Source organism: Paenibacillus sp. FSL R7-0302, assembly GCF_038006885.1.
Lineage (GTDB): Bacteria > Bacillota > Bacilli > Paenibacillales > Paenibacillaceae > Paenibacillus_AQ.
This window is the reverse complement of record NZ_JBBOWB010000001.1, coordinates 5,820,352-5,935,694: the sequence shown is the minus strand read 5'-3', so window position 1 is coordinate 5,935,694 and position 115,343 is coordinate 5,820,352. Positions and strand designations below refer to the sequence as shown.

Genomic DNA, 115,343 nt, shown 5'->3' with positions numbered 1-115,343 from the left:
TCCTGGGACAAGAACAGTAAGCCGGACCCGTTGCCGCCTGAGGTGGTTGAAGAGACGTCGCGCCGGTACCTGGATATCTATCACCGCCTGACCGGGAAGTCGTTATAGATTATCGTATGATCCTATTCTGAACAGCTGCAGCCAACTTTAATTGCATTCTCTACAGTTATTTTGCCCGAAAAAGAGGCCATTTGCTGTTTAATTGTATCTGGTACAACTAAACATTAGCGGGATGACCTGAAACGCAGATGTCCGTAGAAATAGCTGTATGAAATGCAACTAAGGCTAATTTTGCAGAGAATATTGAGAATATAGCTGTACATTATGCAGTTAAGCAAGCTGCCATTAAGCCCAATTCAGTTCATTAAATTCTAGGAGGAACTACAAGCGTATGTTAAAAGCGACAGTCTACGTCACCATCAAGAAAAGCGTGCTCGACCCTCAGGGAGTTGCCGTGCAGGGTGCCCTGCATTCCGTTGGATTCCAGGAAGTTGAAAGTCTGCGGATCGGCAAATATATGGAGCTGACCTTGGATACCGATAACCGCGCAGAAGCGGAAGGACGCCTGAAGGAAATGTGCGAGAAGCTGCTGGCCAACACGGTGATCGAGGATTACCGCTACGAATTGGAGGACTAAACGTCATGAAATTTGCGGTACTTGTCTTTCCAGGCTCCAATTGTGACATTGACTGCTACAAGGCAGTAGAAGACAGTCTTGGCGAACCAGTAGATTATGTATGGCATACAGCGACAGACCTGTCGGCGTATGACTGCATCCTCGTGCCTGGCGGCTTCTCTTATGGTGACTATCTGCGCTGCGGCGCAATCTCCCGGTTCGCTCCGGTAATGGCTGAAGTGGCTAAGGCGGCAGAGCAGGGCAAATTCGTGCTTGGCATCTGCAACGGGTTCCAGATTCTGACCGAGGCGGGTCTCCTGCCGGGCGCGCTGCGCCGCAACATGTCGATGAAGTTCCGTTGTCATGATACAGTGCTTAAGGTCGTTAATAACACAACCCCGTTTACTATTGACTATGCGAAGGATGAAGAGATCGTCATTCCGATCGCGCATGGCGAAGGGAATTATTATTGTGATGAAGAGACGCTCGCAGAGCTGCAAGCGAATAATCAGATCGTATTCACCTACAGTGACAACCCGAACGGTTCGGTGGCCGATATTGCCGGAGTCAGTAATAGGGCGGGCAATGTAGTCGGCATGATGCCTCACCCGGAGCGTGCAGCGAATAGCCTGCTGGGCTCAGAAGACGGCAAACGGATGTTCACATCCATTCTCAAGACATGGAGGGATCGTTATGACGCAGCAAGTATCCGCTAAGGAGCCGACCGCAGAGCAGATCGCGGAGCAGAAAATCTACAGTCAGTTCGGTGTATCAGACAGCGAATATGAGCTCATTACCTCCTTCATGGGACGTAAACCCAACTATACAGAAATCGGTGTGTTCAGCGTCATGTGGTCTGAGCACTGTGCATATAAGAACTCCAAGCCGCTGCTGAGCCGCTTCCCGACAAGCGGGCCTAAGGTGCTGATGGGACCGGGCGAAGGCGCGGGCATCGTGGACATCGGTGATAACCAGGCCGTTGTCTTCAAAATCGAAAGCCACAACCATCCGTCGGCGGTAGAGCCTTATCAGGGCGCGGCGACCGGGGTGGGCGGGATTATCCGCGATATTTTCTCCATGGGCGCAAGACCGGTGGCCTTGCTGAACTCTCTGCGGTTCGGGAAGCTTGAGAGCGACCGGGTAAAATATCTGTTCGAGCATGTTGTGTCCGGGATCGCAGGCTACGGCAACTGTATCGGCATCCCTACCGTCGGCGGGGAAATTATGTTCGACAACAGCTATGACGGCAATCCGCTGGTGAACGCAATGTGTGTCGGTCTGATTGACCATGATAAAATCCAGCGCGGTGTCGCCAAAGGGGTAGGTAACCCCGTGTTCTACGTAGGTCCGCCTACTGGCCGTGACGGCATTCATGGTGCGACCTTCGCCTCTGTGGAGCTTAGTGAAGAATCCGAAGCTAAGAAAACAGCAGTTCAGGTCGGCGATCCGTTCATGGAGAAGCTGGTAATGGAATCCTGTCTGGAGCTGATCGACAGCGGCATCGTCCTCGGCATTCAGGATATGGGCGCAGCCGGACTGACCTGCTCCAGCGCGGAAATGGCGAGCAAGGCGGGTAATGGTCTGGAGCTGTATCTGGATCAGGTGCCGCAGCGTGAAGACGGAATGACCCCGTATGAAATGATGCTCTCGGAATCCCAGGAGCGGATGCTGTTCGTGGTGGAGCCTAAGGATGAGGCGCAGGCGCAGGAGATTTTTGACCGCTGGGGCGTGATCTGCCGCAAGGTGGGGAAGGTGACCGATGACGGCCGCCTGAAGCTGTTCCATCACGGCGAAGTGGTCGGCGATATGCCGGTGAAGGCGCTGGTAGATGAATGTCCGATTTATAACAAACCGTCTGCCGTTCCTGCTTACTATGAGGAGAATGCCTCTATTGATACACTTCGTTATGAGGAAGTGACTGATCTGGGCGGCGCGCTGCGTACAGTATTGGGCTCACCTACTGTAGCCAGCAAGGCTTGGGTATACAACCAATACGATTATATGGTCCGCACTAGCACAGCGGTTCGTCCAGGTTCCGATGCGGCGGTGGTAACCATCCACGGTACACGTAAGGGGCTGGCGATGACTACGGACTGTAACGGACGTTATGTCTACCTTGATCCTGAGGTGGGCGGACGCATTGCTGTCAGCGAAGCGGCGCGTAATATCGTCTGCTCCGGTGCCCTGCCGCTGGCAATCACGGACAACCTGAATTTCGGCAGTCCGGAGAAGCCGGAGATCTTCTGGCAGATGGAGCGCGCGGTAGACGGTATGGCGGAAGCCTGCCGGGTGCTGGATACGCCGGTTATCGGCGGGAATGTCAGTCTGTACAATGAGAATGCTTCGGGAGCTATCTACCCGACACCGGTTGTGGGCATGGTAGGGCTCATTGAAGATACCGATCATATTACAACCCAGGCCTTCAAGCAGGAAGGCGATGCTGTACTGCTACTTGGCGTTACGAAGGCAGAGCTGGGCGGCAGTGAATTCCAGTATGCCGTTCACGGCGTCACCGAAGGCCGTCCGCCTGAGCTGGACCTGGCGACAGAGCGCAAGCTGCTGGATGCTGTTCTTGCTGCAATCCGCAGCGGTCTGGTACGCTCGGCGCATGACTTGTCTGAAGGCGGTCTGGCCGGAGCACTTGCTGAGAGCTGCATCAGCGGCAGCATTGGAGCGAATATTGAGCTGTCTGCCGGCGGACTTCGCCCGGATGTAGCACTGTTCAGCGAGAGCCAGTCCCGTATTATCCTGACTTCGGCACCTGACCGTGCAGAAGAGCTGAAGGCTGCAGTAGCCGCTTACGGCGTACCTGTTGAGATCATTGGAACCGTTGGCGGGGACCGCCTGCGTGTTGATCTGGACGGATCGGCTGCACTGGATGAAGCCGTTACTGAACTCAAGACCATTTGGGAGGATGCTATTCCATGTCTTATGAAATAAAGACCGGGAACAAGCAGGAAGCCCCTATCCTGTGGACCGGCGACTTTTACAACGAAGGAACGGGCTCGGGAGATATTTTTGACACATTAAAAGAGGAATGCGGCGTCTTCGGGGTCTTCGGACACCCGGAAGCCGCCTCCATGTCCTATTACGGCCTGCATGCCCTGCAGCACCGGGGAGAAGAGAGCGCAGGTATCTGCGTGGCAGATGGACGCGACTTCAACTATCATCGCGGCATGGGTCTGGTGAAGGAAGTCTTCGACAAAGACAAGATTGCTTCGCTGGTGGGAGACATGTCCATCGGGCATGTACGGTACTCGACCAGCGGAGACAGCCGGCTGACCAATGCGCAGCCGCTGGTCTTCAAATACCGTGACGGCGATCTGGCGATTGCCACGAACGGCAATATCGTCAACGAACCGCTGATCCGCAAGCAGCTGGAGCAGGGCGGCTCGATCTTCCAGACGACCAGTGATACCGAGGTGCTGGCGCATCTGATTGCGCGTTCGCAGAAGGATTTTGTCGAAGCCACGAAGGATGCCCTATCGCAGCTGGTCGGCGGCTTCGCCTTCCTCTTGATGACCAATGACAAGCTGATTGTCGCATCAGACACCCACGGACTCCGTCCGCTCGTGATGGGCCGTCTGGGCGAAGCCTATGTCTTCGCTTCCGAGTCGTGTGCGCTTGAAGTCATCGGTGCCCAGCTGGTGCGTGATATTGAACCGGGTGAACTGTTGGTGCTCGATAAGGATGGCTTCCGCGAAGACCGCTTCGCCGAGCCTAAGCGCAAAGCGCTGTGCGCGATGGAGTACATCTACTTCGCCCGCCCGGACAGCGACCTGAACGGCTCCAACCTGCACTCCGCCCGCAAGCGGATGGGCAGCCGCATGGCGCTCGAAGCCTTCGTGGATGCGGATATTGTCACCGGCGTGCCGGATTCCAGTATCTCTGCCGCCATCGGCTATGCCGAGCAGACGGGCATCCCGTACGAGCTGGGGCTGATCAAGAACAAGTATACCGGCCGCACGTTCATCCAGCCCAGCCAGGAGCTGCGTGAGCAGGGCGTGAAGATGAAGCTCAGCGCGGTACGCCGCGTCGTGGAAGGCCAGCGCGTAGTGATGATCGACGATTCCATCGTGCGCGGCACCACCTCGCGCCGGATCGTCAACCTGCTGCGCGAAGCCGGAGCGGTAGAGGTCCACGTGCGGATTACCTCGCCGCCGTTCAAGAATCCATGCTTCTATGGCATTGATACGCCCGACCGCCGCGAGCTGATTGCCTCGTATAAGAGCATCGCCGAGATGTGCGAGGAGATCAACGCCGATTCTCTGGCGTTCCTCTCGCCCGACGGACTGATCCAGTCCATCGGCGGCTATAATAGTGACGACTACAAAGGCGGTCTATGCCTGTCCTGCTTCGACAATGATTACCCGACACAGGTGGATTTCGGCGGGGAAGAGAAGGACGGATGCTCGTGTTAACATCTGGTGCCCATCCCCCTAAGTCCCCCTTACAAAGGGGGATTCCGGAGGGCGCTGCCCTCCGGCCACCCGAAAGTTTGGTGTGAGGAGTTTGCTATAAACTTGCTAAGAGGGCGTGGGTGTGGATGCCCGCTTTGTCCCTGTGTGCTGCGCACGGACGGGACACGCTTCACGGCGCTGCCCCCCGGCGGCCTGCGGTCCGCCGGGCCCTCTGGCTCCAGAATCTGTCCTGTTTGCTGCGCAAATCCGGAGATTCTGTCGCCCTAGAGACCGCACGGCTTCGCCCCGTGCGCAGAAGTGCCCCAGACCCTGTCCTGTTTGCTGTCGCAAAATCGGAGGCTCTGTCGCTTTAGGGACCGCACGGCTTCGCCCCGTGCGGGGAGAGCTCCCGTCCCTGTCCTGTTTGCTATCGCAAAGTCGGGGGAGCGGTTACCTAAGGAGGCGCTGTGCGAAGCCCAGCGCCGACCCCTTGCTGCTGTGCAAGGCGCGAAATTTCGGCTTGCGGCACGGGTTTGAAAACCCGGTGGTTGGAGTCATGGAGAGGAAATTTGGAACTGTAGGAGCGGTAGCGTTCGCCTTTATATTTGGATTTCTACCGCGGCCGGCGGTTCAAATCAAGGAAATCCAAATATAACAGCGACCGGAAGTCCAAATGTTCCTCGGAATGACGACTATAACCACCCCCCAGAAGGGGGTTCAAATCCTTGCCGCCCCGAACCCGCGCTCTAAACTAATTTAAATGAGGTGCTCAAAAGTGTCGGAAGCTTATAAAAACGCCGGAGTGGATATTGCAGCTGGCAATGAAGCCGTAGAACGCATGAAGAAGCATGTGAAGCGCACGTACCGGCCGGAAGTAATGACCGAGCTGGGCGGCTTCGGCGCCCTGTTCGGCCTGAATAAGGACAAGTACGAAGAGCCGGTTCTCGTATCGGGAACAGACGGTGTGGGCACGAAGCTGAAGATCGCGTTCGCGGCTGACCGCCACGACACGATTGGCATCGATGCGGTCGCCATGTGCGTGAACGACATCGTGGTGCAGGGCGCTGAACCGCTGTTCTTCCTCGATTATCTGGCCTGCGATAAGGTCGTGCCGGAGAAGATTGAAGCCATCGTATCCGGGATCGCGGAAGGCTGCCATCAGGCGGGCTGCGCGCTGATCGGCGGCGAGACCGCCGAGATGCCGGGCATGTATGCGGCTGGTGAGTATGATATCGCCGGATTCACCGTAGGTGTGGCCGATAAGGCCAAGCTGGTGACGGGAGCGGACATCGCTCCTGGAGACATTGTGATCGGCCTGGCTTCGAGCGGGATTCACAGCAACGGCTTCTCGCTGGTGCGCAAGCTTTTGCTGGAAGAGGGCGGCTACGGCTTAAATGATGTTGTGCCTGAACTTGGGGCTCCCCTCGTAGATGTACTGCTGGCTCCGACCAAAATCTACGTGAAGCCGCTGCTCGCTCTGCTCGAACAGCTTCCGGTCAAGGGCATGGCCCATATTACCGGCGGCGGGTTCATCGAGAACATTCCCCGCGTATTGCCGGAGCATGTGAATGTAGAGATCAACTACGGCTCCTGGCCGATTCAGCCGGTCTTCAGCCTGATGCAGAGCAAGGGGCAGGTAAGCAACCGCGACATGTTCACAACGTTCAATATGGGCGTGGGGCTGGTGCTGGTCGTGGCGGAAGCGGACGGAGAGCGTGCACTTGCGCTGCTTAAGGCCAGCGGGGAAGAGGCTTACCGGATCGGCACGGTTACTGAAGGAGAGCGCATCGTTACCTTTACGGGAGCTGAAGTCTGATGGAGTGGAGCCGAATCGCTGTCTTTGCCTCCGGAACGGGCAGCAATTTTGCTGCACTGGTCCGGGCACAGCGGGAGGGCAGGCTGGGCGGAGGCAGCATAGAACTGCTGGTCTCGGACAAGCCGGAAGCGCCTGTAGCACAGCGGGCAGAGGAGGCAGGAATTCCTGCTCTGCTGCTGCGGCCGAAGGACTTCGCGGGCTGGGAGCAGTACGAGGCCGCGATTGTGGCTGAATTGCAGCGCCGGAACATCGGACTGGTGGTGCTGGCCGGCTATATGCGGCTGATCTCCCCCGTCCTGCTCGCACCGTATGCCGGACGGATCATCAACATTCATCCTTCGCTGCTGCCGGCGTTTGCCGGGAAGGACGCGATCGGGCAGGCGCTGGAGTACGGCGTGAAGCTGACGGGCGTGACCGTGCATTTTGTCGATGGAGGCATGGATACCGGACCGGTGATCGCCCAGCGCAGCGTGGAGGTCCAGTCTGGAGATACCGCCGAATCGCTGGCTGCACGCATCCATCAGGTGGAATACGCGCTGTATCCTGAGGTAGTGAGTGCTTTTGCCGCCGGAAAAGTAGAATTGAACGGAAGAATGACGACCATTGCCGATTAAGCGAAACTGTTGTATAGCTACCTGTGTTGACTGTTGAACCGGAGTGATTTCGACATTTCAGGCAAACCCCGGCCGATTCTGATATTTCTCGGGAAATACTTCACAAGTGGCAGTATTTGACGGAGGATCTGGCGGTATAGCCGGAAATTGCGGAAATACAGGATTGCTGCCGTAAGGACAAAAGCATATATAGCAGGACAGAAGCAACCAAAACAACTGATTACCTAAATTACCAGCTTATTTTACAGGATTCGCCGCTGCAATCATCCGCAGTTCATCCGGCAATCATCCATAGCTCCATAGGTACAAGGTAATTCTGATATGAAGCTTCAGAACAGCTGAACCCATAAACAATCGTACAACACCCCAATAATCTAGCGTGAATCCAGAGGAGGACTATTCAAAGTGAGTATCAAGAGAGCGCTGGTCAGCGTATCGGACAAACAGGGCATCGTGGATTTTTGCCGCGAGTTGTCTGCATTAGGCGTAGAAATTATCTCCACAGGCGGCACCAGCACACTACTCGCGAAGGAAGGCGTTCCGGTCATTGGCATCTCTGATGTTACCGGCTTCCCTGAGATCATGGATGGACGCGTCAAAACTCTGCACCCGGCCGTACACAGCGGCCTCCTGGCCGTTCGTGACAACGAAGAGCATACCCGTCAGATGAATGAGCTTGGCCTTGATTACATCGACCTCGTCGTGGTGAATCTGTATCCGTTCGCGGAGACGATTGCCAAGCCGGATGTGTCTTATGAAGAGGCTATCGAGAACATCGATATCGGCGGACCGACCATGCTGCGTTCTGCGGCGAAGAACCATGCGTTTGTCAGTGTGGTGGTCGACGCAGCCGACTATGCGAATGTGCTTGAAGAAGTACGCGCCGGTGGAGATACAACCCTTGCAACCCGCAAACGTCTTGCGGCCAAAGTCTTCCGCCATACGGCGGCTTACGACGCCCTGATTGCCGATTATCTGGCGAATGTCACCGGTGAACCGCTGCCGGAGCGCTATACGGTCACTTATGAGAAAATCCAGGATCTGCGCTACGGCGAGAACCCGCATCAGAAGGCTGCATTCTACCGCAAGCCGCTGGCGGCGCAGGATACCCTTACGGCTGCCGAGCAGCTGCACGGTAAAGAGCTGTCCTACAACAACATCAATGACGCGAACGCAGCGCTCCAGATTGTCAAAGAATTCGAAGAGCCAGCCGTTGTAGCCGTGAAGCATATGAATCCTTGCGGTGTGGGCGTGGGCACAAGCGTCTATGAAGCGTATCAAAAAGCGTACAATGCGGACCCTACCTCCATCTTCGGCGGCATTGTTGCTGCTAACCGGATTATTGATGCGGACACGGCTAATCTGCTGAAGGATATTTTCCTCGAAATCGTCTTGGCCCCAGGCTTCACGGATGAAGCGCTGGAGATCCTGACGAAGAAAAAGAATATCCGCCTGCTTAAGCTGGGCAACCTCAGCACTGCTGCATCCCGTAAAAGCAGCTTTGTGGTCACCTCCGTTGAAGGGGGAATGGTGGTGCAGGAGAGCGACGTACACTCCGTGAATCCTGAGGAATTGCAAGTGGTAACAGACCGTAAGCCTACCGAACAAGAGCTGAAGCAGCTGTTGTTCGGCTGGAAGGTCGTGAAGCATGTGAAGTCCAACGCCATCGTGCTGGCGGCTGACGATATGACAGTCGGTGTGGGTGCAGGACAGATGAACCGTGTCGGTGCGGCCAAGATTGCCATTGAACAAGCAGGCGAGAAAGCGAAGGGTGCTGTGCTGGCATCAGATGCCTTCTTCCCGATGGGCGATACCCTGGAAATGGCTGCGAAGGCGGGCATTACGGCAGTGATTCAGCCGGGAGGCTCGATCAAGGACGAGGAATCGATTAAGGTTGCCAATGAATACGGCATTGCCATGGTCTTCACCGGCGTTCGCCATTTCAAACACTAGCACGCTGGGAGGATCAGAGCCTTATGGATATTTTAGTAGTCGGCGGCGGCGGACGCGAGCATGCGATCATCTGGAGCTTGTCCCGCAGTCCCCGTGCCGGTAAAATCTACTGCGCGCCCGGCAATGCCGGGATTGCGCAGCTTGCGGAATGTGTACCGATCGGCGTTTTCGAGTTCGATAAGCTGACCGCTTTTGCCAAGGAGAAGAAGGTGGGCCTGGTGGTCATCGGACCGGATGATCCGCTCGCTGCAGGCATTGTGGATGCCTTCGAAGCCCAGGATATCCCTGTATTCGGCCCGCGGAAGAATGCCGCAGAGATTGAGGGCAGCAAGACCTTCATGAAGGATCTGCTGCATAAATACAGCATTCCGACAGCCGCTTATGAGAAATTCAGCGATTATGAGACAGCCTTGTCTTATCTGCGGAGTCAAGAACTGCCGATTGTCATCAAGGCGGACGGACTGGCCGCAGGCAAAGGGGTAACCGTTGCTTATTCCCGTGAAGAAGCGGAGCAGGCGCTGCAGGATATCATGGTTTCCAAGGTGTTCGGTGAAGCCGGTGCTCAGGTTGTGATTGAGGAGTTCCTTGCCGGGCAGGAAATGTCGATTCTGGCGTTCGTGGATGGCGAAACGGTGCGGCCGATGGCTGCGGCCCAGGACCATAAGCCTGTATTCGACGGCGATAAAGGACCTAATACGGGAGGCATGGGGACGTATTCCCCGCTGCCGCATATCGATGAAGCGATCATCCGTGAAGCGGTCGAGACGATTATTGAGCCGACAGCCAGAGCGATGGTGGCTGAGGGCCGTCCCTTCAGCGGAGTGCTGTTCGCAGGACTGATGATCTCGCCGGACGGCAGACCGAAGACCATTGAGTTCAATGCCCGCTTCGGGGACCCGGAGACACAGGTGGTTCTTCCCCGTCTGCGAAGCGATCTGCTGGAGATTTTCCTGGCTGTGACCGAAGGCAGACTCGCCGATATTCCGATCGAGTGGAGCATTGAGGCGGCAGTCTGCGTGGTGCTGGCTTCGGAGGGATATCCCGGGCCTTACCCGAAGGGGGTGCCGATCAGCGGGCTGGAAGACAGCGGCTCGGCGCTCGTCTTCCATGCAGGTACCGCACGCAGCGAAGACGGAGGCTGGGTGACCGCCGGCGGCCGTGTGCTTGGGGTGGTAGGCCTAGGGGCAACCATTGCGGAAGCACGTACATCGGCCTATGCCAGTGCGGAGAGTATCACGTTTGCGGGTAAACAGAACCGCAGTGATATCGCAATGAAGGCACTGGTCTGAGGAGAAAGTCCCAAAAAAAGGACTGACAAGTTGTAGGAGAAGTGCTATAATACAACTCGTACGGGGGAAAATGTGCGGATATATACAGATAAAGGGTCTTTCCTTTCTAAGGAAAGGCCTTTTTTAACAATTCCATAACGAATGCTATAATAGTACAATAACAGCGATGCTTATGCGGATGTACAGTTACTGATTTAAGGGGGAATTCGTTTTGAGTAAGGTAGGAAGAAATGACTTATGCCCGTGTGGAAGCGGGAACAAATATAAGAAATGCTGCATGGAAAAAGACCGGTTGGCAGCCCAGTCGATGCTGCGGCTGGTTACAGCAGGGGATGCAGCGGCGCAAGCACCTGTAACCATACCCGGCGTAATCGTGCACGAGGAGCAGCCGGCTACGGTAAGTGCCGCCTCTGCTACGGGCAAGCTTACGCTGCCCAAGCTGAAGAAGATGGTGGCGAAGGAGCTGAACTGGGAGCATCCCGCCCATGAGCAGCTGGCGCTGGAGCTGATCGAGCACATGAGAGAACAGTATGACCGGGAGCTGATCCTGGAAGCACTGCTGCTGTGGAACGGCTTCTCCCGCCAGACCAAGCCGGCCGTGAAGAAGACCGGCTCCTTCTGTGCGGCGATCGAATACCTGCTGTCTGAGGAGTACGGCTTCATGCTGTCGCAGGCGGAGCTGGCGGACAAATACGCGGTTACCACGGCCACGATCTCCCGCAAGGTTAAAGAAATATATAACTATGTCGAGGAATACGGCATGACCGGGGAAGCGGACGATTTGATGGCGCTGAACGGAGCGGGAACTTCGCAGGAGAAGGCACAGACCCTTCTGGCCCAAGCCATGGAGGCAACCTCTGCGAAGCGCCGGGTGCAGCTGGCGGAGAAGGCGCTGGAGCTCTATCCTGACAGCCCGGAAGCCTACCTTATTCTGGCCGAGGAGACGGAGAATGAGGAGGACGCCCGTGAGCTGCTGAAGGCGGGAATCGCCGCAGGCAGACGGGAGCTGGGCGAGTCTTATTTTACGAAGCATAAAGGGTTCTTCTGGGGGCTCTATGAGACCCGCCCTTATATCCGTATCTGCCAGAGCTACGCGGAATCCTGCTGGTTCGGCGGTAAGGCGGAGGAAGCAACAGAGATGTTGGAGCATATTCTGGAGCTGAATGAGGATGATAATACCGGTGCCCGCTATCTGCTGACTGCTGTATACCTGTATAGCAACCAGCTTGAAGAGGCTGAGCGGATCATTAAGAAATACGGTGAAGAGGATGCGGCGGCGGCTTTTGCCTATGACCGGATTGTACTGGAGTTCAAGAAGAACGGTATTACCTCGCAGCTCAAAATGCTCTACCGCATAGCCCGCGGAGTGAACGAGCATGTGCCGGATTACCTGCTGGGCATGAAGCGGCTCCCGCATAATCTTCCGGATTTTGTCGGCATGGGTGATCCCAATGAAGCGATTGAATATGTAATTATGCACTCGCGCTTGTGGGCGAGCTTGCCGGAGCTGCTTAAGTGGATGCTGAAGCAATAGAAATCATATAGGATAGCAGAGCACAGTCCTCCGGGGCTGTGTTTTTTTATGGAGATTAGGAGTGACCTCGCTGATTTCACCGCACACCGGCCGTGTATGCGAAAAACCGAACACATTCGGCGAGGCGGAGGTGTAAAGACCATATTACCCCTTGCCATCCTAGTCTAATTAGACTATATTATGTGATGTGGTCTAATTAGACTAAATTATCTGAAAAGAGGTCCTCCGAATGTTATTTATTACTGGAGCAACTGGAACCGTTGGAAGCCGGGTTGTACATTCCCTCAAGTCTAAGGCTGTCAATTTCAAAGCCCTCACCCGCACACCTGAGAAGCTGATGAGCGATCAGACCGGTCACATGACGATCGTTACCGGGGATATTAAGGATTGCAGTGCCTGGTCAGACAGCCTGCACGGCGTGGAGACCTTATTCCTGATTCTGCTGGATGATGCCGAAGAGATTCTGCAGGCTGCCAGGGCCAAGGGTGTGCGGAACATCGTGTTCTTATCCTCTGCCTCCATCAACCGCTCGGATGCCGCTTACAACGAGAACGCTATGAAACATAAGAAGGTTGAGGAGCAGATTCAGGCGTATGGCTTTCAGTATGTGTTTATCCGGGCCGAGGCCTTCATGCATAATACCATTTACTGGAGGGACCTTTTTAGATACAATAAGGGGACGATCCGGTTACCGGCCTTGGAGGCTAAGCTGGCGAGCGTACATGAAGAAGATATTGCCGGGGTTATCAGTGTGGTTGTAACGGATTTTGACAGATTCTCCGGGCAGGTCTTGACGCTCACAGGAGCCAATATTCTTAGCCAGCGAAATATCCTGACCGAAATCTCTAAGCAGTTGGGACAATACATTTCACTGGAAGAGCAGACCATCGATGACTTCCGTTCTTATATGAGCAAGTACATCGCTGAAGAATACATTACCCTTAGAGTACAGGACTGGGAGTATACCCTGAAGCATAAGCTCGCCGTGACGGACACGGTGCTGACGATTCTTGGCCGGGAGCCCTATACGTTCCGAGAATGGATTGCGGAGCATCTCGGTGATTTTCAATAAATACAGAAAGAGGAATTCGCTATTATACCCTTACTTATACTGGGTCTGCTTAAGGATTGCGGACAATCCAGCGCTTATGAATTGCTCAGTGTCTTCAAGGAGCGGGATTACAAGTATCTTGTTCATATGACGAAGGGATCGCTGTACTATAACCTCCAGAAGTTAGCGGGGGAAGGCTTGGTCCGGCTGGTGGAGGTCGTCAGCGTGAACAATTATCCCGAGCAATACATCTATGAGATTACACCGCAGGGCGACGAGCATTTCAAAGCGCTGATGGCCAAGTACTCGCTGCAGACAGACGATATTACGTTAACCTTTTATATGACGACGCTGTTCGCCCACCAATATGATCCTGAGCAATTTAAGGCGGCTGTTGCTGTGCAGATGGAGCAGACACGGCGCAAAATTGCTGAAATTGACCATGCGCTGGATGCCAAGCAAGATAAGATCTACGATATGGCAAAATCGATGATGAATAATGTCAGAGCGCATCATGAATTGAACCTGAAATGGTTTCAGGAGCTGCTGGAACAGTAGTGCGGCAGATTGCTGGATAAGATGAATTGGAAAATTGGTGTAGAGATCCTACTCCCTTTTGTTTGCTGAATACAGCAGATACAAGGGAGTATTTTTTTGTGGAAATAACCTGACATGAACAAGCGGTGATAGGGGTAAATAAGAGGTTTAACTCGATAATTATGATAAAATACCTGACATGGACACACTTATTTCACAGCCTATGGGAAAACGGTACAGGGATAAAGGGTTTTTTTGCAGAAATAAGTCGAAAAGACAGAGAAGATTCGGGACAGCCCCGGGTCTTTATACATGGAAGGTGGGAGGGTCTATGGCACTGGGAAAGAGTAAGAGGGTCAAGGAGAGGGGGCTTATCGGCTCACTCCGTAATATGGGGATTCGCGGCAAGCTGTTTTTGTCAGTGATTCTGTCTGTGGTGGTTATTTTCGCGACTGTGTCTGTAGTGATCTACAGCAATGCCAAGCAGCTTCTCGTGGACGGGCTGAAGAGCTCGCTGACGTATGAGAAAGGGGCGATCGGGGTGCAGGTCAATGACCTCCTGCAGCCTGCTGTGGACAGTGTGGCGCTTCTCAATGCCAACGCCTACCTCCGCGATTTCATTCTAAGGGTGAAGGATGCACAGACGCTGGAGACTACGGACGGGTACACGGAACTGATCGAGACGCTGAACCTGATCAAGAACAACAATAAGAATTTGCTCAATGTATACATAGGTCTGGATGCGGTGAACAAGGTGATTACCCAGGATGAATTCGAGCCTCCGGCAGACTACGTGCTGAAGGAGCGAAGCTGGTATTCCGCTGCGGCTGCGAACAAGCGTGTAACGATTACCAATCCTTATATTGATGCCGGGTCAGGCAAAATGGTCGTCAGTGTCAGCACACCGCTGCTTGATGATTCCGGCAGGCTGATCGGCGTGGCGAGTGCAGATATTTCGATTGAGCAGATTACAGCTGCGCTGGGCGCTTTTCATTATAAAGGCAGCGGCTATGCCGTGCTGATTGATGAGACGGGGACCTTCATCTATCATCCCAATCCGGATCATATTCTGCTGAAGAAGATGGCTGATCTGGGCGGATCGTGGAAGACGGTCGGCGATAAAATGCTGCAGTGGGGCTCAAATGTCATCCGGGCGGACATAGACGGCGAGCCCAGCTATGTATCCTATTCACCGGCTGTGGCTAACCAGTGGTCAGTCGCGCTGATCGTACCGCAGAAGCATGCGGAGCTGGAGCTGAAGCGCTTCGAGCTGATTTTCTTCCTCTCGATTATTGCTTCAATCGCAGTGCTGTCTGTTCTGCTGTATCTGGTCTCGGGCAGTATTCTGAAGCAGATTCCGCTCCTCACGGCTGCGTTCGGGCAGGCGAAGGCGGGGGACCTGTCGGTAAGGGCAAGGGTAACTGCGGGAGGAGAGATCGGGGTGCTGGCTGAGGGCTTCAACGATATGATCGCCTCGCAGCAGTCGCTGATTCAGGAGATCATGCATAGCTCGCAGAGTATCTCGGGCGCGGTTGGGAATACAGAGCAGAACGTATTCGTGCTGGACGGCAGCATCACTGATATCTCGGGGGTTACGGAGGAGCTGTCCGCAGGCTTGCAGCAGACTGCCGCCTCCATGGAGGAGATGAATGCCAGCACGACCCAGATCGAGGCGGCAATCAACGGGATTGCCCGCAAAGCCCAGGAGGGGGCGGAAGCCGCCGGAGAAATTAACCTGCGGGCGGAGCGGCTGAAGGAGAGAGCCTGGGAATCCCGCACACAGGCGGATACCGTCTACGGGCTTAGCGAAGAGAAGCTGCGCACGGCCATTGAACAGTCGGGATCGATCTCGCAGATCAGTACGCTTACGGGCGCTATTCTGGAGATCGCCGCCCAGACCAACCTGTTATCGCTGAATGCTTCCATTGAGGCGGCACGGGCCGGGGAAGCGGGCCGGGGGTTCGCTGTAGTGGCAGAGGAGATCCGTAAGCTGGCGGACAACTCGCGTGAGACGGTGACTGAGATCCAGGGAGTGACGGGAGCGGTAATTGAGGCGGTGTCCAATCTGGTGGAGGCTGCGGAGAGTATGCTTGGCTTCATGGACAGCCAGGTGAAGATGGACTACGATGCCATGCAGGAGACCGGAGAGCGGTACAGTGAGGATGCCCGGTATATCGAGGAGCTGGTGACGGACTTCAGCGCCACCTCGGAAGAGCTGCTGGCTTCCATCCAGAGCATGCTTACTGCGATCAGCGAGACAGGCAGTGCGACGAATGAGGGAGCGGAAGGAGCGGGAGTCATTGCTGCCGGAGCAGAGCAGATCATCGGACGGTCCGGCAGCATCGTGGCCGAGATGGAGGAGATCAAGCTTAGCTCGGCGCAGCTGCTGAGTGCGGTGTCGAGGTTTAAGGTATAGAGGGCTGTGTTGAGCGGGCGGTCCGGCAGGTAGATGCCGGACCGCCCGCTTGCTTATAGGCCGGGGAGCTGCAGGTTACAATTCCACTCTCAGTGGATGTTATGGTGTGTGGGGAGGACAAGGGTTGAAAAAAAGTCCTTGGAAGAGTATGTTACAAGAAGCGAAACGATAAGAAAGAGACAGTGAGGCGGGGAAAACATGAGAGAAGGCGAAAACCGGATCGTAGGAATGGAAGATATTGTACGCGCGCACCATGTGCTGCGGGAGGTTATCGTCCGTACGCCGCTCCAGCTGGATGCGGTATTGTCGGCCAAATACGGCTGTAATGTGTACTTGAAACGTGAGGATCTGCAGATTGTACGCTCCTTCAAAATCCGGGGAGCCTATAATATGATCCGCAGTCTGTCTGATGAAGACAGAGCCAAGGGCATCGTCTGCGCCAGCGCGGGAAATCATGCCCAGGGCGTGGCTTATTCCTGCAAGGCACTAGGCATCAAAGGCAAGATATTCATGCCGAGCACTACTCCTAATCAGAAGATTAAGCAGGTCCGGCGCTTCGGCGGCGAATTCGTTGAGGTGATTCTGAAGGGGGATACCTTCGATGATGCTTACGATGAAGCGCTGCAGGCTTGCATTGACCATAGCATGACGCTGATTCACCCGTTCGATGAGCCGCGTATTATTGCCGGCAACGGAACCATTGCCATGGAGGTGATGGAGAATCTGGACAAGCCAGCGGACTTCGTGTTCGTCACCATCGGCGGCGGCGGGCTGGCAGCCGGTGTAGCCACCTATATCAAGACGGTGAGTCCGGCAACCAAGGTTATTGGTGTGGAGCCTAGCGGCGCGGCTTCGATGAGTGAGGCCATGCAGAGCGGTGAGGTAATCACCCTGAAGGAGATCAACAAATTCGTGGACGGCGCGGCGGTGAAGCGTGTCGGCGGCCTGACCTTCGATATCTGCTCGAAGCTGCTGGATGATGTGGTGAAGGTGCCGGAGGGCAAGGCGTGTACCACCATTCTGGAGCTGTATAATGAGAATGCGATTGTGGTGGAGCCTGCCGGTTCCCTCCCCATTGCTGCACTGGACATGTACCGTGATCAGATCCGGGGCAAAAGCGTGGTCTGCATCGTCAGCGGCGGCAACAACGATATTGACCGGATGCAGGAGATCAAGGAGCGTTCCCTGATCTATGAGGGCCTTAAGCATTACTTCATGGTCAACTTCCCGCAGCGCGCGGGAGCCCTGCGCGAGTTCCTGACCGAGGTGGTTGGACCGGACGATGATATCACCCGGTTCGAGTACACGAAGAAGAATGAGAAGGAGAACGGCCCGGCCCTGGTCGGCATTGAACTGATGTCTACCGATGCCTACGCCCCGCTGATTGAGCGGATGAAGCAGAAGGGCGTCGATTACGTGGAGATTAACAAGGATGTTAATCTGTTCAGTATGCTGATCTGAGGTGCGGCGGGTAGCTGCATATAGACAAAGTAAGCCCCGCCCAGCAAAGTCTGGACGGGGCTGTTTCACGTTGTATGGGATTTAATTGAACCGCCTACAGCTGGGGCACCTCAGTCTTCAGATACTGCTCCGCTGCGTCGTCCAGCAGGTAGCCGTTACTCTTCATCAGCTTCATGAAGCCCTCAAGCTTCTGCAGGAAGGCACTAGAGCTGCTGTTCTTGGCCAAGATGCTGGTGTAGGCCTTCTGCGCCTCCAGATCCATCTCCAGATTATCGTAATGGAAGAGCGGGGTGTTGTTCTGGCCGTAGAAGGTGTTCACAGCATACTGGTTATACAGCTTCTTGACGGCCTGTACCCGGTTAGATCTGGGATAGGTCTGGATGAATTGCTCCTGGGTCAGCGCACGGTCGGCTACCTCACCCCAAGCAATGATCAGCCCGTTATCCTTGGAAGGAGGCAGATCTGATTCAGCTGCCATAATGGAAATATAGCTGCTGATATCCTCCGTTACATAAGGCTTATATTTGCGGTAAGCCGCATAATCAATCACCGGGTAAAAGCTGCCCTCGGCGGTATCCAGCTTGTATCCGCTCTCTCCCGCACTTTGCAGCAGGGCGCGCAAGGAAGCGTTATCCGTACTCTCAGCCAGCTTCTCCATGCTGACTCCCCCTCTGTAGACGGTGAGGAGCTTCCGCTGGACCTCGCTGCTGCTGAATTTCTTCTCCCAGGAGGGCAGCAGCGCCTTATGCAGGTTCTCCAGCTTCAGCGTCAGTACAGTCGCCTGATAAGGAGTGACTGCATACAGCTTTGTCTTCATATAGGCAATGGCACCCGGCAGGTTACCGCTGGACAGCAGCGGCAGCGCGGCTTTATAGACCGCTTCTGCATGGCTGGCAGTCTTAGCGCTTGCAGCTGCACCGGAAGTGCCTGTCCGGCTGCTTCCGCTGCCTTCGGCACCGGCCGGGACGGCTGCGCCTGCCTGAAGCCCTATGAGCAGGGCGATTGCGGCGGATATAACGGCATGCTTGTTCATTCGAGTCTCCTCCTGTGTGGAATGGATGTGGGATACAGTCTCTAAGATGGGAAGAATATGAATTTCAGCCCCAGTCCTCCAGCAGCGGCCAGCGCCAGACTGACCCAGGGCGAGACCGGAATCACCGGGAACAGATTATCGAGGAATATGCCGGCGAATACCGCAATCACAGCAATTCCGATGTAGATGCCCAGGGCTTTAATGTCGAAGGTCTTGGGCTTCGGACTGTCATCCTCGGACAGGGAGGCCATCCATTTCATAATAAGCTCAACCAGCAGGATGGAGCCTGCGCCGACAACGACCAGCGTGAATAGACTGAGCTGGCCGAAGAGTTCGTGCGGGCCGCCGCTCCACTGTGTGATCAGACCGGCAATGCCCATCGTCCCGAACAGCAGGGTCAGGGCGGACCAGGAGATCATCAGGGAGTTATTCAGCCGGCTGCGCGGTGTGCGCGGCGGGGCGCTGTCCATCACGTCCTTGAAATAATCACCGGGCTTCCCGCCAAAAATCTGCTTGGCATTCTTGCCCTTGGCTTGTCCCTTCAGCAGCAGCTCAGCCGCCTCCAGCAGCAGCTCCTCTGCACGTACAGCATCTACTGAACTGGCGCGCATCGCCAGAATCATATCTTCGAAATAAGAACGGTTAGACGGCGTCATCTGCTCCCGCAGCAGGTTGTTCTGCTTCATCATAGCTTTGACTTTCATAGTGTGGACCTATACCTCCAGCATTGAGTGATCAGGATACCTTCAACCTAGAGTATACGTTTGTGCACCAGCCGTGTGCAAGGACAACGTTCGTTCACGAAGGTCTGAATAATCCTTTTGGAAGAGTAAACACTGAAGAGGTGGTGGCTTCACCAACTATAGCTAGAGGGAAGGCAGGGAGCGTTATGGAACAGGACAACAAGCAGGAACCGGGCAAGGCTGTGAACGACGGCACCGCGCCTGTACCGACTAATGAGGTGGGGGACTGGGGCAATTCTGACGGCTTCAGCCTGTGGGATGCTGCGGGGCAGGGCCAGGAGAACGGGCTCGAGGATTGGGAAGGCCGGCAGGAGACGCATGATATGTTTCACGACAGCTATGACTGAGTGATGCCTAAGCGGGTATGGGCCTCTTTTGCTCCTGCGGGAGTGGAAGGGGCCTTTTCTCCGGTAGGGCTGACGTAAGCTGCGGGCTTCATGCGTATTGACAACAAATTAGCACAGATATTATAATAGAGACATTAATCATACTAATTTAATCGGAATTATCATATTTTAAAATAAATCAGCCATTCAGGGGAGGACGCCGCAATGGAACGGAATATCATCATCCGGCATAACGGAGAGGAACTGACAGCGAGCATACATTATCCGGCTGCAGACCGGGCAGGGACAGGACGGTGCAAGAACCGGGTGCCGCTTGCAGTGATCTGCCATGGCTTCGTGGGCAGCCGGATCGGTGTCGACCGGATCTTCGTCAAGGCAGCCCGTGAGCTGGCGCAGGATGGCTATATGGTAATCCGCTTCGATTATGCGGGCTGCGGGGAGAGCAGCGGTGATTACGGCAGCGAAGATATGGAATCGATGATCGGGCAGACCCGGGCGGTGCTGGATTACGGCATCAGCTCGGCCGATGTGGACCCGCAGCGTGTAACGCTGATCGGCCATAGTCTGGGCGGCGCGGTGGCGCTGCTGACCGGTGTACGTGACCGGCGGGTGAAGAACCTTGTACTGTGGTCAGCTGTCGGTTATCCCTTCAATGATATCGTCAAGATTGTTGGCAGAGATGCCTTCGACCGGTCGGTGAAGAGCGGTTCAGCAGATTACGCCGGCTATTCGTTCACGCCGGTATACTTCAATTCCCTGGCTGCCTTCCAGCCGTTCCAGGAAGCCGGGAAGTTCAGCGGCGATGTGCTGGTCATCCACGGAACCTCCGATGATGTGATTCCTGTGGACTATGCGTTTCTCTACCAGAAGCTGTTCTGGACCCGGCCGGAAGGACGGTGCGACAAGGAGATTATTTTCCAGGGCGATCATACCTTCTCTTCGGGTCCGGCGCAGGAGCAGGTGCTGAAGCGTACCCGGGATTGGATGAACCAGCAGGAGCATCTGCAGGAGGAATGGCAGAACTGGATGATATAGGAGCGGTAACGGCACTCGCAATGGCTGGGAATTAGCTGTAAAATAAAGGGGAAGACCATACCGGAAATGGAGGCTCTTACCCTATGAAATTACCGGCCTTTTTCATTGCGCACGGCTCCCCGCTGCTGGTACTTGAGGATAACGACTACACGCGTTTCCTGCAGCGGCTGGGTTCGGATCTGGGGAAGCCCCGCGGCATTGTGATCTTCTCAGCTCATTGGGACAGTCCCGAGCAGCTGATCACAGTGGACGCACAGCATGAAACGCAGCATGATTTCTACGGGTTCCCGGAAGAGATGTATCAGCTGAGTTATCCTGCTCCAGGTGATCCCGCACTCAGCCGCCGTATTTCGGAACTGTTCAAGGATAGTAATCTGCCCCATCAGCCCGTGCTGGGCCGTGGGCTGGATCATGGTGCCTGGGTCATCCTGCGCACCATGTTCCCGCAGGCGGATATTCCGGTCGTGGCCTTATCCGTGGATTCGCTCCGCTCGCCTGAGGAGCAGTACAACATCGGACGGATGCTTGCTCCGCTGCGTGAGGAAGGTGTCCTCCTGATCGGCAGCGGCGGTCTGGTGCATAACCTCAGGCTGCTGAAGCAGAAGGATCAGCCGGAGCAATGGGCGCTTGACTTCGACGGGTGGATTGCAGAGCGGCTTGCGGCCTGGGATCTTCCCTCCCTATATGCGTATGAGAAGCAAGCTCCGCATGTGAGGGAGGCCGTACCAACTTACGGCAAGGAACATTTCATCCCGCTCTTCTACGTAATGGGTGCAGCCGATGAAGGCAGAGCGGCACAGTTAATGATTCAGGCCTATCAATACGGTACGCTCAGCCTGAACTGCTGGATGTTTGATTAATATAGGAATGAATAGAGGGTACAGCTGCTATAAGGGCTGTACTCTTTTTGTGCTGCCGTTTCCACTTGACTCAAGACAAACTCTGCCAGCTATGATTAAATAAAGGAAGCGAGTTTCATAGAAGAGAATCGAGAGAAGCAAGCTGTAACTTACGATTAGGAGGAACAACGTGTCTATATCGGTGAACCGTTATGTATCCCGTCCTGTATCTGCTCTGGTCCTTGCCGCCGTGCTGCTCTCTGCCTGCAGTAACGAGCAGGCCAGCCCTGTGCCCGTACCTACGTCTGCACCAACAGCAGCGCCTACCCTGGAGCCACAGCCGACAGAAGCGGTACAGTCCCCCTCTCCTGAGCCTGCCGCCGGAGCAGTCTCCGGCTTAACAGGCCTGCCGGTTGAGGAGGAGAGCCTGCCCCGGCCGCTCGCGGTCATGATCAATAATGCCCCGGCGGCCCGCCCGCAGTCCGGGATCAGCGAGGCAGATATTCTGTACGAGGTGCTGGCCGAAGGCGGAATTACCCGGCTGATCGGTATCTTTCAGAGTCATGCCGGGGTGGTGAAGATCGGGCCGATCCGCAGTATCCGCCCTTACCTGCTGGATATCGGCGAGAGCTACGGCGGCATAACGGTGCATGCCGGAGGCAGTCCGGATGCTTATGCCATTCTGCAACGGCAGAAGAAGGCGGATATGGACGAAATCGGCCGCGCGGGGGCCTACTTCTGGCGGGACAAGGAACGCAAGGCCCCGCATAACCTGTACAGCAATGCCGCCAAGCTGCGGGAGGGGGCAGTGAAGCTGGGTTATGCGGAGAGCGTGAAGGTTCCTGGTTTTCTTTTCAATGATCCGGATTATATTCCTGTGGAGGGCACCCCGGCGCTTGCGCTGGGTGTGAACTTCCTGCTGAAGAGCTACAATGTCGGGTACCATTATAACGCAGAGCAGCGCACATACGCCCGCTGGGTGAACGGCAAGCCGCATCTCGATCTGAATAATAACCGTCCGGTGGAAGCGGCAAACATCATCGTGATGGGTTCGGATCATAAGGTGCTGGACGATGTCGGCCGGCTGCAGGTGGATACGGAGCTGGGGGGAGAAGCAGTGCTGTTACAGCGCGGCGTGGCGATGAACGGCAAGTGGTCGCGCAGCCCCGGAGACGTCATCCGGTTCGTGAAGAAGGACGGCAAGGAGGCGCTGATGTTCCCGGGGATTACCCATATTCTGATCGTTCCGAACAGCCCCTCGTTCAGCAGTCATATCGAATATGCGCTGGCGCCTGCGTCCCGCTAATTCCGGCTGGAGATTGAATGTTCGGATGATTATTTTCGTAAGTTGCAGGGAATTGTTATTATAGTGTGAAAAAGTTCGGTTTTTTGTCTTCTATCCCTTCTGTCGATATGATAAGATAACAAGGGTTGTCATTCATTTTCATGCATTTACATTTGGATGGCTGCATTTTTTTACGGCAATTTCATGTAAAGGGGTATAAAGCTAATGAGGCTCAGAAAAAAGGATATATTCTTTGAGACGCTGGAAAACATGGCTGACACCATTGTTCAGGCGGCGGATTATTTCGCTCAGAATATCTCGACTCTCCAGGGCAATGTGGAGAACTTCGCCGGGGAGATGAAGAAATACGAATCCCAGTGCGATACCTACACACACACTGTCATCAAGGAATTGAACAAGACGTTCATTACGCCGCTGGAACGGGACGACATCATGGATCTGATTACAAGCATGGACGATGTCATTGATGGGCTGGAGGCTTCTGCCTCGCGTTTCTATATGTATAACCTGCTGGATGCGGATGAGTATATTGTCCAGTTCGCAGAGATTCTCCGCCAGAGTGCATACGAGATCCAGAAGGCGGTTCATTTGCTCTCCCAGAAGAAGCTGCTGGCGATCCGCGAATACACCATCCGTCTGAATGATCTGGAGAACCAGGGCGACGAAGTCCTGCGTATCTGCACCAAGGCCCTGTTCGAGACTGTGAAGGACCCGATTGAGCTGATTAAGCGCAAAGAATTGTACGAGCGGCTCGAGACAACCACAGACAAATGTGAAGACGTAGCCAACATGCTGGAATCGATCATCATGCGTAACTCATAAGGGGCCTCAAATATGGATACATCTATATATGTACTAGCTTTTGTTATCTTTCTTGCGCTGGCGTTCGACTTCATCAACGGCTTCCATGATACAGCCAATGCGATTGCTACCTCTGTCTCAACCCGTGCGCTGAAGCCGCGTACAGCCATCATGCTGGCCGCCTCGATGAACTTTATCGGCGCCTTGATGTTCACCGGAGTGGCGAAGAAGATCGGGGGCAGTATTACCGATCCCACCCTCCTGGACAACGGGATAGATATTGTCACAGCGACGCTCATTGCGGCGATTATCTGGAATCTCGTGACCTGGTGGCTGGGTATTCCTTCGTCCTCCTCCCATGCACTTATCGGTGCGTTAGCCGGTGCGGTCTATGTCGGGGCAGGGACAGAGCATATCAAATGGAACGGGTTCGTTGAGATCGTAGAGGGGCTGGTTTTCTCCCCGCTGATCGCTTTTGTAATCGGGTATATTGTGATGACGATTCTGAAGTGGATCTTCGCGAAGCGCAGTCCGCATACGGTCAATAAGGGCTTCCGTTCGATGCAGATTGTGACGGCTGCACTGCAATCCTTCACCCATGGTACGAATGACGCGCAGAAGGCGATGGGGATCATTACCTTTGCCCTCGTCACCTCGGGACGGCTCGATACGATGGAGGTTCCGCTCTGGGTTAAGATTGCAGCAGCTACATCGATGGCACTCGGAACGTCGATCGGCGGCTGGAAGATTATTAAGACGATGGGCACGAAGATTTTCAAAATTGAGCCGATCAACGGCTTCGCGGCGGATATTTCGGCGGCTTCGGTTATTTTCTCAGCCACGCTCCTGCATCTGCCGGTAAGTACAACCCATGCGATCACCTCATCGATTCTGGGTGTAGGTTCAGCCAAACGCTTCTCCGCAGTCAAATGGGGAGTGGCCGGACGGATCGTGGTTACCTGGTTCATTACGATTCCGATCAGCGCTGTGCTGGCGGGAGTGATCTTCAAGCTCTTCTTCTAGGGCTGGAACAGAATAGATTACCTGGACAAGATGTCGCAGAAGCCATGGATGGCTTTAGGACATCTTTTTTTGTGTTCAGCGGTAAGCCTCGGCCTAAGAGGGGTTCTTTATTTTTCAAGAGAGAAATGTCACAAAAAGTCACAACAAATCGATAAAAGATGTTAATAGCGTTAAAAGAAAATGAAATACATAACATAACTAAAAGAAAATAACATGATGGAATTAAATTTTACATAGTATTATGTAGGATTTGGTAGTCTCTGAAGTAAGGTTTGTTTTAAGTGTTACCATTGCTGACAAACACCCGAATAGACAAAGGAGGCCTAGCCATTGATCGACTTTCATCAGGTAGACAAACATTACGGACAATTTCATGTACTGAAGGGCATTGACCTGCATGTTCAGGAAGGGGAAGTCGTTGTTGTAGTCGGTCCTTCCGGCTCCGGCAAGAGTACGATGCTGCGCTGCATTAACCGTCTGGAGACGATCACGAGCGGCGGATTAACCGTGGACGGTATAACTGTAAACGAACGCAAGACAGATATCAATACCCTGCGCAAAGAGATCGGAATGGTCTTCCAGCATTTCAACCTGTACCCGCACAAAAAGGTGATTGATAACATCACCCTGGCCCCGGTGAAGGTGCTGGGCTTAAGCAAGGCGGAAGCGGAGAAGACCGCCATGTATTATCTGGAGAAGGTCGGCATTGCGGACAAGGCGGAGTCCTATCCTTCCCAGCTATCCGGCGGACAGCAGCAGCGGGTGGCGATTGCCCGGGGGCTGGCGATGAAGCCGAAGATAATGCTGTTCGATGAGCCGACCTCGGCACTGGACCCGGAGATGGTCGGGGAGGTGCTCGATGTCATGCGCGCCCTGGCCCGCGAGGGCATGACGATGGTCGTTGTGACCCATGAGATGGGCTTCGCCCGCGAGGTGGCGGACCGGGTCATCTTCATGGATCAGGGGCAGATCGTGGAAGAGGCGGAGCCGGAAGCCTTCTTCGCCAGCCCGAAGGAAGAGCGGACGCGTACTTTTCTCAGCCGTGTATTAAGCCACTAAACTAAATAATAGGAATCCGGGGAGGAAACGAAATGAAAATGTCCAAGAGCTTCAAGGTGTTAAGTGTGCTGATGATTGCGGCCATGCTGGTCATTGCCGGGTGCGGCAACAACAAGGGCAAGAACGACAATGCGGCAGGCGGCAACGCTGCCGGAGGAGCAGCCGCTGACTCTGCGGCCATTGCCAAGATCAAGGAGCGCGGCAAGCTGCTCGTCGGCGTGAAGTTCGACACCCGCCTGTTCGGTCTGAAGGACCCGGCCTCCGGCAACGTGGAAGGCTTCGACATCGATATCTCCAAGGCCATCGCCAAAAAAATTCTCGGTGACGAGAATGCTATTGAGCTGAAGGAGGTCACCTCCAAGACGCGTATTCCGATGCTGAATAACGGCGAGATCGATATGGTGGTGGCTACCATGACCATTACGGAGGACCGCAAGAAGGAAGTCGATTTCTCTGACGTCTATTTCCAGGCCGGCCAGTCCCTGCTGGTGAAGAAGGGCAGCGCGATTACAGGCCTTGAGAGCGTTACGAAGGATACGAAGATCCTCGGCTCCAAGGGGGCGACCTCGATCAAGAATATCAAAGAGAAGGTGCCGGGCGTAACCGTGCTTGAGTTCGACAACTACCAGGATGCCTTCAGCGCGCTCAAGGCGGGTCAGGGCGATGCGCTCACTACGGATGATGCGATTCTGTACGGAATGGCCTCACAGGACCCCGGGTTTGAGGTTGTTGGGAAGCCGTTCACCGATGAGCCTTACGGCATTGCGGTCCAGAAAGGCAACGCCGATGTAGTTAAGGCGATTAATGATACACTGGCTGAACTAAAGGCGAACGGGGAGTATGATGCCATCTACACGAAGTGGATTGGTAAAGCTCCTGCTAAATAAGTCTGTTCCAGGCAAGAGCTTGCTTCCTTCAAGGTAAGAACGAATAAATGGGCTGCACACGAATTTCCCGTAGAAACGGTACCGCCTTGTCCAAGGACGGCAACGCCGTTTCTACTTGTTTGTAGGAACGGCGGTCATACCGGGGAGGAACGAACTTATCCACAGGTAAAGGCAGGTGAACATTGATGGATTTCTCAATATTAACGAACTACTTCGGACTGTATATGGAAGGCTTCTACGGTACGCTGCTGTCCAGTGTACTGGCCCTGATCGGCAGCTTCCTGATCGGCACGGTCGTTGCCGTCTTCCGCATGACTTCAGTCAAGGGTCTGCGCTGGTTCGGTGCGGTGTATGTGGAGTTCATCCGCAACATCCCGCTGCTGCTGGTCGTGTATATTTTCTATTATGGGCCTTCCGCTCTGGGCTTCACACTGGACGGCTTCAAGGCAGGAACCATTGGACTCGCCGTATATACCTCGGCCTTCATCGCCGAAGCGATCCGTGCCGGAATTATGGCCGTGCCCAAGGGACAGATGGAGGCGGCACGTTCCTCCGGTCTCAGCTACATACAGACGATGCTGCATATCATTCTGCCGCAGGCGATCAAGCTGGTAATCCCGCCGCTCGGCAACCAGTTCATTAACCTGATTAAGAACTCCTCGGTACTGACTCTGGTGGCCGGTCTTGATCTGATGTACTTCGCCGACGGGATCTCTACAGAGACTTACCGTACCTTCGACACCTACATTTTCGTAGCGGTATTCTATCTGGTGCTTACGCTTCCGCTCAGCTACGGCGTGCGGATCTGGGAGCGCAGACTGCAGCGCAAATATTAAGAAGCATCATAAAAGGACATCTGAAGCTAAAGGAGGGCTATTATGGATTTCACAGGTGCATACTCTGCCGATAATTTGAAGTTTCTGCTGGACGGATTGTATGTGACGCTGATCGTTGCTTTTGTATCGATCTTCCTGAGCTTTATCATCGGCTGTATTATTGGCGTCATCCGCTACTCGGAGGTGCCGGTGCTGTCTCCGGTCATGTTCTACCTGGTGGAGCTGATCCGTAATCTGCCGCTGCTGCTGATCATCTTCTTCATCCGCTTCGCCTTGCCGGAGGTTGGGATCAAGCTCGGACTGATTACTGCGGCCATTGCAGCACTAACCATCTTCGAGGCGGCAATGATCGCCGAGATTGTCCGCGGCGGCTTAATGTCGATCGACAAGGGTCAGATTGAGGCGGCGCGCTCCTCCGGTCTCAGCAGTGTACAGACCTTATGGCATATCGTGCTTCCCCAGGGGCTGCGGCGGATGGTTCCGCCACTGGTCAGCCAGTTCATCTCCCTGCTGAAGGATACCTCGCTCGCTGTTGTGATTTCCCTGCCGGAGCTGATGCATAATGCCAACATTGTCATTGGCCACAGCTACAGCTATGCCATCCCTACGCTGGCGCTGGTTGCCCTGATTTATTTTGTCGTCAATTACCTGCTGTCGCTGCTGTCCAGAAGGCTTGAGCACAGAGCGGTATAACCTTAGCCGAATGAGGATTAAGCCATATTCAATCCAGTGCGGCTATGATACTATAGTTGTCAACCTCTCTAGGCAGGAGCAGTGGCGATGGGACAATCGATTCTGAGAATGAAGGCGGTACAGATTCTGCTGGTGGCTGCCGTTACTGCGGTAGCCGGAGAATTCAAGATCAACCCGTTTGACGGAGATATCTTCCGGATTGCCATGGGCAGCAGCGCTTTTCTCCTCTTCCTGCTGTTAATGAGGCAGCTGCCGTATATCCGCACAGGCTGTGCTGCCGGGGTGGTCGTGCTGCTGTTCCGCACTGCCATGGATATGGTGGAGGCGAGCGGACTGACGGTAGAGCAGAGTCTTAGGAGCCATTTCTCGGCAATGATCTATTATATGGTATTCGGAGCACTGATGCATGTCATCAAGAGCCGGATCGATACGTTTCATCCGCTGGTGCTGGGCGCGGTTGCCGCGCTGATCGATCTTCTGTCGAATGAGATGGAGCTGCTGACCCGGCTGATTGTGCTGGATTCGGCTACCTTCCGGCTGAACGAGTGGACGTATCTGATGGCGATTGCGGTCTTGCGTACCTATTTCACCACAGGGGTATACAGCAGTATCTCTGTCAGCCAGCTGCGTATCCGGGAGCGGGAGCAGCATGAGCGGACCCAGCAGATGCTCGGATTCGGCTCCGGCCTGTACGGGGAAGTATTCTATCTGAAGAAGTCCATAGGCACCCTGGAGCAGGTAACGCTGAACAGCTTCGAGCTGTACACCAAGCTGAAGGACGGGGAAGGCACGGGGCGTTACAGCCGGCAGGTGCTGGATATCACCCAGCAGCTCCATGAGGTGAAGAAGGATTCGCAGCGGATTCTGGCGGGGCTGGTGAAGCTGGTGGAGCGTGAGGTGAACGGGGACATGCCCCTATCAGGCATTCTGCGGTTCGCGGTTAAGAGCAATGCCAAATATGCGGAAATGCTGGGCAAAGATATTAAGTTCCATATTCACATCACCTCCGATTACACAACCGACAGCTACATTCCTCTATTGACCCTGCTTAACAATCTCACCGCCAATGCGGTGGAAGTCATCCAAGGAACAGGCAGCATCCATCTGAACGCTTATGAGCAGGACGGCATGACGATTCTGACAGTGACCGATAGCGGGACAGGCATCGGGAAGCGTGATCTCGATCTGCTGTTCGAGCCGGGCTTCACCACGAAATTCGATGAAGAGGGCATCGCTGCCACGGGGATCGGGCTCTCTCATGTTCGGGATATAGTGAATATGTTCGAGGGAAGCATTACGGTTCAGCCGGTATCGCATACCGGAGGGGCCATGTTCCAGATTACAGTGCCGAGCATTAAGCTGCGGAAGGAGGAATAGAGGATGCCGCTATCATTCTGTATTGTAGATGACGATGCGTCAGCGAGAAGAATGCTGCAGCATATTATTGAGGACAGCGGGCTTGGTGAGGTGACGGGTACCGCAGCGAGCGGACAGGAGGGGATCGCTCTGATCCTGAGCGAGACCCCGGACATTGTGCTGATGGATCTGCTGATGCCGGACCAGGACGGGATTGAGACCATCCTCTCTCTTCAGGCACAGGGCTGCCGTTCCAAATTCGTCATGATCTCGCAGATTGAGAACGGGGATATGGTCAGCCGCGCCTACAAGAGCGGAATTGAATTCTTCATCCGCAAGCCGATCAACAAGATTGAAGTCGAATCTGTTCTATATAAAGTGAATGAACGTTACGCCATGGGCCGTTATCTGGATGAGATCAAGCTGACGCTGGGCAAGTTGGAGGGCCTGCAGTTCGGACTGCCGCAGCTGCCGCCGGGCAAGCGTACCGTCAAGGAGATTGTCCAGCCGATTCTGATGAATATGGGCATGATCTCGGAGAACGGCAGCCGTGATATTATCACCATCATGGAGCTGGCGGTAGCGGAAGGGAAGAGCGGAAGTCTTCCGTCCCTGAAGGAGCTGTATGAGCTGACTGCTGCCAAGTACAGACCGGTGCCTGCGGAAGCAGCCAAAGAGGTCAAGGCTATTGAGCAGCGTCTGCGCCGCGCTTTGGCGGCCGGTCTGACAAGTCTCGCGTCCATCGGTCTGACGGATTACGGGAATCCGAAGTTCGAGCATTATGCGCCGCTGTATTTCGACTTCGAAGAGGTGCGACTGAAGATGAAGGAGATTGAACAGGGCCGGGATAGCGGCAAGGTGAAGGTGAATATTAAGAAATTCCTGCAGGTGCTGCATCTGGAGGTGCTGGAAGGCTTGGGCCGATAAGCTATATATTGGAAAATTAAACCAGGCCGTTCGCCGTAAATGACACAGTCAACTATAAAGACAAGACCAAGAAACCTCCGGAGCCGCTGGTCAGCGGGCTGGCGGTTATTTTTTTGCGTAGACATGCTGTACAATGGGAGGAAGCAACTAGAACAGCGCGGCTCTGCTGCGGATTGCCTACATAGGGCGGAGGACTTATATTATGATACGAACACTTGCCGTAACGCATACAGGCGAGATACTGACCGATCTGCTGCTTCAGGATATTGTCCTGGATGATTATGCCTGGATCTGGGCGGATTTCGCTATGCCGACGGATGATGAAACCTTGTCGCTGGACACCTATTTTCATTTTCACCCGCTGGCGATAGAAGACTGTATGCATGTCTTGCAGCGGCCGAAGCTGGATTATTACGAGGATGTGCAGTTCTTCGTGCTGCATTCGCTGAATGAGCGGACATTGGAGGCCGAAGAGATCGACCTGTTCCTCAGCCCGAAATTTCTCGTCTCCTACCATCATCAGGACAAGCCGGAGATGGAGGAGGCGTGGCAGATGGTCAAAGCTGAGATTCATAGCCGCAAGGGCTGGTCGGGCGGGCCGATGGCCGCTGCTTACACAGTGATGGATAAGCTGGTGGACAGATATTTCCCGTCCCTGTATACGCTGGAGGATGAACTCGCGGATCTGGAGAGCCAGGGCGGCAACGAATCGGTGGAAGAGCTGATGAGCCAGGTCTTCAATGTGCGCGGAAGGCTGCTGAAGCTGAGGCGGACGATTGTGCCGATGCGTGATCTGATGTACCGGATCGTCAATTCACAGCATGTGCAGAGTAACGGCGAGGAGCGGGTCTACTTCGGCGATATCTACGATCATCTGCTGAAGCTGACCGACATGATTGAAGTTGACCGGGAAATGACCGCCGACCTGCGTGACAGCTATATCTCGCTCAACTCCAACCGGATGAACTCCATCATGAAGACACTCACGGTGATTACCACGGTATTCATGCCGCTGACGCTGATCGCCGGAATCTATGGAATGAACTTCAGGGTGATGCCGGAACTGGAATGGAAGTACAGCTATTTCGCAGTGCTGCTGCTTATGCTAGTGCTGGGGATCGGGATGTTCGGCTGGTTCCGGCGGAGCGGCTGGTTTAAGTAGAAGAAAAGCGCGTTAAACGCCACCGCTTAGGAGCGGCGGCGCTTAACGGAGGAGGGCCCACCGGATTTACGCTTCTTGGAGGTGGTATTGCGGCGCTTCGTGACGGGGCGTCTTTTTTTGCGCCGTTTGGGGCTATAAAGGGCTGCATCCTCTTCGGCGGCGAGCTCTCCCGCTCCGCTTCCCTTGCCTTTGCCGAACCCGCCCATCACAAGCTTCACCATCGGAGCCATCTGTGAGAAGCCCTGCATCACCTTCTGCACCTTGCCCATGGTATTGACGATTCCGTCAATTCCGCCCATCCGGTCAACGATGCCCTTGATCTGTTCCATATTCGCCAGACTTCCAAGATTGCCAAGTCCGCCCAGCAGGCCTCCGGCCTTCGCGGTAGAGGCTTCTGCAGCAGGGAGTGCGAGTGCCGTATCGGTGACTTCGGCGCTGTAAGCAGGCAGCAGCTCAGGTTCTCCGGGAAGCGGGGCAGGTGTATAAGCAGATAGTCCCGGGTAAGGTGACGGATTGTAAGGTTCAGCCAGTGAACGGCCTTGCTGGCGGGAATGATTATAGTAATGCTGAGGCATAGGATCACATTCCTTCGTTAGTGGTTTGCTATACTGTATGTCATGGGCGAACAGACGGTATAGACGAATGCCCGGGTAACCGGGATACCAGCGGAAAAGGGCGGATGCCTATAGTGCGGCAGGCGGAAGTGAAGAAACCGTGTCTGTGCTTGATTTTGCACGGTTTTGTAGTACTATGAGTAAGGCGGTCTAACCTGGGAGCCGGAAGTAGTGACGGGTTAACCCTGATTATGGTGTGCGCCTGGAGTGGACGTTTGTCCGTCGATTTCACTCTTTACAGCGTGAAACCGTTAATGCTTGAAAAATGTGCTCCAGTACAATATAGTAGAGGCAAGATAGTCACATTAAGTTAATGTTTAGGGGATGATAGGGCGATGCAGCTAAAGAAGCTAAACGATAAAAGTATCGATCAATTATTTGAGGCTATTTTAACATTGAAAAATATGGAAGAATGCTATGTATTCTTTGACGACCTGTGCACCGTGAACGAAATTCAATCGCTCTCACAGCGCCTTGAGGTGGCCCGGATGCTGGGCAAGGGGTCTACATATAATCAGATTGAAGCCGAGACGGGGGCCAGTACGGCAACAATCTCGCGCGTGAAGCGCTGCCTGAACTACGGCAATGACGGTTATAAGCTTACGCTGGAACGTCTGGGCCGATAATTTATGGTTCCGGGTGTATTGTTAATCAGTCACGGCTCCCGTGATCAGGCCTGGGTGTCGATGGTAGATGAGGCAGTGAGCCATCTCACGCTCAGGGAGGAGCTGCCGGTGGCAGTGGCTTTCCTTGAGCTGGTAGAAGGACGATTGATACAAGATGGAATTGATAAGCTGGAACATGCAGGGGTCACAGATATTATTGTGATCCCCTTGTTTGTGTCTTCCGGCAGCACGCATGTCGATGAGATAGAATATGCGCTGGGTGCGAAGCCGGTTCCTGAACGGGAGACCGATCTTGAGCCGTTCAGAGTTGCTGCGAAGATTCATTACGGCTATCCGGTCGATGACGATCCCGATATTGCACAGATGCTGTGGGATAAGCTCCGGGGACTGTCGAAGCATCCCGGCAGAGAGATGGTGCTGCTGGTCGGACACGGCAGCAGGCATGAGGGCTTCCGGCAGCGCTGGGAGCAGGGCATCTCTTCACTTGCCGCGCGGGTACGGGAGATAAGCGGGCTGGCCGCGGCTGATTACGGGCTGTTGAACCCGGATAGTGTAAGAAGCCGGGTGGTGCATTGGCAGGAGCAGGGCTATGATGTGCTGGTGGCTCCGCTCTTTTTGAGTGAGGGGTACTTCACCAAGGTGGTTATTCCGCAGCGGCTGGAGGGGCTGAATTATGCTTACTCCGGCCAGACGCTGCTGCCGCATCCGCTGCTGCCGCGCTGGATTCAGCGGCAGGTGGAAGCAGCGCTCCAGCGCCTGGAGGGTCAGCGTTAAATCGTAAGCGGGTAATGTAGCTGGCCCCTGACATTGCTTGTGGGGTACAGAATTGGGTATAATCAGTAAAGTTATCCATTATATAAACAGGTGGCGTTCCGGTAATGAAAACTGCGAGATTGATTTATAATCCCACTTCTGGTCGGGAAGAAATGAAAAGACGACTCGCCGATATTCTAGACCGGCTGGATATGGGCGGTATCGAAGCTACCTGCCATGCAACAACGGGAGAGGGCGATGCTACTGCGGCTGCAGCCCAGGCTGTGGAACGCGGTACTTATGATCTGATCATAGCTGCCGGAGGCGACGGTACGCTCAATGAAGTGATTAACGGGATGGCGGAGAAGCCGAACCTTCCCCCGCTCGGCATCTTGCCGCTGGGCACGACGAATGATTTCGCGCGGGCCATGGGCATTCCGAAGAATTGGGAGGAAGCCTGCGACCTGATTCTGCGCCAGGAAGCGCGCCTGATCGATCTCGGCAAAGCCAATGACCGTTACTTCATTAATATAGCAGGCGGCGGACAGCTGACGGAGCTGACCTATGAGGTCCCCAGCAAGCTGAAGACCATGATGGGCCAGCTTGCCTATTACCTGAAGGGGATCGAGAAGATGGCCAGCCTTGCTCCGCAAGAGCTGTACATCCGCGCGAACGGCCAGGAAATGATCCATGACGAGTTCATGCTCTTCCTGATCGCCAACACGAATTCGGTCGGCGGCTTCGAGAAGCTGGCTCCGGGTGCGCGCATCGATGACGGCCTGCTCGATGTTATTGCCGTTAAGAAATGCAATCTGGCCGAGTTCATCCGGCTGGTGCGTCTAACCATTCGGGGCGAGCACCTGAATGACAAGAAGGTTGTCTATTTCCGCACCGATGCCATGGAGGTTACCTCTCCAGGCTACGTTCAGCTGAACCTGGACGGTGAGCTGGGCGGCACCCTGCCGGGCAACTTCAGCATTTTGCCGCAGCATCTGCAGATTTTTGCGCAGAATTAATCGTGAAGAACATGAAAGAAGTGAACCTATACACATGAATAAACAACGCAGCAGGCGCAGCGCAAGCCGCCGGGAACAAGGGGCGGCCCCTGTCGCCGGACTGCCGGTAAATAAGAATGATGAGGTCCTGCTCGATATTATCGGCATGACCCATGAAGGTGAAGGGGTAGGCCGCGTAGAGGGCTTTACCCTATTTGTGCAGGGCGCTCTTCCCGGTGAGAGAGTCCGGGCCAGAGTGCTCAAGACCAAGAAACAGTACGGCTACGCCAAGCTGCTGGAGCTGGTGCAGGCCAGCCCCGACCGCATCGCGCCGCCCTGCCCGATCTATGATCAGTGTGGCGGCTGCCAGCTGCAGCATATGGACTATACCGCGCAGCTCGTGTGGAAGCGCCAGCTGGTGGTGGATAACCTCCAGCGGATCGGGAAGCTGGAGGTGGCCGGTGCGGCGGGGGCTGATGCGGCAAGTGCATCAGGGGCTCAAGGCGAAGGCATCCGCGTGCTGCCTACCCTTGGCATGGACGAGCCATGGCGTTACCGTAACAAGGCCCAGGTGCCTATCGGGGTGACCGAAGGCGGTCTGGTCGGCGGCTTCTATGCACGGGGCAGTCACCGGATCATCGACATGGAGACCTGCCTGATCCAGCATGAGGACAACGACAAGGTCGTTGCTGCTGTCAAAAGCCTCGGCCGTGAGCTGGGCATCACCGCCTATGACGAAGAGACCGGCCGCGGACTGCTCCGCCACGTTGTGGTGAAGAAGGCGTTCCGCACCGGCCAGATGATGCTGGTGCTGGTCACGAACGGCCGGGATATCCCGCACCTGGATGCTTGGCTCGGCAGTATCCGCGAGCAGCTTCCGGCAGTGGTCAGCATCTGCCAGAACATCAACACCCAGCGCACCAATGTCATCTTCGGCAACGATACCCGCGTATTGTGGGGCAGCGAGGTCATTTACGACTACATTGGCGAGGTGCAGTTCGCCATCTCGGCACGGTCCTTCTACCAGGTGAACCCGGTGCAGACCGAGCTGCTCTACGGCAGAACGCTGGAGTATGCTGCGCTAACCGGCAAAGAGACTGTGATCGATGCCTACTGCGGCATCGGCACCATCTCCCTATTCCTGGCCCAGCATGCGGATCAGGTGTATGGTGTAGAAATCGTGCCCGAAGCCATCGAGGACGCCCGCGCCAACGCGAAGCTGAACGGAATGAACAACGTGAAGTTCGAAGTCGGCGCTTCGGAGGATGTCATCCCGGCCTGGAAAGAGCAGGGCATCACCCCGGACGTCATTGTCGTCGATCCCCCGCGCAAGGGCTGCGACCCGCGCCTGCTGGAGACCATCCTGCTGATGCAGCCGGAGCGTGTCGTGTATGTGTCATGCAACCCATCCACCCTGGCCCGCGATTTGCGGGTGCTGGAGGATGGGGGCTACCGGACGGTGGAGGTTACGCCGGTGGATATGTTCCCGCATACGGTGCATGTGGAGAGTGTGGCGGTGTTGATGAAGAGTGGGACAGTGGGTTAAAATCCTTTTATTTACTTGGATTTTCAATATGGTACAGATTAAAAATGTTCGTGGTACAGATGGCGAATAACAGACTTGATGTAAATTTGATGTAAAACTTCACCAGGCTTCAGCCTAAATGAACAGAAGACACCTAGGAATTGATGTGATCCCTGTCAGGTAGCGAAACAAAATTTAAGCAGCCTGAGTGCGGTATTCATAGTGACTCAGGCTGCTTAGTTTCATTTGGAAACGTATATAGTTGTAACGGATGTATAGATAATAAAAGTATTGAAATGGGATCCAAAGTAAAAAAGTACGAATAGCGTGTCCTATTTTATTCTTTGCCCCCTTCCCTAAGCACAAGAAATAGCCCGCTGGATGACAGTGTCTTTGCCATCCAGCGGGCTATTAATGTTAGGAACTCTTAGTGACCGGGGGGCTTTGACCTCTAATTCCTTCGTTACACCTGTCCAAGGAGGGACTGGTCTTACTGTTAGGGAGGATAGTGAAGATTAATTAAGGGGAACAGTATCATAAGTAGAGCCAAATTGTGTGAGGTTACGGAGTCAAACTATTCTCTGGTCATTCTAATTAAATTACAAAATTATTAAGAAAGTAGCCCTTTTTCGTCAGTTTTTAATAGAGGTAAAATGTTTTTCTTAAGCTAATGAATTCACGTATTATTTCGAGAAAATCATGGCGTATAATCTTTATTTATGGAAAAATGGCATATAGTAGTGATAGTGTATCTAATAGAATCAATATTGTTGAGAATCCCATACCTTTAGCTTTCTGTCTACCAAACAAGCGAAGAAGTCTGGGATGTTATTGATGTGTGTGTTAAAGGAGGATGAAAATGAAGGATTATGAAATATTAGCGTACAAGAAAGCTCGTTTCGATGGTGAATTTATTCCCAGAGATGAGGAGTACCCAAATAGATATTTGTATAAAGATAATGGGTTTGGATATTCTTCTATTATTTTGTATGATGAGGATATACGTGATCGATACATTGATTATTACCACAAAAATTTTGGTTTTGTTTGGGACGGGGTTTACTTGATGTATATGGGTCAAGTTAATCAACAAAGATACCCCAACTTCACAGGTACCCTGATAGTTATTTCTCTTTCACACGACGAAAATTGTCCTGAGGAAGTTTATTACACTGAAATTGAGCGTTATGATGGTGAGTGGAAACATGGAGTTCTCATGAAAGGTACGTACAGTTCATCTTGTGGACCATATCAAGTGAATACTGCATATATAAATAGTCCACAATATGAATTTTTTATTAATGGAATTATGTATGCGCTTGACAATCCAGGAAAGCGTTCAGTTAGCTTGCAAGTTCACTATACAGGCCCTTTTAATAAAGGTCGGTTATTTCATGGGAATGATGGGGAACTTAAGTTAGCTTATCAAGAAGATTATATTAGGAGAAATTACTCCGAATTTGGAGAAATTGTATTTAAAGGAAAATTTGAAGACGGTTCCATTACCTATGGTAACTATGAGGGGCCGTATATTGGATACAGTGATTTATCTAGTAAATATGCGAAGTACCGAGGTACATTCCTTCATGGGATTCCTCACGGGAACGGTAAGGTCCAATATAACTTAGGTGGCGGGCACTATAGTCATGAACGAATGGAATGTGAGTATTCTGGTGAATTTTTAAAGGGCCTGCCGTTCGGATTAAAAGGTATAGATAAAATATTTGATAAGGATTTTAATGTATATATTTATCTAAAAGGTTGTGCTTACGTAATAAAAAGAACCGATGAAAGACCTTACTTAGAAGACGTTAAGGAAATTTGTTTTAAGGGTAACGATATTTTTGGTTTCAATCCTGAAATAGTAAGTTCCAATAAGGTTACTTTTGAAGGATCTCTAAATCATCGTACGCCTACGGACGTTATTTATATACCTGAAGATTTGCATAGAATTTTCGGTCAAGGAAACTTATATGTTCTTACAAAAGGGTTAGCTGATAGAATATACAAAAATTACGATGATGAAATAAACCTTAATGGAACCTATCGATACGACTCAGGTAAAATAATTTTAGATGGCATATTTATATGTCTCGATGAAAGTAACCAGAAAGTTTTTTATGAGAAGTGGAGATGTGGTTTCCTAATTGAGTCTTCTGCCGCTCCGTTTGATAACGTTGAACTTGATATTACAAAAATAGGTAATATACTAGCAGATGAACTTCTTGATGGTAGTAAGGATTCTTTTAAACGCATGCTTTCTACAATATTGGCGAGTAAAATAATCGATGGTAAAATGTTTGTGATGTACATAATAATCGGTGTGCTTTCAACTCTAGTGAAAACAGGCAAAAACATTCTATTAAATAATTATGTTATAGGTAATAAAGAAGGATTGGCCCGTGCTGTTTTAGCTGGTATTCATTCACTTAAAGGTGAGATGAAAGAAATGGACATAGAGTTAACACGTAACCAAGAAGAAACATTACGAACAACTGATTGGCATTACATAACGGGAAGGAGACTTAATGATTTTCTCGAAAGACAGGATAGAGAAATAATAAAGAGCCGACTTGAATATACGAAAAAATTATTTGAAAGAACAGATCAATATTTTCGTGATATATTAGCACTTATGGATGGAGAAGGTTATAAGGCAGTTTCTTCTCTGGGTATGAGTGTCGATAATTTAGCTCGTGATTATAGTAAGGTGATCGAACTATTCGATGAGTTAGAAGAGTTAGATATAAATGAAATTCAAGATAAGGATGTAGCGCTACTGGACACTAAGATAGATATATTTAAAGATACTTATTTCGGGTTATTTCAAATCATTGAAGAAGCATTACAAAAAGTATATAGCATTTTAACAAAATAGCTTTCATTAAAGTTAATTATTGATTATTGATTCTTATAGAATATGAAAGGCTAAATAATCAAATTCTCTCATATTGGCGAATTACTAAATAATTCTAAGTGACGCTCTTTAGGCTAAAGGATAACGCCCTCCTCATACTTTCTCAGCATCACGCATCGGCGTATTGTGGATTTAATCAATCATGGTTCGCCACTTCAAACACAAACAGCAGTCCCGACCGTGAAGGACACCCAATCAGGGTGTCCTTCATTTGGCCCTACTTATGATACGGTGAAAAGTTAACATCAGTATTATAAGGTACTAAGGTATTTAAGTTACTCTTAAAGAAAATTTATGTGTTAGATTGAATTCTGAATGATAAAATATCTCACAAATAAGTTAGACCATAAATATAATAGGACGTGAGAATATGTCAGCTGTAACTGGAATAGCAGAAAAAATAATTTCACAAGGGTATTTCCCTAAAGAAATGCCAAAAGAATTTACTTCACTTGATATTGGTAAACATGTTAATACGTTTGACTTATCAAAAGAAAAACTCACAAAAAAGGGACTTAATAAATGGAGTAAATTAATAGATATTTCATACCCTAAAACTGATAATTTTCGAAGAGTAATCTCAGTACCACATCCCCTACATTATATATTATTAGCTAGACTGCTGGAAGAAAATTGGGATAAATTAAGTGATCATTTTAATAAATCACATTATTCACTGACTACTCCCAGAGTGAATGACAGTGAGCCTATAAAACCAAAATTTAAGATGGAAGAAAAAATTAATAGAAGGATAACTAATCTTGTAACAAGAAAATACATTTTGAAGGCTGATATTACAAGATACTACCCTAGCATTTATACTCATTCAATTCCGTGGGCACTACATACTAAAGAAGTGGCTAAATCAAATACAAAAGATGAAAATTTAATTGGCAACAAAATAGATACATTAGTTAGGAATATGCAGGATGGACAAACTATTGGCATACCTATTGGTCCAGTTAGCTCTTTGATAATTCAAGAGATAATTGGTACCGCAATTGATGATGAATTTAAGAGGGAAATCGGTGACAGTTTAAGAGGTTTTAGATATACAGATGATATGGAATACTATTTTAGTTCTTCTGAAGAAGCAGAGAAAGCACTTAATGTGTTACATAAAGTTTTAAAAAGGTATGAATTAGATTTAAATGTAGAGAAGACAGCAATTATAAAAATTCCCCAGGGGTTAGAACCAGAATGGCTATATTATTTTAGAAAATTTAAATTTAGATATATAAGAGATAGCAAGCAAATTGCTATAGCTATGCAAAGAGATGATTTGAAAGAGTATTTCGGTAAAGCATTTAAGTTTAAAATTGAAACTAATGAAAAGGGTATATTAAATTATGCAATAAAAAATCTCAGGAAAATTGTAATAAGTAAAGATAATTGGGAGCTATTCGAATCCCTAGTTTTGCAATCGATTCTGGTAGATTCATCAATTATTCCAACTGTTTTTGAAATTATTGAAGGTTATAAATATAGAGGATATCCTATAGATATAGTTAAGCTTACAGATTTTATAAATGTGCTTATTAAGGATAATATAGAACTAAAAAATGAGTTTGAGGTGTCATGGGCTCTTAGCTTCGCTAGCAAACTTAATTTACGTATTATTGAAGATGTAAGCAATCTTTTGTTGAATAATGATAATGCATTAATAAATACTCTCGTTATGATTTTAAATGCTAAAGGGCTTTTAGACGGGGTTTTAGATTTTTCTTTCTATGAGAGCCTATTAACTCAGGAGAGTCTTTATGAGAGTAGCTGGCTCTTTACATATGAGTGTTGCAACCAAGGTTGGCTGGGTAAAGATAAGAATACAGTTTTTATAAAAAATGATAAATTTTTTGAGCAACTCATACAGAATGATGTTTCTTTCGTTAACCCAAATTATTCAATAGTGTTGGAGTATCTTAAGAAATCCATGATTACATTATGCATGGAACATTATAAATCAAAAGATAAACCTTTATCTGCAAATGAGGTTTTATTGGAAGTTATCAGGGAGTACGCATTCTCATTTGACAACGAATTATTCCAAGAAATATTGCATCTCTTAGAGATAAAAATAAATGAAATGGAAGAAGAGACAGAAGAGGATCAAGAATCGGAAGAAGAGACAGAAGAGGATCAAGAATCGGAAGAAGAGACAGAAGAAGATCAAGAATCGGAAGAAGAGACAGAAGAAGATCAAGAATTGGAAGAAGAGACAGAAGAAGATCAAGAATCGGAAGAAGAGACAGAATAAGATCAAGAATCGGAAGAAGAGACAGAAGAAGATCAAGAATCGGAAGAAGAGACAGAAGAAGATCAAGATTCGGAAGAAGAGACAGAAGAGAATCAAGAATCGGAAGAAGAGACAGAAGAGAATCAAGAATCGGAAGAAGAGACAGAAGAAGATCAAGAATCTGAGGAGGAGATAGAAGAGAACTGGATATCAAACTTCCTGACGACAAATATTAATAAGACACTTAGAATAAGATCATTCAGAAGTGAGCGAGATTATTAAAAGAATTATGCACTCTAGGTTTTCAGGTTTTATCCCATTTATGATACGGTGAACCGTATCATAAATAGGTGCAAGTTTTTAAACCGTGAAATAATAATAAAAATATTAAATGCTATCCTAAGCCTCTGCTCGACTAAGGTATGGTTCAATGGATTGAGTTTTATAATGGTACACTTAGCAATAGTAAAGGTACTCGAGCAGGTACCTTCGATTTTGTTCTATAAATGTTTCAACATAAGGAGTGGCCGAAGTGAGTATAAAAGACAAACCCGAAGCTAGATACGGCCTTTGGCAAGCTTATCAAAGGCGGTGTGCAGTTTGTTTAGAAGATTTATTTAATTATTCCGAATTAGAAATTGACCACATTATCCCTGGAAAAACATTTGAAGATAATCAAAAAGCAATAGAAATTATAAAGAAGTTTAACCTGCCCTCCACTTTTGATTTTAATCATTTAGAAAATTTAAGACCCGCTCATCGAAAATGCAACAATGAAAAGCGGGATACGGAATTGCCGGATGAGATTGTCGCGCGTTTATTAAGGCGTGCACAAAATAAAATAAAAGATGTGAGAAAACATATCAGGAAATTTGAAGAAGAAGCCCGATATGCGCTTAGTATAGAAGCCATTCGAAAGCAATTAGCTGAGGGGAAGATTACAGCTGAGGAGTATACGGACCGCATCAATAATTATGTAGCCGATTTTGGTGTAGAGGAAAAAAGCCATACGTTTAATAAAAAATATTTAGAATATAGAAATAAAACAGTTATATTGGAAGGGGTGCTTCCTGCAGTTGGAGAAAACAGAGGCTCGTGTTTATTTACATTTAACAGCTTTTACATCCGGGGAACCAACATTAATTTAGGACATAAAGAAATACTAAGTGAATTATATCCTGGGAATAACACTCCAATAGATTTTGAAATGCGACGGTATGTTGTGGCGAAACTTGATGAAAATAATTATATGGTTCAGTTAGGGAATTCAAGATTTAATCTAAGCTATGAAGAATTGGGCAATCTTTGTGCCGTTATTGATAAATTTATTGTTAAATATATTGAGGCTATCCGCTTGACAGAAGAAATCATGGATTGCAGAGAATTCACTCCTAACCATTATCATCCGGATGAATATCATTTAATTAAGGTCAGTATGGATGTTTGGAGAAAAATCCTTACGTTTTCCAGAGAGTACGATTATGAAAATGGCGATTCCGATTGGCATATCTTTGATGCCACTGGAAATAATATGTTGAAAATTTATATGAAGAAAGCAAGTGAAGACCATAACGAAGGATTAAAATGTATCATTCACAGCTTCATAGAAGATCACTATAGCTGGACGCCTTCAGATAAGGTGTGGTTATTATGGAATAAATCAGGCTTGTCAAAGAAATATGGACCAAGAGACTATTGGACTGTGAGTAATGCCTACGCATGGTTAACGAAAGAATTATTACCCAGAGTAATGCAAGAGCATAACGCTGCACAAACGAAAGGCTTTTTAAAAAAGACACAGTCTAATCATATAGATATTAATGATTATTACAGTGATGGAGAAGTGCGATATCTTAATTTGAATTATGTTATAAACTCATCCCAACTTATAAATTTAGTAAATGAAGTGCAACTATTTTATTTGAAAAATGAATATGTGTGTATGAACAAAAGTGAACTCATCAAGCTTTATAAAGGGACATTAAAAAGCATCAATTCATGCAAAAAGCTGCGATATCATTATATATGTTCAAAACTCGGGATCGATCAAACTGAGAGTAAAGAGGATATTCGAAGCTTCATGAATCATAAAATTGAATACTATACTCATTTAAGCGGAAACAGCGAGGGGTTAGTAAAAATATATTCACATCAAATCGATGATCTTTTCAGAGTTCTATACGTTAATCTGAAAGACATGGAAATTGAATTGGACATAAGAGAGATCAAAGATTATTTAGTTTCAATGGATTGGTTTATACAGGATTTTAATACAACTAGATTAGTAGAATGTTATAAATAAAAAGAAGCAGCAAAGAACAGTCTCAAGTTCTTCGCTGCTTCTTTTTTCGCGCTTTCCCATTACCCCTTGGTCGACGCCCCCTAAAAGGGTATACCACTGGCACTTCTTCAACGCGAATACCTCTTCCGATTCAAGCGGATTCAGCACAACAAACTTCGGACAGCATTTTAAGACTTCCGAGATGGTTCGAGTAGCGGCTGACGGGAGGCTTTGAAGCTGCCAACCTCAGAAGTATCATCCGAGAGCCTTTTGACTGGTTTAGGCAATGCTATTAAAACTTGCCTCTTCAGCTATTACGGAGAACCGTTTCATAACCTATGGCCAACAGAAACTTTAGTTCAATAGGTTCAATGAATCGCTTAACAATAGTGGTTTATTTCTGGTCGAAAATCAACATCAAACGAATGCAGAGCCTTTTGTAAAAGAGATAAAGTCATCTTTGAGTAATACTGTGGCTGGTATCTGTGAATAAATGTAAGGTGATTTGTATTAGCTGATCCAAGGCTGATATCTATATGTGAGGATATGGAGCCGCCTAACAAACTGCTTAAGTCAAAGCTGGGATGTTATGGGGATAAGCATTACTTCATAATCCAGAGAGAAAAGAAGACGCCAGGAAATTTCTATCCGTCTCCTTTACTATCCTTGTGCAGCACCAGATTTAAAAAACGATTCGAATTTATCAGCTGCGGCTTGGTCAGCGGTACGGAGAGCGTGACCATAAATATTCATAGTTGTGGCGATGCTCCCATGTCCAAGTCTCTCTGAGATAATCTTAGCATGAACGCCTTGGTTAATGAGAATCGTGGCTGAGGTATGCCGGAGGTCATGGAATCGAATGTACCGAAAGCCATTTTTCTTAATAAATTGTCGAAACCAAAGGTAGGGACGCTCATGGTGAAAAGGCTGTCCATCGGGATGTGAGAACATAAAAAAACAATCTCCGCTATACCATGAATCGCCAATGTCATTTCGTTCTTGCATTCTGTAAGCGTAGTATTCTTTCAATTCCTTTAACATAGAACTTGGTAACGCTACTTTCCGAATAGATTTTTTTGTCTTGGGAGATTTGACAATGACCTCACCTTTAAGAGCATGAATCAGTGATTGTGACACATCCAAAATACCATTGTTGAAATCAAGATGCTTCCATTCCAGCCCGAGTAATTCGCCCCGCCGCAATCCGGTTGTAAGAGCCAAAGTGATCATAACCCTCCAGTGATACGGCTCACGTTGCAACGCTCGAAGCATTTGTTCAACTTCTGTTTCATTATAGGGGACGATCACTTTTGCATTTACCTTTGGTTTCTGCACATCGATAACCGGGTTTCGCTTAATAATTCTCCATTCCACTGCACGTTTGAGTATGTTTTTTAAGATACGGTGTTGAATTTCGATTGTTCCAGAAGCTAAACCTCCTGCTTTTTTATCTCCACGGCTACCTACCTTTTCGAGTTGATTCAGAAAGTTTACGATCTGAAGTGGTTTAATTTCCTCCAGTCTTAGATGCTGAAAGTACGGAAGAATTCGGGTTTTAAGATTAGAGTCATATGTGTATAACGTCTTGAATCCCAGATGCTTTACGGCATACTTATCTCTCCATTCTTCGACGAACGCCCCAAATGTTAGTTTTTGAGGCGATACATATTCATCCGCCTCCACTTCCATCCGAAATTTAGCATATTCGCTTTCCACTTCTCTTTTTGTTCGGCAATGAACGGTTTTTGTGAAACGAACGTATTTTCCTCTAGCGTCTTTACCAGCATTAACTGTTAAGAACCATGAATTATCACCACGTTTTTGGATATTAGCCAAGTCAAAACACCTTCTACAATGGAGTTTTATATTAGTCATTATGTCCATTCATGAAGAAGTGAGACCTTACCTTAATAGATTAATATTCACCTTAGGTATCCTCAAGAATCTTAGTCAAATCATTTAAAGGTGGTACATATCGCAACGTTGTTCCTACATTTTTATGTCGCAGCTGATGCTGAATATCGATGATGCTCATACCACCTGTCTGCATCAAATATCCTGCTGTTCGTCTAAGATCATGTGGCCGAATATGTCCGCCAAGGCCTGCATCTTGAGCTAATTCAGATAGTATCTGTTTAATCTTATCAACGGTCATGATTTTTCCTTGTTGATGGAATAGGTACTCATCCCCCTGATTAGCATACTCAAGATATTCAGGATGTTGGATGTACCGTTCAAGTTCTGCCGTGAGATCTTTAGGGAGGGCGACAGGTCGTTTCTCGGTTTTTTGTGCATCAAAAACGTGGACGATCCGTGTATCCAAGTGTACCCGTTTCCGCCTTAGAAAGCGGACCTCTGAAAGTCGGAGACCCGTGATCAGCATGAACCAGAGAAACACAAACTCTTGCCGGTAGAATGGGCTTCTATGCAGCGCAGCTTGAAGAAGGGCGAGACACTCTGCTTTTGAGAAAGCTGTGTTTTGAATGGGAGATTCGAACTTTGGTCTAGGATATCCGAGCAGTGGGTTATGTTGAATCAGATCCGCCTCATACAGGAATTCAAAGAAACATCGTAACACGGTAATGGTTGCTGCTAAATTCATATTCGACATATGCTCATGATGTTTTAAGTCCATGAAAAAACGATCAAAGACCTGTCGCTGAATCGGGAGAAATCTGCCGGGGTGTTCACGACTGGCATGAAATCGATCAAAATCAAGTTCTCCTTCAAAACCATTGTGAAATAAGAAAGCTTCGAATTTCTTGAGTACGCTTATATATTTGTGTTTGGTTGAATTTCTTAATGTGAATTGGTTGCTCCAGATCTGGAAGTAGGCAGACTGAAGTAAAAAAGCCATAGGGATTGCCTCCTGATTCAAAAGAGATCGCTTGCTTTAAGCTGAGCGAGGGGATGCTGATCGATTGCTTTAACCAGCATACTATCAAACAATTTTAAATAAACCTCCGTAGAGCTCAGCCACGAATGCCTCATTAGTTCCTTAATCGTGTATAGATTTACACCGGATTCAAGGAGATAGAGAGCAAAGGAATGCCGTAAAGAGTGTACGGAAAGCTGATAAGGTTTTTTGTCGGAGCCGGGTATAGAGGTTGCTTGATCAATCAAGGCAGCAAACATCTTCTGAACCGTACTTTCATGTAAAGGGGATTTTCCACTGTCGTCCGAAAAAATATATCGTTCCAGATAATCTTGCGCGTCTTTCACGCCATGGTAACGAAAGCTCACGTATTTGCTCAGTATTTCAAGGGAGGATTTGGTTATTTTGCTAGGCTGTTTAAATCCCTTTTTTCCTTTTCCACGTACAAGGATCTCTTGCCGAGATGAAACAATATCACCAATCTGTAGATGTAACAATTCGCTCAGCCGAATACCCGAGCCTAAAAAGGTCCATAAAATGGTGAAATTGCGGTGAGCTTCGCGACCGAGTCGAACTAGGCACAGCAGCTCATCCAACTGTTCTTTGGTAAACGCACGTGGCTCACGGTTTTGATCTATTTCCATAGAGAGGGTTCGTTTGAGTTTTCGGATATCCTGCTTGAAAAAATGAGTAAAAACCTCTCCCAGAAAACTTCGTAAAAAAGCAGATTTTTTGCTACGTGTATTCAGTTTTTGAACAGGGGCTAGATAGTCGTTTAAAAAGGCTGCAGATGAAATCTCCTTGATGTTTGGGTTTGCTCCTTTTGAGCGTTCGCAATACCGTAAGAACAAATTCATTTCATAGCGATATGCCTGTTGCGAGGTTTTTGCTAAGCTCTGAAACGCATCGCTCTCGTAATAATGGAGAACCGCAACATCCAGCAGAACCGATTCCTTCATTTTTATCGCATCAGCATGGTTTTGAGGAGACAGGCGCTGCAGCATGCGTTTAAACGCATCTGGTCCGTATTGATCGGCCAGTTGGAGTAGGTTTTCTTCAAAAGCAATATCATTGGCTATCGTATCATCAAATATAGGCATAACGTACCTCCTCCTTACTCATATTTGAGCAGATCAATTTGACTAATCATGTGCTGATCTCGGTGTGCCATATGCATGTATAGCCCTACGGTATCCAGCATTCGTACACGGGCTAATTCTTTTATCGCTTGAGGAAGGACGCCCTTGTATGCAAGACGCGTAATAAACATATGGCGAAAGATATGAACGCCACCTGGAAACGGCCAACCGGTAATCATCGCATAAAGAATGAAATATTCATATACCTCGTGTTTAATCGTAGAGATACTTTGTCCCATGAGGTAGGTTGTCTTCGGCTGTGTGTGAAGCTCTTGTAAAAGGGAATAGAGCTTTCCAACGAGAGGTAAAACGTGACTCTTCTTGCCCTTACTGTGGATGACGATCGTTCGTGTTCCTAAATTAATATCACTCCATTTGAGATGCGCTACTTCCGATAAGCGTAACCCCAGATGGAACATCAATCGGTACCCAATCTCTTCACGGACAGGATTTCTTGCGTATTGCGCCACCACATGAAAGAATGCTTTGATTTGCTGATCCGTTGGAAGTTCACGAGGGCTGTATCGGGGGGCCTTTATGGAATTGAAGCGCTGTAAGGGGGCCTCATAGCCAAATTTCTCATGCAAAAAGCGATAGAATAAGCGTATGGCATATATACTATGTGCAAATGAGATTCGGCTGTTGCCATCATCCCTTACGAGCCTTAGCTTGTAGGTGCGGTACATCAGCAAATGTTCATTTTGGATTTGGAAAATTGAGATCGTATCTGGACTTGTTGTCTTAAACATCTGGACATTTGCACAAAGCCAAACCAAGAGTTGGTGTACGTGGGTAGCTGTATTCCGAATATATTTACGAGATAGTCCTTTTTCTTCCATATGCATTTGGAGGTTGAGGATTCTCGGATGCATGCGTGATTCTTTGTCTGATGCTTTAACGAATGGGAGGTTTCTATCTAATATTCCGTTTTGAATGGATTTTCGCATTAAAAAGTGGAATAGAGTTGACGTGACCCCATCCTTCGCTAGTTGTTCAAAACCCTGGTGAAAGGTTTTGGGATCAAGCAAGTGTCTATCTTCAATTTGAGAAGGAGCGATCTCAAAAAGCTTCGCAGTGTGAAGCACAAGATTGTGAGTAAGTTGGAATTTTCTGAAAAAGTTATGCGGTGTATTGTGCATCCTACGACGTAAATATTCTCGTAATAAACTTTGAGGGATTTCAGGTTGCACTCTGTTTTCCCATATCCAATTATTGATCCCTTCTGCACCCAGATACGTGTTGCCCTCGATAGGTTGAATTTCAGGTATCAGTTGTTTGGCATACAGCATATGTTCCACCTTCTCACGCGTGACTTTTCTAATATCATGATCGTCACTGAGGGTGGGAAACATACCCTGAACGTCAAGAATCTTTTCGGCAAAAGAAAAATTCTGCCGAAAAGATTCTTGGGTTTCTTCAGTTTTCGACTGCTCGTTCTTAGTAATGAAATGGCTGTATTGATCCACTGTATAGGCCTCCAAATTTGATCTTTACCTTTAGGATGGCCATGGATGAAGTGAACTTTGAACTTTCTCAGTCTAACTGAGAAAGCCGTCTCAGGAAGGAGACGGCTTAGTATGGCTACCTTAGTTGACAGTGGACTGTAGCATCCCTAAATGTCTTGAACTCTGTAATAAGGCCCTTATAGTCTTGCTCCCGTCCCACTTTTGGCATCATGATCCAAAGGGATCTCATTTTTGATCTAAATGGGATGTAGGTTCTTATTGCATCGTTAGCTAATGGAAATGCGTTAAGGATGCGTTTTTGTAAAGCTTTATCAAGTACGGGCTCATGGTAGAGATGGAACTCGAAGTAATCCATCTCGGGATAAGTGGTAACCCAGCGTCCGGTCACAGGAGGCAGTTCTAGTGGAAAGAGCTCCTGGGGATTTAAAATGACAAAGCCCGCAATGCTCTTTACTTGGTTTCTCTCCGTAGATAGATCCTTAATGTGAATTTTTTTTGCAACTCCGGGGTCGAAGTACTCTGCTGGTGTAGAGTATGAAAATTCCTCGGGATCACTTTTGTTAACCAATTGCCAAGGATGATTAAGTAAAATGGAAAGTTGGAATGGTCTAGGCCAATGTGGCATGCCAGATGAATTAAATAAATTATGTGCGGCGCCAGCTCTTGTAGCAGAATACCCAAGTGCTTCTGCTACGTCAGGCTCTGAAAGATTAAATAATTTTCTGCAGAGCGTGCGTCTAAAATACAGGTCTGGATCATTCATAAGTAAATGCCAAAGCTCAATGGAGTTTTGCAACGCCAATACATCCATATAATCCAACCGACATAATTTGCGTTTTATTGATTTTAGTTTTGCTTGTAATTGTTTTAAATTACTTGCATTCTCTAACTTATGCATTACCGCAAAATATTCATCTACAAGAAAACGAACATGACTTTGATAGACGCCATCATATTTGATGGTAGTGTTCATAGCATCACCACTAACCATATTAATACAGATTGGCGAGTATTATAGAAACTCTCAGTTGAACTGAGAAATTTGAACCAATGCGTTAAATTGGGGAAACTGATATTAAGACACCTCCGAAGTCTTGTTGGTGAAAGATTCTTGATTCAATTGGAGGGATTGTGATTCTGTAGTACAACGATATTTGCTTGATTATTTACATCTGTAAGTCCAAGGTACAACTTAGGCATGCTGGGTTAATAACTGATGCTTGACATTACTGAAACCGCAATTAGATATTCAAAGATGTTAAAACTCCAAATTGCAGGCAATTCCGGCAATAATATATCAATAAGAATTCATATCAAGTTGGGATCTGTAATCTTAAAGCGCAAATCAAGAGCATCAATCATTGTGATGATTACTTTATGTAAAGTGTTGAATTGAACAATCTCTTGGAGGTAACTTTATGAGCGAATATGAAATATTACGAATTCAATTATTAAAAACACTATTACAAATGGAAGAACAACTACTAGTAAGTATCGGGAAAGAAAAGTTTCAATCTAACACAACTGCTGATAGCGGTGACGGAAATTCAACTTTACAACAAGCTGAACTACAAATGAAAGTTGTATTTTCTGTATCGGAGTTGTCAAATTATCTTGGTGTTTCAACAGACTGTATCTATACAATGGTACGTGAAAATCAGATTCCCTTTGTAAGAGTACGAAGAAGAATCATATTTTACAGAGACTCAATCAATTCATGGATTCACACTAACACCCCATATCCTAAATAGCGGTTCAACGTTAATTAGCTCAATTACTTCAAAAAATCAAAAAAAACCACCACAAACTATCCCTCCGATACGGATGAATTAGAATGTGGTGGTTTATTATTTAACATTACAGTAAGGTTAACATTCAAAACAAGCGGTAAATACTTCCTGGTGATATTGTGGTAGCGTGGACTATACATTTACGATGTTAATGGAAAACAGAAAACCTAAGTGCCTAAAAACTTTAACCCTCCAGGCATAAGACCGGCGGGTTTATTTCTACTTATACCTGGACAAAGTTGGTAAGATAACGCTGCGGAAAATCGAAGTGAGCGGTAACCATGACGGCCCCATCCGGGCTACCTGCCTGACTATTGGAACACCCCATATCTTCCTGGCAGCCATTATCAAGAACTTGAGCCTTATTTCAAGGTATGGGAAGCACTTGAGCCTAGTATTCAAAACGGGCTTATTGAAGTGATTGAGATTGAAAACGATGGTGTCAGTGTAAATGTCCCTCCGATTAGGAAGGGTACAGATGGTCGTCCATTAGTATAACAAACAAAACTGACCACCTAGAGTTCCTAGTAGTGGCCAGTTTTGTTTTGTTTGCTATCTATAGTTCATCTTTATTATGTATCAATTAAATTTGAACTTGAAACCTTGGGTGAAATAGAGTGAATAAAAAGAATAGATGGACGACATTTCACTAACCTGTGCTTGAACGTTTCAAAAACAGAAGGCTTTTTAAGTGTATTACGCTCCTATAAAATTTATTTAGGATTAAATGAGATATTCATACGATTGTCTCTTTTTTTGCTAAAGTTCCCTCCGTTTATCCAAAGGTATATGGTATTATTTTACTAAGAGTTTTTTATGTTTTCAAGAATATTAGTTTATTTAGTACAGAGGGGAATAAGAATAATGCCGGAATTGTTAGAGTTGAATATAAATGTTGAACTACTTAAGAATTATAAAATTACTGAAAAACAAATTGAAAATTTAGAAAAGTCAATATTTGAAATTAATGAAGTTACCAAAGACAAAAAAAATCAACTCAATAATATAATTTTATTTTGCTTAGAATATTTTGAACTATATTATCAAATATATGAAGGGCTTCCGGGTCAGAAAAATAGTTCTGTAGATGAATATGAGAAATTGATCCATCCAATAAAAAAAAATATATTAACTGTCATTGAAAAAGTGGAAAATTGCTTAGCTACTATTTATGGTAAATACAAGGTGAGTGTAGCATTTCAAACTGGTAGAGTTCACAAAATCCCATATATAGGTATATTCAATCCGAGATTAACCACTTCCTCGAAAACTGGCTTTTATACAGTACTGCTATTTGATATTTTTCAAAAAAACGTATATATATCGCTTAATATAGGTGAGAACATAGCTAATAAAGTGAGCTATGAAAATATAAAGAAGTACTTAAATGAGAACATAAATAGAAAAGCGTTTTCTAGTAATGACTCTTTAATTGCATTGAAAGATTTATCCACAAAAAAGAATTCTCATTACTCCGAAGGTAGCATTAATGGTACAAAAATTGAAATATCAGATTTGAAAAATGTAAACTTAGAAATTGACATCAAGAAAATAATTGATAATTATCTATTTCAAACAGATAAATTAATTCAAACTTTTCTTAAAGAATATGAAAATTATGACGTAATTATTGAACCTTCCTATATAAAAAATTATATTGACTTCAATAATTATCAGTATTGTGAAGCTGAAGATTGTAACAATCATGCCGATTATGCAGTATTTCTTTATGATATGTATGCACATAACAATGAGGAATTTTTAGAACATGACTATACATGTGGATATTTGTGTGAAAATCATATGATTGAAAATGAAAATAGCTGTTTAGGGGAACGAAAACCTCGTAGTTCATTGAGCTATAAGTATTCTAATAAGCAAGGTGCACAAGGATACTCTAAATATCTTCCATTAGATTTGGATCAGATTTTTAAGTTGAAAATATTTTCTGAAAACAGCAAAGAGGATTATTTAGAAATTAATAAAGAGGTTCAAGTCTTTTGTGATTTAATTATTCAAGAGGATTTAGAACTTCCGTTAAATATAGGTATATTTGGGGATTGGGGTTCAGGTAAAAGTTTTTTCATTAAGGAAATAAGTAAAAAACTAAATGAGAGTAATGTTGATATTAATGAAAGTACACCTCTAGTTATTGAATTTAATGCATGGAATTATTATGACTCTAATATTATAGTTAATTTGGTCTATAAAATCTTTGAAGCAATACAAGATAGATATAATGTTAAAACTAAAGATTTATTTGAAAATTTAGAACACTACAAAGTATATGCTGATAGAAAACTTAGCGAAGAGAGAGAGGAAATAGGCAAAAGAATAGTTAAACTAGAAAATGATAAAGAAGAATGTAAAAGAAATATTAGGGACGAAGTTATCTCTGATATAGCTACTTCAGATCACGAGAAACAACTTGCAAATGAGGTCATTAGTAATATAGAGCATATGAAAAAGTATAAAGATATGACAATTGTAAAAGAAGTTAGTTTCATGTGTTCTTATATTTTTAAGAATATTTCCTCTTATATTTATATAATAATTTTAATATTAGCTTTAGTGATAGGTCAGCATTTTCTGAAACATTATGGCTCTTTGTTATATTTATATGGTGGAACAATAATGGCCGCAATTTTACCATTATTTAAAATTTTTAAGAAAATTGAATCAATAATATTTAAGTATTTCAATAAATTAAAAGAACAAAAAAATATAGAAGCGGAAATTATTTCTTTGAAAGCTGAATTAAAAAATTTAGAGGAAAATAGTAGTGAGGAATTACCTATAAGCTACATGAGAGACTTTATTATTGATAAAATTAATAATGAGGATTACAAAACCAATCTTGGATTTATAGCTACAATTAGCGACGATATGAAAAAATTAGACAAAATCCTTAAAGAAGTGAAGATGAAAAAAGAAAGGGAAAGTAAAAGCGGAATAATAAGTATTAGCAAAATTGTTCTTATTATTGATGATTTAGATAGATGTCCTGAAGACAAGGTTGTTGATGTTTTACAAGCAATTCATTTATTACTTTCGACAAATCTTTTTATAGTTATTATGGCTGTTGACACGAAATGGATAAATAAATGTATAGCAAGTAAATATAGTCAAATGCTTAGTGAAGATAATGACACTGATAAGAATTTATTTGCAATAAATTATTTAGAAAAGATCATACATTTACCTTATTGGCTCAAAAAAATGAGCCAGGCAAACTCTGTGAACTTTATTGAGATGATTGGAAAGAATATTTCTCAACAAAAAGTAGAACTCAAAGAAAATGAGTTAAATGAAATCATCAATGATGAAAATTATAGTGGGAAATATGGTTCGAGTGGGAAGATTGTCACAAGGTATAATTCTGAAAGGCATAGAGATTACATCAATAATGAGAATTTCCACTTAATAAGTGAGACTGATTTAGTTATCTTAAACAAGATTAATTTTTTATTTGTTAATACAAACCCAAGAAAAGCAAAAAGATTTTTGAATACAATATTACTAGTGAAAAATAGTAATACATATAATAATGAAAAGTACAATTTAATACTATTTTATATAGCAAGCATGGTATTAAAATCAGAGTATACTTGTCAATTTTATAATTATGTTATAAATGAAAATTGTAACAATAAAAATGACTTTCTTATTCTCACACAAAAATGGGCTGAACGAGAAGATCTTTTATTGTCAGAAAGAAAATTTTGGATTGACTATATTGACCATATTAGAGATCTAGACAAGGAGTTGTTCAACAACATTATAGATGATATTTCTGAAGTCTCGAGATTCACATATTTTCATGAAGAAATTACTTGTAGGAACCAAAGTAATTATAGATATAAAAGTGAACTGGGAGAAAACAGTGGTGTGGAAAATAGAAATGATAAAGTAAGCTAAATCCTGCGATAGTTAACCACCTTATTGGTTTGATTCAGGTTATTGTACTTGTTATACTCACTTATACTATCATTGATGCTTGAAATGAGAATTCCTCGTAAGAGGAGTTCTTAAATATTTTAGGGGAACTACAAGCTACTGGATTGTCGGACTCGTGCACAGTAATTAACTTTGTGGGATTCCCTAGAAACTGCCTTGTAATAGAAAAAAATAGACATATTAAGTGGGTCGCTAACTTATATAATTGATGAGATCAATGGAAAGGGAGTTGGCAACAAATTCACTTACGGCCGTTAATTTCTCAGGATTTTTAGCATGCGATTATCTAATCTCCTTAGGTTGGCGACTTATTGGTATTATTAATTCTTCCAAAATAAAGACACATTACTGACATCCTCGCTGGTAGCACGATGTGGTCGCTATATCTGATATTGATGTAAAATTGATGTAAAACATCAACAGAAACGTGCGGAAATCAACCTTCCAGAACGGAAGTCCATTGGCAAAAGCCCGTCAAATCAAGGTTTCTGCGGAATGCTACAGATCACATCCCAGGATAACATGTTCCCGCATACGGTGCATGTGGAGAGTGTGGCTGTACTGGAGCTGAAGTAGGTGATAATTAGACATAAAAGAAAGCAATAAGGCGCTCGGGAATGACTCCCCGCAGCGTCTTTATTTCGATTTAGGAGATATTTTTAGAGAAATCCTGCAAAAAGAGCAACATTATTGCTCCTTAAAAGCGGCCGGTGAGAGTGGCATTTGCATCGTTCAGCAGCAGGTATTTAGATACGTACCTAAAAGTTTCCACACAGACCGGCGGAGGTGGCTTCCCTTCTCTGTATAAAGCTGCTGCAGAAATCTGCCCTTAATGTGGGATTACCCGCCTTATCCGGATGCACCTATCAAACTATAATCAGGTTGTAAGCGAATACAAAAGAGATGGCAGAGTCTTTTCTAAAAAAATATGAAAGAGGTGTTTATTTATGTTAAGGAAGTTAAAGTTATTAAGTGCATTATTGATTTTTTGTATGGCCAATCTGTTACCTGTCTTTCCTTTGACAGCAAGCGCGGCGGGTACAATTGTAAGCTATCCGTTACCGTCGGTCTATACCACGACCAGTCAATACACGGTAACAGCAGACTCTACCAATATACCGGTAATCGACACTTCAGAGGTATTTGTAAACTATAATTATTGTAATTTCTCTTTTTCAGGTACGACTACAATCACAATCACAGCAAGCGAGCCCATCAATACCTATAATATTTCTCCCAAAGCTTTGGGAATCACTGCAACTAAGAGCGGAAATACGCTGACCTTTACCCTTTCATCGCCAACCTATCTTATCGTTAAAATCAATAATCTCAAAGATCTGGTCATTGCGGCAGATGCGCTTGAAACCAATGTTCCGGCCTCATCCGGTACAGGGATTTACAATGTTAAAACCCAGTACGGTGCTGACAGTACCGGTGCCACATTGGCTACAACTGCCATACAGAATGCCATCAATGCGGCTAACGCAGCAGGCGGTGGTATCGTATACGTTCCAGCCGGCGTGTACAAGAGCGGTAACATTGTTCTAAAAAGCAATGTTTCGGTTTATCTGGCGGGTGGTTCTGTGATCAGGGGTTCAGGAAATCCAAGCGATTACACTACCCATTTTCATAAGAATTCTCTAAATAAGGATGGAACGTGGTTTATCTATACCGAAACCAATGCAAACAATATTAAGATATACGGCAGGGGAACGATTGACGGCAATGGCCATTATATGAGAAATACAAACAATTATTTGAACAATATTCTTGTACCCTTGCAGTGCAGCAACTTCACAGTTGACGGCATAACCATCAGAGACAGCGGAGGCTGGGCTACAATCGTTACCAGATCCAATAACGTAACCTTCCAAAATACTAAGCACTTCAACAATAATGAACTTGATTATGAAAATGATGCAATAGACATCCAAGAGAGCCAAAATGTACTCATAAAGCACACTGTCGCCGTATCGGAGGATGACACTTACTCCTTTAAGACATGGGATGTAGCTACTACGGATATAGCTGCAAACTGGCCTGGAAGTCCTGAACAGCAGTCAAATGTAGTGGTGGATGATGCTTTGGCCTGGAGCAGATGTGGAGCCTTCAAGGTCGGAGATGGAGTGAAACAGCTTCAGGATGGCATCGTGGTTAAAAACTCTTTTGTATACAGATGCTGGCGCGCTTTAGCGGTAGGTCATCTCTATGGGACTCCAGCAGCACAGAACATCGTATTCGACAATATAGATGTAGAAGGCTTCTGGCCAAGATCCGGTGTTCACTCCAGATGGTTTGATCTTTCGGCAAAAACCGGTCCGATCAAAAATGTGGTCTATAATAATATCAATTTACGCGCTCTGGGCGAGGTTTCAATAATGAAGGGTTGGAGTGACACCTCTACGGTCTCCGGAGTGACATTGAACAATGTTCGCGTCGGTGGAGTTGCGGTGAATAATTTGACAGATTTGAAAATAACAGATACGAACAGCTATGCGGCAGAGCCAAAATTCAACACATTGAAATTCGAAGCAGAAGGCTATAACCTTAGTTCCGGTGTTCTTTCCTATGAGTCAAGCACTGACGGCGGGCTGAATGTGGGTGCCGGGAGTAATGGCGACTATATCGCATTTAAAAATGTAGACTTTGGCAGTACAGCTAAAACAAGCATTGATATGAAGGTCGCATCCGCTAATTCCGGCGGAAGGATCGAATTCCACTTGGATAGCCCTACAGGCACTATGCTGGGTTCTTGGACGGCCGAAAGCACAGGCGGATGGCAGACATGGTCCCTCAAGAATATCCCGCTTACTGCCGGGACAGCGGTAGGAACCCATACGGTATATGTTACTTTTGTGAAGTCAGATTCAACCACAGTTGCAAATTTAACCTGGTTCCAGTTCAAATAAAATGGAAACGGCTTAATTGGATTGTAATAAGATGGATAAAGGGGTATATCAACTGATATACCTCTTTATTCAGCTAAAGGACGTACTCACTAGTGTTGCATAAAATTTTAAATTGTTGACAATTGGTATATTTGCAATTTATACTAAAGATATCCATTTACGGGTGTCATTCACCGTAGTGAAGTAGAGCATTTTCAGCAGGGCTTTATCGCTTGGGAAAATGCTTTTTTCTGCTTTTCATTCCTGCGCCGAGTCCTATTCCGCCTCCAGTATTAATTGCAGCATCTCTGCAAACAACTCTCTTAGTGCGAATGCACATTGTCCATCGTTTTGAGATTATTCTCCTTCACACTCACTTTCACTTACTCATTACTGAATATCACCATGTATGCTATCCTCTCTAATCAGCCTTTCTAAAGATTATCTAACGGAGGAAACAGGATGTCTAAATCAATAGAATCTATCTTGAGAGATGAAGTTTTTGCTGAGCTGGACATCGAGTATCCGGAAGATCCCGATACCCCTTTGCTGGACCTGGGGATCGATTCGGCAGGCTTCATCAAGCTTATTGTTTCAATGGAATCGAAGTTTAATATCTCGATCCCTGATGAGGATCTGTTGTTTGAGAAGTTCTCCACGGCTGGATTAATCCTTAATTATTTGGCCGGGAAAACGATATGATGACTATCATTCAGCATTTATTCATGGAGGCTTGTGATCGCAAGGATCATATTATCCTTCAAGATCTAAAGCGGCAATGGACTTATGCAGAGGTGATGACAGAAGCATACTTGATTGCTCTATATGTCCAAAAGAATTTTGACCTTGAGGCCGGAAGTCATCTTGCAGTATACACCAATAATGAGCCCTTGTTCCTTACTGCGGCGCTTGGCATTCAGTTCTGCGGTCATGTGCTGGTACCGGTTCCGTACTCGGCTTCCATCATGGAAATTGAACATATCCTGCATGCCAGTGATACCAAGCTGGTTATCAGCAAATATGCACAGCCTGCACGGTTAAATTGTGATATTCATTGGGTTACCGCTCAGGATTTCTCGCAAGAACCGCTGCCTTCGTTCGAATCGATCTCGTTCACGAATCCGCCCGATCCCCATCATTGTGCGATTCTCCTTCCTACCTCGGGCACAACCGGACCCTCTAAAATCGTTATGTTATCCCATCGGAATGTATTAACGAATGCGCTGGCCCATGGCGAGAAGGTCGGGTATACGGATCAAGATTCGTTTCTTGTCACGATGCCCGTTCATTTCAGTTCTACGATTGTCACGCAATTGATTTCTTGCATGCTATTTGGAACCCGAATTAAGCTGATCAGCTTGCCCTTACTGCCGCGCACAGCGTTTAGACTGTTTCAGGATAAGGCGGTCACGGCATTCTCAGCGGTGCCTACGCAATTGATGCACTTTATTTCCGATTATCATCAGACAACCCACTGGAGTGCCTTTGATTCCATTGAATTTATTGTTATAAGCGGTGCGCCGATTCCTGCGAAATTAATAGACCAGCTTCAGACTGTATTTCCCCAAGCAGATATTATTCAAACCTACGGACTAACAGAAGCTTCTCCGCGGGTGAGTATGATGGAACGGGGAGACCGAAGCCTGACCTGTGGAACACCCGTCAGTGGCGTGTCTGTCCGGCTTGTTGACGAAGAAGAGAATGAGGTTAAAGGAACTGCTGCTACAGGAGAAATTTGGGTCAAGGGCCCGAATGTGATGCTCGGTTATTACAGGAACCCGGAGTTAACGAACGTTACCATTGTTGAGGGTTGGTTAAAGACAGGAGACTTGGGATATTGGAATGAATCAGGGTGTCTCATCATCACAGGGAGAAAGAAAAATATCATTATATCCGGCGGTATCAATATTTATCCGGAGGAAATTGAGGAGTTTTTATACGGCTTGAAAGAAGTGGAGGAGGTCATGGTTGTTGGTGTGCCCGATGATCTGTTGGGCGAAGTACCCGTCGCATTGCTGAAAATTTGTGAAGAATGTCTGGTTGATATAGATGCGCTGACCAAACATTGCAACTTGCATTTATCCTCGTATAAAGTACCTAGACAATGGAGGATTATAGATGACATTCCAAAAACAAAAACAGGAAAACTGGACAGGGCAAGCACGAAGCGCTTATTGCTAAAGGAATAGGGGGGACGAAAAGTTGAAGAATACAACTCAAACATTGCGCAGCGAAAGATTGCCGGTCCGTTATCCGATGATTACAACCTATACGCAGCATGCCCATCTCTTGTCCATACTTACCCACTACGAGTGCGCACACCCATGGATATTCAGCAATTATATTCAATTATTTATTAACAAAGATTATAAACATCATTGGGGAGATTTCTATTTCCCTCTGGCGTATGAGCTGCGGCCTTCGGAAGGTTGCAAATGGATTTCGACTCAGAAGATACATAGAGATACTGTAACGACTAAATGGGACTCTGTTATTCATTTTATTATAGAAAATATTAATGCCAATAACTATATCCATACCATGATCAATTATTTCTACGTGCCCCTAAGCGACCGATATCATAGACTCCAATTGCATCATGACATATTTGTGTATGGCTATGATTTAGATCGGGAGATATTGTATGTTTCCGATTTCTTTAAGAACGGCGTGTACAGTCAGGCTGAGATCTCATTTGCCGATTTCAATCTTGCGTTCAACACTAATCATCTAACAACCAATCATGATTATCTGAGAGAAATGGTGTATCTGTATAAATTCAATGGCCAACATCAGGATAAATTCAGTGCAGATACCCTAGTGAATTCTATAAGAAATTATTTCACTAAGAGAACGCCGGAATATTGGGAGATGTTCAACTATGGGGGCGACAGGGATCATCTTGACTTCGGCATGCAAATATACACCACTCTATTTAATTATGTGAAAGAGACAGCGGAACATAAGGCTATGCTTGATATAAGACCCTTTCATTTACTTTATGATCATAAGAAGATAATGACGCTGAGATTCAAGTATTTGTACGATCATCGGCATCTTATTCATTTAAATCAAGAGCATATTGATGAATTCGCAGCTATTGAAGTGAAGGCGAAGATCCTTGTGAATGTAGCGTTTAAATATAATTTGACAAGGGATGTGAGTATTATAGACAGCTTACATACACTGATAACGAAGATAGAAAATGAAGAAGCCATATTCCTTGAACGATGGCTGAAGAAGGTGAGCATTCCGGAGCCCATGGTGTTCTAGATATTACATATGGAGGGAGTGATGCTGGGATTATAATCGTTGCGATACAGCGTATTGAATAAGCTCTGCACAGTTCCTGCTGTTTAACCAACCGTAAGCAAAGGGGGGATCTTTATATTCATTGTATTAACAGGAGTCGCAGGCTTCATCGGTTCCAACCTTGCCGAGAGGCTGCTGCGGGAAGGACATACCGTTATCGGGGTCGATAATTTGCTGACCGGGTCCACTGTCAACATGGACGATCTCTTACTTTCCCCCAATTTCAGGTTTATTGAGCATGACGTCATTTATCCGCTCGCAGTTGAAGGTCCGGTCGATTGGGTGATGCATTTCGCAAGTCCTGCCAGCCCGCCCAAATATTTGTCCTATCCGATCGAAACGATGAGGGTCAACAGCGAAGGAACGATGCATCTGCTGCAACTGGCCAAAGAAAAGCAGGCTGCGTTCTTCTTGGCTTCAACAAGCGAGATCTACGGTAACCCAACCGTTCACCCTCAGCCGGAGAGCTATTATGGCAACGTGAATTCGATTGGATCAAGAAGCTGCTACAACGAAGCGAAGCGGTATGCAGAGGCGATCACCTACTGGATGAACAGGAAATACGGCATACCGGTAAGGGTCATTCGAATCTTCAATACATTCGGCCCGAAGATGGATTTATATGACGGTCGTGTCATTACCAATTTCATTAATCAAATCATGTCCAAGCACAACCTTACGATTTATGGCGACGGCAGACAGACGAGAAGCTTTCAGTATATCGACGATTTGCTGGAAGGGATTATAAGACTGCTGGGCACCACATATGAACAGCCGGTCAATTTGGGGAATCCGCAGGAAGTCACCATCCTTGAAGTCGCCCAAGTATTGAAGGAGCTCATGAAGTCCAACGCGCAGATCGAGTTTCTCCCGCTGCCGGAAGACGATCCCAGGAGAAGGAAGCCGGATATTACCATTTCAAGGACGATTATGGACTGGGAACCGGCGATCGGTTTGCAGGATGCACTCGCTAGAACGATCCAGTATTACCAAGGTCAATATATCCATTAAACGGGAGGTACCTATGCAAGAACAGATCATAGCGATGATAAGCGAAATCAAGGACGACGCCCAGCTGGCAAACCGCTTGAACGAGCATTCCAGCATCATGGAAGACGGGGGACTCGACTCGTTACAGCTAATTACTTTCCTATTAAAGGTGGAAGAGCGTTTCGGTATTGAAATCGATTTTGAACAATTCGACTTCGATTTTTTGGAGTCGGTCACGGCCTTTTGCAATTATATCTCGGAGCTGCAGAAGACAGCATCTGCATGAACGATAGACGGGAAGCGCTTGAAACCATGGATGGAGGAAGAGAGCTTATGGGTAAGCGGCAAATAACGATTCTATGCTCGGGTTTCGGTCTGGGTTTCTATATTCCCGGCCTATTAGCTGCAAGCGTTTTCAAGGAAAGGGATATCGCGACGGAAGTGCTCGTGTTCGAAAGCTATTTGGAGCAAGACAAAAGGGATCATATTGCAGACAGCAGGACGGCGTACCACAATAATTTCGCACTTGCCAATTTTTCGGCGCGAATGCCGATGGATATCCGGAGCAGCATGGATTACGCCCAGGTTGAGCTATTGCTGGAGGCGTGGGCAGCGGAAGAACGCTGCGAATTCATATCGCTATCCGGACACTGGGTCTATATTCTGGATCTGTACAGGGAGAAGATGCTGCCGAGTCCAATTCATGTAGACCTGCTCTATGTCGATTCCGATCTGGCCCCGTCCTGGAAGAGCCTGAAGAAGTTTCATCCCCGCTATGACGAGCATTATTACAATGCTTGTCTCTATGACACCGGTAAGATGGCGATTCGATACGAAATCCCGGTTCTTCCGGGTGCGCCGCTGCCCTTCGAATCAAGGAAGCGGCGGCTTGTTGTTCATGGCGGCGGCTGGGGGATGGGCACTTATCAAAGTACAATTCCGGAGCTTGCCGGCCATAACTATGGGCTGGATATCGTAGCTTACGACTGGAAGGAAGCGAAGCCCGATCCCGGTCACCGGTATTGGATGAACGATCCTGAATGGTGTTCATGGGTGAAGAGCGGAAGCGGCCTGCACGAGTTCCCGCCATATATTGAAATAGCGGGAGAAGCTACGAATTCATACGCCGCTGAGGCGGATCATCATTGGTTATTTGACGTCGCTTCGGAGGCGATGGCTATCGTGGCCAAGCCGGGAGCGGGCACATTGATCGACGCGCTTGCCTCCGAAACCCCTCTTATTCTGCTGGAGCCGTTCGGCAGTCATGAGCTTAGCAATCTGGAATTGTGGGAGTCGCTTGGGTTCGGAATACGCTACGAGAAATGGCGGGAGATGGATTTTTCCGTAGATGTTCTTAAGGAGATGCATCAAGCGATCAAGAACAGACCCGGAGAACGGACGAATTATGTGGATCATTATTGTTCAAGAGTCGCGTTAATGAAGAGGTAAGATTTCAATGGCAGAAGGGGTTATGCGATGAGTGTTAACAAATTGAGTGTCGCCCGGGATACGACAAGCTATCCGAGATGGATCGTCTTGCAGCTGCTCGAGGAGTGCAATTTGCGATGCAAGATGTGCTATGAGTGGGGACTCGAAGGGCCCTACAAAAGCAAAAAAACATTAGCGCAGCTGGACCCCGATCTGATCAAAAAGATCATCGCCGAGTGCAGCCCCGGCAAGCCGTATTATGATTTTTTCGGCGGCGAGCCGCTGATGTACCCTTGGCTGAGCGATATTCTCGCCATGATCAATCATTATGGAAGCGTAGCGGACTTCCCCACGAACGGCACATTGCTCGAGCAGCATGCCGAGATGCTTGCCGAGAATGCGCCCAATAAAATTTGGGTGTCGCTCGACGGCCCTGAGGAAATCAACGACAGGCAGAGGGGCAGAGGCGTATTCAAGAAAGTAATCAAGGGAATTGAGAAGCTCTATGAGCTCCGGCAAAGCAAAGGCAAGCAATTTCCGAAGCTGGGTGTATCCTTTATCATTACGCCCCTGAACTATATGTACGTCGAGGAATTTTTCTTCAAGCATATCGACTTGTCGATGCTGGACCATATCAGCATGGAAGTGCAGCTCTATGCCACGGAAGAGCAGTATGACCAATATGTGGAGGTTCTTAGCGGGGAATTCGGCGTGCATGAAGCTCCTTATGCCAAGGGGATGGTGTGGCGGGACATCAGTTCGTTTAGCCAGATCGATATTCCGGAATTAACGAGACAGCTCAATAAGGTTAAAGCGTATTGCTTGAAAAACAGCATCCATGTGATCACCTATCCGAAGACGATAGATGAGGTGAATTTGCGCAACTATTTCTCAGGGCAGTTCCATCAGATGGCGGATAAACGAAATCAGTGCTCCCTTCCATGGGTGTATGCGGAGATTACGGCAAGGGGCGATGTTTCGCCCTGCCATGCGTTCTATGATTTGACCTTCGGCAATGTGAATGAAGAGAATTTGCTGGACATCTGGCGCAGTGACAAGTACAAAGAGTATCGCACGTATATGAAAAAAAATATGCTTCCGATTTGTACGGCTTGTTCAAGGTATTATATCTACTGATTCATGTGAATAACCTATTACGTTTAAGAAGGGTGTGTTGATATGAATCCGAAATCTGAGATTAAACATTCCGCAAAGGATTTGCAAATATTGAAACGTACCATCAGGAATACGGTCGAAACCAAGCGGAATATGGAGAAAATAGCGGGTTACGCGACACCGTTGCCGGAGTCGGTCGGGATTAAACTGACGAATCAATGCAACTTGCGCTGCAAGCATTGCTATCAATGGAACGACACCGGCTACCATCACTTCATGACACCGGAGCAGCAGCGGGAACAGCTCGACTACGGGCTGCTGGAGAAGCTGATCCTTGAGACGGAACCCGCCAAGTCGAGACTCTATATCTGGGGCGGCGAGCCGCTCGTATACAGCCACTTCGACCGTTTGGCCGACTTGCTTGAAGCCCATCCCCGGGAGACGACAATCTGCACGAATGCGATGCTGATCGAGCGAAAGCTGGACGCCTTGCAGAGAATCTCCGACAACCTGGAGCTGCTCATTGCACTGGATGGATTCGAAGAAGAGAATGATGCGCTTCGCGGCAATGGGGTATTTAATAAGGCGATAGATGCCATCCGGAAGCTGGTCGAGCTGCGCAAGGAGAACCGGTTCAGGGGCAAAATTTCGATCCATACTGTCGTAAACGATGGTATGACCGGCAAGCTGTACGATCTGCTGGACTTTCTGGAGGGCGTCGGCGTTGATCTGGTCATCGTCTGCTTCCCGTGGTACATCTCGGATGAATGCACGCAGGGAATGGACGATTACTTCGACCAGAAGTTCCACTTCCTTCCGGCGAGCGAACACAAGGGTGAACGAAGCTGGCACGCCTTCAACTATAAGCTCGATCCGGAGCGTATTCCTGCTCTCATGAGCGAGTTGGACCGGGTGAATCATCGGGTCTGGAAAATGCGTTTGCGCTACCAGCCGAATCTGGATCATGACCAGATCGAAGATTTCGTGCTCGGCAAAGAGGTGGAGGGCAAAGGCACGATGAACAAGAAGTGCCTGGCGCTTTCGAACCGGATGGACATTACGCCCGATGGAACCATTATCGCGTGCAAATTCTTCAAGGAGTTCGAGATCGGCAAATTACATGAAGCGTCTGTACAGGAATTATGGCATAGCATGACTTACAGAAGGATAAGGGAGATGATGGACGAACGGCTGACGCCGGCATGTTCCAAGTGCAGTGTCTTGCATTTGCACGGTGTTTAACTACTCTAATTCAACCTAAATGAGGTGCGCCAGTGAGCATTATACAGATGGAAGGATTGTCCAAAAGCTTCAAGTATTACGAAAAAGAATTGGGGCTCAAAAAATCGCTCAAAAATCTAGTGAAGCGGAAATCATTGATCAAAGAAGCGGTTAGCGAAATATCACTTGTGATCGAGCAAGGTGAGATGGTCGGATTCTTGGGCCCGAACGGCTCCGGCAAAACGACTACACTCAAGATGCTGTCCGGCATCTTGTATCCGACAAGCGGGCAGGCGACGGTATTAGGTTATGTCCCTTGGGAACGAAAGAAAGAATTCAAGATGCAGTTCTCGATCGTGATGGGGCAGAAATCGCAGTTGTGGTGGGATTTACCGGCGAACGAATCGTTGTACCTGAATAAATGCATCTATGAGGTCGAGGATAAGCCCTACAACCTTGTCCTGGATGAGCTTACGGAGATGCTTGACGTTAAAGACCTGCTCAACATTCAGGTGCGGAGGCTTTCGCTGGGGGAACGGATGAAGATGGAGCTTATTGCGTCGCTTATCCACCGGCCCAAGGTGATATTCCTGGATGAGCCTACAATCGGACTCGATCTGATTTCGCAGAAGCGCATCCGGGAGTTCCTGAAGTATTATAACCAGCAGACGAAGGCGACGGTCATTCTGACAAGCCACTACATGGCGGATATTGAGGATCTGTGCAAACGAACGATCATCATCAATCAAGGGAAGATCGTATACGACGGCGATCTCCGGCGTGTGAACGAGCTGTTCCATGCCAAAAAGATTATCAAGCTGCAATTTACGGACGAAGTACCGAGGCAAGCGCTGAGCGACTATGGCGCTATTACTCAACATGATGGCCTGAATGCCGTCATGGAGATCGATAAGCAAGACCTCCAGCGACTCTCCAAGATGATGCTGGACCGGTTCCCGATCCTTGATTTCACAGTTGAAGATATACCTGTCGAGCGGGGCATCGAAAGCTTATATCAGAAAGATGGGGTCAGACATGAAAGCCTTGCAAAAGTATAAAAGGACGTATATCCTTGCGCTTCAGAATGCGATGGAGTACCGGACCGATTTCCTGATGAGTATTATCAGCGGAGGCTTTATCATACTTGTCCAATGCTTCCTCTGGACAGCCGTGTTCCGCAGTTCGCCCCAAGAGATTATTAACGGCTATACGTATTCGCAGATCATCATATATTCCGTGTTGTCCGGCGTCGTCTCCAAGCTGGTATCTGCCGGCTTCGAAGGGGAGATCGCGAATGATATCAAGACGGGTGGGCTAAGCAAATTTATCGCTCAGCCCATTCATTATTTCAGCTATCGGATATGCAACTTCTTCGGCGGGAAAACGGTTCAGACCGTGGTCGTCCTTGTCTTATTCGTCATCCTGATGACCGTGTTTACTCAGATTTGGGAGTTTCAGCTTAGAGCGGGACAGATCGTGATGTTCCTGGTCAGTATTCTGTTCGGACTGCTCATCAACTTTCTGCTTTTTTACTCGATTAGTGCGCTTGCGTTCATCATTACTGAGGTTTGGGGCGTTTTTATTGCGTTCAACCAAGGCGTCTATCTGCTCAGCGGCGCCATCTTTCCGCTTAATATTTTCGGAGATACGTTTGCCAGAATCTCCAGCTATTTACCGTTTCAGTATGTCGTATTCTTCCCGGTGAAGATCATCAACGGGAGCTTGGCGGTTCATGAGATCGTTATCGGGCTCCTCTTACAGGCGGTTTGGGTCATTGTGCTTATGATCATTGCCAAGTTGTCTTGGGATTCCGGGATGAAGAAATATGTAGCCGTTGGAGGTTAGATCTGTGAGTATCAGCTTGTCTGAGATTCGGAAGCATGTACGTATGTTTTTTATTTTCGCCAAGAACAGCCTGGTCGGTTACATGGAATACAAAGCGAATTTCTACTCCGGTTTGATCATGGAGACGGTATTTCTGTTCACCAAGCTGATCTATATCATCTTCGTTTACCAGCTGGGGATCGAAATTAATGGAATTTCTCCTGACCAGATGATGATTTTCACCGGGACCTATACGATTATGATTGCCATCTATACAGGATTGTTTATGGATAACTTTTATAGATTCGCCGGCCATATCCGCAACGGGACGCTGGACTTGTATATGACGAAGCCGCTATCGCTGCAGTTCATGATTTCATTCCGGAACGTGAACTTCGCGTTTCCGATTCCGAACCTGATCGCCGGGATTACGATGATCGTAATAGCCTGGCAGCGGCTTGGCATCGAACCAAGCTTCATCCACTTGGCCGGATATATCGGCGTGATCTTGAGCAGCACGATCGTGACCTACTCGGTGCTTCTGCTTCCGCAGATTCTCGCCTTCTGGACGGTGAAGTCCGGTGCGATCTTCGACATACTGGATAAATGCTGGGATTTGAATAATATGCCGATGTACATATACCCCAAATGGCTGCGGAGAATAGGACTGTATGTCGTGCCTATCCTGTTTATCACCAACATGCCGTCGGTTTATTTGATCGACCGCTTGGACTTCTTCCTTGGGATATGGATTTTTGTAGCTCCAGTTCTATCGCTTCTAGTGGTCAGGCTGTTCTGGAAGCTGGCCGTCAGACACTATGAGAGCGCCAGCAGTTAGAGAAATGCCAAAAGAACAAATTGGAGAGAAGGTGAAGCGGGTGAGCAGGATGGGGCGCAAGAGCTTTTCGCCGCAGACAGACACTACCAAGAAGCAGCTGCACAACGGGATCGAAATCTATCAGAACAACGAAGGCGAGACTGAGTTCCTTTACAACGAGATTTTCCGTAAGGAAATGTATTTCAAGCATGGGATTATGCTCCCGGATCATGGCACGGTCATGGATGTCGGGGCTAATATCGGCATGTTCACCCTATATGTCAGCAGCAAGAGCAACTGCAGGGTATATGCCTTTGAGCCGCTGCCGCCGACGTTTGAGCTCTTGAAGATGAATACGGGCTCACTGCCTCGCGTAACGACGGTTAACGTCGGGCTGTCCAATGAGATCAAGGAAGCGGAGTTTGCCTATTTTCCTACAATGTCCACGGATTCTGTCCAGGTCAAATACCGGGAGAACCACGATCAGGATCTCCGGTACGGGTTAATCAACCATTACAGAGATGACTTCGCCGACCCGCGCATGCTAAACCGGTTTGTCGATCATCTGATGTCGCCAAGGCTTCTGAATGAACAAATCTATCGGTGCAAGCTAACTACGATCTCTGAAATGATCCGCCATTACGCTCTGAACCCGATTGATCTGCTCAAAATCGACGTGGAAAAAAGTGAATTTGAGGTGCTGGAAGGCATCGCTCCGGAGGATTGGGGCAAAATCAGGCAAATTGTAATGGAGGTACACGGACTGGACGGAGAACAGATCAGCAGGCTTAAGAACATCTTCCGGACCAACGGCTTCAAGGTCTCGATCGATTACTACGAAGACTTGAATATCCCAAATTACTATAATGTGTACGCGTTGAATCAAATGCAGGTAATATAGCCGTAATATTTCCAATAATTTTAGTATAGGAGAAATATTTTATGGATGAAATTGTTTCCCTGGACACCTTTCACCCCTTCGACGGCATGACCAAAATGTTTCCTCATCATAATTTTCCATACTTTAGTTGCGACTACAATTTGTTATTAACGCTTGCCAATTATTTCGAAAAAGATGAGCTGCCGATTTTGAATAATGTCATTAGTATTTATAGATTTAATGAACAAAGAATACAAACAAGAGGATATTTCAAGTTAGAGGTGATGGAGCTCGAGGAGGGAGATCAGATCCTTGAGGAAATGGGCATCTCTATTCGCAGAAAATCTCCGGCATTAGATACTTTACAAGATGAAATCATAAACTCTATTTCTAATGGTCATCCGATTTCCATTTTTATTGATTTATTTTATCAACGCGGGAGAGACTTCTACTATAACAAAAAACATGGACTGCATCCTGTTTTTGTCTATGGCTTCAATCTTACGAACGGGGAAATATATACGGTTGATGATATTACAGAATACAGACAATATTCTTTACCCTTTTCAGAATTTAAATTGTCCTGCCTGACTCCGGAACACGTAAAGATGCCAGACTACTTTTGGGAATATGCACTAGTGTCCCCCGGTGATCATGAGAGCTCGAACCATAAGAAGTCAGCACACACCAACATCCATAAATATGTGGAGAATATGTTCAGGTATCAACATGAAATCACGGACGGTCTGAATAATATATTGTTGTTGGCAGAACATTTCGAGCTCATTCTAACCAATGAAACGATTATAGAAACACTAAGCAGTACTATTTATAGAAAATGTTCTGAGAAATACAGGTTAAATACCCTCTATAAATACAACCTTGATCCTATCAATGCCAAAGATACGCTTGACCCGTTACTGGACCAAATTATTAATGACTGGAAGGCAGTAAGGTTCTATTCGAATAAAGCCATCGTGTCCCAAACGTTCACTGGGGAAATCATAGATAAGTGCATGGGTTTATTTACAAAAATATATACGAATGAAGTGCATTTTCATCATCAATTTTATTTAATGTTAGAGGCTGCAAGAGTGTGAAGCTGAACCAACAATGTGAGTCAGTTAACCGGGTAGAGTATCAGATAGACCGCATACCTTTGCGAGAGGGGGCGGTCTTTTTGCTTTTGCCCTATATTCCATTCCCACACCATATTCTCCTTTATTCTGGCAGGGTGAGCTGAGAAGTGTGTCTATTTTCGTAATATATTAAAATCATTCGTGCATTTCCCGTATTTAGACTTTCCCTTCCAGTTGCTAATATGAAAGCTGTTACAGCCTAATCATCCGCTTTCGTGAATGCGTTTACAAACATTGTCTGCCATTAGGTTCAGAGGGAGGTGCGGGATTGACTGTCAAGCCAGACTTGGCGTAACCAAGGGTAAGAATCTCCATAAGAAAAGGAGTCAAACTTAGATGAACAGTAGAAAATATGTAGTCAGCATCTCCCGCCTTCTCGTACTCATCATGTTGTTCTCCATCTTCACGTATACTCCCGTCCCGGCTGCTGCGGCTGGAGAGGAACCGTCCGTTGAACTGAGCGACCTCATTGCGCAAGCCGAAGCTCTAAAAACCGGCAATGCGGAGTTCCCGCTCCAAGTCAGCCAGTCTGTCTATGGTTCCGTCTACGGTTCTGATGTGAACCGGGCTTTGCCCTGGGTGCATGTAGACGAACTCCAAGCTCTTAATGATGCGCTTGAGCTTGCGCGTAATGCGAACACTCCGGCGGGCGAAGCTATTGCAACGCTGAAAGAAGCCATAATGAATTTCACTGCAAATATCAAATCAGACGGCTCTGATCCCTATTTCCGGCTTGATCCTGGTCCGGGTAAGGTTCCTGTAAAAGTTACCGCGCCTACGAATGCCTGGAAGGCAAGAACTCCGCTGGATAACCGTGTCCCGGCCGACTTTGCCGGTGGGACATTCAAGACGATCGCATATCCTTTTGCAGATGCCCAAGGGAAAGCGGAAGTGCTTCAGATTAATTACGCCCATAACGGCAAAAGCACCTTCGGCGGCATCAGTCTGGAATCCCCGTTGTCCCCTGCCGTCAATGTCACAGCGGGATCAACGATTGAATTCGATGTATACTATCCCAAGAGTGCGCAAGGCAAATTCATGAGATGGAGAGTCAGAAATAGCAGCGATAACCTCGACAGCTACCTCAGGGAATACCAGTATAACAACTTGAATCCTGACTGGGTGGGCAGCTACAACGGCGAATCCTGGCTGAAGGCGCATCACAGTATTACCGCCTCAACGGGCAATTCCTCGAACTTCATTCTTGAGCTTCATGGGGAGAATGCCCGTCCTGAAGAAACCGGTATGCTGCTAGTCTCTAACATTGAGATTACCGCACCTGATCCGAAGGGTGTTGCGCTTCCGAGCGTAGTCAATAAGGAACACCAGAGTGTCGTAGCGCCTCTAAAGAGTCTGTACAATAAGGAGAATGGCCTGTTCATGGTCGGCGCGATCGGCACCGGACCCGTAAACGGAACCAGAGCCAATCACTATGAGATCTTCGTTGACGGCAACAATCTGAAGGCCGATGGTACGCATCCCCGTGGCCCGGAATGGCTGAAGAACGTGAACGGCGAGGCCATGAACGGCGCAACCACTGCCCCTGGCTTAGCGGAATACAGCTTCCCGACTAACTCTTATCAGGCGATTAGGGATTCCGGAACTCCCGGACAGTACAAGTCGCACGGCCATGTTCTGGCATGGTACAACCAGGCTCCGGGATGGATGACACAGATTATTCCTGCGAACCTGTCCTCCGGGTATACTGGGGGGGCCGATTTCTACGGACTTGGCAATGGTGTCACAACCACGGTTAAGGTAGACAAAGAAATGGCGAGAAGAGTGCAGTTCAACCATACGATGTATGTGATGCGGCATTTTCTGACCACAGATACGAAGTACGGCTCCAGCGAATCCCGTGGCGTCATTCCCTTCAATTCCTGGGATGTACTCAACGAAGAGGTACACGAGAGCCGCCACAGCGAGCTTATCCTTGAGGATCCGAACAGCTGGAGAACGAGCCTGAAGCATACCAACTGGCTTGTTGCCATGTCAGATGATGAGATTGGCGGCGATATCACCAGCCATTACATCTATCTGCTGTTCAAGAACGCGCACATCGCGGCCCCCAACGCCAAGATGGCGGAAGCTTACAAAGCCAATTACGCTAACCTTCCAGAGTACATGAAGCTGGATGGACACGATACTAAAGGCAGCATTGACAGTTACATCGTTGACAATCCTCCGAAGCTGACCTACAACGATTACGGGGTTGCCACCCGTAGTAAAGCTAGAACCGTATATAACATGGTTCTTGAATTAAATACCGCATGGCGCTCTGATCCGCTGTATGACGGAAGACCCCTGATCGAAGACATCGGGATCCAGGGACATGACGCGGTGGGTAAGACCCTTGCCAGCGACAACCAATATGCGATGGCCCTTTATGCCTCACTCGTTGACCGTGGTCTGTTGTCGGGTATTACCTATTCAGAGCTTGACCTTAAGGTACCTACCGATGCTCCTGGAGGAGGCGCAACCGCTCCAGCAGCGCTTAATGTCAGACAGTCGGACGCCCTTGGTTATCAGTACGCACTGCTCTACAAAATGTTTAACAAGTTCGCCCCGTATATTGATCACATCATCAGCTGGGGCGTAACCGGTTCCGGATGGCAGGGAAGCTATGTCCTGTTTGACGGCCAAAGTAATGCAAATGCCGGTTACTATGGTGCTATGAAGCCGGACCGGTTCATTCTGGGACATTCGTATCTGGATGATTACTTTGCAGGCGAATATCAGACTATTCAGAATAATAAAATCGACCTTGGCGATCTTGGAGTCTATACACCTAATAGTGTGAATGCAGACCTCAGCAGCCTGACACTAAGTGCGGGAACACTCGAGCCTGTATTCAACGCAGCAACCACAGAATACGAGGTGTCCCTGAAGGATGCCGGCAGCATTACTGTGACAGCAGCAGCGGCAGACAGCAGGTCAACCCTTAAAGTGAACGATAAGGCGGTTGCCAGCGGTACAGCTTCCGAAGCTATAGCGCTGACACCTGGCATCAAAACAGATATAAAGATTGAGGTCACAGGGGCAGACGGCAGGGTCAAGACGTATACCCTGAAAGTAACCAACAGCAAGACGGAGACTCCGTCCACTCCGAAACCAGGAACACCATCTGCAACACCTGAACCAGCAACACCAGCACCTGCAACGCCTGCACCTGGTGGAACCTATTCAACGTCTGCACCTGTTGCATCTGCAACGCCTGCCCCTTCCGCTCCAGTGGTACAGGGTCAGACAATAACCATGCAGGCGACAGTGAACAATGGAACCGCAATGGTTAAGGTAGCAGATCTGGCACAAGCAAAGGAGTTCATTGGGAAAAATGTAACGCTGGACATCCCTGCCGTGCAAGGAGTGAAATCATACTCGGTAGGCTTGCCTGCCGCAGCACTGGCCGGCGGAACCAAGGATAACAAACTGACCATCTCCACCGAATTCGGTCAGGTCGTTATTTCCGGTAATATGCTGACAGGCACACCTGAAAGTAGTGGCAAGGAAGTATCACTGGAGATTGGAAAAGGCGACAAGTCGGGGCTCCCGGCGGAAGTAAAGGCGGCTCTAGGCGATAGACCGATCATTCAGCTTAGCCTTAAGACGGACGGAAAAGAAACGGCCTGGAGCAATCCTGGTGTACCTGTAACCGTATCCGTGCCTTACCAGCCAACTGCGGATGAATTGAAGAATCCTGAAATGATAGTTATCCGGTACATTGACGGCAACGGAAAGGTTATGACCGTACCGAGCGGACGTTATGATTCCAAGACCGGTAAGGTAACCTTCACAACTACTCATCTCGGCGATTTCGCAGTAGCTTATGTATCCAAGACATTCACAGATCTCGGAAAGGCAGCATGGGCGAAGAACGCGGTCGAAGTCCTTGCATCCAAGGATATTCTCAAGACTGAGGGCGGTGAATTCCATCCGTCAACCGAGATCACCAGAGCAGATTTCCTGTACTCCCTCGTCAGGGCACTTGGCTTGACTGCGAAGGTCAATGGAAACTTCAGCGATGTACAGGAGAATGCTTACTACTATAATGAGATTGGAATGGCCAAAGCGCTTGGGATTACGAATGGCCTGGACAACGGCAGCTTCGGCAGCGCTCTTAAGATCACCAGACAAGACATGATGGTGTTGACCGAGAGAGCCCTGAAGCTGGAGAAGAAGCTGAATAGCCAGGGGACGGCTGCGGATCTGGAGAGATTCTCCGACAAGTCCAAAGTGGCTTCCTATGCGGTGAACAGCGTAGCCGCCATGGTGAAGGAAGGGCTCATCGAAGGCAGCGGCAACAAGGTCAATCCGGCTGGCAACACCACTAGAGCAGAAGCAGCTGTATTCCTTTATAGGTTGTATAATAAGTAAGGGATTCGCTACGTGAAAAGGTGTTAAAATTTGTTAACCACTGTTAACATGCGTTAACACCTGTGGTATAGTAGAAGCAGAACGGGCGTACAATACTAAGAGAGCCGTGCGCTAACACGACTCTCTAGAGCAATAGCCGCTTTCAAGGGCGGTAGGCCTCAGGCAAATAGGATACGACAAATAGACCGCATACCTTTGCAGGGGGGCGGTCTATTTGTGTGTATTGGACAGCAGCGCTACGATAAGCAAACCAAAGGTTAGCATCAGCATGATTGCTTCAAACACTGTCACAAGGCATCCCTCCCTTCTGAGAGAGGTAGCCGACCGGCCCTTTTAAGCCTATTCTATTGCTCAATCAGTATAACATATCAAACGTTCTGTAATTACCTTATTTTGGAGATATTTTGACGTAAATACGTATTTACAATGTGTAAAGAGCAGCCCCCATTACGGGAGCTGCTCTTATTTACGCTTGTCTTTTCAGACAGCCATCAGAACGCAGGATTACAGCTTCTCGATCAGCTCAGTATAATAGCCGTTGCCATTCCGCTTATCCAGCTTCTCCGCTGTACCGAGGGCTAACTTCTGGAAATACTTCGCAAGCGAAGCGACGTCTTCGGACTGGCGCTCACACGGGTGCCCGGCTGGAAGCTTGACCTGGAAGCGGATGGATTCTTCCGCCAGACGGCGGAACATTTTGGCGGAGTAGGCATTGAAGATCATCTGATCGGCCGGGTTCTCATGATCGAGTGAGGAGGCGATATATTCTTCGAAGACCTCCAGCGCTTTGATTGGATCGGTCAGGGTCAGGTAACCAATATGCTCTCCCTGATGATGCAGGAAGTCGCGGTTTCCTTTGACCAGCTTATAGCCTTTCTTCTGAAGCTTATCCGCTTCCGCTTGGCGGCCCAGCCGCAGGAGAGGGAACAGCACCTTCGTAATGGTCACATGCGGGACCTCACCGCAGGTCATCCGGCCCTTGAGAATCGGCTCGGCTGCCTTTACGGTTGCTTCGTCGTCTCCCTGCTTCGATAGGAACTCTACCAGCCCATGCTGCTCACAAGCCTCACAATCGCTCATCTCATCCCGCTCCATGGTCTGGACAATCGCCCATTCAGCCTGCGAAGCGTCCAGCTCCCCGAAATCTTCGAGAATATTCGCCCGGTAATAGTGATAGGTCCGGCTGCTGTAGCCTTCGGCTTCGTAGCGGGTCTTCATATCCTCCAGCAGGTTCTCAATCTGAGTGCGGCTGATATCTGCAAAAGCAGTAATGCGGTCCAGCACCCACTTGTACGACCACATCAGACTGTAATCATCGAACCGGCCCGGGTTCTTGTCATACTGTCCCAGCTGCCACGAGAAGGCGACCAGCGCCTTCATCGGATACCCGTGGAAGCTGCCCAGCTCTACGATTTCGCTGCGGGCCTCATAACCCTGGTCGATATCTCCTGCGGCGTCGGCCACCCGTACCGCCTGCTCCAGCAATTCCAGCTTGGCCTTGCCTCCCGGCAGGCCATAGGCTTCTTCCATCAAATCGTCGAAATCCATCTCGGTAAGGTTCATCTATTTCTCTCCTCCTGTGGCCTGATTGGCGGTCAATCCCCAATCAATAAATTGAATAATGCCCTGGTTCAGGAGCGCCATCTCCTGGCGGTTCATCGGATAATGTCCCATCAATAGCGCATTGCAGTACAGCATCTCCACAATAGAAGGCAGCGTGGCCTGATTCCCCTGATGGAACACCTTCTCAATGACAGGGTTATTCAGGTTGAAGTAGAGTGTGGCGTATGCCGTCTCCTTAAGGGAAGCGCCCAGGCTGCCCAGCACGGAGGCCAGGGCATCGGTGCTCACTTCTTTGGTCGCTTCCATTACACGCCACTGGGCGGACTCCTCAGACAGCGTGTAGAGCACCGGAATCTCCTCAGGCTTGAAGCGGCGCAGCTGCACCTGGCAGCGGAATTTCTGCAGGACACTGTCTGCGAGTCTTACAGATTCATAGTAGTCCAGACGCTCTTGAGGGGTAATGTCTGTAAAGGATAACGACACCTCCTCCGGCAGCAGCCGTTCCGTCTGCACATCCGGGTCAATGAGCGGAAGCTGGGACAGCAGCTCGGCATCATAGATATACCCGCCGTTCACCACCAGCATGGATTGGGCCGAAGCCACGTGGGTAATCTGGCGGTATTCGTCCAGCGTGGCCGTGAAGTACAGGGGAGGCTGCTGCTTCAGCTCGCCAAGCGTCTTTCTGCCATATGTGCTCTCAAACGGCAACCACTCGTGAATGATAGAATAGAAAGATGAATCTTCCACTGCCAGAGCCTTCATGGATAAGGCATGCAGTGAAATGATCGATTGCAGGCGGTCCGGGTCATACTCGGCCATCCGCATTAATTCCTGACGAATGGCATTCCCCAGCTCTTCCCGCACCTGCTCCAGCTGGGCATTCTCGTAGAAATGCTCCCGGGAAGCAGTGGGCTGCAGCTCATCGGTCCAGATCATACATTTCACGAAGAACGCCCAGTCCGGCAGGATATTGCTGGCAGCTTCGGAGACCAGCATGTGCTTCAGGTATACCCGGTGATTGCGTTTGGCGTTCAGATTCACCGCATGCGGCAGAATGAAGGCGATGCCTCCCGTCCGGCCCGAGGCGGTGTGCAGGGGAATGAAATCGCGGAACGTCTCCCCCAGCACCTGCTTGCCGAAGGCCAGCACCTCGTCACGATGCTTCCGGGCCAGCTGCGGATCTTTGATCCACGGCGGAGTCAGCGGATTAATCAGACGGGTGTTGCGGTCCGACACCAGTTGGATAGGATAAGGCAGCAGAGCGCCGTAATGGAACAGCCCTTCCTGCAGATTGCTTTCCTCGAAGTAAGCTTCAGAGCCTTCCTTACAACGCAAAAAAACCTTGGTGCCCGGAGCATGTTGCCCTTCGAGCTTGCGGATCGTATAAGTGCCGTCAGGCTTCCCGCGCCATTCCAGTGCAGGGCCGCCCTTGGCCGATTGGGTAACCATGACGATATCGTCACTCACCATGAAGCAAGACAACAGCCCGATGCCAAACCGGCCGATAAAAGAGGTGTTGGTGGAGAGAAAGTCTTCGCCCCGCTTGGAGGATTGTCCGATCATGGCCAGAAACTCATGAATCTCTGCTTCGTTTAACCCGATTCCGTTATCTTCCACCAGTAAGGTCGCCCCGGTAGAGCTCCCGCTTACCTCGACATGAATCTTGCCTTCGTATCCTATAGGCGAATAGGCCTGTCTTGCAGTAATCGCGTCTATGCCATTCTGGAGCAGCTCTCTTAAGAATACCTTCGGGCTGCTATACAAATGGTTAGACAAAATGTTGATCATACCGCTTAGGTTGACCTGAAAGCGGTAAGTATCCGGGTTTTGGTTCTCCATCTTAATTCTCCTGTTCTGTAATCAATTGATATGTAGACAAACACAATTCTAGGTATTACCCAGAATCTTTATGATAAGAAACATATATTCCCAAACACTGGTATTAAAGCCGTCTCCAGCCTTCATTCGATTTCTTCGGAACATTAATTATTAGATATAAGAACCCCATATTGTTTGAAAAAGTTGATGATTGCAGAGGCGTCCATTCGCGCATCAGGCAGATCTTCCGGATAATAAATGCCTGGAGCCAGTGGTTCATCTTCGGATGCCTGCAGTAGCTTTTCTGCCTGGACAGCAGCACCCAAGGCGGTAAGATGAGTCTGACCAAGCGGATCAGAAATCGCGATTCTCCGTTCAACCCAGTGCCCCTCATGATCACGGCCCTTTAGATGAATAAGGATGTGATGTGCGCTGCCAGTGCCCGGATTGTAGAGCAGACTTCGTCTAAGCGAACGGAATCGCTCCCCGCTGATCAGCTTCCATATTCCGCTTTTGACCAGTCCGACAAGCGCGTATGTGGATGCTTTACTATCGAAGGAGATGCGGAAGCTGGCTGAGTCAACATGGTCAGCTTTTGGCAAGGTCACATGATCCGGGGTGTCAAGCCGATAACATTTTGCTGTATATCCGTCTGGAAATTGGACTTTGACAGGGTCGGTCATCGGGAATACAAGACGCGGCCCCTCCGGTTCCGTAATCTGGAATGGTATGGTCATACGATCCATGTACGCCGCAGAATCGGGTCCTGCCTTGTCATTCAACGAGTATAACGCATGAAGATTGATGGAGACGTTCTGAAGAGAGGCCGAATGCAGCATGGCGAACAGTGAAGCAGTTCCCGCCATCCATCCCGAGGACAGCACGACAGGAGCAGACAGCTCTATGTTCTCCAATTTGCTGACCGATTGTTGGAATATCTCTGTCCAGCGAGTAAGGTCGATGAGTGGGATTTTTCTTCTAACTGCAGACAGAAGCAGCCGATCCTGCAGATCGTTGACGGAGTTAATGATCAGCGATACATTGTCGTCTGTATTAAGCAGCGGATCATCCGCATTATTATCAATTACGACTGTCTGGACTCGTTCGGACTCGAAAGGTGCCGCTTTCTCAGGTGACCTTCCTCCCAGCGCAATATCCAGATCGGGGTGCCGATCAAGTAATATTTGCGCAATCTGCCTGCCTACGGCGCCGTTTCCTGTTCATATTATCAGCCTCCGGTTAAATGTTTAAATGTTTAATTTATTCGACATAAAGTTTTAAAAAATTGGAATGACATGTGCTAGTCAGGTTAAGGGCACTAGTACTGACATTCCTCTTCGACAAAATGGACAAGCTGTTTCATAAGTGCTATCGCTTCGTTAAATTCAAGTCTGTAGAACATCTCCGTGCCCTTCTTCTGAACCGTAAGCAGCCCTGCTTGCCGTAATATTTTGAGGTGATGAGAGACGGTAGGCCGTGACATCGGAATATGTTCTGCAATTTGTGTCACATTCATACTCTCTTTGTCGATCAGCAGCGCAACGATTTGCTGGCGAATCGGGTCTCCCAAGCCTTGAAAATAGGGGCTTAAATTCTCGAAAATATGAATTGCTTTCTGATTACCATTTAATTCGTTCATATCTCTCTCCGTTCTAATGCTTAATCGTTTAAACGTATTGTAATGTATCTGGCAAAAGAACGCAAGAAGACGCTCGGGCATTTGCTTCCCACAGCGTCATTCTCGTGTCATGCAGGGAAATTAATACACCTGCACGCCCGCACCAAGCACGGATTTGTTCAGCACAGAATTGCCGGTCAAAAATATCTTTTGCAGATTAGGCAGCTTGCTCAAGGTTTCTATATCGGAAATCGCATTGTTCTCCAGATGAAGCGCCTCGATGGCCTGCCACTTGCTCATGAACGTAAGAGAAGCCAGGTTGTTGTCCTGCAGGGTGAAGGAACGCAGAGCAGTCAGGCCCGCGAAGTAAGGCATCACCTGGTCAACCTCATTAACGGAGTTGTTGTTCATGGAGAAGTCTGGCTGGTCCAAGGTCAGATGCTCAAGCGCACTATTCGTTGCTGCTGCCTGCTTGAAATTCAGGCGGCATTCCGAGCACACCAGCGTGTTCACCTGCTTCAGACGGAATAAGGCATCGCTCTCTGAATAGAGCGACGAATCGTAGATACTTAGTGTCTTCAGACGGGGCAAGCTGTCCAGCGCACGAAGCTGGATGATGTCGTCGCTCCCCCAGAGGGACAGCTGCGCAAGCTCCGGGAATTTCTTCAGCTCAGCCATATTAAGCTCCCCGCTTCCGCCCCGGAGTGTCAGGTCCGTTACCGCAGGGGCCTTCAGCCCGGAGAGGAAGGATGTTGGGATCTCCGCCCGCTTGACGCCCGGTAAGGCCAGTGCCTCTGGCTTCTCGTAGTAACCGGACAATGTGATTTCCCGCAGAGAAGACAGGTAGTTCACGGCCGCTACTGAGCCGAGCTTGCTTAAGGAAGCCAGGCGCAGGGTGGTAATGGAGGCCTTACCGGCCAGAGGCTTCAGGCTGGTGAAATTCAGATTCTCGATATCCAGCGTTTGCAGAGCAGGCATGTTCTGCAAGAAGTCGATGGATTTTACATTGGTTAAATATGAAAGCTTAAGCTCCTGAAGCTGGGTTAAGGCATACAGCGGCTGCAAGTCTGTCGCCTCACTATAATGAATCGCCAGAGAGGACAGCCCGGTCATAGACGATAACCACCCCAGGTCATTGACGAAGGTAAGGGACAGGGACTTCAGCGGAAGCTTATTGAGCAGATGCAAATCCGTTATAGACTCATCCACATAGGTAATGGATAGTGAGCTTAGATTGGGAAATTCCAGCAGCAGGGCCACTTCCTGATTACTGCGCAGTTGAGTAACCAGCTCCGTAATTTTGGACTTGTCGCCGAAATAACCGGAGAATCTGCTGAAGGATTCGTTGAAGGCGCCGCCATAGCTTTTTAATCCGGGCATATGGGCAAGACTGGTTTGCTCCGTCTGGTCAATTTCGTAGGTTCCATTCAGGTCCAGTGCCGTCAGTCCCTTAAAGGCTTCGAAGTCCCGCTGATCAATTCGCTGGTCATTCAGCCGCTTGTCCTGGGTAATATAAGTGATCTTCTCGGCCCGCTCATTGCTGAAGGGATCGGTGAGACTGTAAGTGAATTTCCACTGGTCATTCTCCGAACGCTCCACGGTTAAATAGCGCAGACGGGCGATCTCCTCCTCTGTCGGCAAGGCATTTCCTTTACCCAGGATCTCCCGCAGGAAGGAGAGCAGGACCTCGCTTTCGGGCATCGTCCGTACAGACAGATTAGCCTTGGTTGCCTGCTGCGGGGAACTGAGGCCGTAATAAATATAAGTACCGATGGCCCCTCCCAGCACCAGCAACATAATTAGCACCAGCCTGACGGGAAAGGAGACGGAGACGGGCGGCTTCGGCGCTGCCTTGGGAGGGGGTGTCCCGTGATAATGGTTAATGGTCTGATCCACATAGTAGACATTATTTTGCTTGAGCAGAAGCTCAGTCTGGCAATAAGGGCACTTGAGGATGGTGCCTTCCTTGTATTCAATTCTTCCGCTGCAATTGGGACAGTTCAACGGGATAAATGCCACGGGCTGCCGCCTCCTTCATGATGTGATGATGAAATTGCGCCGGTATCACTTGAATTAACTTATCGGAATTTACGTGAGTTTCGCTGATTTGTTCCATTATTCTCTGGAGTGAAGCTCATAACTTGATTCTATATGAACAAATGCTCAGAACACAACAGTTGTCAAAAAGGAGAATCAAGCCGTTAAGATTAGGTTGACACCTGGGACGGTTTATATATATCATATGATATATATCATTAGTTATGTATTTAATGCTCTATTTCAGGAGGAAGCCCGTGGCACCCAAAAAAAAGTTCAGCAAAGAACAAATCATCGATGCGGCGTTCGAGATTGCGAGGACCGAAGGAGTGGATGCCGTGACCATCCGTAAGGTGGCCGAGAAGCTGGGAGGCTCTATCGCCCCCATCTATGTCAATTTCAAAGAGGCTGGCGAGCTGGTGGAGGAGGTATACCAGAGAACGCTTACGGTAAGCAGACAGATTCTGCTGGAGCAGAACTCCGGGCATCCGTTCCATGATATCGGGGCGGCCAGCATCCGTTTTGCCAGAGAGTATCCGGTGCTGTTCCGGGATCTGGTGATGAAGAAGAACGGTCAGGCGAAGTACAATGAGGCAGAGACGCAGGGATTCATTCAGATGATGCGAACGGACCCGGATCTGAATGGATTAACCGATGATGAACTGGGGATGATTTTGCTCAAGATGAAGATGTTCCAGGTCGGGATGAGTGTAATGGTTGCGAACGAATTGCTGCCGGACCATTATACGGAGGAGCAGATGATTCAGCTATTGAACAGCGCGGCAGAGGATGTCATCAGCACGGCGAAGCGCAGAACGGAGCAATCCTGAACCCGGAGGGGATGATCATATGACAGCAGGCAGAACAAGGCTTAGTCTTCTATTGTTCATCGTTATTGTGCTGGCGTGCGGCTGGATTGGGGTATGGGTGGATACGAAGCTGCCGGATCAGCCGGAAGGGAATTCACCGGGAATGGGCTTATGGCTGATTTTGCCGGTGATCGCCATGCTAGTACTACGGCTGGTGAACCGCGATTGGAAGGATATGGGCGTAAGGTTCAATTTGAGAGAAAATAAGAAGTGGTACGTTGCAGCCATTGCAGTCTATCCGTTAATTATGTTTATTGTGGTGGGGCTTGCTCTGCTGTTCAATAGCGCCAGCGCTTCAGAGGCCGAACTACATACGATTCTATCCCTCGTTGGGGTATCGCTCGCCGGCAGCTTCATTAAGAACATCTTCGAGGAATTCGCTTGGCGCGGCTATCTGACTCCGAAGCTGATTGAGCTGAAGCTGAATGACTGGATAATCTATCTCGTGTCCGGTCTGGTCTGGGCGCTGTGGCATACGGCTTATTATCTGGTTTTTCTGCCGGATACTTATTTCGGGACAACCACGAGGTGGGGCTATGTCCTCATCGGCTGTGTGCTTATGGTTGCCTGGTCCATCATGTACGTTGAGCTCTATCGTCTTACGCAATCGGTGTGGCCGTGTGTACTCATGCACGCTGTGGAGGATGGGGTGCCTACCTTGCTGGTATCGGTTGCCGGGATCATTACATTCACGCCGGTAGGCGAGCTGTGGTTCAGCCCGACCACCGGCGTGCTGACGACGGTTCTGTTCATCGGATTCGGATTATGGCTCAGAGCTAGACGATTGAAGCGTGTATGAGGATAGGATCTGGGCGAGAGATGGGCAGATTATTTTGTCTCATGCCCGATCATATCGCGCAGAACATCATAGGCAATAGGTAAAGTAGTAAAGCCGTCACTATCCAGAAAGTGTCCGCCGTGCTCCACCTCGTAGAAATCGGCATGAATGACTTGTGCCAATTCCTTGCTAAGCGCGACTGGAACAATGGCATCATCCCTGGAGGCAATCACTGCACGTTTGGGGGCCAGTGCTGCGGCCTCGCTGTAGTCGGTCTGATCCTGCGTGAACTCATCAAGCATTGGCAGGCCGGGCAGCGGCTACGTGAAGCCGGATACCAGAACCAGCCCGCCGAGTGGTTCCTGCAGCTTCGCCTTAAGAAGATATTTGAGAAGCGAGACGCAGCCCAAGCTGTGAGCAACGAAATAGGTGTCCCGTTTCAGCACCTTGGCCTTACTGGACAGATGCTCCAGCCATTCCTGCAGCTTAGGCGATAAGGGTGCCGGCATTTCCAGAATATCCGCCGTGATCCCGCCTGCCGCGAGCTGCTCCTGTAACCAGCCAAACCAATGATTCGCCGGGGTGGCCCCGTAACCATGAACAATATACACATGCTTGCTGCTTGTTGGATCAGCCATATCGTAAGCTCCTTCCATTAAGTAAAAATAAATATTCCCAGATGCGTATATTATAGATTCTTCCATCTGGCAGGCACAACCCCTAAAAAGACCGCCTTCCCACTTACGGGAGTACGGTCTATTTAGCTTCATGTACTTACTAGCAGGTTACTCGTCTGTACCTTTCCCCGCGAATCTGACAAATACGAATAATCCAATCAGGACCACAACGATCCCCGACCAGAAGAACCAGAACGGAACGCCGAACCGGTCGGCCACTGGACCCGCCAGTGCAAGCCCGACCGGAGAAGACAAGAGTCCGATACTTGTCACGAAGGAGAGCACGCGCCCTAACAGCTCAGGCTCATAAGACTTCTGGATCATCGCCATATACGGGCCGTTGAACAAGGGCGCTGCTGCGCCCATCAGGAAGGATAGGATGGTAAAAGCAAGGAACGCCTCGCGCCCGACTACCCCGCTCAGGACACAGGTGAGCCCGATCACAACCAGACTCAGACTCATGTAGGTGGTGTCCTTCCATCTGGAAGCAAGCACCGACAGCAGCGCACCGCCAAGGATCATCCCGATCCCGAATACGGCCTCAATCAGGCTGGCGCTGTAACCGCCGCGTCCGAAATGGGACAGCGTCATCAAGGGGAACAGCATCGCCAGCGGCATGAATACCACGCTGAAGACCGCCATGGCCACCGTTACCGTGACAATGGGCTTGTGCGACAGGAAGGCCCGCCAGCCGAGCATAAACTCCTTACGGAACGAGGGTGTCTCTACGATCTCCGGCTTCGGCTGATGAATATGAACGAACAGAAGCATAAGGTTAGCGATTAAGGCACCTGCCACATCTAAAAGTAACACTGTTCCTAGTGAAGTAGCCGAGTATACCGCTATTCCAAGCGCAGGTCCAAGGACGCTGGAAGCAGAGAAGATGAGCTGGTTCCAGCCTGCCACCCGGGTAAGCTGATCTTCCGGCGCAATCAGAGGAATCGCAGCCTGGAACGAAGGCGCATGGAAGGACGAGGCTGCCGAACGAATGAGCAGGATGGCGTACACAATCCATAAGCTGGGCTCGCCCCATAGATAATAAGCACCCAGAATCAGACTGGTTAGTGCAATGGCGCTGTCCGAGATGATCATGGTGAGCTTACGGTTCCACCGGTCCAGCCAGACACCAATGAACGGACCTAAGAGCGCTTGCGGCAGGAACCCGGCCAGACCGGCAAGCATTAGCACGGCGGCCGACCCCGTCGTCGCGGTCAGATGCCAGATGATGGAGAATTGAACCATCGCAGAAGTTAGTATTGAGAAGATTTGCCCGCTGAAGATGAAGGCGAACGTCTTTTTCCATTGTGAATTCATAAGTTTCCAGCCTCCCTAATAAAGACAGACCCAAATCCGTAAGTGGACTTGGGTCTGCAACAATTACATGACGGGACAGTGCGAAACCGGGCATAGTGAAATAAGCCGTAGCGGATCGCAATCGATGTCCTTATCGTAAATAGCAGCAGCTCAAAAAAGCCCACACTTGGTGAGAAATCAGCTTTTGTTGGGCGTGCTTACCATATACGTGGAATCATCGACTGCCATCCTCCTCAAATTTTATAGCCGAAGCTTACCATTGAAGCTCTCCAGTTGTCAATAATACCGGGAGCATTCCGCATCTTCAGCCCCGTGTGCTATATTGGGAATAATGAAGCGGATACAGGGGGCTGGAGGATGTTCTTTTTCATAGTAATGCTTGTATGTTTCTGTGTGTTCACAGCGCTTGCCTATATATTCAATGCGAAGCATAAGCTCGTGATGCCGCTGATCAGCGCGGTGGCGGTCAGTATGCTGGTGCAAGTGCTGGAGCAATTCTACATGAGCAGCATTATTGTCGTGGCGTTCATTCTCTATTTCATCATAAGCAGCATCAGGACCTTCAAGCATGAACAGTTTCAGTTGATGGTGGCTATCTTGTTCAGTACGTCCATTGTAACCCTGATCATAACCTCAACCTACTTCAAGCAGCCCGTGGTTCCCTCCGAAGCAGAGATGGTCAGGGTGATGTTCATCTATTACCCGGTGCTGATTCTATTTATCTCCTGCTATACCTACATGCTGCTTAGCGTGTTCAATTTCAAGCTGCTGCAGTCCGGGAACCCGCTCGGGTATGTGATGGGTAAGATGCGCGGCTTCAGGCGTATGATCCGTCTGCTCTGGATCGCTTCACGCAAAGGGCTGAACCATCTGCTCCAGCAGGATCACGCGAAGCTGCCGCAGGTGATTGCTGCCATTCTGGATAACATGGGCGGGGTCTTCGTGAAGTTCGGGCAAGTCTTATCGACCAAGAAGGATCTGCTGCCAGCGCAATACATCGAAGCGTTCTCCAGCCTGCATGACCAGGTTAAGCCGCTCAGCCAGAAGGAGCTGAAGGAGATCATTGACAGCCGGATCGGCGATCTGGAGGAGACGTATGAAGACTTCGGGATGGAGCCTATTGCAGCCGCTTCGATCGGTCAGGTGCATCTGGCACGGCTGAAGTCCACGGGAGAGAAGGTCGTCGTCAAAATCCTGCGGCCGGATGTGAAGCAGAAGATGGGCGTGGACCTGGATCTGTTAATTCAATTCGTGACCCGGCTATCCGAACGCTCCTCCAAAATCCGGAAACTTGGCTTAATTCAGCTCGCCGAAGGCTTCAAAACGAATCTGATCGAAGAGACGGACTTCGACATTGAAGCACTGAATACCAACCTGCTGCGCCAAGCGTTCCAGGAACACGATATTCCGATCCAAGTGCCGAAGATCTACACCGAGTATTCAACCAAGCAGATTCTGACTATGGAATATATTGAAGGGCAGCGGTTCACACAAAAGGTGACCAGCGATGTGTCCGAAATGATCATGCATGCGTTCCTGCAGCAGATTCTGATGATCGGCATCTTCCACGCCGATCCGCATCCCGGCAATCTGATGCTGACCCGGGACGGGAAGGTCGCGCTGATTGACTTCGGTTCCGTGGGCTACCTGACGGAGGAGGAGCGGGCTGGGATGTTGAACTTCCTGATGGGCTACAGCCGGAAGGATACGAAGCAGATGACCCAGGGCCTGGCCGGGGTCTGTGAAGAAGGAGAGCTGCTGGATGTGCGGATGATTGAGCGGCGCCTCAGCAGACTTTTGTCCGAAGCCTCGTTCTCGCCTGATCCTACCAGTGTCATGATGAGACGGCTCATGTCGATGATTACCGAGCTGGGGATATCCTTGAAGCCGACGGTGGCCGGGGCCTTCCGGGCGATTATTACCCTGGACGGGACCTTGTCCTCTGTGGATGAGTCGTATTCCTTATCCGCAGCGAGCCAGTCCTTCGCAGAGCAGATGGATCAAGGGCAGATCGTGAAGGATCAGCTAAGCAAGGTGAAGGGGCGGCTGGAGGATTATATCCCGAAACTACTGGAGCTGCCGCTGCTGAAGGAGAACCGGATCACCCTTGCGCGTGAGGACAATCATAGCCTGACGGATTTCATCGGGACGCTGACGGTTGGGATTTTCACCGTGATCTGTATGGTGGTCATGCTGGCAAGCTTCTGGGTGCAGGGGGAGGTCATGCGGTTCGTCCTGGCTCCCTTATCGATGTCAGGCTTCGGCACGGGGATGATTATTCTGATGATGTCTGTGATTAAGCAGTTGAAACCCAGAGGCTAGAGGAGGGCAGAAGAGATTATGGCAGGTGTATTCTCGAACAAGAAGAAGATACGCGGCTGGAAGCGCAGAGTGAAGCAGATTGACCAGTGGAAAAAAGGGTGCATGCATCTCGACCTGGAGGAGCTGCAAGCTACCCGGCGGGATTATGTGAAGCTGTGGATCGACCCCTTCTACAGGTTGAACAGGCGCAATCCGCCGGTGTGGTATTCCCGCCTGCTGCTGGAGGCGATGATTGAGGTGTACCATGCCTGGTCCCGGCAGATGGCCGGGTTCAATGAACCCTACTATTTGAGAATCTGGTTCTATCATCCGAACTTCATCCAGTCGCAGCTTGTGGTCGCCTTCCGGGAGGGGCTGCATTTCTACGATAATACCTTCGAGGCAGGAGGCGAGAGCCAGGTGTTCCCCTGGGATCTATACGGAACAGTGCCCGGTCTAGAGGACTTCATCTGGGAGCCTGCCGCTGAACCGGAGCCCTATTGTCTGCCCGGACAGCCGGGGGCCCAAGCCGCACAGGTATGGTTAGGCAGGATTCAATAGCGATGAAGACACCAACGGCCCCAGAGAATTCTCTGGGGCTTATTGGCTGTAGAGGGGGGAAGCTCCTGGGCTCGGCAGCTACCAATCCCCCGGAGTTATGATATAATTTAGCTTTATTATGGCTGGATAAGGGATTATCCTGGCGCACATAGAGAGGTACTTCATATGATAAATAATTTCTGGCGTGAATTACCACGCCCTTTCTTTATACTGGCCCCGATGGAGGATGTGACGGATGTGGTGTTTCGTCATGTGGTGAGTGCGGCGGGCCGGCCGGATGTGTTTTTTACGGAGTTTGCGAATTCTGAGAGCTATTGCCACCCGGAGGGGCACCATGCTGTGCGCGGGCGTCTGACGTTCACAGAGGATGAACAACCGATGGTGGCCCATATCTGGGGAGATAAACCGGAATACTTCCGCAAGATGAGCATCGGTATGGCCGAGGAAGGCTTCCGTGGCATCGACATTAATATGGGTTGTCCTGTTGCGAATGTCGCGGAGAACGGGAAGGGCAGCGGCCTGATCTGTCGTCCCGGACTCGCAGCGGAGATCATCCAGGCGGCGAAGGCCGGAGGACTGCCCGTTAGCATCAAGACCCGGCTCGGATTTACTCATGTGGACGAGTGGCGGGGCTGGTTGACTCATATTTTGCAGCAGGACATTGTGAATCTGTCCATCCATCTGCGTACGCGGGAGGAGATGAGCAAGGTCCCGGCTCACTGGGAGCTGATCCCGGAGATCAAGAAGCTGCGCAATGAGATCGCGCCGGACACCCTGCTGACGATTAACGGGGACATTGCAGACCGGGAGACTGGCCTTAAGCTGGCCGCAGAGTATGGGGTGGACGGGATTATGATCGGGCGCGGGATTTTTCAGAATCCGTTCGCGTTCGAGCAGGAGCCGAGGGAGCATAGCAGCCAGGAGCTCTTGGATCTGCTGCGGCTGCATCTGGATCTCTATGATCAATACTCAGGACAGGCACCACGTTCGTTCAGCCCGTTGCAGCGCTTCTTCAAAATCTACGTCCGCGGCTTCCGCGGCGCCAGTGAACTCAGAAATAATCTGATGAACACCAAGTCTACCCGTGAGGTGCGTGCGCTGCTGGATGAATTCGCAAGCAAAGAGCAGAACGGTGCGGAGGAGCTTAACGAATAAGGAGGATAATATGAGACGTTTCATTATTTTTGGCGCGAGTAAAGGCTTGGGAGAAGCCTTCGTCAAGGCGTTGCCGGTGCCGGGCGATCAGGTCTGGGTGGTCTCCAGAACATATCCGGACAGCATGAAGCTGGAGGATGGGGTGCAGCGGATCTGGATTGAGGCTGACTTGGCGAAGCCGGATGCTGCGGGGCGAATTGCAGAATCATTGAACGGCGTTACCCTGGACGTATTCATCTATAATGTTGGCGTATGGGAGAGCAAGGGCTTCAGCGCTGACTATGATTTTGAACAGGATGACCCGGCTGAGATTGCCAGTATCATTAACATTAATGTGACTGCGGCGATTACGTGCATCCAGAAGCTTTTGCCGAATCTGAAGCAGTCTGCGCATGCCAACATTATCTTCATCGGTTCCACGGCAGGCCTGGATCATAATGACTACACTCAGGTCTCGTTCACCGCTTCCAAGTTCGGCCTGCGCGGAATCGCCAATGCGTTGAGGGAGCATGTGAAGCCTTATGGGATCGGTGTGACTATCATCAATCCCGGGGAGATCGCTACCCAGATTCCGCTGGAGGCCGGAGTCGAGCCTGTCTTGTCCGCCTATAACGGCGCGCAGATCCCGCTTCAGGATATCGTATCCCTGGTACAATGCGTCATGAACCTGTCCAAGGCTTCCTGTGTGAAGGAGATTAATATTCCGGCGATGCTGGATTCGAATGCGTAGGGATGAATTCTTAATTTGGAGGAGGGTCTTATGAAATTAAAATTTATAATACCGCTTCTCGTCTTCATCATGGTCTCAGTAGGCTGTATTTCAGTCTCCAGTGTGAGTGCAGCGACACCAACCACGTATGGCTCTGTTATTTTAGACGGGAAGCCACTTGGCTTCGATGCTAAGCCCATCATCATAAATGGAAACACGATGGTACCGTTTCGTAAAATATTTGAAGCCTTAAATATGAATGTTAAGTGGGATTCCAAAACTGGAAATGTTACGGCCCAAACCACAGGGATAACGATTAAAATGACAGTGGATAGTCTTAAGGCCAATGTCAATGGAAAAGAATTCACTTTAACTCAAACGCCATTTAATACGCCTGAAGGAACAGTTTATGTGAATCTACGATTTATTAGCCAAGCTGTTGGAGCCAGTATAAGCTGGGATAATGTAAAGAAAATTGCAATAATAGATACTAAATAAACTCCGTTTAATCGTACCGAAAGAATGTACTCTTATGTGATAGTAAATAGGCCGTTTCCTTTACGGGGCGGTCTATTAACGTATGCTACATTGTTAGATATCCCCAGTTCGTAATACTTCCGCCATGTACTTTGGTCCCCCGATAAGCGAATATAGACACAGAAGCTTAAGTGGGCATGGAGGACGCTGCAGTACCATCGCGGTGATCCCGATTATAGGAGGTTGAACGATAATGGCTTATCAGAATATAGACGGCGTGCGGGTGTGGGGGAAGCCGGACGATGGCGCGCTGGTGCAGGCCCGTATGTGTGCGGAAACCGGGAATGTGGTGCAGACCCTGCTCATGGCGGATCATCATAAAGGCTACAGCCAGCCGATCGGCGGCGTAGTCGTGTACGATGGGCAAATCTCCCCGTCCGGTGTGGGTTACGATATTGGCTGCGGGAATAAGGCGGTACGGACCGGCTTGAAGATAGAGGAGCTGCGGCCACGGCTCTCAGAAATCATGGACGAGATTGCCCGCAGAATCTCCTTCGGCATAGGCCGGGTTAATAACGAGCGGGTGGAACATGAGCTGTTCGATGACACGGATTGGGCGGTATTCAAGGCGGTGGGCAGCGGAGTACATGATAAGCTCAAGGACCTGGCGCAGAATCAGCTGGGTACGGTCGGCAGCGGCAACCACTTCGTAGACATATTAGAAGAAGACGCAACCGGCCGGGTGTGGATTGCCAATCATTTCGGCAGCAGAGGGTTCGGGCATAAGACAGCGAGCGGATTCCTTAACCTGGCAGCAGGCAGAGACTTCCTGGCGAATGCCCCCGGAGAAAAGATGGATCAGCCGCCCGTCCTGCTTGACCTGAACAGTGAGCTGGGCGATATGTATTACAGAGCCATGAAGCTGGCCGGTCGCTATGCTTATGCAGGAAGAGACTACGTTATCCAGCAAGTGCTGGCTATTCTGGGAACGGAAGCGGACCTGGAGGTGCACAATCATCATAACTATGCTTGGAAAGAGACGCATGACAGCAAGGAAGTCATCGTTGTCCGCAAAGGGGCTACTCCATCCGCACCCGGCCAGACTGGTTTTATCGGCGGCAGCATGGGAGACATCTCCGTAATCGTCCGGGGTAAGGACAGCGGGGAGAACCGGGAGGCTTATTACAGCACCGTTCATGGAGCAGGCCGAATCATGAGCCGGACCCAGGCTGCGGGCCGGATGAACTATAAAACCCGTACCCGCAGCGGCGGTCAAATTACGACAGCGCAAATGCTGGAGGCGGTCCGGCAGTTCGGCGTAGTGCTGCGCGGCGCGGGCACGGACGAGAGTCCTTTTGTCTACCGGAAGCTGCAAGAGGTACTGGATGCGCATGCCGGGACCATTGAGGTTATGCACGTGCTGAAGCCGGTGGGCGTATGTATGGCGGGGGCGGATGAGTTCGATCCGTATAAGGATTGAGGGGGGACTCATCCATCACGAGTTCTCCACAGGAGGGCAACAAGGACGGGAAGTATGGTAACATGGAGATATGTGCCGGATTATGGGAGACTAGATAGAGGCCAATTCTAATCTCAGAGGTGTATGAACATGATAGAAAGAAATGACCCTTGTCCTTGCGGCAGCGGCAAAAAGTACAAGCGGTGCTGTATGCTTAAGCAGGCGGAAGAATTATCGTTGCAGGCGAAGGGGCGCCGTTTTTTTGACCGGAAATATAAGTTGACTACCGATCTGTATGACTTTGTCGCTCAGAAGCAGGGCGGAGAATGGAATTTCGAGCATCAGAAGTGTCAACGCTTCGATCCTGTGTTAGGATCGTTAAGGAATGGCGCCGGTAACATGTGGGCGTACTTCTTCCAAGTCTATGAGAATGGGTTACGCGGTATTGAGTGGTTCCTGGAGGAGAAGGGCCGGCGGTATTCCGGGGAAGAACGGAGGATGCTGGACAACTGGACAGCAATGAGACCTTCCTGCTATCAGATGGTGGACCATTATGAGCAGGGCACGGTTATTGAAGATATTTGGACCAAGGAAAGATTCAAGATGCCTTATAATGAAACGATGATAAAGATGCCACCCTGGACAGTAGCAATCGCTATGCTTGAGCCGTTCGTGGAGGATTGGTGTATACATGGAGTGACGATGTGGGGACACCCTGATATAGCGCGGGAGATCATAGCACGAGTTGGGGCGTTGCAGGAGGAACAAGCTGCGGCTTCCGGGCAGGAGAGCTCACCTGCGGACATCTTGACCAGCCACTACCCCGAACTGCTCGAATTGTGCCAACGGATCAATGAGAAGTCACGCAGCCGGTATCCGGATCACGAAGCTGCTCAGGAGACTAAGCCTCAGAGCAAGCTGCCTATGCTAATGGAATGGATTCGTGAGGAACAAGCGCAGGACCCCGGAGAAAGCGCCGAAACTCTTATTCGGGCGAGAGAATATCAACAATACCGGAGAAACCCGGAATCCTCAGCGTTGAATCTTCTGCGCATAGAACTCGGATTACCCGAAGCGCCGTTTGCGGATTATTAAAATATTGGGGAAGAGGCCGGCAGGCCTTTTCCCATTTTCATGGAGGTGAAGACATGTCCTGGAGCAAACTCAAGCAACAACTGGAGGGCTTCCTCAGCCCATCCTTAGAGGGACGGGTAGAGTACCGGGCGCCCGCTTACCGCTATTCGCCGGATAAATCAGGCACCTGTTATATTACGGTGGACAAGAAGAACATTCTCAGCATGACCGACAAGTCCAGCCCCATCCGCTGGTATTCGTCCGAGCTGGAGGTCAAGAATGACCCGGAGCTGCATATACCCGTCACCAATGAAGATATTGAAGCGGTCAGACAAACGGCCAAGGGGCCGATCCCCGAGGATCGCCTGATCGTCATGGCCCGAAGCCGCTTAACCACCGAACACGCCAAGGCATTAATGTTGGCCCAGGCTGGCCTGACGAAATCGAATTTCATTGTGGCGGCGAATAAGTTCCTGGTTACGCCTATTGAGGAGAGCCTGGAGAGCAGTGATATGGTACTGAATATTCTGGCTCTAATGGACCGGAGAGTCGGGCGGAAGCGGATCGAGGGGATGGCCGGGAAGATGCAGCGGAAGCATCCGGCGGTGGAGTATTTCTATGATCTGCGTCGCGGGGCATTATGACTGTTACACATACAAGAATCAGCTGTAAAAGCTCCACTGGCTCCGCTGCCGTTGGAGCTATTTGCCATGCTCAGCGCTTGCCCGCAACCAGCATATAGCCGGCCCCCCGGACGGTAATGATCCGCTCGGGATGAACGGGATCGTCCTCGATTTTTTTGCGCAGATTACTGATGTGGACAGCGACCGTCCGCGTATCCTCCAGACTCTTCATCCCCCAGATGAGGTGAAACAGCGTATCGACCGTGACCACTTGATTCACGTTCTGTGCCATGTAGGAGAGCAGGCTGAATTCTTTTTTGGACAGAAAAATCGTTCTGCTGCCCATATGGACAGACTGTGCATAGAAATCCAGCGTTAGTCCCGGCAGCTCCAGCAGCTGTTCCCTTCTGCCCGTGGACACTCTGCGAAGGTGGGCCTTGATCTTGGCCATGAGGACGCCGGGACTGAACGGCTTGGTCACATAATCGTCGCCGCCATAGGATAAGGCGCTGATCTTCACCTCATCCTCCTCTTGACTGCTTAGGAACACAATCGGGGCATTCGTGTAATTGCGTGCGTTCTTGCACCAGTCAATGCCGTTCTCATTCGCCAGCAGCACATCCAGCACAATCAGGTCCGGGTTAAATGACGCAAGCAGCATCATAGCATCGGCTCCGCTGTGGCAAGATGAGGACTCGAAGCCTTCCCGCTGGCAGTATAGCTGAACAATCTCACAGATATGGGGATCGTCGTCGACGATCATAATTCGGTATATGTCCATTCTATTGTCACTCTCCTGCTTCCTGAATCAATGGCAATATGACCTGGAAAATCGACCCGGTCTTCCCGTCACTCTCCGCCCTCACACTCCCGCCATGCGCTTGTACAATTTCCCTGCAAATCGCCAGCCCCAGCCCGCTGCCATCTACGCCCATGTCCAGCCCCGGCCGGTCCACCCGGTAATTGCGGTCGAAAATCTGCTCCAGCTGCTCTGGAGGAATACCCATGCCGGAGTCCTGCACGCTGATGACCGCACAACGCTTATCGTTCATCTCATCCACAGCTAAGGCAAGACGCACCAACCCGCCGGCAGGAGTGAACTTCATCGCATTCGACACCAGATTGAACAGCGCCTGCTCTAATCGTTGTGTATCGATCCGGGCAACGGGCAGGTTAGCGCTTGAAGCTGCTGTATCCCCGATGTCCAGATCGAAATCCAGCCCCGCATCCCGCACCACCAGCTCATATTGTTCATAGAAGCCGCGCAGGAACTGAGTCACCTGAACAGGCTCCATCCGGTATTCCACCTGCCCTGTCTCCAGATGGGACAAGAAGCTCAGCTCCCCGATCATCCGGTTGATCCTTATCGTGTTATCGCGGATATACTGCAGATACTGTTCATTGCGCTCCGGCTTCACCCTATCCATCACTGCCTCGACATAACCCAGCATACTGGCCAGCGGCATGCGCAGATCATGCGTAATGTAGGCCAGCAGCTTCTTCCGGCCTTCCTCGGAGTGCAGTAACCGCTCATACGACAGGCGGAGATCCTCGTGGGCTGCGGATAAGGCATGGGTGCGCTCCAGCACGAGCTGCTCCAGATTGGCATTCATCCCGGTGAGCTTGAGATTGGCTTCCTGCAGCTCCCGGGCAATCCGTTCTTCATTCGTTGCTGCCCTTGTGAATCTGGAGGAGAGCAGCAGCATCTGGGCGACCGTGAAGATAAGCAGTCCGAATGGCGAGCTGTTCTCAATGGGCGACCATTCGTTGTAATACAGGAAATCGTTGGTCACCGTAGCCAGAGCCACCACCGACACCAGCAGGAAGCTCAGCGCTCCCTCCATCCGCCGTAAGGCCGCATGAGCCAGCCCCACCATCAGATACACCATATGGAGCACCACGACCACACCGATCAGCAGCAGCATCCGGGAATAGACGAGGGCAGGGGTCACCACAACAACCAGACAGAGTGCGCCGGTGACGATCCGGCTGCCATAGCGGAACCAACGCGACACGTAATCCGGGAAAATGCATTCAAAATACATCGTGATCATCCACCCGCCAAGGCATAGGATCAGATACTCGAGCTTGAACTGCAATTCCCACGGAAAATGAGGCAGCCACTGGGTTAACATAAGCTCACCGTTCAGCAGGGAGCGGATAGAGAACATCACAGTGAACAGACCGAAGTATAGCGGTGCCCGGTCTTTACGCCGCAGCATGAACAGCAGCAGATGATACACGCCGATCACCAGCAGGCTGGCCGTGATGAACATATCCGCAGCAATCCTCAGATGAGTCCGGACCGTTAACACATTACTGCCGCCCAGCTCAATATTCTTAGTGATGCCGCCCCGCTTATGATGGAAGTTCGCGACCTGCATCACCAGCTCCACCGTGTCGCCTTCAGGCTGGAAGAACACCAGCTTCGTCGCCAGACGCGGCGTCATGCCCTCTTTGTCCTGATCCACCACACCGACTTCAGCTAGCAGCTCTCCATTCACCCACAATTTATACGCATTAAAAATAGTAGGCAGCCGCAGAGCCAGCCGCTCCTTACGATCCTGCTCGCTAAGCTGGATCACCAGCCGGAAGGTGGCATAGCCTTCGCTCTTCAGCGCTTGACCGTCCAGCGGGTAGCCCAGCCAGGAGCTGGGGAGGTTGATATACCGGTCCCGGTCTGATTCCCCGCCTGCCATCCGGCTTCGTATATCCCCGGGTGAGAGCAGCTCGTGCCAATAGAAGGCCCATTCTCCCTGTAACTTCAGCGGATTCATACGGATAGAGGTATGCGTTAGATTCAGAAGGCCTTCCTTGCTTCGAGGCTTGGGAGCATCCGGCGTTGTAGACAAGAGAGCATAGCTTGCGATCAGCCCGATAACCACAACTACAGCGATATGTAACCAGATTTTACGAGAACCGGACCTTAGTATACCCCTCATGATGAAGCCGACCCCAATCTACAAGATTCGTCATTCTTAAGCTCATTGCCTTAATGATAGCATCATTGCCGAAAATTGTGTGAAATTGCACGATGTAAAGTTCTCTTCTCTTTCATGAACAGGCTAAATTGCTGTGTAGAATGCCAAGCATGGAAGCGGATATGTCGAAAATTGTAAGCTACTACGGTTGATTCGAAAAATACAAAAATGCTGGAATGAATTAGAAAATCGGTAATAAAATATAGTACCCTGATAGTGGCCCCGTAAAGTAACTGAGTAAGTATCGAAGCCATAGCACTTTGTGGGGTTATTCTATGGGAAACGATCTAAGGAGGCTTGGCTATTGTATAAGAAAGTGTCAGTCAGAGCTGTATCCCTAATGGCCGTGATGGTAATGCTGTTGTCCGTGTTCTTCACCGCCTTACCGAATGCAAATGCAGCCGCGAGAGGAGCGTGGTCGCCGAACACGGCCTATGCGGTGAATGACACCGTAACTTATGGCGGAGGTACATATACCTGTCTTCAGGCGCATACGTCCCTGACCGGCTGGGAGCCGCCGAATGTTCCTGCACTATGGAAAAGCGGCAGCACCACCACACCAACGCCCACGCCCACAACGCCACCAGCTACGAACGGAGCCATTTTCTATGCAGACAGGGACTATGGCGGCAAGGCCGTCACCCTGGGAACAGGCAATTATGTGCTGTCCCAGCTGAACAATGCGGGCATTCCGAATGACTGGATGTCCTCGCTCAAGGTGCCCAGCGGCTGGACGGTGGAGGTGTATGCGGACGATAATTTTGGCGGCACGAAGTGGACCTATACATCAAGCTCCTCCTGGGTCGGCGATAGTGTGAATGATAAGATGTCTTCGGTCAAAATCTACACCGGTTCACCGCCCGCAACCGGCGTCACCCGCCCCTCCGAGGTGCCCAGCCAGATCTGGACGTATGCCATGAATGTGGACAATAAATTCGGAAAAGGCGGGGATTTCGCACTACTACTGAGCGCGGTGATCAAGAAGGAGAGCAGCTTCGGGGCAGGTCTGCCGGGCAGTCCATCCGCCGGTGACGGATTGATGCAGGTTGAACCGAATACACGTGCCGCGTATGCCTCCCAATTCAGCGCCAAATTCGGCCGCACGTATAATCACAGCAGCGAACAGGATCAGGTAGCCTTAGGCGGACTGATTCTTGATGAGAAGATCGCAAGATTCGGCAACATCTACAACGGACTCTTACACTACAACGGGGGCGACAACTGGTATCCAGGCGCCACCGATTCCTACGGCCGCCCAATTCTGGCGGATCAATATGCCAATGCTGTATACGGGACATATAAGGGGTACGGCGGCAAGAACTAGGAAATTACCCTTCTTCTATAAAAAAGGACAAAGACGCTCGGGGCTCCCGCAGCGTCTTTGTCATTGTATAGGAAATTGTGATTTTTTTCTGTTGTAACACTTTTGAAGAAATCCTGCAAAAATTGCAGCAATACTGCTCAATAGAAGGGGGCTTTGCTGAAATCCTGCACGAAATGCAACAAAGTCAGCGATAACTTGCTCTCTGCACCGGAATTTGTGCAAAACATGCAACATTATACCCGCAGCTAGTGATAGCTATAGAAAAATCCTGCAAAATGTGCAACAATGCTTTTGCCCTTAGAAAGGAAATAAGACGCCCGAGGGATTCACCAGCTTATGATATACTTGGGGGTGAATGTCAGAACGATATCAAGATGAACGAGGACTTCCAATATGCCCAAAAAAGATAATCTTCTAGCCATCCTATGGATGCTGAATACCGGCGCCAAGCTGACAGCGGGGCAGATCGCCGAACGGTTGGAGCTTAATATCCGCACCGTGTACCGCTATATCGACGCCCTCTGTGCCAGCGGGGTGCCGATTATCGCAGACTCCGGCCATAATGGCGGCTACCGCCTGCTGAACCATTTCATTAAAGCCCCGCTGTTGTTCGACCTGGAGGAGAAAAAAGCGCTGCTTCATGCCGCTGAGTTCGCCAAGGAAGCCGGATACCCGGGGAGTGAGGCTTTAGACCATGCTGCCTCGAAGTTGAGGATGTATTCCAACCCGGAGCAGGAGCACATGCTCAGCCGTCAGTTAGCGGGATTTGAGGTGGCCGGGCGCAAGGCACCGCCTGCGGTTCAATCTGTGCTCGCGGAATTAGAGCAAGCCATAGCAAGGGAATACCCGGTAGAGACCGACTACCGCACCGGGCGGGAGGAACAGGCCAAGCGCAGAACAATTGACCCCTATGGCGTCGTGTACTGGAACAACAAATGGTACACCGTAGGCTTTTGCCATCTGAAGCAGGAGATCCGCAGCTTCCGGGCTGACCGGATGCTCACCATCCAGCCGGCACCGGGACACTTCAAGCGCCCCGAAGCCTTCTCGGCCCGTGACTTCTTCCTGCAGAAGATGCTGCCTGATCTGCCAGGCAAGGGGACGTTAACCACCGTAGTCATCGCGGGTCGGGCGGAGGCCCTGGACGACCTCTGTCTTCATTGGTATTTCGCCCATCATCTGCAGGAGCGAACCCCTGGCCAAGCTATTTTCATGCTCGAAGAATGGGCTGTACAGCATTTCGTTCCGCACTTCCTTTTATCATATGGAAAGTCCATTCAGATCACCGGGCCGCAGAGCCTCAAAGACAGGGCCGCTGCGGTTGCGGCGGATTTGGCGGAGTATTACCGGGGGTGACGGTGTAAACAAGGAGGGTGACCTTTATGCGTAACCGGAAGGTTTTTTTAACACTGAGAATTCTATTAGCAGCCATTCCTATCTTCCTGTTGATCCAAAATTATGGTACCACCATTCGGATCTGGCTCAATCCCGTAACAACAACGTTAGGGCAGGTGGTTACAGTCTTACCTGACAAGGAGATTACTACACTGACATTCCTGCCCGGAAATGATGCGGAGAGCGAATTCAAGATTAAGGGTGATGATCATCTTAGCGGCCTGCTGAACCGGCTCTAAGGATAACACAACGACCCGCTGGTATTCCGTCTTGAACCAAGGGGAGATGGAGCAGATCATGAGCTTAATTATGGCAAAAAGAACAGATTGAAGCTTACAATTTCTTACATACGCTGATAAGGAGTGGGGAGGAGGGGGTGAACGGTGTTCGATCCCAGTCCGCATACTGGTGCTCGATACGAAATCCGTTACGGGTCAGTAACTCTGTCAGCGCAGCGTGTGTTGTAAACCGACAGTCGATCCGCGACTCCGTCCGCTTATAGCCCCAATCGCGAAAGGTTACCCAGTGCATAGTGGAACGTTCCGCATCGTAGGTCTGTGTGCCCGATACCTTGACTACGTTGCCGTCTGAATCGATGAATTGCCCCCAAGCCGTCTCCCCTTCATCAGACAGGTCAGTTCCTGCGGGATTGCGCGTCTCGAAGATCAGTCGTCCTCCGGGCTCCAGATGATGGTAGACGGTACGGAGCAAGGCAGCCTGATCCTCATCACTCACAAAAGCCTGAAACGCATTCCCCGTTAAATAAATCATGGCAAACCGCTTATCGGAGCGGAAGGTTCGCGCATCGGCTTCGATGAACTCTACGGGCAAGTTCCCGGCCTTCATCCGCGCATAAGCCAGCATGGAGGAAGCAATATCAACGCCAGTCATTGCGATTCCCGCTTGAGCCAGCGGCAGAGTCGTCAATCCGGTTCCGCAAGCCAGTTCCAAGACCTCGCCAGCAGCCGCTTTAGCCCACTCCAGATAGAACTGATATTTTCGTATCTCCCCGCCGAACTCCAGATCATAGTTGACCGGATCACGGTACTCTTCCAGATTGTTGTGCGTAGTCATTGCCAGTTCCTCCTTGCCAATACAATATAAATGCATAAAGGTAAGATAGCATAGCTGTTCATAGGCGGGAATGGAACTGTTGATTATAGCTGTTTTTTATTGATAGGATGGAAAGGAAATATGTTCAGCTTACATAGCTTCACTGACAGCAGTTGTCAGTGAAGCTATTTTATTATAGAGATAGTCATAGAGAGAGGAGCTACACATGAAACATACCGTATATCTATATGTGTTCGACACCATGGCCGATTGGGAGATTGGATACTTAACGGCTGAACTGAATTCGGGAAGGTACTATAAGGAGGGGGTGGCCCCGTCTGCAATAGTTACTGTTGCCAATGAGAAGACGCTTGTCACTACAATGGGCGGGCTGACAATCATGCCTGACATCACGGTGGATGAGTGCAGCATGACAAGCGCAGATGCCTTGATTCTGCCCGGCGGGAATACATGGACCGAAGCCATCCACAAGCCTATCCTAGGGCTCGCTGAGCGATGTATACAGGAGGGTATATTAGTTGCAGCCATCTGCGGAGCCACCATGGGACTGGCCCAGGCCGGCCTGCTGAATTCACGCCCGCATACAAGCAATGACCTGGAGTATCTCCGGATGGTCTGTCCTGCGTATACCGGCGGGGACTTTTACCAGATGCAGTCTGCTGTAACGGATGGCAAGCTGATCACCGCCTCCGGCATTGCTCCGTTGGAATTCACTGTGCATGTCTTGAAAGCCATGGATGTAATGGCCCCAGACAAATTGAAGGCCTGGTATAGTCTCTACAAGACCCAGGAAGCGAAGTATTTCTATGAGTTGATGAACTAAAGGAGGCATAACTTAATGACAAGCAAAGAGCATATGGGAGTATCGGGCCAATATACGGATAAGGGGAGACCCAACGGATTCACAACCATTACCCCATTCATAGCAGTAAATCATCCTTCTGAGGCGATAGAGTTCTATACAGCTGTTTTCGGTGCGAAGGTCAACTATATTACGGAATATCCCGGTGCTAACGGGGAGGCTATTATTGCTCATGCGGAACTGGATTTCGGCAATGGCCGCTTACAGCTGGGGGCAGCGAATCCGGCATATCACCTGGTCCTGCCGCCAGAGGGTGACAATGCATGTTATTCTCTGGGAATCTACGTAATGAATGTCGATCAGGTCGTAGACAATGCGGCAGCAAGAGGAGCAACGGTTAGAGAGCCGGTGGCAAGCTTCGTTTCAGGCGATAGATTCGGAAGCATCCTGGACCCCTTCGGCGTCAGATGGTCAGTGATGACCCGGATTGAGGACTTGTCCGACGAAGAGAGCAGCCGGAGGGTAGCGGAGTGGGCGGAAGCAGGGCTTAAGGGTGGGAAGGAGTAAGGGAATAGCTTGAAACGGGAAGCGAATAGGAAGTTTGGAATGCCCTCTCTTGATGGAGAGGTTTTTTCTGTTGCCACCTGGAATAAGACTGAAGCAACGGTTATCTGAAGGAAGGATGGATTTGATTATATTCGTTTTTTATTGATAGGATGGAAATGAAGTTTACTTGGGGGGACTATCGAATTCCTGCGATCCAGGTCTCGGTAGTGTCGTTATATGAAGGGAAGGAGCTGCCTTTCCGATGTGTACTGGAGAAGGTTAATCACCTAAGTAAGGTGCTGTTGCAATATGTGGATGTAGTGAAAGGCGAAGAAATCCATGAGATCGTGTCAGAGGCAGCAAAGGACAATAGTGTGGAGTCAGACAACAACTTATATAAGCTTATGGTGTATTCCAAGAGAATCATAGGTTGAAATGCTGAAGAGGAAGGAGTTGAACAGAATGGACACCCATAACTGTAACCTGAATATCTGGGCACATCTGCCGGATGAGATATGGACGAAGGTTGCTGATATATATGAGTCTATGCCAGGTTGGATGGGCTATACAGACGGAATTCCCTATTGGTTCGGGCAGGAAGCGGATGAGAGTTTCATAACGGCCTCCGTTGAACCTAGCGGGTTATTGTTCTATGCCCAGATGGAGCAGAGCCAGTGGGATGCATGGATTGGAAGGTTCAAGGCTTACGGTGGGGGAGCCGGAGGATGGCGATTTTAATTATTAAAAGTAAAATTATTCAAAAATGTGTTACATTTAGTCGACTAATGCGTCGTATAGTAATAGACAGCATGAGCCATTTCGACGAATAACGCTATTACTGATAACCGAAGGGAGGATGCGCATCACTGTATTGAAGGGCAAAACTTATGAAGAGAGGATGAGTTTGTTGAAAAAGAACTTCCGCTATTTTCTAGGCCTCATGCTCGTATTATTAATGATTCCAATGAGTGTCGCTGCTTCTAGTGCTGATCGAAATGCTGACTTGACCCATACTGTACCGAAAGCTATTATACAAGCGATGGAATTGCAGGAGCCGGCCCTTCGAGCCTATCAGAATCTCTGGGACAGTTTCGATAAAGATGAACTAGGTACACCGGTGTATCCCGAACATTATGCAGGGGAATATGTCAGCGGCGATAAACTGGTGATTATGTTAGTAGATCCTTCCGAAGAGCTGAAAGAAGAGTATATGAAGCGTGCACAGGATAGTGATCATGTTATATTTGAAAGCGCTTCATACTCGCTGGATTATTTGAATAGTCTAGATCAAGTCGTGAAACAGCTGGAGGAGCAGAATTATAGCATCGGAAGCTACGGTGTGGACCGGAAGGCTAATGTGTTCTTTGTCTCAGTGATTGAAGAAGACTACAATAAGCTTATGAGTGAGCAGCCCCAGACTCTCCAAAAGACAACAGAGAGCTTGCCTGTCCGTATCGAGCCAGGAACGTCTAATACGAGTACCGCCCAATTATGGGGAGGAGACCGGATTACCAATGAAGACAATGGCGCGGGATTAAGCGTCGGTATTGGAGGAACCTATGGCGGCAGTAATGCCATTCTGACGGCTGGACACAGCAATGAGAAGGTGGGCTTCTTCTCTCCGAGATATCCTTATATTCAGTATTCAGGGACCCGGATAGGACAGGTCGCTTATCAGCGTGCGAATCAAGCCGTCGGTGCGACTGGCGTTGATTCCCTGGGCGACTTCGCGATGGTGAAGTTAACCGGAAGCGATACGGCGACGAACAAAGTGTATGGAAGTGTATCCATAACCGGGACCTATTCATCGGTTCCTGTGGGAACCACGATCTACAAATACGGAGCAACGACCGGATATTCATGGGGGACGGTGTCGCAAGCGAGCATTAACGTCGTCTACTCCGATGGCCTGTTCAATACCTATCGCGTGAACGGCCTGTATCAGTCTCTGATGCAGAACTCATCCGGTACCGATGCCGTTGCCGGGGGAGACAGCGGAGGACCGGTATATATGAAGGATGGAAGTGCGAACAAGCTGCATGGCATTGTAACAGCCAGAAGCAATCCTACGAGCGGGCCTGCTAAGATCATGTATTCCACCCCGATTTATTATGCGGAGCATGCCGGCTTCACCGTCAAGACTAACTAGTTATACAGTACCCATAAGGAGGATAATGACATGTCTGTTCCCTCAGTCTCTAAGCCATTCCTGTGGTGGTGCACCGTGTTGACGGTCATTATCCTCTTGTGTGTTATTGTCTACCGGACAGGGGCCGCATGGTATCACAATCACCAGTTACGCAAAGACTTCTCAGCTGCGGTACCAGCCAGTCCCTATCAGCAAGGCACTCCGCTGGAGCAGATGGATCTGGGCGCGTATAGCTCTTATTTTCCCGGCATATCTGGAGAGCCTGAATATTCATTAACACACCGTATAGAAGCGCCTGTGTCTCTGAAGTATTATACTGAGATTCCAACTGACGAAACAGCTGTCGCCTTGGAAATCCCCAAAGGGACGATGATTGAGGCAATTCCGGAGGATACACAGGGGTCTTCATTCTATGAGTTAGGGTACGGGTATACCAGCTATCCTACGTATGGGAAGGGGTGGCGGTATGTCCGGCCGTTCAAGACGGCAGAGGCGGCAAGCCCTGGACTGGGCGAGGAGTATTACTATATTAAAATAGACCGCTTAGAGGCTGTATTGGACGCGGCGATTCGGGCAAATAAGCCTTTTCGCGCGGCGGTACGTCAGCAGCATTGGACCCTGAACCAGGGGACACATACCTTCGCACGGCTTATTGACGAGGCACTATATCAGAATGGAGCCTACCTGTCACCGGATCTGTTCTACAGGATTTTGGACCGCTGGAATCTCATGCTGCTGGGGGCAACGGCGATAGTTACGGTGGTGCTGCTAAGAACGGGGGCAGGGTTCCCGCGGGCTCGTAGATAGCAGTGCCTATAGGGGGATGATATGAGGAGGGGTTACCAATTTCGCTTCGCGTTCTGCATACCCGTGAACCCGATGATGATACAACATTCCTGAAGGATCTATACGATAGCCACTATCCGTTAATGAGGAAGAAAGCTTATACCATCCTTAAGGATCAGGAGGTCATTGAGGATGTCATTCAAGAAGCTTTCATCCGGCTGATTCCCAAGACCGCCTTGTTACGCACCTTGAACGGCTGCAAAGTTACCACTTATGTCGTCAACACCATTAAGCATTATTGTTATGACCATATCCGAAGGCGCACCCGCCGTTCCAGAAAGGTCTATACCGGCTTGAACAACGATGTAGCGGAGCAAATCCCTGATCCCGCAGCCGCTACAGAAGAGAACTACATCCAGGCTGAAGCAGTAGGAGCGCTAGAGAGAGCCATGCTGCAACTGTCGGAACGCGACCGTAGTCTATTGTACTTCAAATACAAGCTGGAGCTGCGCGATCCGCAGATCGGTGAGCTCCTGAACCTCCCGCCCCACCATGTGCGCCAATATATCTCCAGAGCCAGAAGCCGGGTGCTGCGGGTTCTAAGGGAGGAGGGGAGTTAATCACCAGATCCATTAGCGCAAGATAGCCCCTTCGGGCAGCATAGACTTGGAATCTCATGAGCTCATGAATTCCGGTTATATCTGCTGAAGGGGCTATTTGTTGTTATTGTGAATGATTTTACTGCCTATATAGATTGAACTAAAATATTAAAGTTAAAGGAAAAGTGATGGAGGGGAATTTTGGAACTGGAGGAGCGGTAGCGTCCGCCTTTGTCTGCGGATTTCCACCGCGAACAGCGGTATACAGTCAAGAAATCTGCAGACAACAGCGGCCGGAAGTCCAAAACTTCTCTGGAGTCACGGCTACTCCTAAAACATAAAAACCATTAGTTCAATTTATGTAGCCGCTTATGTAGCCGCTTATTTCAGCGCCCCTTCGGTCAAGCCGGCTACGATATAGCGGTGGAAGAAGAGGTAGACGATAATCATCGGGAGCGTAATCATCGCCAGTGCGGAGAACAGCAGCTTATAGTCGGTCATATAGCGGCTGGAGAAGGCCAGCAGACCTACCGGAATCGTCTTCAGGGAGTCGTCCTGGATGTACAGCATGGCCAGTAGCAGCTCATTCCAGGCATTCAGCGCAGAGAAGATCCCCACAGTAGCCATATTCGGAATAAGCAGCGGAAGAATGATTCTGCCGTACATCCGCCAGTCGCCGCAGCCGTCAATCCGGGCAGCCTCCAGCAGCTCCTTCGGGATCGAGTCCAAATACGCCTTAAGCAGGAAGATGGCCAGCGGAAGTCCGGTACCGATATAAGGGAGAATTAACCCCATATAAGAATCCTTCAGATTCAGTTGCTCAAAAATATAGCTCTGCGCAATGAAAAAGGATTGCAGCGGCATGAACAGTCCGAAGACGAACAGCAGCATCAGCAGGCTGCTGCCGCGGAAGCGCAGCTTGCTGAAGGAGAAGGCTGCAAGGCTGGCGAAGAGCAGAATGCCCGCAACGGTGACCGAGGTGACAATTACACTGTTGCTGGCGTAGGTGCTCATATTGCCGACCGTCCAGGCTTTGGACCAGTTCTGCAGATGAATCTGTTCCGGCAGCGCGAACGGAGAGGAGAAAATCTCCCGGTTCTCCCGGAAGGAAGAGAGAATAAGCCAGAGAATCGGGTAGGCATAGAAGCAGGAAATGACGATCATGAACAGATAATACAGGATATGCGGGAGCGGTCTGCGGCGGGCGGCTTCCCCGCTGTTATAGGATTTTTTCTTGATATCCAGGGCCGTGGTCGTCAAGGGATACACCTCACTTTCACATAATGTCACAGTTTACATGTTCCGGGTTCCCCGCTAATACTCCAGTACACCGGCGTCCTTCTTCTTCATTTTGCCGGCTACAAGCCCGATCACCGCGATTACAATCGTCATGATGACGGCCAGCGCGGAGCCGTAGCCGATGCTCATATGGGTAAAGACGACCTTGACCAGATAGGTGGTCACGATCTCGGTTGAATTGTACGGTCCGCCGTTAGTCATGACATAGAACAGATCGAAGGACTGGAAGCCGGTGAGCACACACAGCATGATGCCTGTCTCCACCAGATTGCGGATCATAGGGACTTTGATCTTGAAGAAGATCTGTGCTTCCCCTGCGCCGTCCAGATAGGCCGATTCGTAGACTTCTTTGGAGATGCGCTGGATTCCGGAATAGAAGATGGTCATATAAAAGCCTGCATACACCCAGCCGGAGACGATACAGATGGCATACAGCGCGGTATCGGGGTTGCCCAGCCAGACACGGGTCCAGCTCTCCAGGCCGATCTTCTCCAGCAGGATATTAATGAGGCCAAAATCGGAATTATAGACGAACTTCCACAGGTAGGAGACGACAATCATCGGCAGCATGACGGGTACGAAGAAGGCGAGCCGGAAGAGTCCGCTGCCCTTGCGGCCCATCGTGATTAAGCCTGCGAGTCCGAGTCCGGCAATGACCTCAACCAGGACCGTAGCAACAATATAGATAAGCGTGTGTCCGTAGGAGTTAATGTAGATCTGGTCCTGAAAAGCGCGGATATAATTGTCGAAGCCGGTGAAATGCATCGTGCCGATCCCGTTCCAGTCGTAGAAGCTGAAGACGAAGGTCATCAGCACGGGGACCAGAACAACGAAGCCAAACAGCAGGAGGGCGGGAGAGATGAACAGGTAGGGAGAGAGCTTATTGCTTCGGCCGGACATGGGGCCACCTCCAATTCTTGATGTACAAGGTAGTACATAATTTCCGTTCTCGGGATGAAGCCGCCTTGCGGGCGGCTTCACCGTTATTTTTTCAGAGGGGCGATGGTGGTCTCCAGCTCAGCCAGAGCAGCTTCAGGGGACTCAGCGCCTCCGATAACCTTAGAGGTGGCCATATTAAGCGCGTTGGCGACCTCAATGGAATAGCCGGTATCGGGCGGCGACACAAGCACCGGGGCATTCTCCATCAGATCGTTCAACTCCAGCGAGAGCGGAAGCATGGTCTCCTTGTCGATCCCGTCCTTGGTAATCGGCACAGCCCCGGCGTCTGAGAGCTTCTTCGAGGATTCGGGGGAGCTGTAGAGCTTCATGAATTCAATGGCTTCGTCGATCAGCTTGGAGTTCTTATTGACCACCATTCCGTTCAACACGCCGATTACGCTCTCCTGATTGCCCTTGCCGTCCGGCATGGCCGGTGTATTGAAGTAGCCTAGCTCAAGGTCGGGCGTTTCTTCCACAGCGGTCGCAGCCAGCCAGCTGCCGATCGGATGCATGGCACCGCTGCCGTTCAGGAACAGCATATCCGCTTCACTGTCGCTTGCGGCACTAATGTTCTCATTAATATAGCCCTTATCCCAGAGCTCCTTCACGTAACCATAGGCTTTGACGAAATCAGGGGAATTGAACGGTTGCTTGAGCTGCATGGCCTCACTGTAGGCATCCTCGCCCGCAACCCGTGAGAGGATATGGGCGACCCAGTTGCCTGCTGTCCACAGATCGGAGTTGCCGATGACGAGCGGAGTGATGCCTGCCTGCTTAATGGTCTCGCATACCTTCAGGAAGTCCTCCCAGGTGGCTGGCGGCTGAAGGCCCAGATCACTGAACATCTTTTTATTGTAAAAGATTACGTTCGTCACATCGCCCGCAGTGGGAACCATATACGTCTTGCCGTCGATCACCATCCCATTGAAGGTACCTTCGGCGAACATATCCTTCAGTCCTGAGCTCTCAAGCTGTCCGGTAATATCTGCGGCATAACCATCCGTGACTCGGGTCTGCAGACGCTGTCCGGCCCATTCGAAGTACAGGTCAGGAGCGTTCTTGCCGCTTAGCAGATTGGGCAATCCGATCGTCTGATACGTATCATCGTCCTGGTAGTTGAACTCCACCTTAATCCCCTGATGCTGTGCCTCGAACTCCTTGCCGATTGTCTCCCAGACCTTGATCAAGCCTTCGCCGGGCGAGCCCATAGCAATCCGGAGGGTTTCCTGTTTAGCACCGGACCCGCCGTTATTGGCTGAGCTGTCATTAGAGGCTGCAGAAGAGCAGCCCGTCAAGGCGGTAACCAGCATCGTTGAGACCAGTGCAATATTCCTTTTGTTCATTCGTTCATCGCTCCTTCGATTTGTATGGGCCAATAAGCTGATGCGACTACGCGATTCCCTCTTCTTCCTGCTTTTCCTTTCGCATTCACACTCCCGTATGTAATATTACTTAACTCAATAGAGTGAGGTATTCCCGATTTGGTCTAAGATTTGTGCGAAATAAGTAATTTGTAGTAACAATATAGTTTTCATTATTAAGTATAGCCAAGGACCTGTCAATTGTTTTTTTAGGCAAAAAGACAGAGGAAATTCATTTTTAACCGAAAGTGAAGTAGGATAGAACACTTCCTGCGTAAAATTTTGTAAGCGTAAACAACGTTGATATCACAAGGAAATATACGATGTTATGGGAGGAAGTGGAAAATAGGTGCGGCTGCAGATCACCATTTCATAAATGTGTTGACAATTTGTTATGATTAAAAATAGAATGTGTGTAAATGTTACTACAACAACATTAATAACATGACATGGAGGTGACATTGGTTAGGATGGCTCCGGAGCCGGATTTATCGCGTTAACGATTACACTTTGAGGAGGAATGCATATGAAGTTCAGATGGAAGCAGATGCTCGGAGTATTTGCCGTCGTGTCGTCCGTGGCATTGACAGGTGTGTCCACGGTATCGGCAGAGACCACCGAGAAGATTCCTGCATGGGCCGCTGAGGAAATCGCCTCGTGGAAGGAGATGGGGCTGCTGAAGGGGAATCCGGATGGTCTCGTGCTGCCGAATGAGGGAATCCGCAAAACAGAATTCGCCGCCTTGATTAACCGGATCTTTAATTTCAGTGAGGAGAGCGTCCAGAGCTTCAGCGATGTTCCTAAGACGGCCTGGTACGCCTCTGACATCAGCAAGGCGGTCGCAGCTGGTGCTCTTATCGGTGATGGCGGAGGGAAGATCCAGCCGCTGGAGATCCTGACCCGTGAGCAGGCGGCGCTGATGCTCAGCAGAGTATTCCATGTTGCTGCCTCAGGACAGACATATGCCCCGTTCACGGATGATGCCCTCATTGCCGGCTGGTCCAAGGAAGCGGTCTATGCGATGAAGGAAGCCGGTTATGTAGCGGGCACACCGCAAGGCGCATTCCAGCCGAAGAAGGCATTAACGCGGGCCGAGGCCGTGAAGATGATGAACAATGCCATGGGCCGCCTGGTGGCAGACGGGGGAGAGCATTCAGGCATCTCCGGCAGCAACCTGATCGTTAACACAGCGGGAGGTACGTTATCCGGTCTGAAGCTCTCAGGGAATGTATATATTACACCCGGCGTTGGCGAAGGGAATCTGAGCCTCAATAACGCAGCGGTTGGAGGCGTCGTCTACATCAACGGCGGCGGTGTGAACAGCATTACGCTGACAGACAGTCAAGTGGGCAGCATTGTTATCAGCAAGCCTGCTTCTCCGGTAAGAGTAATCCTCAAGGGGAAGACCACTGCCGGGAAGATAGATGTAACCTCGGGCGCCAGAATTGTTAATGAATCCGGCCAGCCGATAAGTACCATGAACTTGCTTACGCGGGCTTCCGATGCTGTCTCGGTGTCGGGGGATGTTAATGAATTGAACGTGGCTGCACCGGCGGGCTTCACGCTGGAGAGCGGCCAGATTGGCAGCTTCAACGTTTCACTTAAGGCAGGCGGATCGGCGATTAAGTTGAACAAAGGCAGTATTGTTAAGAAAATGATCTTGAACAGTGGCGCAGCCGTAACCGGCGAAGGGACAATCGCCGAAGCGGTGGTCAATGGAGAAGGCGTGTCTTTCGCGGTCAAGCCGGACAAGCTGACGGTCAATGCTGCTAAGGTAACGATAGGCGGGCAAGATTACGACGCATCAGGTCATCTCATCAATCCTGCGGCCGGCAACCCGGGAGGATCGGGTTCAAGCGGCGGCACAGGAAGCCCCATTCCAGCTCCAACCTCAACTCCGAATCCAACCTCAAGCCCGGGTACGGGGAACCCGACACCAACACCGACGCCAAAACCAACGCCGACACCAACGCCGACACCGACACCAACGCCGACACCAACGCCAACGCCAACGCCAACACCGACGCCAACAGCAACAGCAACACCAGAGCCCAAGGCTGCCGAGCTGTATACCTATGCGGAAGCATTAAGCACGTTCAGCTCCACAGGAGCAGAAGGGTTGGCCAAGCAATACCTGACCTTCCTTCAGGACCCTTCCTACAATCCTCCGATCGCTAACAAGGATGTCGTCATGCCGGACCTTGTGAACGCTGTAACCTTTGTTAACTATGAATTTAATATCAAGCCTTCCATATTCGCTTCGATGCGGGGGATTAACACCTCTGTCTTAGATAAGACCCGGACTTATTTATGGATCGGAACAGACAGCGGAGTCACCAAAATTAATCTCGCCACGAATGAAATGACCAGTTATAACGCTCAAGGCAAGCAATTGTACGATGATAAGGTGCTGCTGCTTTTGCCGGATGAAAATACTGGGGTACTGGTGATCACAAGAACCGGCGTATCGCATATCTACCAATAAGGAAAGGGGAGCTTACCATGGACAAGATGAAAAGAACGGGCATGAAGATCACGGGTGGACTGCTTGCCTTAACGTTGTTCGTATTGCCGGCGGCGCCCGTGCTTGCGGAGAAGCTGCCTGGCTCGGCGTACTCTCCGGTTCAGCTGGAGGCTGTGCAGACCAAAGAAATGACCTATTACAAAGCGGGATCGGCTTCTATCCCGGGCACCATTGAATGGGTCACCGATGCTTCAGCACTCAAATTCCTGCCGCTCTCGGTCATTGGCGATGTAACCAGTGTGGTTCTGGACGGGGGAGTCTACTGGATTGGAACGGAGACCGGCTTACAGCGGGTGGACTTCAGCGCAAGCGACACTAAGGATATTGTTCAGTATATGGCCGGACCGAGGTATCTGTATGGCGGAGACGATCATGTGACGGGACTGGCCAGTGACGGGAAGAATGGCATTTGGGTCCGTACGGCGAGCGGTGTCACGCATATTGCAATGCCGGAGAAGACGCTGCATGACAAATCGTTTATCTATGAGGATCTCGTGCAGTCGATCCTGGATCGGCGCGGCATGGTTCATGGCGCAGGCTTTACCTTCACAGAGACGGACAGCAAGCTGGATGCGGTCAATTACAACTCCGCGACTGGCGTATTCACATCCACGCCTACCACCAGCGATAATGACGGTCTATGGACCGCGATGTACGCGATGGGCGAAATCTTCCGCTACAAGGCATTGCAGGAGCAGTACGGAACGAGCCCGGCTTCCGGGGAGCAGGCAGAGATTGCCGCAGCCAGAGCCGCAGCGCTTAGAGCGACCAAGGCCGTACTGCTGCTCGATTATGTCTCCGGCCGCGGCAACGGCTTCCCGGCACGCTCCTATATGCTGACCAGTGAAGCCAGTGCGGCTACAGTGGATAATTCAGTCTACGGCTACCAGTCCCAGAACGGCTTCTGGTTCCAGAACTTCGTCGGGCCGGACATGGTTAACCCGAATGGAATCATTCCAAGCATGCAGCGTGACGACGGAGTAGCGCCGATCGGCTATTCCATGGTCAGGGTAACCAAAGACGCAGAGAACAAAAAAGGCTCCACCCTGTTCCCGAGCGGAGGCACGGATGTGCTGAACTACAATGGACTTGGCCTCAGCCAAGCCGCCATTGACGAGCTGAATCTGACGCGTCCCGAAGGCCAGAAGCTGGGGATTGATATCAAGACCCGGGTTGGAACGTCCGTAACCGGCGCAGTGTATCAGGTGCTGCCAGTCATTACGGCCGCCACGAACAATAATGACGCCAAGGAGGACAAAACAACAGGCCTTCATAATAAGCCGCTGTTCCAGCTGACAGCTCCCGTATATGAGCAGATTCCGTCATTCTTCAATGATCTGTTCCCGGAGAGCGCCATTGTGGACGGCCATATCGACATGAACCAGATTGTGTATAAGGCCGATACATCGGCAGATGAGGTAGATGGCCATTATGCCATGTTCTATACCGCCTATAAATATCTGATCGGGGACAGCACCGATCCTGAGCTGCTTGAGCTGAAAGCCCTCATTGAAGAAACGACTCACCGCATGACCGAGCTGATCCTGAAGGACGACCATTATTACATTGAGGACGCTACCGGCAAATCGACACAGTGGTCCAGATGGTTCGCCAAATACTTTAACGACAGCGTTGGGACCATGGAAAAGCAGGAACAGTGGAAGTCCAAGATCGGCGTTGACGAAAAAGGGGATGATGCGCTGTCCTATGGGTACGAGGACGGCCCGCTCAACGCACTCCAGGTTATGGCTGCGCTGAAATCGGCAAGCTATATTGTCGCAGCGAGCTATCCGGCTGATTCAGCCAAGTATGAGCTGGCGTATGAGCAGGCTTTTGAAGGCAGCTACAGCAAGGAAGAGCCATACATCAACGGCAAGGGCTATATGGCGATGGCGCAGGAATATATTGAGCGCAGGCTCGTCCGCCAGGCGACCAATGCATACAGCGAGAACGATAACCAGCCGGTAACGATGGACAATGCAGGCGCTGGCACCAACACCAATGCTACGCTGCATAATGACTGGACCCAATACATCAATTATTCGGATGAGGAGCTGGGCTGGTTCCCGGTATTCATCCTGGTGACTCTTGAGCAGGATGCAGACAGACATGCGCAGATTGTAGCCGCCTATGACCAGTGGTACTCCAATGAGGTGCGGGAGGAGAATCCCTTCTACACCTTCCTCTACCAGCTAGCGCACCCGGACAAGACCGATGTCGATCTGCAGTCGGCTGTCCGCTTCCTGTACCGCTTCCCGGAATTCCAGATTGAATTCCCGGTGCAATGGGACCGCCAGGATGTCCTCTATATTGAACCGGGTGACCGCGATGATTATAAACAGACCAATTATGCACTGGCCCCGGACGAACGGCGGATCATTAAGCATAACTCGAATCCGTTCGAGAATGACAGCCAGACGACCGGTGCCAATCCGGGGTATAACTACCGTTCGGGCAGCATTGAGGCCGGTTCAGTATTCACACTGCCCTACTGGCTGGGGAGATATTTCGAGATCATTAAAGAGTAATAGGGTTAACTGAACTGGAGGTAACGGAGCCGGAGCGCCCCATGCAGGGGTGCTCCGTATGCTCTCTGCGCAAATGCCCCTCCGGCCCTGCTTCATCCAAACTGTCGCTCAATCGTATAGCTGGGGAAGTCCCCCCGGAATACGCCGAAGCTGTACTCCAGCGGCGAGCCGTCAGCCAGATAAGTAAAAGTTCTCACTTGCAGGCAAGGGGAGCCTTCTTTGACGCCCAGCAGTTTGCTGGCGGTTTTGTCCGCGAGGACCGGCTTCAGCTGCTCCACAGAGCGGTGGGCCTTCAGGTTGTATTCTGACTCCAGGAAGGAGAAGAGCGAGCCGTCCTTATAATCATTGATGAGCCCCGGGGCCAGATCCCAGGCGATATAAGTGGTTTCGTACAGGAGCGGTTCATGATCGGCGTAGCGGAGCCGCAATAACTGGTTTACCGGAGCTTTTATAGGAATATTCAGGAATTCATTGAGCGGGATCTCCGCAGGCGTCACCTTGGCTTCGATGATCTTGCTGGTGGGCTCCTTGCCGCTCATCAGCACATCCTCGGTGAAGCTTCGCTTCTGGTTAAGCTGGAGCTCCTTCCGCTTGACGAAGGTACCCTTGCCCTGGTGCCGCTCCAGAATATCCTGCATCTCAAGCTCGCTAAGCGCGAGGCGGATGGTGGTCCGGCTGGCGGAGAACATCTCGCATAGTTCAGCTTCGGTGGGAAGCTTCTCTCCAACGGCATAGTGTCCGGATTGAATCTGCTTAAGCAGTTGTTCTTTAATATTGAAATATAATGTATTATTTGTTCTCTTTGTCATTACAAGTGTCCTCCGATGGCAATTTGTTATATTATATCACGGAACAAGAGCCGGAGAAACCACTGTGTAACAACTGGGATTTCAAGCTGAAGGAAAGCTGTACGTGCAATATCAGCGTAACAAAGAGAGGACGTTTGTAGGAACAATGTCTGCAATTATGACTATTTAAATAACAATGGACCAATCAGGAGTGGAAGCTATGTATCTAGCAGGTGTAGACGGCGGCGGAAGTAAGACCATCGCTGTTATCGCCGATCATAACGGCAGGATTCTGGGGTCGGCAGTGACCGGCTGCGGTAA

Annotated in this window: 96 protein-coding genes and 1 pseudogene (2 of these 97 only partly in view); 74 read left to right on the top strand and 23 right to left on the bottom strand. The window is 49.4% G+C overall.

Annotated features, from left to right (window positions below):
- The 14 genes from MKY96_RS25565 to ilvA form a co-directional block, all read left to right on the top strand.
- On the top strand, positions 1-108 hold the end of the coding sequence (locus tag MKY96_RS25565; RefSeq protein WP_340944372.1) for a phosphoribosylaminoimidazolesuccinocarboxamide synthase. It extends 783 nt beyond the left edge of the window; only the last 108 of its 891 coding nucleotides appear in the window; the start codon falls outside the window, past its left edge; it ends in the stop codon at positions 106-108.
- A gap of 283 nt (positions 109-391) precedes the next feature.
- Complete coding sequence (gene purS / locus MKY96_RS25560) at positions 392-637, top strand: phosphoribosylformylglycinamidine synthase subunit PurS (protein ID WP_019913657.1); 246 nt, start codon at positions 392-394, stop codon at positions 635-637.
- A gap of 5 nt (positions 638-642) precedes the next feature.
- Positions 643-1,332 carry a phosphoribosylformylglycinamidine synthase subunit PurQ gene (gene purQ, locus MKY96_RS25555; protein WP_238653883.1) on the top strand — a complete coding sequence of 230 codons (690 nt, stop codon included), beginning with the start codon at positions 643-645 and terminating at the stop codon, positions 1,330-1,332.
- On the top strand, positions 1,310-3,556 hold the full coding sequence (gene purL / locus MKY96_RS25550; protein WP_340944371.1) for a phosphoribosylformylglycinamidine synthase subunit PurL: 2,247 nt from the start codon (positions 1,310-1,312) through the stop codon (positions 3,554-3,556). Before purQ ends, purL begins: the two co-directional genes overlap by 23 nt.
- Complete coding sequence (purF, locus tag MKY96_RS25545; RefSeq protein ID WP_340944370.1) at positions 3,541-5,037, top strand: amidophosphoribosyltransferase; 1,497 nt, start codon at positions 3,541-3,543, stop codon at positions 5,035-5,037. Before purL ends, purF begins: the two co-directional genes overlap by 16 nt.
- 754 nt (positions 5,038-5,791) lie before the next feature.
- Positions 5,792-6,832 carry a phosphoribosylformylglycinamidine cyclo-ligase gene (gene purM, locus MKY96_RS25540; protein WP_340944368.1) on the top strand — a complete coding sequence of 347 codons (1,041 nt, stop codon included), beginning with the start codon at positions 5,792-5,794 and terminating at the stop codon, positions 6,830-6,832.
- Entirely contained in the window at positions 6,832-7,446 is a 615-nt protein-coding gene (gene purN, locus MKY96_RS25535) for a phosphoribosylglycinamide formyltransferase (protein WP_340944366.1), read from the top strand. Before purM ends, purN begins: the two co-directional genes overlap by 1 nt.
- A gap of 405 nt (positions 7,447-7,851) precedes the next feature.
- Positions 7,852-9,399, top strand: a complete 1,548-nt coding sequence (gene purH / locus MKY96_RS25530; protein ID WP_340944364.1) for a bifunctional phosphoribosylaminoimidazolecarboxamide formyltransferase/IMP cyclohydrolase — start codon at positions 7,852-7,854, stop codon at positions 9,397-9,399.
- 23 nt (positions 9,400-9,422) lie between these two features.
- Positions 9,423-10,688 carry a phosphoribosylamine--glycine ligase gene (gene purD, locus MKY96_RS25525; RefSeq protein ID WP_340944363.1) on the top strand — a complete coding sequence of 422 codons (1,266 nt, stop codon included), beginning with the start codon at positions 9,423-9,425 and terminating at the stop codon, positions 10,686-10,688.
- A gap of 211 nt (positions 10,689-10,899) precedes the next feature.
- Complete coding sequence (locus MKY96_RS25520) at positions 10,900-12,222, top strand: SEC-C metal-binding domain-containing protein (protein WP_340944362.1); 1,323 nt, start codon at positions 10,900-10,902, stop codon at positions 12,220-12,222.
- A gap of 229 nt (positions 12,223-12,451) precedes the next feature.
- Entirely contained in the window at positions 12,452-13,294 is an 843-nt protein-coding gene (locus MKY96_RS25515; protein WP_340944361.1) for an NmrA family NAD(P)-binding protein, read from the top strand.
- Entirely contained in the window at positions 13,295-13,831 is a 537-nt protein-coding gene (locus MKY96_RS25510) for a PadR family transcriptional regulator (protein WP_340944780.1), read from the top strand.
- Positions 13,832-14,141: 310 nt separating this feature from the next.
- Positions 14,142-16,226: a methyl-accepting chemotaxis protein gene (locus MKY96_RS25505; protein ID WP_340944360.1), complete on the top strand. Its 2,085-nt coding sequence runs from the start codon at positions 14,142-14,144 to the stop codon at positions 16,224-16,226.
- 198 nt (positions 16,227-16,424) lie between these two features.
- Positions 16,425-17,687, top strand: a complete 1,263-nt coding sequence (ilvA, locus tag MKY96_RS25500; RefSeq protein WP_076080190.1) for a threonine ammonia-lyase IlvA — start codon at positions 16,425-16,427, stop codon at positions 17,685-17,687.
- 94 nt (positions 17,688-17,781) lie between these two features.
- Here ilvA and MKY96_RS25495 read toward each other — a convergent pair whose 3' ends face one another.
- Positions 17,782-18,720 carry a hypothetical protein gene (locus tag MKY96_RS25495; protein ID WP_340944358.1) on the bottom strand — a complete coding sequence of 313 codons (939 nt, stop codon included), beginning with the start codon at positions 18,718-18,720 and terminating at the stop codon, positions 17,782-17,784.
- Between the two features lie 41 nt (positions 18,721-18,761).
- Positions 18,762-19,424, bottom strand: a complete 663-nt coding sequence (locus MKY96_RS25490) for a DUF1129 family protein (RefSeq protein ID WP_340944356.1) — start codon at positions 19,422-19,424, stop codon at positions 18,762-18,764.
- Positions 19,425-19,609: 185 nt separating this feature from the next.
- On the opposite strand from MKY96_RS25490, the gene MKY96_RS25485 reads away from it, so the two are divergent.
- The 13 genes from MKY96_RS25485 (at position 19,610) to corA (ending at position 31,734) form a co-directional block, all read left to right on the top strand.
- The gene (locus tag MKY96_RS25485) at positions 19,610-19,810 is read left to right on the top strand and encodes a hypothetical protein (protein WP_340944354.1); all 201 of its coding nucleotides are present in this window, start codon (positions 19,610-19,612) and stop codon (positions 19,808-19,810) included.
- A gap of 204 nt (positions 19,811-20,014) precedes the next feature.
- Positions 20,015-20,845 (top strand): alpha/beta hydrolase family protein, encoded by an 831-nt coding sequence (locus MKY96_RS25480; protein ID WP_036730916.1) that lies wholly within the window; start codon positions 20,015-20,017, stop codon positions 20,843-20,845.
- Positions 20,846-20,928: 83 nt separating this feature from the next.
- A complete protein-coding gene (locus MKY96_RS25475; protein WP_036730914.1) occupies positions 20,929-21,705 on the top strand; it encodes a DODA-type extradiol aromatic ring-opening family dioxygenase in 777 nt (258 codons plus the stop codon).
- A 169-nt stretch (positions 21,706-21,874) separates the two neighbouring features.
- A complete protein-coding gene (locus MKY96_RS25470; RefSeq protein WP_340944352.1) occupies positions 21,875-22,990 on the top strand; it encodes a DUF3048 domain-containing protein in 1,116 nt (371 codons plus the stop codon).
- Positions 22,991-23,194: 204 nt separating this feature from the next.
- Entirely contained in the window at positions 23,195-23,812 is a 618-nt protein-coding gene (locus MKY96_RS25465) for a DUF47 domain-containing protein (protein WP_036730910.1), read from the top strand.
- 12 nt (positions 23,813-23,824) lie between these two features.
- On the top strand, positions 23,825-24,814 hold the full coding sequence (locus tag MKY96_RS25460; protein ID WP_340944350.1) for an inorganic phosphate transporter: 990 nt from the start codon (positions 23,825-23,827) through the stop codon (positions 24,812-24,814).
- A 330-nt stretch (positions 24,815-25,144) separates the two neighbouring features.
- Positions 25,145-25,873: an amino acid ABC transporter ATP-binding protein gene (locus tag MKY96_RS25455; RefSeq protein WP_036693252.1), complete on the top strand. Its 729-nt coding sequence runs from the start codon at positions 25,145-25,147 to the stop codon at positions 25,871-25,873.
- A 32-nt stretch (positions 25,874-25,905) separates the two neighbouring features.
- Complete coding sequence (locus MKY96_RS25450) at positions 25,906-26,760, top strand: glutamate ABC transporter substrate-binding protein (RefSeq protein ID WP_340944348.1); 855 nt, start codon at positions 25,906-25,908, stop codon at positions 26,758-26,760.
- A 185-nt stretch (positions 26,761-26,945) separates the two neighbouring features.
- Complete coding sequence (locus MKY96_RS25445; protein ID WP_340944347.1) at positions 26,946-27,596, top strand: amino acid ABC transporter permease; 651 nt, start codon at positions 26,946-26,948, stop codon at positions 27,594-27,596.
- Between the two features lie 42 nt (positions 27,597-27,638).
- On the top strand, positions 27,639-28,289 hold the full coding sequence (locus MKY96_RS25440; protein ID WP_340944346.1) for an amino acid ABC transporter permease: 651 nt from the start codon (positions 27,639-27,641) through the stop codon (positions 28,287-28,289).
- 87 nt (positions 28,290-28,376) lie between these two features.
- Positions 28,377-29,666: an ATP-binding protein gene (locus MKY96_RS25435; RefSeq protein WP_340944345.1), complete on the top strand. Its 1,290-nt coding sequence runs from the start codon at positions 28,377-28,379 to the stop codon at positions 29,664-29,666.
- A gap of 3 nt (positions 29,667-29,669) precedes the next feature.
- A complete protein-coding gene (locus MKY96_RS25430; RefSeq protein ID WP_340944344.1) occupies positions 29,670-30,572 on the top strand; it encodes a response regulator in 903 nt (300 codons plus the stop codon).
- 202 nt (positions 30,573-30,774) lie between these two features.
- Positions 30,775-31,734, top strand: a complete 960-nt coding sequence (corA, locus tag MKY96_RS25425; RefSeq protein ID WP_340944342.1) for a magnesium/cobalt transporter CorA — start codon at positions 30,775-30,777, stop codon at positions 31,732-31,734.
- 26 nt (positions 31,735-31,760) lie between these two features.
- Here corA and MKY96_RS25420 read toward each other — a convergent pair whose 3' ends face one another.
- The gene (locus tag MKY96_RS25420; RefSeq protein ID WP_340944339.1) at positions 31,761-32,309 is read right to left on the bottom strand and encodes a tyrosine protein kinase; all 549 of its coding nucleotides are present in this window, start codon (positions 32,307-32,309) and stop codon (positions 31,761-31,763) included.
- A gap of 374 nt (positions 32,310-32,683) precedes the next feature.
- Between MKY96_RS25420 and MKY96_RS25415 the strand changes: the two genes are divergently transcribed.
- From MKY96_RS25415 to MKY96_RS25385, 7 genes are all read left to right on the top strand, one after another.
- On the top strand, positions 32,684-32,974 hold the full coding sequence (locus tag MKY96_RS25415; protein ID WP_019913624.1) for a YerC/YecD family TrpR-related protein: 291 nt from the start codon (positions 32,684-32,686) through the stop codon (positions 32,972-32,974).
- Between the two features lie 3 nt (positions 32,975-32,977).
- Positions 32,978-33,748, top strand: coding sequence for a sirohydrochlorin chelatase (locus MKY96_RS25410; protein ID WP_340944337.1), 771 nt, complete (start codon positions 32,978-32,980; stop codon positions 33,746-33,748).
- Between the two features lie 104 nt (positions 33,749-33,852).
- On the top strand, positions 33,853-34,743 hold the full coding sequence (locus MKY96_RS25405; protein ID WP_340944336.1) for a diacylglycerol kinase: 891 nt from the start codon (positions 33,853-33,855) through the stop codon (positions 34,741-34,743).
- A 34-nt stretch (positions 34,744-34,777) separates the two neighbouring features.
- Entirely contained in the window at positions 34,778-36,268 is a 1,491-nt protein-coding gene (rlmD, locus tag MKY96_RS25400; RefSeq protein WP_340944335.1) for a 23S rRNA (uracil(1939)-C(5))-methyltransferase RlmD, read from the top strand.
- Positions 36,269-37,106: 838 nt separating this feature from the next.
- Positions 37,107-39,125: a hypothetical protein gene (locus MKY96_RS25395; protein ID WP_340944334.1), complete on the top strand. Its 2,019-nt coding sequence runs from the start codon at positions 37,107-37,109 to the stop codon at positions 39,123-39,125.
- A gap of 409 nt (positions 39,126-39,534) precedes the next feature.
- The gene (locus MKY96_RS25390) at positions 39,535-41,418 is read left to right on the top strand and encodes an RNA-directed DNA polymerase (protein ID WP_340944332.1); all 1,884 of its coding nucleotides are present in this window, start codon (positions 39,535-39,537) and stop codon (positions 41,416-41,418) included.
- A 511-nt stretch (positions 41,419-41,929) separates the two neighbouring features.
- On the top strand, positions 41,930-43,699 hold the full coding sequence (locus MKY96_RS25385; protein WP_340944331.1) for an HNH endonuclease: 1,770 nt from the start codon (positions 41,930-41,932) through the stop codon (positions 43,697-43,699).
- A gap of 639 nt (positions 43,700-44,338) precedes the next feature.
- Here the strand turns inward: MKY96_RS25385 and MKY96_RS25380 are convergent.
- The 5 genes from MKY96_RS25380 to MKY96_RS25360 form a co-directional block, all read right to left on the bottom strand.
- Positions 44,339-45,514 (bottom strand): site-specific integrase, encoded by a 1,176-nt coding sequence (locus MKY96_RS25380; protein WP_340944330.1) that lies wholly within the window; start codon positions 45,512-45,514, stop codon positions 44,339-44,341.
- A 91-nt stretch (positions 45,515-45,605) separates the two neighbouring features.
- Positions 45,606-46,535, bottom strand: a complete 930-nt coding sequence (locus MKY96_RS25375) for a tyrosine-type recombinase/integrase (RefSeq protein WP_340944329.1) — start codon at positions 46,533-46,535, stop codon at positions 45,606-45,608.
- 17 nt (positions 46,536-46,552) lie between these two features.
- Positions 46,553-47,653: a tyrosine-type recombinase/integrase gene (locus MKY96_RS25370; RefSeq protein ID WP_340944326.1), complete on the bottom strand. Its 1,101-nt coding sequence runs from the start codon at positions 47,651-47,653 to the stop codon at positions 46,553-46,555.
- Between the two features lie 14 nt (positions 47,654-47,667).
- A complete protein-coding gene (locus MKY96_RS25365; protein WP_340944325.1) occupies positions 47,668-49,158 on the bottom strand; it encodes a tyrosine-type recombinase/integrase in 1,491 nt (496 codons plus the stop codon).
- A 115-nt stretch (positions 49,159-49,273) separates the two neighbouring features.
- A complete protein-coding gene (locus tag MKY96_RS25360; protein WP_340944324.1) occupies positions 49,274-50,131 on the bottom strand; it encodes a hypothetical protein in 858 nt (285 codons plus the stop codon).
- Positions 50,132-50,576: 445 nt separating this feature from the next.
- Between MKY96_RS25360 and MKY96_RS25355 the strand changes: the two genes are divergently transcribed.
- The 17 genes from MKY96_RS25355 (at position 50,577) to MKY96_RS25275 (ending at position 74,894) form a co-directional block, all read left to right on the top strand.
- A complete protein-coding gene (locus tag MKY96_RS25355; protein WP_340944322.1) occupies positions 50,577-50,909 on the top strand; it encodes an excisionase family DNA-binding protein in 333 nt (110 codons plus the stop codon).
- Positions 50,910-51,812: 903 nt separating this feature from the next.
- The gene (locus tag MKY96_RS25350; protein ID WP_340944319.1) at positions 51,813-54,866 is read left to right on the top strand and encodes an MrcB family domain-containing protein; all 3,054 of its coding nucleotides are present in this window, start codon (positions 51,813-51,815) and stop codon (positions 54,864-54,866) included.
- A gap of 986 nt (positions 54,867-55,852) precedes the next feature.
- On the top strand, positions 55,853-57,814 hold the full coding sequence (locus MKY96_RS25345) for a carbohydrate-binding protein (RefSeq protein ID WP_340944318.1): 1,962 nt from the start codon (positions 55,853-55,855) through the stop codon (positions 57,812-57,814).
- A gap of 441 nt (positions 57,815-58,255) precedes the next feature.
- Positions 58,256-58,495 carry an acyl carrier protein gene (locus tag MKY96_RS25340; protein WP_340944317.1) on the top strand — a complete coding sequence of 80 codons (240 nt, stop codon included), beginning with the start codon at positions 58,256-58,258 and terminating at the stop codon, positions 58,493-58,495.
- Positions 58,495-59,982 carry a class I adenylate-forming enzyme family protein gene (locus tag MKY96_RS25335; RefSeq protein WP_340944316.1) on the top strand — a complete coding sequence of 496 codons (1,488 nt, stop codon included), beginning with the start codon at positions 58,495-58,497 and terminating at the stop codon, positions 59,980-59,982. Before MKY96_RS25340 ends, MKY96_RS25335 begins: the two co-directional genes overlap by 1 nt.
- A gap of 13 nt (positions 59,983-59,995) precedes the next feature.
- Complete coding sequence (locus tag MKY96_RS25330; RefSeq protein WP_340944315.1) at positions 59,996-61,066, top strand: hypothetical protein; 1,071 nt, start codon at positions 59,996-59,998, stop codon at positions 61,064-61,066.
- Positions 61,067-61,174: 108 nt separating this feature from the next.
- A complete protein-coding gene (locus tag MKY96_RS25325; protein ID WP_340944778.1) occupies positions 61,175-62,116 on the top strand; it encodes an NAD-dependent epimerase/dehydratase family protein in 942 nt (313 codons plus the stop codon).
- Positions 62,117-62,129: 13 nt separating this feature from the next.
- Complete coding sequence (locus MKY96_RS25320; RefSeq protein ID WP_340944313.1) at positions 62,130-62,381, top strand: acyl carrier protein; 252 nt, start codon at positions 62,130-62,132, stop codon at positions 62,379-62,381.
- Positions 62,378-63,544: a UDP-glucuronosyltransferase gene (locus tag MKY96_RS25315; RefSeq protein ID WP_340944311.1), complete on the top strand. Its 1,167-nt coding sequence runs from the start codon at positions 62,378-62,380 to the stop codon at positions 63,542-63,544. Before MKY96_RS25320 ends, MKY96_RS25315 begins: the two co-directional genes overlap by 4 nt.
- Before the next feature lie 27 nt (positions 63,545-63,571).
- The gene (locus MKY96_RS25310) at positions 63,572-64,660 is read left to right on the top strand and encodes a radical SAM protein (RefSeq protein ID WP_340944309.1); all 1,089 of its coding nucleotides are present in this window, start codon (positions 63,572-63,574) and stop codon (positions 64,658-64,660) included.
- 90 nt (positions 64,661-64,750) lie between these two features.
- Positions 64,751-65,881 (top strand): radical SAM/SPASM domain-containing protein, encoded by a 1,131-nt coding sequence (locus tag MKY96_RS25305; RefSeq protein ID WP_340944307.1) that lies wholly within the window; start codon positions 64,751-64,753, stop codon positions 65,879-65,881.
- 32 nt (positions 65,882-65,913) lie between these two features.
- The gene (locus tag MKY96_RS25300; RefSeq protein WP_340944306.1) at positions 65,914-66,918 is read left to right on the top strand and encodes an ABC transporter ATP-binding protein; all 1,005 of its coding nucleotides are present in this window, start codon (positions 65,914-65,916) and stop codon (positions 66,916-66,918) included.
- Positions 66,896-67,705 (top strand): ABC transporter permease, encoded by an 810-nt coding sequence (locus MKY96_RS25295; protein WP_340944305.1) that lies wholly within the window; start codon positions 66,896-66,898, stop codon positions 67,703-67,705. The genes MKY96_RS25300 and MKY96_RS25295 overlap by 23 nt, the downstream gene beginning before the upstream one ends.
- A 4-nt stretch (positions 67,706-67,709) precedes the next feature.
- On the top strand, positions 67,710-68,522 hold the full coding sequence (locus tag MKY96_RS25290) for an ABC transporter permease (protein WP_340944303.1): 813 nt from the start codon (positions 67,710-67,712) through the stop codon (positions 68,520-68,522).
- A 4-nt stretch (positions 68,523-68,526) separates the two neighbouring features.
- Positions 68,527-69,402 carry an FkbM family methyltransferase gene (locus MKY96_RS25285; protein WP_340944301.1) on the top strand — a complete coding sequence of 292 codons (876 nt, stop codon included), beginning with the start codon at positions 68,527-68,529 and terminating at the stop codon, positions 69,400-69,402.
- Positions 69,403-69,443: 41 nt separating this feature from the next.
- Complete coding sequence (locus MKY96_RS25280; RefSeq protein WP_340944299.1) at positions 69,444-70,481, top strand: hypothetical protein; 1,038 nt, start codon at positions 69,444-69,446, stop codon at positions 70,479-70,481.
- A 375-nt stretch (positions 70,482-70,856) separates the two neighbouring features.
- Entirely contained in the window at positions 70,857-74,894 is a 4,038-nt protein-coding gene (locus MKY96_RS25275; RefSeq protein ID WP_340944296.1) for an S-layer homology domain-containing protein, read from the top strand.
- 210 nt (positions 74,895-75,104) lie between these two features.
- Here the strand turns inward: MKY96_RS25275 and MKY96_RS34005 are convergent, their stop codons facing one another.
- From MKY96_RS34005 to MKY96_RS25250, 6 genes are all read right to left on the bottom strand, one after another.
- Positions 75,105-75,179 (bottom strand): putative holin-like toxin, encoded by a 75-nt coding sequence (locus tag MKY96_RS34005; RefSeq protein ID WP_442792678.1) that lies wholly within the window; start codon positions 75,177-75,179, stop codon positions 75,105-75,107.
- Between the two features lie 219 nt (positions 75,180-75,398).
- The gene (locus MKY96_RS25270; protein WP_340944293.1) at positions 75,399-76,457 is read right to left on the bottom strand and encodes a hypothetical protein; all 1,059 of its coding nucleotides are present in this window, start codon (positions 76,455-76,457) and stop codon (positions 75,399-75,401) included.
- Positions 76,458-78,296, bottom strand: coding sequence for an HSP90 family protein (locus MKY96_RS25265; RefSeq protein WP_340944291.1), 1,839 nt, complete (start codon positions 78,294-78,296; stop codon positions 76,458-76,460).
- A 143-nt stretch (positions 78,297-78,439) separates the two neighbouring features.
- A complete protein-coding gene (locus tag MKY96_RS25260) occupies positions 78,440-79,468 on the bottom strand; it encodes a saccharopine dehydrogenase (protein WP_340944776.1) in 1,029 nt (342 codons plus the stop codon).
- A gap of 125 nt (positions 79,469-79,593) precedes the next feature.
- On the bottom strand, positions 79,594-79,914 hold the full coding sequence (locus tag MKY96_RS25255; protein ID WP_340944289.1) for an ArsR/SmtB family transcription factor: 321 nt from the start codon (positions 79,912-79,914) through the stop codon (positions 79,594-79,596).
- A 120-nt stretch (positions 79,915-80,034) separates the two neighbouring features.
- A complete protein-coding gene (locus MKY96_RS25250; RefSeq protein ID WP_340944287.1) occupies positions 80,035-81,912 on the bottom strand; it encodes a leucine-rich repeat domain-containing protein in 1,878 nt (625 codons plus the stop codon).
- A gap of 275 nt (positions 81,913-82,187) precedes the next feature.
- On the opposite strand from MKY96_RS25250, the gene MKY96_RS25245 reads away from it, so the two are divergent.
- Together MKY96_RS25245 and MKY96_RS25240 are read left to right on the top strand one after the other, a co-directional pair.
- Positions 82,188-82,760 carry a TetR/AcrR family transcriptional regulator gene (locus tag MKY96_RS25245; RefSeq protein ID WP_340944282.1) on the top strand — a complete coding sequence of 191 codons (573 nt, stop codon included), beginning with the start codon at positions 82,188-82,190 and terminating at the stop codon, positions 82,758-82,760.
- 19 nt (positions 82,761-82,779) lie between these two features.
- Positions 82,780-83,598 carry a CPBP family intramembrane glutamic endopeptidase gene (locus tag MKY96_RS25240; protein ID WP_340944278.1) on the top strand — a complete coding sequence of 273 codons (819 nt, stop codon included), beginning with the start codon at positions 82,780-82,782 and terminating at the stop codon, positions 83,596-83,598.
- A 29-nt stretch (positions 83,599-83,627) separates the two neighbouring features.
- Here the strand turns inward: MKY96_RS25240 and MKY96_RS25235 are convergent.
- Positions 83,628-84,215, bottom strand: a pseudogene (locus MKY96_RS25235) (RBBP9/YdeN family alpha/beta hydrolase).
- A 147-nt stretch (positions 84,216-84,362) separates the two neighbouring features.
- A complete protein-coding gene (locus tag MKY96_RS25230; protein WP_340944276.1) occupies positions 84,363-85,568 on the bottom strand; it encodes an MFS transporter in 1,206 nt (401 codons plus the stop codon).
- Positions 85,569-85,925: 357 nt separating this feature from the next.
- Between MKY96_RS25230 and MKY96_RS25225 the strand changes: the two genes are divergently transcribed.
- The 8 genes from MKY96_RS25225 (at position 85,926) to MKY96_RS25190 (ending at position 93,948) form a co-directional block, all read left to right on the top strand.
- Complete coding sequence (locus MKY96_RS25225; protein ID WP_340944273.1) at positions 85,926-87,890, top strand: ABC1 kinase family protein; 1,965 nt, start codon at positions 85,926-85,928, stop codon at positions 87,888-87,890.
- 18 nt (positions 87,891-87,908) lie between these two features.
- Positions 87,909-88,430, top strand: a complete 522-nt coding sequence (locus MKY96_RS25220; RefSeq protein WP_340944272.1) for a hypothetical protein — start codon at positions 87,909-87,911, stop codon at positions 88,428-88,430.
- Positions 88,431-88,595: 165 nt separating this feature from the next.
- Positions 88,596-89,585, top strand: a complete 990-nt coding sequence (locus tag MKY96_RS25215) for a tRNA dihydrouridine synthase (protein ID WP_340944270.1) — start codon at positions 88,596-88,598, stop codon at positions 89,583-89,585.
- A 10-nt stretch (positions 89,586-89,595) separates the two neighbouring features.
- On the top strand, positions 89,596-90,315 hold the full coding sequence (locus MKY96_RS25210) for an SDR family NAD(P)-dependent oxidoreductase (RefSeq protein ID WP_340944269.1): 720 nt from the start codon (positions 89,596-89,598) through the stop codon (positions 90,313-90,315).
- A gap of 30 nt (positions 90,316-90,345) precedes the next feature.
- A complete protein-coding gene (locus MKY96_RS25205; protein ID WP_340944266.1) occupies positions 90,346-90,792 on the top strand; it encodes a copper amine oxidase N-terminal domain-containing protein in 447 nt (148 codons plus the stop codon).
- A gap of 232 nt (positions 90,793-91,024) precedes the next feature.
- A complete protein-coding gene (locus MKY96_RS25200; RefSeq protein ID WP_340944264.1) occupies positions 91,025-92,251 on the top strand; it encodes an RtcB family protein in 1,227 nt (408 codons plus the stop codon).
- Positions 92,252-92,380: 129 nt separating this feature from the next.
- A complete protein-coding gene (locus tag MKY96_RS25195) occupies positions 92,381-93,325 on the top strand; it encodes an SEC-C domain-containing protein (protein WP_340944262.1) in 945 nt (314 codons plus the stop codon).
- A 53-nt stretch (positions 93,326-93,378) separates the two neighbouring features.
- Positions 93,379-93,948 (top strand): SF0329 family protein, encoded by a 570-nt coding sequence (locus MKY96_RS25190; protein ID WP_340944259.1) that lies wholly within the window; start codon positions 93,379-93,381, stop codon positions 93,946-93,948.
- A gap of 70 nt (positions 93,949-94,018) precedes the next feature.
- On the opposite strand, the gene MKY96_RS25185 is transcribed toward MKY96_RS25190, so the two are convergent.
- Both MKY96_RS25185 and MKY96_RS25180 read right to left on the bottom strand, forming a co-directional pair.
- Positions 94,019-94,708 carry a response regulator transcription factor gene (locus MKY96_RS25185; RefSeq protein ID WP_340944257.1) on the bottom strand — a complete coding sequence of 230 codons (690 nt, stop codon included), beginning with the start codon at positions 94,706-94,708 and terminating at the stop codon, positions 94,019-94,021.
- Between the two features lie 7 nt (positions 94,709-94,715).
- The gene (locus MKY96_RS25180) at positions 94,716-96,869 is read right to left on the bottom strand and encodes a sensor histidine kinase (RefSeq protein ID WP_340944256.1); all 2,154 of its coding nucleotides are present in this window, start codon (positions 96,867-96,869) and stop codon (positions 94,716-94,718) included.
- 343 nt (positions 96,870-97,212) lie between these two features.
- On the opposite strand from MKY96_RS25180, the gene MKY96_RS25175 reads away from it, so the two are divergent.
- From MKY96_RS25175 to MKY96_RS25165, 3 genes are all read left to right on the top strand, one after another.
- Positions 97,213-98,232, top strand: coding sequence for a carbohydrate-binding protein (locus MKY96_RS25175; protein ID WP_340944253.1), 1,020 nt, complete (start codon positions 97,213-97,215; stop codon positions 98,230-98,232).
- A gap of 393 nt (positions 98,233-98,625) precedes the next feature.
- Entirely contained in the window at positions 98,626-99,588 is a 963-nt protein-coding gene (locus MKY96_RS25170) for a helix-turn-helix transcriptional regulator (RefSeq protein WP_340944250.1), read from the top strand.
- A gap of 26 nt (positions 99,589-99,614) precedes the next feature.
- Positions 99,615-99,866 (top strand): hypothetical protein, encoded by a 252-nt coding sequence (locus tag MKY96_RS25165; protein ID WP_340944249.1) that lies wholly within the window; start codon positions 99,615-99,617, stop codon positions 99,864-99,866.
- A gap of 94 nt (positions 99,867-99,960) precedes the next feature.
- On the opposite strand, the gene MKY96_RS25160 is transcribed toward MKY96_RS25165, so the two are convergent.
- On the bottom strand, positions 99,961-100,701 hold the full coding sequence (locus MKY96_RS25160) for a class I SAM-dependent methyltransferase (protein ID WP_340944248.1): 741 nt from the start codon (positions 100,699-100,701) through the stop codon (positions 99,961-99,963).
- Positions 100,702-100,906: 205 nt separating this feature from the next.
- Here MKY96_RS25160 and MKY96_RS25155 point away from each other — a divergent pair, with 205 nt between their 5' ends.
- The 7 genes from MKY96_RS25155 (at position 100,907) to MKY96_RS25125 (ending at position 105,604) form a co-directional block, all read left to right on the top strand.
- The gene (locus MKY96_RS25155) at positions 100,907-101,524 is read left to right on the top strand and encodes a type 1 glutamine amidotransferase family protein (RefSeq protein ID WP_340944247.1); all 618 of its coding nucleotides are present in this window, start codon (positions 100,907-100,909) and stop codon (positions 101,522-101,524) included.
- Positions 101,525-101,539: 15 nt separating this feature from the next.
- Complete coding sequence (locus tag MKY96_RS25150; RefSeq protein WP_340944246.1) at positions 101,540-102,070, top strand: VOC family protein; 531 nt, start codon at positions 101,540-101,542, stop codon at positions 102,068-102,070.
- 149 nt (positions 102,071-102,219) lie between these two features.
- Entirely contained in the window at positions 102,220-102,483 is a 264-nt protein-coding gene (locus tag MKY96_RS25145; RefSeq protein ID WP_340944244.1) for a hypothetical protein, read from the top strand.
- Between the two features lie 28 nt (positions 102,484-102,511).
- The gene (locus tag MKY96_RS25140) at positions 102,512-102,787 is read left to right on the top strand and encodes a hypothetical protein (protein WP_340944243.1); all 276 of its coding nucleotides are present in this window, start codon (positions 102,512-102,514) and stop codon (positions 102,785-102,787) included.
- A gap of 379 nt (positions 102,788-103,166) precedes the next feature.
- Complete coding sequence (locus tag MKY96_RS25135) at positions 103,167-104,198, top strand: trypsin-like serine protease (RefSeq protein WP_340944241.1); 1,032 nt, start codon at positions 103,167-103,169, stop codon at positions 104,196-104,198.
- Positions 104,199-104,228: 30 nt separating this feature from the next.
- Positions 104,229-105,005: a hypothetical protein gene (locus MKY96_RS25130; protein ID WP_340944239.1), complete on the top strand. Its 777-nt coding sequence runs from the start codon at positions 104,229-104,231 to the stop codon at positions 105,003-105,005.
- Positions 105,006-105,043: 38 nt separating this feature from the next.
- Positions 105,044-105,604 (top strand): RNA polymerase sigma factor, encoded by a 561-nt coding sequence (locus MKY96_RS25125; protein ID WP_340944775.1) that lies wholly within the window; start codon positions 105,044-105,046, stop codon positions 105,602-105,604.
- A 360-nt stretch (positions 105,605-105,964) separates the two neighbouring features.
- Here the strand turns inward: MKY96_RS25125 and MKY96_RS25120 are convergent, their stop codons facing one another.
- The 3 genes from MKY96_RS25120 to MKY96_RS25110 all read right to left on the bottom strand — a co-directional run bounded on the left by MKY96_RS25120 (position 105,965) and on the right by MKY96_RS25110 (position 109,164).
- Complete coding sequence (locus MKY96_RS25120; protein WP_340944238.1) at positions 105,965-106,843, bottom strand: carbohydrate ABC transporter permease; 879 nt, start codon at positions 106,841-106,843, stop codon at positions 105,965-105,967.
- Positions 106,844-106,897: 54 nt separating this feature from the next.
- The gene (locus MKY96_RS25115) at positions 106,898-107,782 is read right to left on the bottom strand and encodes a carbohydrate ABC transporter permease (RefSeq protein WP_340944237.1); all 885 of its coding nucleotides are present in this window, start codon (positions 107,780-107,782) and stop codon (positions 106,898-106,900) included.
- 83 nt (positions 107,783-107,865) lie between these two features.
- Positions 107,866-109,164: an ABC transporter substrate-binding protein gene (locus tag MKY96_RS25110; RefSeq protein WP_340944236.1), complete on the bottom strand. Its 1,299-nt coding sequence runs from the start codon at positions 109,162-109,164 to the stop codon at positions 107,866-107,868.
- Between the two features lie 544 nt (positions 109,165-109,708).
- On the opposite strand from MKY96_RS25110, the gene MKY96_RS25105 reads away from it, so the two are divergent.
- On the top strand, positions 109,709-111,667 hold the full coding sequence (locus MKY96_RS25105; protein WP_340944235.1) for an S-layer homology domain-containing protein: 1,959 nt from the start codon (positions 109,709-109,711) through the stop codon (positions 111,665-111,667).
- Positions 111,668-111,684: 17 nt separating this feature from the next.
- Positions 111,685-114,234, top strand: a complete 2,550-nt coding sequence (locus tag MKY96_RS25100) for a hypothetical protein (RefSeq protein ID WP_340944232.1) — start codon at positions 111,685-111,687, stop codon at positions 114,232-114,234.
- A gap of 92 nt (positions 114,235-114,326) precedes the next feature.
- Here the strand turns inward: MKY96_RS25100 and MKY96_RS25095 are convergent, their stop codons facing one another.
- Positions 114,327-115,043 (bottom strand): GntR family transcriptional regulator, encoded by a 717-nt coding sequence (locus MKY96_RS25095; protein WP_340756997.1) that lies wholly within the window; start codon positions 115,041-115,043, stop codon positions 114,327-114,329.
- A 199-nt stretch (positions 115,044-115,242) separates the two neighbouring features.
- Here MKY96_RS25095 and MKY96_RS25090 point away from each other — a divergent pair, with 199 nt between their 5' ends.
- Positions 115,243-115,343, top strand: partial view of a BadF/BadG/BcrA/BcrD ATPase family protein gene (locus MKY96_RS25090; protein ID WP_340944229.1) — the start only. 880 nt of this gene lie beyond the right edge of the window; only the first 101 of its 981 coding nucleotides appear in the window; its start codon is at positions 115,243-115,245; its stop codon lies off the right edge, out of view.

Bases quoted from the DNA above. Each gene is read 5' to 3' on its own strand.
- purS (WP_019913657.1), top strand. From the start codon at position 392: ATGTTAAAAGCGACAGTCTACGTCACCATCAAGAAAAGCGTGCTCGAC.
- purQ (WP_238653883.1), top strand. From the start codon at position 643: ATGAAATTTGCGGTACTTGTCTTTCCAGGCTCCAATTGTGACATTGAC.
- purL (WP_340944371.1), top strand. From the start codon at position 1,310: ATGACGCAGCAAGTATCCGCTAAGGAGCCGACCGCAGAGCAGATCGCG.
- purF (WP_340944370.1), top strand. From the start codon at position 3,541: ATGTCTTATGAAATAAAGACCGGGAACAAGCAGGAAGCCCCTATCCTG.
- purN (WP_340944366.1), top strand. From the start codon at position 6,832: ATGGAGTGGAGCCGAATCGCTGTCTTTGCCTCCGGAACGGGCAGCAAT.
- purD (WP_340944363.1), top strand. From the start codon at position 9,423: ATGGATATTTTAGTAGTCGGCGGCGGCGGACGCGAGCATGCGATCATC.
- MKY96_RS25515 (WP_340944361.1), top strand. From the start codon at position 12,452: ATGTTATTTATTACTGGAGCAACTGGAACCGTTGGAAGCCGGGTTGTA.
- MKY96_RS25505 (WP_340944360.1), top strand. From the start codon at position 14,142: ATGGCACTGGGAAAGAGTAAGAGGGTCAAGGAGAGGGGGCTTATCGGC.
- ilvA (WP_076080190.1), top strand. From the start codon at position 16,425: ATGAGAGAAGGCGAAAACCGGATCGTAGGAATGGAAGATATTGTACGC.
- MKY96_RS25495 (WP_340944358.1), bottom strand. From the start codon at position 18,720: ATGAACAAGCATGCCGTTATATCCGCCGCAATCGCCCTGCTCATAGGG.
- MKY96_RS25490 (WP_340944356.1), bottom strand. From the start codon at position 19,424: ATGAAAGTCAAAGCTATGATGAAGCAGAACAACCTGCTGCGGGAGCAG.
- MKY96_RS25485 (WP_340944354.1), top strand. From the start codon at position 19,610: ATGGAACAGGACAACAAGCAGGAACCGGGCAAGGCTGTGAACGACGGC.
- MKY96_RS25480 (WP_036730916.1), top strand. From the start codon at position 20,015: ATGGAACGGAATATCATCATCCGGCATAACGGAGAGGAACTGACAGCG.
- MKY96_RS25475 (WP_036730914.1), top strand. From the start codon at position 20,929: ATGAAATTACCGGCCTTTTTCATTGCGCACGGCTCCCCGCTGCTGGTA.
- MKY96_RS25465 (WP_036730910.1), top strand. From the start codon at position 23,195: ATGAGGCTCAGAAAAAAGGATATATTCTTTGAGACGCTGGAAAACATG.
- MKY96_RS25460 (WP_340944350.1), top strand. From the start codon at position 23,825: ATGGATACATCTATATATGTACTAGCTTTTGTTATCTTTCTTGCGCTG.
- MKY96_RS25450 (WP_340944348.1), top strand. From the start codon at position 25,906: ATGAAAATGTCCAAGAGCTTCAAGGTGTTAAGTGTGCTGATGATTGCG.
- MKY96_RS25445 (WP_340944347.1), top strand. From the start codon at position 26,946: ATGGATTTCTCAATATTAACGAACTACTTCGGACTGTATATGGAAGGC.
- MKY96_RS25440 (WP_340944346.1), top strand. From the start codon at position 27,639: ATGGATTTCACAGGTGCATACTCTGCCGATAATTTGAAGTTTCTGCTG.
- MKY96_RS25435 (WP_340944345.1), top strand. From the start codon at position 28,377: ATGGGACAATCGATTCTGAGAATGAAGGCGGTACAGATTCTGCTGGTG.
- MKY96_RS25430 (WP_340944344.1), top strand. From the start codon at position 29,670: ATGCCGCTATCATTCTGTATTGTAGATGACGATGCGTCAGCGAGAAGA.
- corA (WP_340944342.1), top strand. From the start codon at position 30,775: ATGATACGAACACTTGCCGTAACGCATACAGGCGAGATACTGACCGAT.
- MKY96_RS25420 (WP_340944339.1), bottom strand. From the start codon at position 32,309: ATGCCTCAGCATTACTATAATCATTCCCGCCAGCAAGGCCGTTCACTG.
- MKY96_RS25415 (WP_019913624.1), top strand. From the start codon at position 32,684: ATGCAGCTAAAGAAGCTAAACGATAAAAGTATCGATCAATTATTTGAG.
- MKY96_RS25410 (WP_340944337.1), top strand. From the start codon at position 32,978: ATGGTTCCGGGTGTATTGTTAATCAGTCACGGCTCCCGTGATCAGGCC.
- MKY96_RS25405 (WP_340944336.1), top strand. From the start codon at position 33,853: ATGAAAACTGCGAGATTGATTTATAATCCCACTTCTGGTCGGGAAGAA.
- rlmD (WP_340944335.1), top strand. From the start codon at position 34,778: ATGAATAAACAACGCAGCAGGCGCAGCGCAAGCCGCCGGGAACAAGGG.
- MKY96_RS25395 (WP_340944334.1), top strand. From the start codon at position 37,107: ATGAAGGATTATGAAATATTAGCGTACAAGAAAGCTCGTTTCGATGGT.
- MKY96_RS25390 (WP_340944332.1), top strand. From the start codon at position 39,535: ATGTCAGCTGTAACTGGAATAGCAGAAAAAATAATTTCACAAGGGTAT.
- MKY96_RS25375 (WP_340944329.1), bottom strand. From the start codon at position 46,535: ATGGCTTTTTTACTTCAGTCTGCCTACTTCCAGATCTGGAGCAACCAA.
- MKY96_RS25370 (WP_340944326.1), bottom strand. From the start codon at position 47,653: ATGCCTATATTTGATGATACGATAGCCAATGATATTGCTTTTGAAGAA.
- MKY96_RS25360 (WP_340944324.1), bottom strand. From the start codon at position 50,131: ATGAACACTACCATCAAATATGATGGCGTCTATCAAAGTCATGTTCGT.
- MKY96_RS25355 (WP_340944322.1), top strand. From the start codon at position 50,577: ATGAGCGAATATGAAATATTACGAATTCAATTATTAAAAACACTATTA.
- MKY96_RS25350 (WP_340944319.1), top strand. From the start codon at position 51,813: ATGCCGGAATTGTTAGAGTTGAATATAAATGTTGAACTACTTAAGAAT.
- MKY96_RS25345 (WP_340944318.1), top strand. From the start codon at position 55,853: ATGTTAAGGAAGTTAAAGTTATTAAGTGCATTATTGATTTTTTGTATG.
- MKY96_RS25340 (WP_340944317.1), top strand. From the start codon at position 58,256: ATGTCTAAATCAATAGAATCTATCTTGAGAGATGAAGTTTTTGCTGAG.
- MKY96_RS25335 (WP_340944316.1), top strand. From the start codon at position 58,495: ATGACTATCATTCAGCATTTATTCATGGAGGCTTGTGATCGCAAGGAT.
- MKY96_RS25320 (WP_340944313.1), top strand. From the start codon at position 62,130: ATGCAAGAACAGATCATAGCGATGATAAGCGAAATCAAGGACGACGCC.
- MKY96_RS25315 (WP_340944311.1), top strand. From the start codon at position 62,378: ATGAACGATAGACGGGAAGCGCTTGAAACCATGGATGGAGGAAGAGAG.
- MKY96_RS25310 (WP_340944309.1), top strand. From the start codon at position 63,572: ATGAGTGTTAACAAATTGAGTGTCGCCCGGGATACGACAAGCTATCCG.
- MKY96_RS25295 (WP_340944305.1), top strand. From the start codon at position 66,896: ATGAAAGCCTTGCAAAAGTATAAAAGGACGTATATCCTTGCGCTTCAG.
- MKY96_RS25285 (WP_340944301.1), top strand. From the start codon at position 68,527: ATGCCAAAAGAACAAATTGGAGAGAAGGTGAAGCGGGTGAGCAGGATG.
- MKY96_RS25280 (WP_340944299.1), top strand. From the start codon at position 69,444: ATGGATGAAATTGTTTCCCTGGACACCTTTCACCCCTTCGACGGCATG.
- MKY96_RS25275 (WP_340944296.1), top strand. From the start codon at position 70,857: ATGAACAGTAGAAAATATGTAGTCAGCATCTCCCGCCTTCTCGTACTC.
- MKY96_RS25270 (WP_340944293.1), bottom strand. From the start codon at position 76,457: ATGAACCTTACCGAGATGGATTTCGACGATTTGATGGAAGAAGCCTAT.
- MKY96_RS25265 (WP_340944291.1), bottom strand. From the start codon at position 78,296: ATGGAGAACCAAAACCCGGATACTTACCGCTTTCAGGTCAACCTAAGC.
- MKY96_RS25255 (WP_340944289.1), bottom strand. From the start codon at position 79,914: ATGAACGAATTAAATGGTAATCAGAAAGCAATTCATATTTTCGAGAAT.
- MKY96_RS25240 (WP_340944278.1), top strand. From the start codon at position 82,780: ATGACAGCAGGCAGAACAAGGCTTAGTCTTCTATTGTTCATCGTTATT.
- MKY96_RS25230 (WP_340944276.1), bottom strand. From the start codon at position 85,568: ATGAATTCACAATGGAAAAAGACGTTCGCCTTCATCTTCAGCGGGCAA.
- MKY96_RS25225 (WP_340944273.1), top strand. From the start codon at position 85,926: ATGTTCTTTTTCATAGTAATGCTTGTATGTTTCTGTGTGTTCACAGCG.
- MKY96_RS25220 (WP_340944272.1), top strand. From the start codon at position 87,909: ATGGCAGGTGTATTCTCGAACAAGAAGAAGATACGCGGCTGGAAGCGC.
- MKY96_RS25215 (WP_340944270.1), top strand. From the start codon at position 88,596: ATGATAAATAATTTCTGGCGTGAATTACCACGCCCTTTCTTTATACTG.
- MKY96_RS25210 (WP_340944269.1), top strand. From the start codon at position 89,596: ATGAGACGTTTCATTATTTTTGGCGCGAGTAAAGGCTTGGGAGAAGCC.
- MKY96_RS25205 (WP_340944266.1), top strand. From the start codon at position 90,346: ATGAAATTAAAATTTATAATACCGCTTCTCGTCTTCATCATGGTCTCA.
- MKY96_RS25200 (WP_340944264.1), top strand. From the start codon at position 91,025: ATGGCTTATCAGAATATAGACGGCGTGCGGGTGTGGGGGAAGCCGGAC.
- MKY96_RS25195 (WP_340944262.1), top strand. From the start codon at position 92,381: ATGATAGAAAGAAATGACCCTTGTCCTTGCGGCAGCGGCAAAAAGTAC.
- MKY96_RS25190 (WP_340944259.1), top strand. From the start codon at position 93,379: ATGTCCTGGAGCAAACTCAAGCAACAACTGGAGGGCTTCCTCAGCCCA.
- MKY96_RS25185 (WP_340944257.1), bottom strand. From the start codon at position 94,708: ATGGACATATACCGAATTATGATCGTCGACGACGATCCCCATATCTGT.
- MKY96_RS25180 (WP_340944256.1), bottom strand. From the start codon at position 96,869: ATGAGGGGTATACTAAGGTCCGGTTCTCGTAAAATCTGGTTACATATC.
- MKY96_RS25170 (WP_340944250.1), top strand. From the start codon at position 98,626: ATGCCCAAAAAAGATAATCTTCTAGCCATCCTATGGATGCTGAATACC.
- MKY96_RS25165 (WP_340944249.1), top strand. From the start codon at position 99,615: ATGCGTAACCGGAAGGTTTTTTTAACACTGAGAATTCTATTAGCAGCC.
- MKY96_RS25160 (WP_340944248.1), bottom strand. From the start codon at position 100,701: ATGACTACGCACAACAATCTGGAAGAGTACCGTGATCCGGTCAACTAT.
- MKY96_RS25155 (WP_340944247.1), top strand. From the start codon at position 100,907: ATGAAACATACCGTATATCTATATGTGTTCGACACCATGGCCGATTGG.
- MKY96_RS25150 (WP_340944246.1), top strand. From the start codon at position 101,540: ATGACAAGCAAAGAGCATATGGGAGTATCGGGCCAATATACGGATAAG.
- MKY96_RS25145 (WP_340944244.1), top strand. From the start codon at position 102,220: ATGGAAATGAAGTTTACTTGGGGGGACTATCGAATTCCTGCGATCCAG.
- MKY96_RS25140 (WP_340944243.1), top strand. From the start codon at position 102,512: ATGGACACCCATAACTGTAACCTGAATATCTGGGCACATCTGCCGGAT.
- MKY96_RS25130 (WP_340944239.1), top strand. From the start codon at position 104,229: ATGTCTGTTCCCTCAGTCTCTAAGCCATTCCTGTGGTGGTGCACCGTG.
- MKY96_RS25115 (WP_340944237.1), bottom strand. From the start codon at position 107,782: ATGTCCGGCCGAAGCAATAAGCTCTCTCCCTACCTGTTCATCTCTCCC.
- MKY96_RS25110 (WP_340944236.1), bottom strand. From the start codon at position 109,164: ATGAACAAAAGGAATATTGCACTGGTCTCAACGATGCTGGTTACCGCC.
- MKY96_RS25105 (WP_340944235.1), top strand. From the start codon at position 109,709: ATGAAGTTCAGATGGAAGCAGATGCTCGGAGTATTTGCCGTCGTGTCG.
- MKY96_RS25100 (WP_340944232.1), top strand. From the start codon at position 111,685: ATGGACAAGATGAAAAGAACGGGCATGAAGATCACGGGTGGACTGCTT.
- MKY96_RS25095 (WP_340756997.1), bottom strand. From the start codon at position 115,043: ATGACAAAGAGAACAAATAATACATTATATTTCAATATTAAAGAACAA.